The sequence below is a fragment of the Acidiphilium sp. PA genome, from assembly GCF_026191915.1.
Classification (GTDB): Bacteria; Pseudomonadota; Alphaproteobacteria; order Acetobacterales; family Acetobacteraceae; genus Acidiphilium.
On the sequence record NZ_JAIMBY010000007.1, the window covers coordinates 1 to 114,045 of the forward strand.

General features: G+C 65.9%; 100 protein-coding genes, 1 tRNA gene and 2 riboswitches (1 of these 103 only partly in view). Of the genes, 50 read left to right on the forward strand and 51 right to left on the reverse strand.

What is annotated here, in order from left to right; translation table 11 throughout:
- Positions 1 to 177 precede the first annotated feature (177 nt).
- From AruPA_RS10600 to AruPA_RS10610, 3 genes are all read right to left on the reverse strand, one after another.
- Positions 178 to 825, reverse strand: coding sequence for a hypothetical protein (locus AruPA_RS10600; protein ID WP_265636662.1), 648 nt, complete (start codon positions 823 to 825; stop codon positions 178 to 180).
- A 76-nt stretch (positions 826 to 901) separates the two neighbouring features.
- Entirely contained in the window at positions 902 to 2,794 is a 1,893-nt protein-coding gene (locus AruPA_RS10605) for a ribonucleoside-diphosphate reductase subunit alpha (RefSeq protein WP_265636663.1), read from the reverse strand.
- Positions 2,795 to 3,336: 542 nt separating this feature from the next.
- On the reverse strand, positions 3,337 to 4,539 hold the full coding sequence (locus AruPA_RS10610) for a pyridoxal phosphate-dependent aminotransferase (protein WP_265636664.1): 1,203 nt from the start codon (positions 4,537 to 4,539) through the stop codon (positions 3,337 to 3,339).
- A 125-nt stretch (positions 4,540 to 4,664) separates the two neighbouring features.
- On the opposite strand from AruPA_RS10610, the gene AruPA_RS10615 reads away from it, so the two are divergent.
- Positions 4,665 to 4,736 (forward strand) — tRNA-Gln (locus AruPA_RS10615).
- Between the two features lie 19 nt (positions 4,737 to 4,755).
- On the opposite strand, the gene AruPA_RS10620 is transcribed toward AruPA_RS10615, so the two are convergent.
- Together AruPA_RS10620 and cobD are read right to left on the reverse strand one after the other, a co-directional pair.
- Positions 4,756 to 5,526, reverse strand: coding sequence for an enoyl-CoA hydratase (locus AruPA_RS10620; RefSeq protein ID WP_265636665.1), 771 nt, complete (start codon positions 5,524 to 5,526; stop codon positions 4,756 to 4,758).
- 27 nt (positions 5,527 to 5,553) lie between these two features.
- Positions 5,554 to 6,636: a threonine-phosphate decarboxylase CobD gene (gene cobD, locus AruPA_RS10625; protein ID WP_265636666.1), complete on the reverse strand. Its 1,083-nt coding sequence runs from the start codon at positions 6,634 to 6,636 to the stop codon at positions 5,554 to 5,556.
- 3 nt (positions 6,637 to 6,639) lie between these two features.
- Here cobD and cbiB point away from each other — a divergent pair, with 3 nt between their 5' ends.
- Positions 6,640 to 7,617, forward strand: coding sequence for an adenosylcobinamide-phosphate synthase CbiB (gene cbiB / locus AruPA_RS10630; protein ID WP_322784398.1), 978 nt, complete (start codon positions 6,640 to 6,642; stop codon positions 7,615 to 7,617).
- Here cbiB and AruPA_RS10635 read toward each other — a convergent pair.
- Genes AruPA_RS10635 through cobU form a run of 3 tightly spaced genes read right to left on the reverse strand, consistent with a single transcriptional unit; the run spans position 7,601 to position 10,171 of the window.
- Positions 7,601 to 9,061 (reverse strand): cobyric acid synthase, encoded by a 1,461-nt coding sequence (locus tag AruPA_RS10635; protein WP_265636667.1) that lies wholly within the window; start codon positions 9,059 to 9,061, stop codon positions 7,601 to 7,603. The genes cbiB and AruPA_RS10635 overlap by 17 nt on opposite strands.
- Positions 9,061 to 9,663: a cob(I)yrinic acid a,c-diamide adenosyltransferase gene (cobO, locus tag AruPA_RS10640; RefSeq protein ID WP_265636668.1), complete on the reverse strand. Its 603-nt coding sequence runs from the start codon at positions 9,661 to 9,663 to the stop codon at positions 9,061 to 9,063. The genes AruPA_RS10635 and cobO overlap by 1 nt, the downstream gene beginning before the upstream one ends.
- Before the next feature lie 7 nt (positions 9,664 to 9,670).
- Positions 9,671 to 10,171, reverse strand: coding sequence for a bifunctional adenosylcobinamide kinase/adenosylcobinamide-phosphate guanylyltransferase (cobU, locus tag AruPA_RS10645; RefSeq protein WP_265636789.1), 501 nt, complete (start codon positions 10,169 to 10,171; stop codon positions 9,671 to 9,673).
- A gap of 293 nt (positions 10,172 to 10,464) precedes the next feature.
- Between cobU and AruPA_RS10650 the strand changes: the two genes are divergently transcribed.
- Positions 10,465 to 11,559: a DUF563 domain-containing protein gene (locus tag AruPA_RS10650; protein WP_265636669.1), complete on the forward strand. Its 1,095-nt coding sequence runs from the start codon at positions 10,465 to 10,467 to the stop codon at positions 11,557 to 11,559.
- 229 nt (positions 11,560 to 11,788) lie between these two features.
- Here the strand turns inward: AruPA_RS10650 and AruPA_RS10655 are convergent, their stop codons facing one another.
- The gene (locus tag AruPA_RS10655) at positions 11,789 to 12,655 is read right to left on the reverse strand and encodes a GNAT family N-acetyltransferase (protein ID WP_265636670.1); all 867 of its coding nucleotides are present in this window, start codon (positions 12,653 to 12,655) and stop codon (positions 11,789 to 11,791) included.
- A gap of 173 nt (positions 12,656 to 12,828) precedes the next feature.
- Between AruPA_RS10655 and AruPA_RS10660 the strand changes: the two genes are divergently transcribed.
- From AruPA_RS10660 to cobJ, 8 genes are all read left to right on the forward strand, one after another.
- On the forward strand, positions 12,829 to 16,008 hold the full coding sequence (locus AruPA_RS10660; RefSeq protein WP_265636671.1) for a type ISP restriction/modification enzyme: 3,180 nt from the start codon (positions 12,829 to 12,831) through the stop codon (positions 16,006 to 16,008).
- A gap of 291 nt (positions 16,009 to 16,299) precedes the next feature.
- Positions 16,300 to 16,499: riboswitch (cobalamin riboswitch) on the forward strand.
- 148 nt (positions 16,500 to 16,647) lie between these two features.
- Complete coding sequence (locus AruPA_RS10665; protein WP_265636672.1) at positions 16,648 to 17,034, forward strand: DUF1636 domain-containing protein; 387 nt, start codon at positions 16,648 to 16,650, stop codon at positions 17,032 to 17,034.
- Complete coding sequence (cobW, locus tag AruPA_RS10670; protein WP_265636673.1) at positions 17,031 to 18,074, forward strand: cobalamin biosynthesis protein CobW; 1,044 nt, start codon at positions 17,031 to 17,033, stop codon at positions 18,072 to 18,074. Before AruPA_RS10665 ends, cobW begins: the two co-directional genes overlap by 4 nt.
- A gap of 2 nt (positions 18,075 to 18,076) precedes the next feature.
- Entirely contained in the window at positions 18,077 to 21,442 is a 3,366-nt protein-coding gene (cobN, locus tag AruPA_RS10675) for a cobaltochelatase subunit CobN (protein WP_265636675.1), read from the forward strand.
- The gene (locus tag AruPA_RS10680; RefSeq protein WP_265636676.1) at positions 21,439 to 22,557 is read left to right on the forward strand and encodes a precorrin-3B synthase; all 1,119 of its coding nucleotides are present in this window, start codon (positions 21,439 to 21,441) and stop codon (positions 22,555 to 22,557) included. The genes cobN and AruPA_RS10680 overlap by 4 nt, the downstream gene beginning before the upstream one ends.
- Entirely contained in the window at positions 22,554 to 23,183 is a 630-nt protein-coding gene (locus AruPA_RS10685; protein WP_265636677.1) for a precorrin-8X methylmutase, read from the forward strand. The genes AruPA_RS10680 and AruPA_RS10685 overlap by 4 nt, the downstream gene beginning before the upstream one ends.
- On the forward strand, positions 23,180 to 23,905 hold the full coding sequence (locus AruPA_RS10690) for a precorrin-2 C(20)-methyltransferase (RefSeq protein ID WP_265636678.1): 726 nt from the start codon (positions 23,180 to 23,182) through the stop codon (positions 23,903 to 23,905). The genes AruPA_RS10685 and AruPA_RS10690 overlap by 4 nt, the downstream gene beginning before the upstream one ends.
- Positions 23,902 to 24,660 (forward strand): precorrin-3B C(17)-methyltransferase, encoded by a 759-nt coding sequence (gene cobJ, locus AruPA_RS10695; protein WP_265636679.1) that lies wholly within the window; start codon positions 23,902 to 23,904, stop codon positions 24,658 to 24,660. The genes AruPA_RS10690 and cobJ overlap by 4 nt, the downstream gene beginning before the upstream one ends.
- 170 nt (positions 24,661 to 24,830) lie before the next feature.
- On the opposite strand, the gene AruPA_RS10700 is transcribed toward cobJ, so the two are convergent.
- Positions 24,831 to 25,604 (reverse strand): cobalt-precorrin-6A reductase, encoded by a 774-nt coding sequence (locus AruPA_RS10700; RefSeq protein ID WP_265636680.1) that lies wholly within the window; start codon positions 25,602 to 25,604, stop codon positions 24,831 to 24,833.
- Here AruPA_RS10700 and cbiE point away from each other — a divergent pair.
- From cbiE to cobM, 3 genes are read left to right on the forward strand one after another with little or no spacing between them, the layout of a single operon-like run.
- A complete protein-coding gene (gene cbiE, locus AruPA_RS10705; RefSeq protein WP_265636681.1) occupies positions 25,589 to 26,794 on the forward strand; it encodes a precorrin-6y C5,15-methyltransferase (decarboxylating) subunit CbiE in 1,206 nt (401 codons plus the stop codon). The genes AruPA_RS10700 and cbiE overlap by 16 nt on opposite strands.
- Complete coding sequence (locus AruPA_RS10710; RefSeq protein ID WP_265636682.1) at positions 26,773 to 27,165, forward strand: cobalamin biosynthesis protein; 393 nt, start codon at positions 26,773 to 26,775, stop codon at positions 27,163 to 27,165. Before cbiE ends, AruPA_RS10710 begins: the two co-directional genes overlap by 22 nt.
- A complete protein-coding gene (gene cobM, locus AruPA_RS10715; protein WP_265636683.1) occupies positions 27,162 to 27,932 on the forward strand; it encodes a precorrin-4 C(11)-methyltransferase in 771 nt (256 codons plus the stop codon). Before AruPA_RS10710 ends, cobM begins: the two co-directional genes overlap by 4 nt.
- Here cobM and AruPA_RS10720 read toward each other — a convergent pair.
- Entirely contained in the window at positions 27,890 to 29,011 is a 1,122-nt protein-coding gene (locus AruPA_RS10720; protein WP_265636684.1) for a cobalt-precorrin-5B (C(1))-methyltransferase, read from the reverse strand. The genes cobM and AruPA_RS10720 overlap by 43 nt on opposite strands.
- Positions 29,012 to 29,163: 152 nt before the next feature.
- Here AruPA_RS10720 and cobA point away from each other — a divergent pair, with 152 nt between their 5' ends.
- Genes cobA through AruPA_RS10740 form a run of 4 tightly spaced genes read left to right on the forward strand, consistent with a single transcriptional unit; the run spans position 29,164 to position 33,072 of the window.
- The gene (cobA, locus tag AruPA_RS10725; RefSeq protein ID WP_265636685.1) at positions 29,164 to 29,964 is read left to right on the forward strand and encodes a uroporphyrinogen-III C-methyltransferase; all 801 of its coding nucleotides are present in this window, start codon (positions 29,164 to 29,166) and stop codon (positions 29,962 to 29,964) included.
- Positions 29,964 to 31,304 carry a cobyrinate a,c-diamide synthase gene (locus tag AruPA_RS10730; protein ID WP_265636686.1) on the forward strand — a complete coding sequence of 447 codons (1,341 nt, stop codon included), beginning with the start codon at positions 29,964 to 29,966 and terminating at the stop codon, positions 31,302 to 31,304. Before cobA ends, AruPA_RS10730 begins: the two co-directional genes overlap by 1 nt.
- Complete coding sequence (gene cobT / locus AruPA_RS10735; RefSeq protein ID WP_265636687.1) at positions 31,301 to 32,308, forward strand: nicotinate-nucleotide--dimethylbenzimidazole phosphoribosyltransferase; 1,008 nt, start codon at positions 31,301 to 31,303, stop codon at positions 32,306 to 32,308. Before AruPA_RS10730 ends, cobT begins: the two co-directional genes overlap by 4 nt.
- Positions 32,305 to 33,072, forward strand: coding sequence for an adenosylcobinamide-GDP ribazoletransferase (locus tag AruPA_RS10740; RefSeq protein WP_265636688.1), 768 nt, complete (start codon positions 32,305 to 32,307; stop codon positions 33,070 to 33,072). Before cobT ends, AruPA_RS10740 begins: the two co-directional genes overlap by 4 nt.
- Here AruPA_RS10740 and AruPA_RS10745 read toward each other — a convergent pair.
- Positions 33,035 to 33,604, reverse strand: coding sequence for a histidine phosphatase family protein (locus tag AruPA_RS10745; RefSeq protein ID WP_265636689.1), 570 nt, complete (start codon positions 33,602 to 33,604; stop codon positions 33,035 to 33,037). The genes AruPA_RS10740 and AruPA_RS10745 overlap by 38 nt on opposite strands.
- Between AruPA_RS10745 and bluB the strand changes: the two genes are divergently transcribed.
- Positions 33,603 to 34,274: a 5,6-dimethylbenzimidazole synthase gene (bluB, locus tag AruPA_RS10750; RefSeq protein ID WP_265636690.1), complete on the forward strand. Its 672-nt coding sequence runs from the start codon at positions 33,603 to 33,605 to the stop codon at positions 34,272 to 34,274. The genes AruPA_RS10745 and bluB overlap by 2 nt on opposite strands.
- Before the next feature lie 34 nt (positions 34,275 to 34,308).
- Entirely contained in the window at positions 34,309 to 34,965 is a 657-nt protein-coding gene (locus AruPA_RS10755; RefSeq protein ID WP_265636691.1) for a heme-binding protein, read from the forward strand.
- Here the strand turns inward: AruPA_RS10755 and AruPA_RS10760 are convergent.
- Positions 34,962 to 36,212, reverse strand: a complete 1,251-nt coding sequence (locus AruPA_RS10760; RefSeq protein WP_265636692.1) for a CaiB/BaiF CoA-transferase family protein — start codon at positions 36,210 to 36,212, stop codon at positions 34,962 to 34,964. The two genes, AruPA_RS10755 and AruPA_RS10760, sit on opposite strands and share 4 nt — an antisense overlap.
- 90 nt (positions 36,213 to 36,302) lie before the next feature.
- Between AruPA_RS10760 and AruPA_RS10765 the strand changes: the two genes are divergently transcribed.
- Complete coding sequence (locus AruPA_RS10765) at positions 36,303 to 37,205, forward strand: CoA ester lyase (protein WP_265636693.1); 903 nt, start codon at positions 36,303 to 36,305, stop codon at positions 37,203 to 37,205.
- 177 nt (positions 37,206 to 37,382) lie between these two features.
- On the opposite strand, the gene atzF is transcribed toward AruPA_RS10765, so the two are convergent.
- The 7 genes from atzF to AruPA_RS10800 all read right to left on the reverse strand — a co-directional run bounded on the left by atzF (position 37,383) and on the right by AruPA_RS10800 (position 46,974).
- A complete protein-coding gene (gene atzF, locus AruPA_RS10770) occupies positions 37,383 to 39,155 on the reverse strand; it encodes an allophanate hydrolase (RefSeq protein ID WP_265636694.1) in 1,773 nt (590 codons plus the stop codon).
- 171 nt (positions 39,156 to 39,326) lie between these two features.
- Positions 39,327 to 42,800, reverse strand: a complete 3,474-nt coding sequence (locus tag AruPA_RS10775) for a 5-oxoprolinase/urea amidolyase family protein (RefSeq protein ID WP_265636695.1) — start codon at positions 42,798 to 42,800, stop codon at positions 39,327 to 39,329.
- 2 nt (positions 42,801 to 42,802) lie between these two features.
- Positions 42,803 to 43,459: an urea amidolyase associated protein UAAP2 gene (locus AruPA_RS10780; protein WP_265636696.1), complete on the reverse strand. Its 657-nt coding sequence runs from the start codon at positions 43,457 to 43,459 to the stop codon at positions 42,803 to 42,805.
- Entirely contained in the window at positions 43,443 to 44,240 is a 798-nt protein-coding gene (locus tag AruPA_RS10785; protein WP_265636697.1) for an urea amidolyase associated protein UAAP1, read from the reverse strand. The genes AruPA_RS10780 and AruPA_RS10785 overlap by 17 nt, the downstream gene beginning before the upstream one ends.
- Positions 44,241 to 44,250: 10 nt before the next feature.
- A complete protein-coding gene (locus AruPA_RS10790; RefSeq protein ID WP_265636698.1) occupies positions 44,251 to 45,081 on the reverse strand; it encodes an ABC transporter ATP-binding protein in 831 nt (276 codons plus the stop codon).
- Positions 45,078 to 45,896 (reverse strand): ABC transporter permease, encoded by an 819-nt coding sequence (locus AruPA_RS10795; RefSeq protein WP_265636699.1) that lies wholly within the window; start codon positions 45,894 to 45,896, stop codon positions 45,078 to 45,080. The genes AruPA_RS10790 and AruPA_RS10795 overlap by 4 nt, the downstream gene beginning before the upstream one ends.
- A 10-nt stretch (positions 45,897 to 45,906) precedes the next feature.
- Positions 45,907 to 46,974 carry a putative urea ABC transporter substrate-binding protein gene (locus AruPA_RS10800; RefSeq protein WP_265636700.1) on the reverse strand — a complete coding sequence of 356 codons (1,068 nt, stop codon included), beginning with the start codon at positions 46,972 to 46,974 and terminating at the stop codon, positions 45,907 to 45,909.
- A 74-nt stretch (positions 46,975 to 47,048) separates the two neighbouring features.
- Positions 47,049 to 47,155, reverse strand: a riboswitch (guanidine-I (ykkC/yxkD leader).
- Positions 47,156 to 47,192: 37 nt separating this feature from the next.
- On the opposite strand from AruPA_RS10800, the gene AruPA_RS10805 reads away from it, so the two are divergent.
- The 6 genes from AruPA_RS10805 to hpxZ all read left to right on the forward strand — a co-directional run bounded on the left by AruPA_RS10805 (position 47,193) and on the right by hpxZ (position 52,081).
- A complete protein-coding gene (locus AruPA_RS10805; protein WP_265636701.1) occupies positions 47,193 to 47,468 on the forward strand; it encodes a hypothetical protein in 276 nt (91 codons plus the stop codon).
- Positions 47,469 to 47,690: 222 nt separating this feature from the next.
- Positions 47,691 to 48,365: a cysteine hydrolase family protein gene (locus tag AruPA_RS10810; RefSeq protein WP_265636702.1), complete on the forward strand. Its 675-nt coding sequence runs from the start codon at positions 47,691 to 47,693 to the stop codon at positions 48,363 to 48,365.
- Positions 48,366 to 48,367: 2 nt separating this feature from the next.
- Positions 48,368 to 49,945, forward strand: a complete 1,578-nt coding sequence (locus AruPA_RS10815) for a hypothetical protein (protein ID WP_265636703.1) — start codon at positions 48,368 to 48,370, stop codon at positions 49,943 to 49,945.
- 203 nt (positions 49,946 to 50,148) lie between these two features.
- Positions 50,149 to 50,331, forward strand: coding sequence for a DUF4089 domain-containing protein (locus AruPA_RS10820; protein WP_265636704.1), 183 nt, complete (start codon positions 50,149 to 50,151; stop codon positions 50,329 to 50,331).
- The gene (locus tag AruPA_RS10825; protein WP_265636705.1) at positions 50,331 to 51,686 is read left to right on the forward strand and encodes an AtzE family amidohydrolase; all 1,356 of its coding nucleotides are present in this window, start codon (positions 50,331 to 50,333) and stop codon (positions 51,684 to 51,686) included. The genes AruPA_RS10820 and AruPA_RS10825 overlap by 1 nt, the downstream gene beginning before the upstream one ends.
- Positions 51,686 to 52,081 (forward strand): oxalurate catabolism protein HpxZ, encoded by a 396-nt coding sequence (gene hpxZ / locus AruPA_RS10830; protein WP_322784399.1) that lies wholly within the window; start codon positions 51,686 to 51,688, stop codon positions 52,079 to 52,081. The genes AruPA_RS10825 and hpxZ overlap by 1 nt, the downstream gene beginning before the upstream one ends.
- Before the next feature lie 34 nt (positions 52,082 to 52,115).
- Here hpxZ and ilvD read toward each other — a convergent pair whose 3' ends face one another.
- From ilvD to AruPA_RS10865, 7 genes are all read right to left on the reverse strand, one after another.
- Complete coding sequence (gene ilvD / locus AruPA_RS10835; RefSeq protein ID WP_265636706.1) at positions 52,116 to 53,969, reverse strand: dihydroxy-acid dehydratase; 1,854 nt, start codon at positions 53,967 to 53,969, stop codon at positions 52,116 to 52,118.
- Positions 53,970 to 54,024: 55 nt separating this feature from the next.
- A complete protein-coding gene (locus tag AruPA_RS10840; protein ID WP_265636707.1) occupies positions 54,025 to 54,234 on the reverse strand; it encodes a ribbon-helix-helix domain-containing protein in 210 nt (69 codons plus the stop codon).
- A complete protein-coding gene (locus tag AruPA_RS10845) occupies positions 54,224 to 56,824 on the reverse strand; it encodes an MMPL family transporter (protein WP_265636708.1) in 2,601 nt (866 codons plus the stop codon). Before AruPA_RS10845 ends, AruPA_RS10840 begins: the two co-directional genes overlap by 11 nt.
- Positions 56,825 to 56,917: 93 nt before the next feature.
- Positions 56,918 to 57,904: a TAXI family TRAP transporter solute-binding subunit gene (locus tag AruPA_RS10850; protein WP_265636709.1), complete on the reverse strand. Its 987-nt coding sequence runs from the start codon at positions 57,902 to 57,904 to the stop codon at positions 56,918 to 56,920.
- A gap of 45 nt (positions 57,905 to 57,949) precedes the next feature.
- Positions 57,950 to 58,900, reverse strand: coding sequence for a prolyl aminopeptidase (pip, locus tag AruPA_RS10855; RefSeq protein WP_265636710.1), 951 nt, complete (start codon positions 58,898 to 58,900; stop codon positions 57,950 to 57,952).
- On the reverse strand, positions 58,887 to 60,038 hold the full coding sequence (locus AruPA_RS10860; RefSeq protein ID WP_265636711.1) for a DegT/DnrJ/EryC1/StrS aminotransferase family protein: 1,152 nt from the start codon (positions 60,036 to 60,038) through the stop codon (positions 58,887 to 58,889). The genes pip and AruPA_RS10860 overlap by 14 nt, the downstream gene beginning before the upstream one ends.
- A 72-nt stretch (positions 60,039 to 60,110) precedes the next feature.
- Positions 60,111 to 61,997, reverse strand: a complete 1,887-nt coding sequence (locus AruPA_RS10865; protein WP_265636712.1) for a nucleoside-diphosphate sugar epimerase/dehydratase — start codon at positions 61,995 to 61,997, stop codon at positions 60,111 to 60,113.
- 253 nt (positions 61,998 to 62,250) lie between these two features.
- On the opposite strand from AruPA_RS10865, the gene putA reads away from it, so the two are divergent.
- From putA to AruPA_RS10910, 9 genes are all read left to right on the forward strand, one after another.
- Positions 62,251 to 65,934 (forward strand): trifunctional transcriptional regulator/proline dehydrogenase/L-glutamate gamma-semialdehyde dehydrogenase, encoded by a 3,684-nt coding sequence (gene putA, locus AruPA_RS10870; RefSeq protein ID WP_265636713.1) that lies wholly within the window; start codon positions 62,251 to 62,253, stop codon positions 65,932 to 65,934.
- A 56-nt stretch (positions 65,935 to 65,990) separates the two neighbouring features.
- The gene (locus AruPA_RS10875; protein ID WP_265636714.1) at positions 65,991 to 66,938 is read left to right on the forward strand and encodes a LysR family transcriptional regulator; all 948 of its coding nucleotides are present in this window, start codon (positions 65,991 to 65,993) and stop codon (positions 66,936 to 66,938) included.
- A gap of 148 nt (positions 66,939 to 67,086) precedes the next feature.
- Positions 67,087 to 68,241 (forward strand): cell division protein ZapE, encoded by a 1,155-nt coding sequence (zapE, locus tag AruPA_RS10880; protein ID WP_265636715.1) that lies wholly within the window; start codon positions 67,087 to 67,089, stop codon positions 68,239 to 68,241.
- 127 nt (positions 68,242 to 68,368) lie between these two features.
- Positions 68,369 to 69,565, forward strand: a complete 1,197-nt coding sequence (gene sucC, locus AruPA_RS10885; RefSeq protein ID WP_265636716.1) for an ADP-forming succinate--CoA ligase subunit beta — start codon at positions 68,369 to 68,371, stop codon at positions 69,563 to 69,565.
- Complete coding sequence (sucD, locus tag AruPA_RS10890) at positions 69,565 to 70,440, forward strand: succinate--CoA ligase subunit alpha (protein ID WP_265636717.1); 876 nt, start codon at positions 69,565 to 69,567, stop codon at positions 70,438 to 70,440. The genes sucC and sucD overlap by 1 nt, the downstream gene beginning before the upstream one ends.
- Positions 70,441 to 70,643: 203 nt before the next feature.
- Entirely contained in the window at positions 70,644 to 73,490 is a 2,847-nt protein-coding gene (locus tag AruPA_RS10895; RefSeq protein WP_265636718.1) for a 2-oxoglutarate dehydrogenase E1 component, read from the forward strand.
- A gap of 24 nt (positions 73,491 to 73,514) precedes the next feature.
- Positions 73,515 to 74,732 carry a 2-oxoglutarate dehydrogenase complex dihydrolipoyllysine-residue succinyltransferase gene (odhB, locus tag AruPA_RS10900; protein ID WP_265636719.1) on the forward strand — a complete coding sequence of 406 codons (1,218 nt, stop codon included), beginning with the start codon at positions 73,515 to 73,517 and terminating at the stop codon, positions 74,730 to 74,732.
- Between the two features lie 122 nt (positions 74,733 to 74,854).
- Positions 74,855 to 76,246: a dihydrolipoyl dehydrogenase gene (lpdA, locus tag AruPA_RS10905; RefSeq protein WP_265636720.1), complete on the forward strand. Its 1,392-nt coding sequence runs from the start codon at positions 74,855 to 74,857 to the stop codon at positions 76,244 to 76,246.
- Between the two features lie 219 nt (positions 76,247 to 76,465).
- Entirely contained in the window at positions 76,466 to 78,106 is a 1,641-nt protein-coding gene (locus AruPA_RS10910) for an ATP-binding protein (protein WP_265636721.1), read from the forward strand.
- A gap of 19 nt (positions 78,107 to 78,125) precedes the next feature.
- Here the strand turns inward: AruPA_RS10910 and AruPA_RS10915 are convergent, their stop codons facing one another.
- From AruPA_RS10915 to AruPA_RS10930, 4 genes are read right to left on the reverse strand one after another with little or no spacing between them, the layout of a single operon-like run.
- Complete coding sequence (locus AruPA_RS10915; RefSeq protein ID WP_265636722.1) at positions 78,126 to 79,142, reverse strand: glycosyltransferase family 4 protein; 1,017 nt, start codon at positions 79,140 to 79,142, stop codon at positions 78,126 to 78,128.
- Positions 79,143 to 79,198: 56 nt separating this feature from the next.
- Entirely contained in the window at positions 79,199 to 79,621 is a 423-nt protein-coding gene (locus AruPA_RS10920) for a hypothetical protein (RefSeq protein WP_265636723.1), read from the reverse strand.
- Positions 79,618 to 79,956, reverse strand: coding sequence for a rod-binding protein (locus AruPA_RS10925; RefSeq protein ID WP_265636724.1), 339 nt, complete (start codon positions 79,954 to 79,956; stop codon positions 79,618 to 79,620). The genes AruPA_RS10920 and AruPA_RS10925 overlap by 4 nt, the downstream gene beginning before the upstream one ends.
- Positions 79,953 to 81,035 carry a flagellar basal body P-ring protein FlgI gene (locus tag AruPA_RS10930; RefSeq protein WP_265636791.1) on the reverse strand — a complete coding sequence of 361 codons (1,083 nt, stop codon included), beginning with the start codon at positions 81,033 to 81,035 and terminating at the stop codon, positions 79,953 to 79,955. Before AruPA_RS10930 ends, AruPA_RS10925 begins: the two co-directional genes overlap by 4 nt.
- A 174-nt stretch (positions 81,036 to 81,209) precedes the next feature.
- Here AruPA_RS10930 and AruPA_RS10935 point away from each other — a divergent pair, with 174 nt between their 5' ends.
- Entirely contained in the window at positions 81,210 to 81,602 is a 393-nt protein-coding gene (locus AruPA_RS10935; protein WP_265636725.1) for a flagellar assembly protein FliX, read from the forward strand.
- A 122-nt stretch (positions 81,603 to 81,724) separates the two neighbouring features.
- Positions 81,725 to 82,138, forward strand: a complete 414-nt coding sequence (dksA, locus tag AruPA_RS10940; protein ID WP_265636792.1) for an RNA polymerase-binding protein DksA — start codon at positions 81,725 to 81,727, stop codon at positions 82,136 to 82,138.
- A gap of 65 nt (positions 82,139 to 82,203) precedes the next feature.
- Here the strand turns inward: dksA and AruPA_RS10945 are convergent, their stop codons facing one another.
- The 3 genes from AruPA_RS10945 to AruPA_RS10955 are packed head-to-tail and all read right to left on the reverse strand — an operon-like array spanning position 82,204 to position 85,192.
- Positions 82,204 to 83,664, reverse strand: coding sequence for an AMP nucleosidase (locus tag AruPA_RS10945; protein WP_265636726.1), 1,461 nt, complete (start codon positions 83,662 to 83,664; stop codon positions 82,204 to 82,206).
- Entirely contained in the window at positions 83,661 to 84,995 is a 1,335-nt protein-coding gene (locus tag AruPA_RS10950; protein ID WP_265636727.1) for an MFS transporter, read from the reverse strand. Before AruPA_RS10950 ends, AruPA_RS10945 begins: the two co-directional genes overlap by 4 nt.
- Positions 84,992 to 85,192: a hypothetical protein gene (locus AruPA_RS10955; RefSeq protein WP_265636728.1), complete on the reverse strand. Its 201-nt coding sequence runs from the start codon at positions 85,190 to 85,192 to the stop codon at positions 84,992 to 84,994. Before AruPA_RS10955 ends, AruPA_RS10950 begins: the two co-directional genes overlap by 4 nt.
- 12 nt (positions 85,193 to 85,204) lie before the next feature.
- Between AruPA_RS10955 and AruPA_RS10960 the strand changes: the two genes are divergently transcribed.
- The 5 genes from AruPA_RS10960 to AruPA_RS10980 all read left to right on the forward strand — a co-directional run bounded on the left by AruPA_RS10960 (position 85,205) and on the right by AruPA_RS10980 (position 88,985).
- Positions 85,205 to 85,375, forward strand: a complete 171-nt coding sequence (locus tag AruPA_RS10960; RefSeq protein ID WP_265636729.1) for a hypothetical protein — start codon at positions 85,205 to 85,207, stop codon at positions 85,373 to 85,375.
- Between the two features lie 27 nt (positions 85,376 to 85,402).
- Positions 85,403 to 85,534, forward strand: a complete 132-nt coding sequence (locus AruPA_RS10965; RefSeq protein WP_265636730.1) for a hypothetical protein — start codon at positions 85,403 to 85,405, stop codon at positions 85,532 to 85,534.
- A 143-nt stretch (positions 85,535 to 85,677) separates the two neighbouring features.
- A complete protein-coding gene (locus AruPA_RS10970) occupies positions 85,678 to 85,851 on the forward strand; it encodes a DUF3311 domain-containing protein (protein WP_029310964.1) in 174 nt (57 codons plus the stop codon).
- A gap of 10 nt (positions 85,852 to 85,861) precedes the next feature.
- A complete protein-coding gene (mctP, locus tag AruPA_RS10975) occupies positions 85,862 to 87,394 on the forward strand; it encodes a monocarboxylate uptake permease MctP (RefSeq protein WP_265636732.1) in 1,533 nt (510 codons plus the stop codon).
- Between the two features lie 361 nt (positions 87,395 to 87,755).
- Entirely contained in the window at positions 87,756 to 88,985 is a 1,230-nt protein-coding gene (locus tag AruPA_RS10980) for an MFS transporter (protein ID WP_265636733.1), read from the forward strand.
- Here AruPA_RS10980 and AruPA_RS10985 read toward each other — a convergent pair.
- The 3 genes from AruPA_RS10985 to AruPA_RS10995 form a co-directional block, all read right to left on the reverse strand.
- Positions 88,974 to 90,149: a hypothetical protein gene (locus AruPA_RS10985; RefSeq protein ID WP_265636734.1), complete on the reverse strand. Its 1,176-nt coding sequence runs from the start codon at positions 90,147 to 90,149 to the stop codon at positions 88,974 to 88,976. The two genes, AruPA_RS10980 and AruPA_RS10985, sit on opposite strands and share 12 nt — an antisense overlap.
- 111 nt (positions 90,150 to 90,260) lie before the next feature.
- A complete protein-coding gene (locus AruPA_RS10990; protein WP_265636735.1) occupies positions 90,261 to 91,067 on the reverse strand; it encodes a class III extradiol ring-cleavage dioxygenase in 807 nt (268 codons plus the stop codon).
- Entirely contained in the window at positions 91,064 to 91,489 is a 426-nt protein-coding gene (locus tag AruPA_RS10995) for a DoxX family protein (protein WP_265636736.1), read from the reverse strand. The genes AruPA_RS10990 and AruPA_RS10995 overlap by 4 nt, the downstream gene beginning before the upstream one ends.
- Before the next feature lie 72 nt (positions 91,490 to 91,561).
- Here AruPA_RS10995 and AruPA_RS11000 point away from each other — a divergent pair, with 72 nt between their 5' ends.
- Complete coding sequence (locus tag AruPA_RS11000; RefSeq protein ID WP_265636737.1) at positions 91,562 to 92,566, forward strand: LysR family transcriptional regulator; 1,005 nt, start codon at positions 91,562 to 91,564, stop codon at positions 92,564 to 92,566.
- Here the strand turns inward: AruPA_RS11000 and fumC are convergent.
- Positions 92,485 to 93,933, reverse strand: a complete 1,449-nt coding sequence (fumC, locus tag AruPA_RS11005) for a class II fumarate hydratase (protein WP_265636738.1) — start codon at positions 93,931 to 93,933, stop codon at positions 92,485 to 92,487. The genes AruPA_RS11000 and fumC overlap by 82 nt on opposite strands.
- A 44-nt stretch (positions 93,934 to 93,977) precedes the next feature.
- Positions 93,978 to 94,544 (reverse strand): hypothetical protein, encoded by a 567-nt coding sequence (locus AruPA_RS11010; RefSeq protein WP_265636739.1) that lies wholly within the window; start codon positions 94,542 to 94,544, stop codon positions 93,978 to 93,980.
- A gap of 152 nt (positions 94,545 to 94,696) precedes the next feature.
- Here AruPA_RS11010 and AruPA_RS11015 point away from each other — a divergent pair, with 152 nt between their 5' ends.
- Entirely contained in the window at positions 94,697 to 94,978 is a 282-nt protein-coding gene (locus tag AruPA_RS11015; RefSeq protein WP_265636740.1) for a DUF427 domain-containing protein, read from the forward strand.
- A 6-nt stretch (positions 94,979 to 94,984) separates the two neighbouring features.
- On the opposite strand, the gene AruPA_RS11020 is transcribed toward AruPA_RS11015, so the two are convergent.
- From AruPA_RS11020 to AruPA_RS11035, 4 genes are all read right to left on the reverse strand, one after another.
- Entirely contained in the window at positions 94,985 to 96,811 is a 1,827-nt protein-coding gene (locus AruPA_RS11020; protein ID WP_265636741.1) for a methyl-accepting chemotaxis protein, read from the reverse strand.
- 90 nt (positions 96,812 to 96,901) lie between these two features.
- Positions 96,902 to 97,708: a sulfotransferase gene (locus tag AruPA_RS11025; RefSeq protein ID WP_265636743.1), complete on the reverse strand. Its 807-nt coding sequence runs from the start codon at positions 97,706 to 97,708 to the stop codon at positions 96,902 to 96,904.
- A 106-nt stretch (positions 97,709 to 97,814) separates the two neighbouring features.
- Complete coding sequence (locus AruPA_RS11030; RefSeq protein ID WP_265636744.1) at positions 97,815 to 99,134, reverse strand: AAA-associated domain-containing protein; 1,320 nt, start codon at positions 99,132 to 99,134, stop codon at positions 97,815 to 97,817.
- An 8-nt stretch (positions 99,135 to 99,142) separates the two neighbouring features.
- Positions 99,143 to 100,876, reverse strand: a complete 1,734-nt coding sequence (locus tag AruPA_RS11035) for an ABC transporter permease subunit (protein ID WP_265636745.1) — start codon at positions 100,874 to 100,876, stop codon at positions 99,143 to 99,145.
- 210 nt (positions 100,877 to 101,086) lie between these two features.
- Here AruPA_RS11035 and dnaN point away from each other — a divergent pair, with 210 nt between their 5' ends.
- The 4 genes from dnaN to AruPA_RS11055 all read left to right on the forward strand — a co-directional run bounded on the left by dnaN (position 101,087) and on the right by AruPA_RS11055 (position 106,308).
- Positions 101,087 to 102,211 carry a DNA polymerase III subunit beta gene (gene dnaN, locus AruPA_RS11040; protein WP_265636746.1) on the forward strand — a complete coding sequence of 375 codons (1,125 nt, stop codon included), beginning with the start codon at positions 101,087 to 101,089 and terminating at the stop codon, positions 102,209 to 102,211.
- Between the two features lie 166 nt (positions 102,212 to 102,377).
- Complete coding sequence (gene recF, locus AruPA_RS11045) at positions 102,378 to 103,556, forward strand: DNA replication/repair protein RecF (RefSeq protein ID WP_265636747.1); 1,179 nt, start codon at positions 102,378 to 102,380, stop codon at positions 103,554 to 103,556.
- Between the two features lie 114 nt (positions 103,557 to 103,670).
- Positions 103,671 to 104,639, forward strand: coding sequence for a cyclase family protein (locus AruPA_RS11050; RefSeq protein ID WP_265636748.1), 969 nt, complete (start codon positions 103,671 to 103,673; stop codon positions 104,637 to 104,639).
- A 16-nt stretch (positions 104,640 to 104,655) separates the two neighbouring features.
- Positions 104,656 to 106,308, forward strand: coding sequence for an AMP-binding protein (locus tag AruPA_RS11055; protein WP_265636749.1), 1,653 nt, complete (start codon positions 104,656 to 104,658; stop codon positions 106,306 to 106,308).
- 185 nt (positions 106,309 to 106,493) lie between these two features.
- On the opposite strand, the gene AruPA_RS11060 is transcribed toward AruPA_RS11055, so the two are convergent.
- Both AruPA_RS11060 and AruPA_RS11065 read right to left on the reverse strand, forming a co-directional pair.
- Complete coding sequence (locus AruPA_RS11060) at positions 106,494 to 107,033, reverse strand: REP-associated tyrosine transposase (RefSeq protein WP_265636751.1); 540 nt, start codon at positions 107,031 to 107,033, stop codon at positions 106,494 to 106,496.
- 511 nt (positions 107,034 to 107,544) lie between these two features.
- Positions 107,545 to 108,468 carry a PEP-CTERM sorting domain-containing protein gene (locus AruPA_RS11065; RefSeq protein WP_265636752.1) on the reverse strand — a complete coding sequence of 308 codons (924 nt, stop codon included), beginning with the start codon at positions 108,466 to 108,468 and terminating at the stop codon, positions 107,545 to 107,547.
- A gap of 280 nt (positions 108,469 to 108,748) precedes the next feature.
- Here AruPA_RS11065 and AruPA_RS11070 point away from each other — a divergent pair, with 280 nt between their 5' ends.
- On the forward strand, positions 108,749 to 109,231 hold the full coding sequence (locus AruPA_RS11070) for a hypothetical protein (RefSeq protein ID WP_265636753.1): 483 nt from the start codon (positions 108,749 to 108,751) through the stop codon (positions 109,229 to 109,231).
- A gap of 25 nt (positions 109,232 to 109,256) precedes the next feature.
- On the opposite strand, the gene mltG is transcribed toward AruPA_RS11070, so the two are convergent.
- The 6 genes from mltG to AruPA_RS11100 all read right to left on the reverse strand — a co-directional run.
- On the reverse strand, positions 109,257 to 110,228 hold the full coding sequence (gene mltG / locus AruPA_RS11075; RefSeq protein WP_265636754.1) for an endolytic transglycosylase MltG: 972 nt from the start codon (positions 110,226 to 110,228) through the stop codon (positions 109,257 to 109,259).
- A gap of 14 nt (positions 110,229 to 110,242) precedes the next feature.
- Positions 110,243 to 111,511 carry a beta-ketoacyl-ACP synthase II gene (gene fabF / locus AruPA_RS11080; protein WP_265636755.1) on the reverse strand — a complete coding sequence of 423 codons (1,269 nt, stop codon included), beginning with the start codon at positions 111,509 to 111,511 and terminating at the stop codon, positions 110,243 to 110,245.
- A 30-nt stretch (positions 111,512 to 111,541) separates the two neighbouring features.
- Positions 111,542 to 111,781, reverse strand: coding sequence for an acyl carrier protein (locus AruPA_RS11085; protein WP_029310940.1), 240 nt, complete (start codon positions 111,779 to 111,781; stop codon positions 111,542 to 111,544).
- A 151-nt stretch (positions 111,782 to 111,932) separates the two neighbouring features.
- A complete protein-coding gene (gene fabG / locus AruPA_RS11090; protein ID WP_265636756.1) occupies positions 111,933 to 112,682 on the reverse strand; it encodes a 3-oxoacyl-[acyl-carrier-protein] reductase in 750 nt (249 codons plus the stop codon).
- On the reverse strand, positions 112,672 to 113,631 hold the full coding sequence (gene fabD, locus AruPA_RS11095; protein WP_265636757.1) for an ACP S-malonyltransferase: 960 nt from the start codon (positions 113,629 to 113,631) through the stop codon (positions 112,672 to 112,674). The genes fabG and fabD overlap by 11 nt, the downstream gene beginning before the upstream one ends.
- Positions 113,632 to 113,853: 222 nt before the next feature.
- Positions 113,854 to 114,045: the end of a polysaccharide biosynthesis/export family protein gene (locus AruPA_RS11100; RefSeq protein WP_265636758.1), read on the reverse strand. 360 nt of this gene lie beyond the right edge of the window; only the last 192 of its 552 coding nucleotides appear in the window; the start codon falls outside the window, past its right edge — the gene reads right to left on this strand; its stop codon occupies positions 113,854 to 113,856.

Below are 114,045 nucleotides of genomic sequence, written 5' to 3' on the forward strand. Positions count from 1 at the left end.
GTCAAGCATGGGCGCAGCCCACCGCGTAGCGGCGCGAAGCGTGCTTGACGAGACCGAGCACGGCGGCAGACTTGGGGGAGGAGAGGACAAATCAAAGGCGGGGGCAGGCGATGAATTAATGGTTGCTACGGCTTGCTTATCCGACTACTTCCGACTCGTTGCTACCTATTGTCGGCGTTATTCCATAAACCCTGACCGAATTTCATTACCATTCCTTATATATACCTGAAACTTCAGTTCTCTTACGAGTCCGGGAGTATATTCATTCATTTTTGAGCATGTCTTATTTATTTTGTCCAATGAAGTTGTTGCTCGCTCGTCATTTCTTTTTAATTCTTCATCGTTATAAACCAGACTCAATAATATATTCCAAAAAACAAAATCTAATGCGGTCGATTGAATCCAATCAACGGTTTCTCCAAAACCGGCTACCCAACGAATATTGTGATTCGATTCAAGTATCATTTTCGCATTGCGTTCATTCCCGAAAAGACATGAACCAAAATAAATGCCTCTGTACGACGAGGCAAGACTTCGAGTTATTTTTTTAAAATCTGAAATTTTTATTTCTTCCGCTGATCCCTGCAAACTTTCCCCGTTGCCATGTGAGGCAATGTAAAGATATCGACCGCCTCTTCCAGAGTTCACATTGTTATTTAAGATACTTGAAAGAGCATTATACGTAGAGAACATCTCGTAGTAATAATCATGCTGGTTACCAAAGATCAAATCAACTAACACATCAAATACAGGTTTTACCGTAATATTTTTCTTTGGCCACCATTTTCCCTCTAGAACAACTAAATCTGATCTAACTCGCGTCATACGTTGTCGCCAATATTTTCAATTAAGGGGTCTGGGGCCTAAGGCCCCAGTGGGGTCGAGGGGCGAAGCCCTCGCCTTACTGACAGGCCAAACACTCCTCATAATTCGTGGTACTCGCCGCTGCCGCGAGGGGGATGTGGGCGGTGTTGTTGGCGGCTTCGAGGTGGGTGCGGTGTTCTACTTTTTCGCTGATGCTGTCGGCGCGTTGGATGGAGAGGGAGCGGCAGTAGTACAGCGACTTAACGCCGCGTTTCCAGGCCTGGTAGTGGATTTGGTGGAGGTCGCGCTTATTCACATCGGCGGGGAGGAAGACGTTGATGGACTGGCTTTGGCAGATGTAGGGGGTGCGGTCGGCGGCGTGTTCGATGATCCAGCGCTGGTCGAGTTCGAAGGCGGTTTTGAAGACGGATTTTTCGTCGTCGGTCAGGAAGTCCAGGTGTTGGACCGAGCCTTTGGTGACGGTGATGTTGGACCAGGTGGCGTCGTCGTCGCGGCCTTTGGATGCCAGGAGTTGCTGGAGGTGGCGGTTGCGGACGGAGAAGCTGCCGGAGAGGGTTTTTTGCAGGAAGACGTTGGCGGCGATGGGTTCGATGCCGGGGCTGGAGTTGCCGGCGATGATCGAGATTGAGGCGGTGGGGGCGATTGCCATTTTGTTCGAGAAGCGTTCCATGACGCCGTACTCGGCGGCGTCCGGGCAGGGGCCGCGCTCTTTTGCCAGTGTCTGTGACGCGCGGTCGGCGCCGGCGCGGATGTGTTTGAAGATTTTGATGTTCCAGGCCTTCGCCATGGCGGATTCGAAGGGGATGTTCAGGGCCTGGAGGAAGGAGTGGAAGCCCATGACGCCGAGGCCGACCGAGCGTTCGCGCATGGCGGCGTATTTGGCGCGGGCCATGGAATCGGGCGCGTGGTCGATGAAATCCTGCAGCACGTTGTCGAGGAAGCGCATGACGTCCTCGATGAACTGGGGGTTATCGTGCCATTCGAGCCAGGTTTCGAGGTTGATCGAGGACAGGCAGCAGACGGCGGTGCGTTGCTGGCCGTGCTGGTCGAGCCCGGTGGGGAGGGTGATTTCGGCGCAGAGGTTGGAGGTTTTGACCTCGAGGCCGGCGAGTTTGTGGTGCTCGGGGCGGGCGTTGTTCACATGATCGGAGAAGATGATGTAGGGCTCGCCGGTTTCGATGCGGGCGGTGAGGATGCGGACCCAGAGGGCGCGGGCGGAGACGTGGCGGACGTGGGCGCCGTCCTTGGGTGAGGTGAGGGACCATTGGTCGTCGGCTTCAACGGCGCGCATGAACGCATCCGAGATCAGGATGCCGTGGTGCAGGTTGAGGGCCTTGCGGTTGGGATCGCCGCCGGTGGGGCGGCGGATTTCGATGAATTCCTCGACCTCCGGGTGGCTGATGGGCAGATAGACCGCCGCTGAGCCACGGCGCAGCGAGCCCTGGCTGATGGCCAGCGTGAGGCTGTCCATCACGCGGATGAAGGGGACGACGCCGGAGGTTTTGCCGTTCTGGCCGACTTTTTCACCGATCGAGCGGAGATTGCCCCAATAGGAGCCGATGCCGCCGCCCTTGGAGGCGAGCCAGACGTTTTCGTTCCAGAGATCGACGATGCCTTCGAGGGAGTCGGAGGCTTCGTTGAGGAAGCAGGAGATGGGCAGGCCGCGCGCGGTGCCGCCGTTGGAGAGCACCGGGGTGGCGGGCATGAACCAGAGCTTGCTGATGTAGTCGTACAGGCGCTGGGCATGGGCCTGATCGTCGCCGTAGAAGGAGGCGACGCGGGCGAACAGGTCCTGGTAGGATTCGCCGGGCATCAGGTAGCGATCGTCGAGGGTGGCGCGGCCGAAATCGGTCAGGAGCGCGTCGCGGGAGCGGTCGACCTTGATCTGGTGGCGGCCCTGAAGCTGGATGTCGGTTTCCAGCAGGGTGGGCTCAAGCAGAGCCTGGTCGGCACGGGTCATGACGTTCATTGCAGCGGAGACTCCAATCGGTGCGGCGGAGGGTATAACAACATATTGGGAGGGCATCGCGCAATCGCTACTAGATGAAGTTTTATCAGAAAATTGGCTTGCGCCGAGTCGATGGGGGTTGTTCGTTGTTTGTTCTTGTATGGGGCGTGGGGGAGGAAGGCAAGGGGGGCGTTGGTGGGGAGGGCTGGGTAGGGGAAGGTAAAGGAAGACTTCTTTTTTGGTAAAAAAGAAGCAAAAAACTTTTTGACACTGCGGGCGGTGGGAGGGCTCTGGCGATTGCCGGCCGGTCGGGGGCGGGTTCTTTTTTTCAAAAAAGAACGTCTTGCCTGGTTTGTTTTATTGATGACCGGCAGGCGATAAGCTTCGCAAGGGCTCTGCCCATCCTGCGGTGCTGGATTGCGAGGTTCTGACCGCGACAGGGCCGGGAAGCAGAGTCAAAAAATTTTTTGGTTCTTTTTTATAAAAAAGAACGCCTTGCTTAACTTGTTTTATTGGTGACTGGAAAGTGATGGGCTTCGCAAGGGCTCTGCCCATCGGCTTGCTTACTTCATCTCCGAACAGAACTTCTGAATGCGCGTGCAGGCTTCGCGCAGGGCTTCGGTGCTGGTCGCGTAGCTGACGCGGAAGTAGCCGGGGTAGACGAAGGCGCTGCCGTGGACGGTTGCCACGCCCTGTTCATCGAGAAGGGCGGTGACGAAGGTTTCGTCGTCGGTGATTTTGGTGCCGCCTGCGGTGGTTTTGCCGAGGCAGCCGTGGATCGAGGGGAAGACGTAGAAGGCGCCTTCGGGGGTGCCGCAGGTGAGGCCTGGCGCGTCGTTCAGCATGGCGACGACGAGGTCGCGGCGGTCGCGGTAGGTGTTGCGCATGATTTCGATGTCGTCTTCCGGGCCGTTGAGGGCGGCGACGGCGGCGGCCTGGCTGATCGAGGAGGTGTTGGAGGTGGACTGGCTCTGGAGTTTGTCCATCGCCTTGATCAGGGCGAGCGGGGCGCCGGCGAAGCCGATGCGCCAGCCGGTCATGGCGTAGGCTTTCGAGCAGCCGTTCATGGTGACGGTGCGGTCGCGCAGGGCGGGTTCGACCTCGACGATGGTGGCACCCTTGAAGCCGTCGTAGGTGAGTTTTTCGTAGATGTCGTCGGTGAAGATCCAGACGTGGGGGTGGCGGAGCAGCACGTCGCAGATCGGGCGGAGGTCTTCGGCGGAGTAGGCGGCGCCGGTGGGGTTGGAGGGGGAGTTGAGGATCAGCCATTTGGTGTGCGGGGTGATCGCGGCTTCGAGGTCTTCGGCGCGGAGTTTGAAGCCGTGGTTCTGGCTGCAGGGGACGAAGACGGGTTTGCCTTCGGCGAGCTGGACGATATCGGGGTAGGAGACCCAGCAGGGGGTGGGGATGATGGCTTCGTCGCCGGCCTGGATGGTGGCGAGCATGGCGTTGAAGATCACCTGCTTGCCGCCGGTCGAGACGATGATTTCCTCGGGTTTGTAGTCGATGCCGGAATCGCGTTTGAATTTGGCGGCGACGGCGCGGCGGAGTTCCATGGTGCCGGCGACGTCGGTGTATTTGGTGTCGCCGTGTTCGATCGCGGCGATGGCGGCCTGTTTGATATGGGCGGGTGTATCGAAATCGGGTTCGCCGGCGGAGAGGCTGATGATGTCGCGGCCCGCGGCCTTGAGCTGGCGCGCCTTGGTCGAGATGGCGATGGTCTGGCTCGGGCTGATGCGGTTGAGGCGTGCGGCAATCAAATCCATGTTCGTGCTCCCAAAGACCGGTCGGATTTAGCGGGAAACCGCGGGGTTGAATATGGCGTGGATGCAACATCTGCCGTGCGGGTCTTGCCGAGCCGCGCGCAAACCCATATCAGAGCGACACGGATTGGGGTGTAGCCAAGCGGTAAGGCAGTGGATTTTGATTCCACCATGCGGAGGTTCGAATCCTCCCTCCCCAGCCGGTTCATTCATGATTGGTCAGATGAAGTCGGGTTTCCGCTTTTCGATGAAGGCGGTCATGCCTTCGCGCTGGTGGGGTGTGCCGAACAGGGCGAGGAAGGTGGCGCGCTCGTAGGCGATGCCTTCGGCGAGGGTGGTTTCGAACGCGCGGTTGATGCTGCGCTTGGCGATTGTGACTGCGACCGGCGAGAGTGACGCGATGGTGGCCGCGATCTTGTGCGCTTCGGCGAGCAGGTCGGCGGCGGGGATGATGCGGCTGACCAGGCCGGCGCGCTCGGCTTCGGTTGCGTCCATCATGCGGCCGGTCAGGATCATGTCCATTGCCTTGGATTTGCCGATCGCGCGGGTGAGGCGCTGGGTGCCGCCGGCGCCGGGGATGACGCCGAGGTTGATTTCGGGCTGGCCGAACTGGGCGGTGTCGGCCGCGATGATCATGTCGCACATCATGGCGAGTTCGCAGCCGCCGCCGAGCGCGTAGCCGGCGACCGCGGCGATGACGGGTTTGCGGATGGTGGTGACGACTTCCCAGTTCCTGCCGATGAAATCATCGAGCGCGGTATCGGGGTAGGTCTTGTGCTGCATTTCCTTGATGTCGGCGCCGGCGGCGAAGGCGCGGGGCGAGCCGGTGAGGATGATGGCGCCGATCGCGGGATCGGCGTCGGCGGCGCGCAGGGCGCCGGCGAGTTCGGTCATCAACTGGTCGCAGAGGGCGTTGAGGGCGCGCGGGCGGTTGAGGGTGATCTGGGCCACGCGTCCGTGGGTTTCGGTGATGATCATTTCATAGGTCATGGCGGTCTCCGTTCGGCTGGTGTTTTTTCATTGATCGGGGTGGTTGGCCAGGGGGGCGCGATCGTTCGACAGGGCGGCGGCGAGGCGTGCCCAGGCGGCGCGGCCGGCGGGAAGGCCGAATCGCAACCAGGCGGGCTGGTCGTCGAACCGGCGCGTCATGATGCCGGCTCGGGCGAGGCGATCGTGCCACGCGGACGCGGACGCGGTGGCGGCGAGGCGGAAGAGCGGTGTGCCGCCGATGAGGGTCATGCCGGCATCGGTCAGCAGCCGGTCGAGCGTGGCGGCGGCGCGGGTCAGGCGGTGCCGGGTTGCGGTCAGCCAGGCGGGATCGGCGAGGGCGATCGTGCCGATCGCGATCGCCGGACCTGAGACCGCCCAGGGGCCGAGTGCTGTGCGGATGGCGGCGGCGCGCGGGGCATCGGCCAGGGCGAAGCCGAGCCGGATGCCGGCCAGGCCGTAGGTTTTGCCGAACGAGCGCAGGATGACGATGGCGGGATGCGGCAGGGATTCTGCCATGCTGGTGGCGGGGCCGGCGAGGTCGGCGAAGGCTTCGTCGATCACCAGCAGGCCGCCGCGCGCGGCGAGATGATCGGCCAGGGCGCGGAGCCGGGCGGGCGGGATGATCCGGCCATCCGGATTGTTCGGGTTGCAGAGCACCAGTGACGAGGGTGCGGGCAGGGCATCGAGGTCGTGGATCAGATCGACCCTGCCGCCGCCGCGCGCCCAGGCGGCCTGGTGTTCGGCGTAGGTCGGGCCGAGGATGGCGATGTGCGGCCGGGGCAGCAGGCGGGCGAGCAGTTCGATCAGGATTTGCGTGCCCGGTGCTGCGGCGACCATCGCGGGGTCGGACACGCGATAGGCGGCGGCGGCGATGGATTCGAGGCGCGTGGCGGCTTCGGGGTCGGGCAGGCGGGTGAAGCAGTCGGGCGGCAGGGTTGGGACCGGGTAGGGGATCGGGTTGATGCCGGTGGACAGGTCGATCCAGGGTTGCGGCGCGGCGGGGTAGGCCTGGCGCATCGCCTCGCGCCGGCCGCCGTGCAGGAGGGGGCGTTCTGTTGCCGTGTGCCGGCTCATGATATCGACGGCGCCGATGAAACTGCTGGTCTGCATGCCATGGATCTGATGCTCACGGTTCCGATCGCTGCCCTGGCGCTCACGATCGAGGCCATCATCGGTTATCCCGATACGATATTTCGGTTGATCCGCCATCCCGTGATGTGGGCGGGGGCGCTGATCGCGCGGCTCGATGCGGGGCTGAACCGGGGTGGGGCGCGGCGGCGGCGCTGGCTGGGGGTGGCGGCGCTGGTCGTGCTGGGGCTGGCGGCGTGGCTGCCGTGCTGGCTGATCGAGGCATCGGTGTTCGCGCTGGTGCCGCGCGCGGTGGGGATGGTGGTGATCGGGGTGCTGGCCAGCGCGTTGCTGGCATCGGTCAGTCTGATCACCCATGTGTGGGCGGTGGCGGTGGGGTTGCGGTCCGGGCTGGCGGAGGGGCGGGTGGCGGTGTCGCATATCGTCGGGCGCGATCCGGCGAGCCTCGATGCGGCGGGGGTGGCGCGGGCGGCGATCGAGAGTCTGGCGGAGAATTTTTCCGATGGGGTGGTGGCGCCGGCTTTGTGGTGCGCGGTGTTCGGACTGCCGGGGATCGCGCTTTATAAGGCGGTGAACACGGCGGACAGCATGATCGGGCATCTGACACCGCGGCATGGCGCGTTCGGTTGGGCCGCGGCGCGGTTCGACGATGTGATCAACCTGCCGGCGTCGCGGCTGGCGGCGCTGTGGCTCGTGGTGGCGGCGGCGGTTGTGCCGGGGGCGAGCGCGCGCGGGGCGATGGCTGCGGTGCGGCGGGATGCGGGCCAGCATCGCTCGCCGAACGCGGGCTGGCCGGAGGCGGCGATGGCTGGCGCGCTCGGGCTGCGGCTGGCGGGGCCGCGGGTTTATGGCGCCATCCGCGTCGATGATGCCTGGATGGGCGCGGGGCGGGCGGCGGCGGGGGTTGCGGATATCGAGCGCGCGTTGCGGCTGGTGCGGGTTGCGGCGTGGGTGCAGATCGGCGTCGTGTGGCTGCTGGCGGTGGTCATCGGGCCAGCGTGAGCAGGGCGTCGATGTCGATATGGGTTTCGAGATGGGCGGCCAGGGCATCGAGCGTGGCGTCGATCTCGTCTTCGAAATTTCGCACCGCGGGGGTGGCGCCGTAGCGGCGGAGCAGGCCTGCGCGGGCGGGATCGGCGGTGAACAGGCCATGGATATAGGTGCCGGCGATCCGGCCATCCGGTGATTGCGCGCCATCCGCCCGGCCATCGGCGAGGTGGAGCAGCGGGCGGGCGGTGGCAGGGCCGGTGGTCTGGCCGATGTGCATTTCAAAGCCGGTGACGGCGGCGGATTCGGGGATGAGGCGGCCGGTGGCGGCGGTGAGGCGTTTGTCGCCGGCGAGGATGGTTTCGATATCGAGCAGGCCGAGGCCGGGGGCGCTGCCGGGCGGACCCTCGATGCCGTGGGGGTCGGCGATGGTGCGGCCGAGCATCTGATAGCCGCCGCACAGGCCGAGCAGGGCGCCGCCGTGGCGGTGGTGGGCGCGGATGTCGATGTCCCAGCCCTCGGCGCGCAGGGTTGCGAGATCGGCGATGGTGGCTTTGGAGCCGGGCAGGATGATCAGATCGGCCGCGCGCGGCAGCGGCGTGCCGCGCGGAATGAAGCGCAGATCGACATCGGGTTCGCCGTGCAGCGGATCGAGATCGTCGAAATTGGCGATGCAGGGCAGCATCGGCACGGCGATGACCAGGGTGGCGCCGGTGCGGTGGGGTGCGTTGGCGGCGAGGTCTGCCGCGTCTTCGGCGGGGAGGTTTCTGATGCTGTCGAAATGCGGGACCAGGCCGAGCGGGCGCCAGGGCGTGTGGCGCGCGATCGCGGCCATGCCGTCGGCGAACAGGGTGGGGTCGCCGCGCATTTTATTGACGATGAAGCCGGCGATCAGCGCGGCGTCCGCCGGATCGAGCACGGTTTGTGTGCCGACCAGGCTCGCGATGACGCCGCCGCGATCGATATCGCCGATCAGGATGACCGGGCTGCCGGTGGCGCGGGCGAAGCCCATGTTGGCGATGTCGTTGGCGCGGAGGTTGATTTCCGACGCGCTGCCGGCGCCTTCGATCAGGATGAGGTCGGCGCCCGATTGCAGTTGCGCGAAGCTTTCGAGCACATGGGGCATCAATTGCGGTTTCAGCGCCTGGTAGTCGCGCGCCTTGGCGGTGCCGAAGATGCGGCCGTGCACGATGATCTGGCTGCCGGTTTCGCTTTGGGGTTTCAGCAGGATCGGGTTCATGTGGACGCTGGGGGCAACGCGGCAGGCGCGGGCCTGGAGCGCCTGGGCGCGGCCGATTTCACCGCCCTCCGGCGTGACGGCCGCGTTGTTCGACATGTTCTGCGGTTTGAACGGCAGGACGCGCAGGCCGCGATTGGTCAGGGCGCGGGCGAGGCCGGCGACGATGGTGGATTTGCCGACGCTGGAGCCGGTGCCTTGGAACATCAGGGCGCGCGCCATCAGAATTCGATGCCTTGCTGGGCTTTTACCCCGGCGGCGAAATGATGTTTGGTGGCGGTCATTTCGGTGACCAGATCGGCGGCTTCGATCAGGGCCGGCTTGGCGTTGCGGCCGGTGATGACGACGTGCATCGGCCGCGGGCGGGCGGCGATGGCCGCCAGGATGGGGTCGAGCGCAAGATAATCGTAGCGGAGTGCGATGTTGAGCTCATCGAGAATGACCAGCGCGATTTCGGGGTCGGCCAGAAGGGTTGCGGCGGTGGCCCAGGCGCGCTGGCAGGCGGCGATGTCGCGCGCTTTGTCCTGGGTTTCCCAGGTGAAGCCCTCGCCCATGGTGTGAAAGGTTACCAGATCGTCGAACCGGGCGAGGGCGGTGCGTTCGCCGGTGGCCCAGGCGCCCTTGATGAACTGGACGATGGCGACGCGCCGGCCGTAGCCGATCATGCGGAGCGCGAGGCCGAAGGCGGCGGTGGATTTGCCCTTGCCGGGGCCGGTGTTGACGATCAGCAGGCCTTTTTCGATGGTTTTGGCTGCGACCTCGGCATCCTGGAGGGCTTTGCGTTTCGCCATTTTGGCGCGGTGGCGGGTTTCGTCTTCGCTCATGTGCGGTTCATTTCACGGTCAGGGGCAGGCCGGCGACCATGAATATGACGTGGTCAGCGCCGGCTGCGATGCGTTGGTGCAGCAGGCCGGCGGCATCGCGGAAACGGCGGGCGAGGGCGTTTTCGGGCACGATGCCAAGGCCGACTTCGCTGGCGACCAGGATGGTGGGGGCGGCGCGGGCGGCGATTGCGGTGGTGAGGCGGGCGGATTCGGCGGTGAGATCGGCCTCGGCGAGGAGGAGGTTGGTGAGCCAGAGGGTGAGGCAATCGATCAGGACCGGGGCCGTGCCGGCGGCTTGGAGCGGGGTGATCAGGTCGAACGGGGCTTCGGTGGTGTGCCAGTTATGGTCGCGGCGGGTCTGGTGAAGGGCGATCCGCTCGCGCATTTCGGCATCGAACGCCTGGGCGGTGGCGAGGTAGTGCCAGGGGGGCTGGTGCGACGCGAGCAGGGTTTCGGCGTGGCGGCTTTTGCCGGAGCGGGCGCCGCCGAGGATGAGGGTGGTGGGAATGGGCGGGGTTCCTTGCGCGGTTTGGGATGGCGTAGCGCAAGGGGGAGACGGCTGGAAGCCGTGGACGTTATTCTATGACAACGGGTTGGGACAACGGGTTGGTGGTGTGCATGCGCGGACTTGGTGCGGCCGGACTGCCGTGGGGGTGGCGTTGTCTGGCAGATTGGTGCGCGATGGCGCGCGATGTTCATCGATCGTTAATCATTTCGCGGTATCGACATCAGGTGTGCGCGGCGCGCGACGGAGAGACGGCCTGGACCGTCGCGAAGGCGACGATTTGATGAGGTTGATGGATGATGGGCGAGGCGGGGTGGTGGGACGAACAGATCGTGATGCCGAGCAGTGCGTTTGCGCCGGCGGGGTCGATCCATCTGGGTGAGACGATGAATTGCAGCGCGACGCGCGCGCGGTTCGCGGCGAGGACCGCGACGCGGGCCGTCAAGCACACGCGGGTGCGCGGCGCGGTGTTCGATTCGATCAGCGGCTGTCTGTTCAATCAGGGCCGTCTGCTGCCGCAGACGGCCGGATTGCTCTACGCGAATGAGGAGTCGGTGGCACGGGCGCGGTCGCGGTCACCCTCGTTCGAAATCAGGGGGCGGCGGGTTTTTTCGATCTTTTTTCGTTGGGCAGAGGCCAATTACGGGCACTGGATCGACCAGGTTCTGCCGGCGCTGTTTCATTTCATGGCCGATCCTGAATTCGCATCGTCGGTGCTGCTGCTGCCGAAAACGTCGTTGGCGGCGCAACGGTCGAGTTTGCACCATGTGCTGCGGGATTTGCCCGATCATAAGTTCGTCGAGGACAATGAGGCGATCTTTTGCGACGATATCACGATTTCGTCGCTGTTGACGGAACATTCCGGGGGCGTCGAGATGGCATGCCAGCCGATGTATAACGCGATCGTCGATCCGTTGTGGCGGCAAAACTCGTTTCTGACCGATCGCCCCCGCCCCATGATTTACATCTCGCGCGAGGACGTCACCGCGCGCAGCATGCGCAACGAGTTGGCGCTGATCGAGATGCTCGCGGGATTCGGGGTGATCCCGGTGATTTGCAGCAAGATGTCGTTTGAGGAACAGGTCGAGATGTTCGGCTCGGCATCGGTGATCATCGGTGCTCATGGCGCCGGGTTGGTGAATATCGCGTTCTGCCGACCCGGGACGGTTCTGTACGAGTTGTTCCCGAGCCATTTCATGCCGAATGTGTTCAATGGCATCGCCCAGGCCCGCGGGATGCATTACTGGGCCGATCAATTCGAGCCTGATCCGGTTCCCGATCTGGGTCGAACGGGTCTGGAGGCCGATATCCTGAACCGACGGGCGCGGAGCTGGGCGGTCGATATTCCGCTGATCAAGGACCGGATCGAGATGATTCTTGCACATCGATGAGGCGGGAGACTGGTTCGCCCTGTTCGTGGGTTGGGATGGATATGAAGCGGGGACGGGTGATTGAGGGGGCGATTGAGGGGGCGATTGGGGGTGAGGGTGGCGGGCGGTCCGGATTTTGCGATGAGGCGGGCGGGGCGACCGGGATGGGGCTGACCGCTGGATGAGGGCAGGATGGCGCGGTGATGTTTCGGGTGATTTGTTTTGAGGTTTGCCGGGCGACTGTGGCGGGTCAGGGTTGCCGGATGCGGTAGTGATAGGGGTAGGCGGGCTGGAAGCCGAGCGATTGGTAGAGGGTTCTGGCGGGGTGGTTGGCTGCGGTGACCTGGAGGTAGGCGGTGTGGGCGCTGACCTGGTGGCCCCAGTGGAGCAGGGCGGTGGTGAGGCGGCGGCCGTGGCCGTGGCCGCGATCGGGCGGGTTTATCACGATGTCGAACAGGCCGATGGCGCCGCGTTCGTGGACGGCGAGGCCGAAGCCGATGGCGCGGTGGTTGGTACGGCCCTGGGCGTGGTTGTTGGTGCGACCGGCGGGGTGGCCGGGGATGCGGAGGGTGGCGAAGGCGGCGGGGAGGGCGATGGCGGCGACCATGCGGTCGTGGATCGGGCGGTGGTGCGGGGGGATGTTGCTGGCCTCGGCTGATCCGGTGCGCCATTCGGCTGAGGGGGATGGCGCGATTTCGATTTCGATCGCCGGGTCGATGGCGGGTTTGGGTTGCATCGCGGGCAGTGCGGCGTGGAGCACCAGCGAGGGGTCGGATCTGGTGTAGCCGGCATCTGCCAAAGCCTGGTCGATGGCGGGGCCGGCGAGGGGTGAGAGGCGGAAGATGGCGGGCAAATTCTGGCGGGCGTAGAGGCGTTCGGCGGCGGCGCGCAGGGTTTCGAACGGGGTTGCCGGGTCGAGCGCGTTGACCGAATTGGCGCGTTTGGTGTGGCCGCCGGACAGGCGCATGACCCAGCCGCCGTGCAGGATGGTTTGCAGGGCGGGCCAGGCGTTCATGGCACGTTCTTCGAGGGCGCGGAGTTCTGGGGCGCGGAGTTCTGGGGCGCGGAGTTCGGGGGCGCAAAGGTCGGGGGCGTGGATGGGGGCGGGGTCGGTCATCGGGTGGAGTATGACGGTTGGTGGTTGGAGGTGGAAGGTGTTGGGGTGCTGGTGGGATTTGGATCAATCGGCGAAGCACGCGTGAGCGCCGGTTGGGCGGTGCGAGAGCCGGGACACGGTTGCCGTTGCGGGGGAAAGCGGTCAGCATGATTTGCTAACGGGGGGCGGACGGCATGAATCAGGTGGACCAGCGTTTTCAGACTTATTTCGATGCGCTTCGCCGTGTGCCGCTGGATGACAAGACCGAGCATACCGACCGGGGTGCGCTGGAGGCGTTGCTGGCGGCGTTTGGACGGACAGGGGTTGTGGTGCAGCATGAGCCACGGCGGCAGGACGACAAGGGGTCGCCTGATTTCAAGATAACCAGTGGCGGCGCGGTGCTTGGCTATGTCGAAGTCAAGACGATCGGGGAAAATCTGGATGCTGTGCTGAAATCGGCGCAAATCAAGAAATACCGGCTGCTTTCGGACAATATTCTGCTCACTGATTATCTGCATTTCATCTGGATTGGGCCGCAGGGGATCGAGCGGGAATCGCTGGCGTTTGCCGATGATCTTGATAATCGCAAGTACCGGCTCAATCCCGATCGGGCGGCGGTGGTCGGGCGGTTGATCGGCGGATTTTTTTCGCAGCCGCCGGCGGGGATTGCGCGGGCGCAGGCGCTGGCGGCGGCGCTGGCGACACGATCGCATTTGTTGCGCGACGGGTTGGCGGAGGCGTTGGCGCATCAGGCGGCGCATCAGCAGCAGGGGCGGTTGTATGGGCTGTTCAACGCGTTCCGGGTGCAGGTTTTTCATGATCTGGAACTTGGCGAATTTGCCGATGCGTTCGCGCAGATGCTGGCCTATGGGTTGTTCCTGGCGCGGTTGAACACCGATGAGACGATTACGCTGGATAATGCGCGCCAGTTCGTGCCGGGGGCGTTTCCGCTGATTCGTGAGTTGATCGATTTCATCGGCGAGTTGCGGTCGGCGGATTACGGGGCGATTCGTTGGCTGGTCGAGGAGATATTATCGATTATGAACGGGCTCGATCTGGCGGCGATCCGGCTGGATTTGAGTTTTTCGAACCGGCGGGCGATCCGGCGGGCGGTGCGGGCGGATTCGGAGGCGGAGCATCGTTTGTTCGAGCGGGACCCGTTCGTGTATTTCTATGAGGATTTTTTGGCGCGGTATGATGCGAAGCTGCGCAAGTCGCGCGGGGTGTATTACACCCCGCCGCCGGTGGTGAATTTCATTATCCGGGCGATCGATGATCTGCTGCGGTCGGAATTCGGGATTGCGGATGGGCTCGCGGATCATCGGCGGGTGACGCTGCTGGATTTCGCGACCGGGACGGGGACGTTTCTGCTCGAGGCGCTGGAACGGATGTTCGAGACGATCGGCGATGGTCAGGCCAAGCGGGAAATGCTGGTGCGTGAGCATGTGCTGAAAAACGTGTTCGGGTTCGAGTATCTGATCGCGCCGTATACGATCGCGCATTTGAAATTGTCGCAGTATTTGAAGGACAAAGGGATCGCGCTGGGCGGTGCTGAGCGGTTGCGGATTTATCTGACGAATACGTTGGAGCCGATCGCGCCGCAGGCCAATTTTTTGCTTCCGGCATTGAGTGACGAGGCGGCGGCGGCGCAAACGGTGAAGGATCAGCCGATCCTGGTGATTACGGGAAATCCGCCGTATTCGGGGCATTCGCGCAACAAAGGTGAATGGATTGCGCGCGCAATCGATGCCTACAAGATGGTTGATGGCGAGAAGCTGGGCGAGAAGAATCCGAAGTGGTTGAACGATGATTATGTGAAGTTCATCCGGTTCGCGCAGATGAAGATCGATGCGGTTCCGGAAGGGATTGTCGGCATCATCACCAATCATTCCTTTCTCGACAACCCGACGTTCCGGGGGATGCGCCAGTCGCTGATGAAGAGTTTCGACCGGATTTATGTGCTCGATCTGCATGGCAATGCGAAGAAGAAGGAACAGGCGCCGGACGGATCGAAAGACGAGAATGTCTTCGATATCGAGCAGGGGGTGGCGATTTCTCTGTTCGTGAAATCGCGCCATGCGACGGATCGGAAGGTGTTTCGGGCTGATTTGTTCGGGATGCGGCTGGCGAAATATGAGGCTCTGGCGCGGACGGCGTTTGCTGGTGTCGAGTGGCGGGAGGTGGTGCCGGCAAAGCCGTTTTATTTGTTCGAGACGGCCGACGCCGTTCTGGCGTTGGAATATCGTGCGTTTCCAGCGGTCGGGGATATTTTTCCGGTCAACAGCGTTGGTATCGTGACGGCGCGCGACAATCTGGCGATCCAGTTTTCACGCGAGGATATCATGCGTGTGGTGCGGGATTTCTCGGAGCGTAGTCCGGAGGATGCGAGGGAGCATTATGGGCTCGGAAAGGACGTGCGGGATTGGCGGGTCGCTTGGGCCCAAGCAGATGTGGTCAACTCCGGAATAACGACGGCGTTAGCTAGGCAAGTTCTCTATAGACCCTTTGATGCTCGATGGACTTATTTTACTGGCCATTCGCGTGGATTTCATTGTTATCCTCGATCGAACGTTATGCGTCACATGCTGCAGGATAACATTGGACTTATCACATCGAGGCTGACCAAGGGCGAAACTTTTAAGCATGTTCAAGTCTGCGATAGTATTACTGAAGTTATCTGTATGTCTCCCACTACTTCAAATAATGGCTTTTTGTTTCCGCTCTTTCTTTATTCAATCTCTGAGCAAAGCGCCGGCAGCAAAAAAACTGTGCGCACAGGTACCATGGATTGGCTTTCGAATACAGAACGCTCTGAAAATATCGCTCCCGCATTTCGTTCTGAACTAATCGCACGCTTTGGTAAAGTAAAAATCACGCCAGAGCAGATTTTTGGATATGTCTATGCTGTGCTGCATGCGCCTGCTTATCGGAGCCGCTATGCTGAGTTTTTGCGGGGAGATTTTCCGCGAATCCCGTTGGCACCGGAGCGGGCGCAGTTCGAGTTGCTTGCCGGGCTGGGGTGGGATCTGGCGCAGGTTCATTTGTTGAAGGTGCGGCCGGCGGGGCGGTTGGCGCAGTATCGGGGGCAGGGCGACAATTTGGTCGAGACGCCGCGTTATGTGGCGGCGGAGGCGGCGGTTTACATCAATGCGGGGCAGTTTTTTGCGCCGGTCGCGGCGGACGTGTGGGGGTTTCAGATTGGTGGGTATCAGGTGCTGGAGAAGTATTTGAAGTCGCGCAAGGGGCGGGTGTTGAGTCTGGATGAGGTGACGCAGGTGGAGCGGATTGTGGGGGCGTTGGGGGCGACGATCGAGGCGATGGCGGCGATCGATGAGGTTTATGTGCGGGCGTTCGGGTTGGGTGGTGTGGGGTGATGGGCTGGGTTGTCGCGTTTGGTTCGCAATGACGGGGTGTGGGTGGTGGGTATCGAGGGATACCCACCCTACGATTCGGGGTGGAGCGGGGCTGGATTGCCGCGCTTCGTTCGCGAGATGACGGGGCGGGGGTTTTGGGTGTGGGTGGTGGGTATTGAGGGATACCCACCCTACGGGTCTGGGTGGTTTGATTTATAAAAGTTTTTTGCTTCTTTTTTTCAAAAAAGAAGGCCTTGCCTTGCCTTGCCTTGCCTTGCGCGCGATCGTTTTGACAGGCGTCGGGCGGGGCTTGTATGACTAGACTGTGATGGTCCTTCCGCGAGGGAGGTGAATAGGGAACGTGGTGTGAGGCCACGGCTGCCCCCGCAACTGTAAGCGGCGCGGTTTCCGTCCATTTGCCACTGGGTGTTTTCCGGGAAGGCGATGGGAACCATGGGGAGTGATCCCCGGCGTTGTGAGCCAGGAGACCTGCCATCTGCGGCCGGGCGTGATGTCTGGCTGGGCTGAACGTGTCTCGGGCGGGGTGTCCTGATGACAGCGACGCGTGAAAACGTCGTCTTTCGGTTTGCCGTTCTGGCGGGCCGGGACGGTCAGTGATCGTTGCCTGATGCATGGCGGAGGGTTCCGTCCGGGGGTTCGATGACTGACGCGGTTGCGCATTTGCATGTCTGTATCACGTGCCGGGCTGGTTTGCCGTTGGAGCCCGGCGGGGTGCCGATGGGGGCGGATTTGTATGCCGCACTTGCCGCGTGCGCCGAGGGGGCGCCGGTTGTGCTGCGCGGGGTCGAGTGCCTGGCGATGTGTGCGCACGGGTGTTCGGCGGCGATTTCGATGCCGGGGAAATGGAGTTATCTGTTGGGCGGGTTGCGGCCGGCGATGGCGGGCGATCTGATGGATTATGCGCGGTCGTATGTGGCGTCGGGCAGCGGGACGATCATGCCGTCGCGCCGGGCGGCTTCGCTTCGGGATATGATCGTGGGCCGGGTGCCGGCGTTCGATGCGGGGATGGGGGAGGCTGCGGAATGAGCAAGGTGCCGGCGACGATCATCACGGGGTTTCTGGGGGCGGGGAAGACGACGCTGCTGCGGCATCTGCTGGCGCATGCGGGCGGGCGGCGGATTGCGGTGATTGTGAACGAGTTCGGGGCGTTGGGGGTGGATGGCGAGACGCTGCGGCGGTGCGGCATCGAGGCGTGCGGCGATGAGGATATTGTCGAACTGGCGAACGGGTGTCTGTGCTGCACGGTGGCGGAGGATTTTATTCCCACCATGACGGCGCTGCTCGATCGGGCGTTGCCGCCGGAGCACATTATCATCGAGACGTCCGGGCTTGCGATTCCGAAGCCGCTGCTGAAGGCGTTCACCTGGCCGGGGATCGGCACGCGGGTGACGGTGGATGGGGTGATCGCGGTGGTAGATGGGCCGGCGGTGGCGGCGGGGCGGTTTGCCGATGATCCGGCGGCGGTGGCGCGGCAACGGGCGGCGGACCCTTCGCTCGATCATGATAATCCGCTGGCCGAGGTTTATGAGGATCAGTTGCAGGCGGCGGATCTGATCGTGCTGAACAAGGCGGATCTGCTGTCGGGCGACGCGCTGGCGGCGGTGCGGGCGGGGATTGCGGCGGCGTTGCCGCGGGCGGTGAAGCTGGTGGCGGCGCGGCAGGGCCAGCTTGATCCGGCGGTGGTGTTCGGGCTGGGGGCGGCGGCGGAGGCGGATCTGGCGGCGCGGCCGTCGCATCACGATGCCGAGGACGGCGCGCATGAGCATGATGATTTCGAGAGTTTTTCGGTGGGGATCGGGGTGCAGGGCGATGTCGATGGGTTGATCGCGCGGCTGCGCGCGGTGGCGGCGGCGCATGACGTGCTGCGGATCAAGGGGTTTGCGGCGATCGCGGGCAAGCCGATGCGGCTGGCGGTGCAGGGGGTGGGCGCGCGGTTCACCTGGCATTTCGATCGGGCGTGGGCGGCGGGCGAGGTGCGGCGCGGGGATATCGTGGTGATCGGGCTGAGCGGGCTGGATCGGCCGGCGATCGAGGCGGCGATCGGCTCTGAGACGGTTGCGGCGTAGCGATGCATCTGCTCGTCCGCGAGACGGCGACGCTGGATGATCAGGAGGCCGCGGTCGATCTGGGGCAGAGTGCGGCGGATGTTGTCATGCTGTCGTTTTCCGACAGTGATCTGGGCGGGATGGCGCAGGCCTGGCAGGCGATGGGCGAGGGCCGGCCCCACGAGCGGCCGAGCTTGCGGCTGGCGAATCTGGTGCGGCTGCGCCACCCGCTTTCGGTGGATTTGTACGTCGAGCAGGTGATCGCGCGGGCGCGGTGCGTGGTGATCCGCATTCTCGGCGGGGTGGATTACTGGGCGTATGGCTGCGCGGAGGTGGCGCAGGTGTGCCGGGCGGGCGGGATCGCGCTGATCATGATCGAGGGAGACGGGCGGGTGGATGCGCGGCTCGCTGCGATGTCGACCGTGAGCGGGGCGATGCGGGCGCGGATGGCGGGGTTTCTGCGCGAGGGCGGGACAGCGAACATGGCGGCGGCGCTGGGGTTGGCGGCGCATCTGGCGGGTTTGGGTGCGGATGCCGGGGCGATGCCGGTGGCGTTGCCGGCGGCGGGGGTGTTCGGGGCGCCGGCGGCGGCAGACGGGCGGCCGGTGGCGGTTGTGGTGGTGTATCGGTCGCACGTGCTGGCGGGGGATACCGCGCCGGGCGAGGCGTTGGCGGCGGCGCTGGCGGCGCGCGGGATGGCCGTGGAGATTTGGTTCGTCGCGAGCTTGAAGGATACGGCGGCGGCGGATTTCATCGCGGCGCGGCTGGCGGTGGTGCGGCCGGCGATCGTTTTGAATGCGACGGGGTTTGCGGCGCGGGCGGGTGCGGGGTTCGTGCTGGACCTGGCTGACGTGCCGGTGCTGCAGGTGATTTTGTCGGCTTCGTTCGATGCGGTCGGGGCGGGGTTTCGCGGTGTTTCGCAGACGGATCTGGCGATGCAGGTGGCGTTGCCGGAGCTGGATGGGCGGCTGCTGACCACGGCGATTTCGTTCAAGGCGGCGGTGGAGGAGGTTGCGGGGCTGGAGTTTGCCCGGGTGGTCAACCGGCCCGATCCGGCGGGGGTGGCGCTGGCGGCGGATCGGGCGGCGGGGTGGGTGCGGCTGGCGCGGGCGGGCGTGGCCGAGCGGCGGGTGGCGGTGGTGATTTCGGATTATCCCGGGGTGGATGGGGCGGGATCGGGTGAGGTCGGGCACGCGGTGGGGCTCGATTGTTTCGCGAGCCTGGCCGCGATGATCGAGGATATGGCGGGTGCCGGGTATGCGTGCGGCGCGCCGGTGGATGCGGCGGCGCTGGTGCAGGGATTGTGCCACGACGCGCCGGGTGCGGTGCTCGCGGTGGCGGATTATCGCCGGTATTTCGCGGACCTGCCTGCGGCGTTGCGCGATGAGATGCTGGCGGCCTGGGGCGAGCCGGAGGCGGATGCCGCGGTGGTGGCGGGGGTGTTCCGGCTGCGGCATGTGCGGTGCGGGCAGATTGTGCTGGCGGTGCAGCCGGATCGGGGGAGTTTGACCGATCGCAAAGCGGGGTATCACGATGCGGCGCTGCCGCCGTGCCATGCCTATGTGGCGTTCTATATCTGGTTGCGGCGTGAACTTGGGGTGCATGCGCTGGTGCATCTGGGCACGCATGGCACGGTGGAATGGCTGCCGGGCAAGGCGGCGGCGCTGGGGGACGCGTGCTGGCCGGTGGCGCTGCTGCGCGGGTTGCCGGTGATTTATCCGTTCATCGTGAACAATCCGGGCGAGGCGGCGGCGGCGAAGCGGCGGCTGGGGGCGGTGACGATCGGGCATCTGACGCCGCCGCTGGTGGCGGCGGGTTCGGACAGTGCTGCGCTGGAGCGGCTGATCGATGAATATGCCGCAGCCGATGGGCTGGATCGCAGGCGCGCGGCGCTGTTGCGGCGCCAGATTATCGAGCAGGCGGCGGATGGCGGGTGGCTCGCGGAATGCGGCGTGCCGCCGGGGGCGGATGAGGATGTGGCGCTGGCGCGGCTCGATGCGTATTTGTGTGATCTCAAGGATTTGCAGATCCGCGATGGGCTGCATGTGTACGGCCGGGCGCCGCGCGGCCGGGCCGCGATGCTGGCTGCGCTGACGGCGGCGTGCCCCGCGGTGGATGGTCTGGCGGCGCGGCTCGATGGGTCGGGCGGCGGCGAGCGGGCGGCGTTGCTGGCGGCGCTCGATGGGCGGTTCGTGGCGCCGGGGCCCGCCGGGGCGCCGAGCCGGGGGCGGGCGGACGTGCTGCCGACCGGGCGCAATCTGACCACGCTCGATCCGCGCATGATCCCGACCGGTTCGGCGATGGCGCTGGCGGCGAAAGCGGCGGACGTACTGCTGGCGCGGCATCGGCAGGATCAGGGCGATGATCTGCGGGCGGTGGTGATCGATTTATGGGGCAGCGCGAGCCTGCGGACCGGTGGCGAGGACCTGGCGCTGGCGATGATATTGCTCGGTGTTGCGCCGGTTTGGGACGCGGGGACCGGGCGGGTCAGCGGGTTCGAGATCGTGCCGCTGGCGGTGCTGGATCGGCCGCGGGTGGATGTGACGCTGCGGATTTCCGGCCTGTTTCGCGATGCGTTCGAGATGCAGATTTCACTGTTCGATGCGGCGGTGCGGGCGGTGGCGGTGCGGGATGAGGCGGTGGCGTGGAACCCGCTGGCGGCGGCGCGGGACTTGACCGGCGCGGCGTTCCGGGCGGCGACGGCGCGGATTTATGGCGCGGCACCAGGGGATTATGGCAGCGGGGTTGCGGATCGGCTGGCGCGCGGCGGCTGGCGGGATCGCGACGAACTGGGGCGGGCGTATCTCGCTGCATCGTCGAGCGCGTACGGCCAGGGGCTGGATGGCGCGGCCGATGCTGCAGGGTTCGCCGCATTGGTGCGCAGGGCCGGGGCGTTCGTGCATCAGCAGGATCATGCCGAGACCGATATTCTGGATGGTCCGGAATATGCGGCGCATGAGGGCGGGTTTGCCGCGGCGGCGGCGATGCTGGGGGGTGAGGCGGCGCTGTATCATGTGGATGGGTCGCGCCCGGATGCGCCGCGCAGCCGGCTGGTGGCCGAGGAGGTGGCGCGCATCGTGCGCGGGCGGCTGGCCAATCCGCGCTGGATTGCCGGGATGATGCGGCATGGCTATCGCGGCGGGGCCGAGATGGCGCGCGGGGTGGCGGCGCTGCACGGGTTTGCCGCGACGATGCCGGCGCGGTTCGATGCGCAGTTCGATCTGGTGTTCGATGCGATGCTGGGTGATGCGGCGGTGGATGGGTTTCTGCGGCGGGAGAATCCGGCGGCGCGGGCGGCGATCATCGCGCGTCTGGCGGACGCGCGGGGGCGGGATTTGTGGCATCCGCATCGCAATGACGTCGCGCGCGTGCTGGAGACGGGGGCGTGAGCCTGCGCGGCTGGTGCCCGAGCCTGGCCGAGCCGATGCCGGCGGCGGATGGGCTGCTGGTGCGGCTGCGGCCGCGTCTCGCACGGTTGCGCGCGGCCGAGGCGCGGTTGGTCGCCGATGCGGCGGCGCGGCACGGCAATGGCGCGATCGAGCTCACCAGCCGGGGCAATCTGCAGCTGCGCGGGTTCAGCGCGGCATCGGCCGTGGCGGCGGCGGCGATGATCGGGCATCTGGACCAGCCGGCGCGGCGGCCGCAGCTTCTGACGGCGCCGTTGCTCGGGGTCGATCCGGCGGCGCATCCGGCGGGTGAGGTATTGGCGGCGGGGTTGGGCGCGGTGATCGCGGCGCTGCCGGCGGTGAGCGGCCGGGCGGAGAAGTTTTTCATCACGCTCGATGCCGGCGGGGCGGCGGGGCTGGGCGCGACGGGGGCGGATATCGCGATTACGGCGGCTGTCCCTGCGATGCGGGACGCGGGCTGGGTGCTGCGGCGGGATGGTGATCCGCACGCGGTGGTTTGTGCGACCGATGCGGTGGTCGGCGTGGTCGAGGGGTGGTTGCGCGACTGGCTGCGGGCGGGCGTGGCGCGGATGCGCGCGATAGGCCCGGGGGCGGCGGCTGCGGTGCGGGTCGGTGCGGCGGTGCCTGTGCACAGGATACCGGGTGTTGCGATGGTTTCGGTGCCGTTCGGGGCGATGGACGCGGCGCGGTTGCGGGCGATCGCGGATAGGGCTGATCCGGGGGATGGCGTGCTGCGGTTGACGCCGTGGCGGGTGATCATGCTGGCGGGGGTGCATGCCGATGCCTATGCCGATGCGCCGGCGGGGGCTGCGGTGCGGGCGTGTATCGGGCGGCGCGGTTGTGCGGCGGCGAGCACGGATACCCGGGCGGATGCGGCGGTGCTGGCGGCGCATTTCGGGGCTGATGGCGATGTGCATGTTTCGGGCTGCGCCAAGGGGTGCGCGCATCCGATGGCGGCGGCGCTGACGCTGGTCGGGCGGGACGGGCGGTATGATGTGGTGGTGGATGGGCGGGCGGGCGATGCGCCGGTGCGGGAGGGCCTCGCCCTGGCCGATGTGGTCGCGCAGTTCGGGCTGCACGCCGGTGCGTTGGCATGAGTGATTACGATTACATTCGCGATGGCGCGGCGATTTACGCGCGCTCGTTCGCGACCATCCGCGACGAGGCGGATCTCGGCGGGTTGACGCCGGGCGAGGCGTTGGTGGCGGTGCGGGTGATCCACGCGTGCGGCATGGTCGATGTCGTGCGGGATCTGCGATTTTCGCCGGGGTTCGCCGATGCGGCGGCGGCTGCGTTGCGGGCGGGGGCGCCGGTGTTGTGCGATTCCGAAATGGTCGCGCATGGCATCACCAGGGCGCGGCTGCCGGCGGGGAATTCGGTGATCTGCACCCTGCGCGATGCCGCGGTGCCGGCGCTGGCGGCCACGATCGGCAATACGCGCTCGGCGGCGGCGCTCGATTTATGGGGTGAGCGGCTGGGCGGGGCGGTGGTGGCGATCGGCAATGCGCCGACCGCGCTGTTTCATCTGCTGGAATTGATCGACCGTGGCGCGCCGCGTCCGGCCGCGATCATCGGCATGCCGGTGGGTTTCGTGGGTGCCGCGGAATCGAAGGCGGCACTGGCGGCGCAGGATGCGGTGCCGTTCGTGATCGTGACCGGGCGGCGCGGCGGCAGCGCGATGGCGGCGGCGGCGGTGAATGCGCTGGCGAGCCCGGTTGAATGACCGGCACGCTCTATACGATCGGGATGGGGCCGGGTGATCCGGAGCTGGTGACGCTGAAGGCGGCGCGGATTCTGGCTGCGGTGCCGGTGGTGGCGTTTTTCGCCAAGCGCGGGCGGATTGGCCATGCGCGCGGCATCGCGGCTCCGCTGATCGGGGCGGGGGCGGCGGAGTTGCGGTTCGAATATCCGTATACCACGGAAGTTGCGCATGATGATCCGCAATATCGGGCTGCAATGGATTGTTTTTACGGCAAATCGGCCGAGTCAGTCGCGGCGGCGCTGGATGGTGGCGACGATGTTGCGCTGCTGTGCGAGGGCGACCCGTTTTTCTATGGCTCGGCGATGTATTTGTTCGACCGGCTGGCGCGCGCCTATCGCAGCGAGACTGTGCCGGGGGTGGCGGGGATGAGCGGGTGCTGGAGCCGCGCCGGGCTGCCGATGGTGCATGGCGATGACGTGCTGAGCATTCTGCCGGGCACGCTGGACGAGGCCGATTTGGTCGCAAGGCTGGCGGGCGCGGAGGCGGCGGTGATCATGAAAGTGGGGCGGAATCTGGAGAAGATCCGCCGTGCGCTGGAGCGGGCGGGGGTGATCGACCGGGCCGTGTATGTCGAGCGGGGCACGATGAGCGGGGAGCGGATCGTGCCGCTGCGGGCGCTGGTGACACCGACCGCGCCGTATTTTTCGATGATCCTGGTGCCAGGGCGGCAGGGCATTCGATGAGCGGAGCGGGGCGGTTGATCGTGGTCGGGCTGGGGCCTGGCGATCCGGCGATGCAGACGCCGCAGGCGGCGGCGGCGCTTGCGGAAGCGACCGATCTGATCGGCTATGGGCCGTATCTGGCGCGGGTGCCGGCGCGGCCGGGCGTGGTGCAGCACCCGACTGATAACCGGGTGGAGCTGGACCGGGCGCGCCATGCGTTGACGCTTGCGGCGGCGGGGCGGGTGGTGGTGGTGGTGTCATCCGGTGATGCCGGGGTGTTCGCGATGGCGAGCGCGGTGTTCGAGGCGATCGATCATGGCGAGGCGGCCTGGCGGGCGCTGGACGTGCGCGTGGTGCCGGGGATTTCGGCGCTGCTGGCGGTGGCGGCACGGGTCGGCGCGCCGCTGGGGCATGATTTTTGCGCGATCTCGCTGTCGGATAATCTGAAACCCTGGGAGTTGGTGGAGCAGCGATTGGTCGCGGCGGCGGGCGCGGGGTTCGTGCTCGCGCTGTATAACCCGGCGTCGCGGGCGCGGCCATGGCAGATCGGGCGGTGCTTCGAGGTGCTGCGCGGCGTGCTGCCGGGATCGGTGCCGGTGATTTTTGCGACCGCCGTGAGCCGGGCGGATGAGGCGGTGACGGTGGTGCGGCTCGATGCGGCGGACCCGGCGCTGGCGGATATGCGGACGCTGGTGCTGGTGGGCAGTGCGGCGACACGGATGGTGGCGCGTGAGGCGGGGGCGCCGTGGGTTTATACGCCGCGGGGGGTGGGGTGAGGCAGGGACGGGTAGGGGAAGACTTCTTTTTTGAAAAAAAGAAGCAAAAAACTTTTGTTTATCCGGGGCACGGGCGGTTTCAGCGGCACGGGCCCCATGGATCAAAGTTTTTTTGCTTCTTTTTTTTCAAAAAAAGAAGTCTTCTCACTTCTTTTTACTGTGATGCTCGCCTAGCGCGCCGTGCTGACTTGGCGTTTCAGCCAGTCCAGCGCGCCATCGGCGTCGGGCACGGTCGGGCAGGGTGGCAGGCTTGGCCGGGCGATCATGATGATCGGGATGCCGAGCGTGCGGGCGGCGGTGAGTTTGGCTGCGGTTGCGGCGGCGCCTGCGTTTTTGGTGACGATGATCTCGATCCGGTGGGTTTGGAGCAGGGCGGTTTCGGCCGCGACGGTGAACGGGCCGCGGGCGGTGATGAGGGTGGCGTTTGGCGGGCACAGGGCCGCGGCTGGCGGATCGACGCTGCGGATGATGTAGTCGTGCCAGGGGGCGGCGCGGAACGGCGCGAGGTCCTGCTGGCCGATGGTGAGGAAGACGCGGCGGCGCGTGGGGCCGAGCGCCTCGGCCGCCTGGGTCATAGTGGTGACATGCGTCCATTGGTCGCCCGGTTCGGCGCGCCAGGCGGGGCGGTTGATCCGCAGGATTGGTGTGGCGGTGAGGGCGGCGGCCTGGCAGGCGTGGGCGCTGATTTGGGCGGCGAAGGGGTGGGTCGCATCGATGATCGCTGCGGTTTCGGTGGTGCGGAGGTAGGCGACCAGACCGGCGATGCCGCCGAAGCCGCCGATGCGGTGGGGAATGGGCGGCAGGATTGGCGCGGCGGTGCGGCCGGCCAGCGACAATGTGGCGGCGATGGTGGGCTCGTGCGCCAGCGCGCGGGCGATATTTGTGGCTTCGGTGGTGCCGCCGAGAATGAGGGTGCGCAGGGGCAGCGATGAGCTTGGATCCATGGCTGAGCATTCTGGGGATCGGGGAGGATGGTGTCGATGGGCTGTCGGGGGCGGCGCGCGGCTTGATCGGGCGGGCGGCGCTGGTGGTGGGTGGTGCGCGGCATCTGCGGCTGGCGGCGGGGTTGATCACGGGCGAGTCTCTGATGTGGCCGCGGCCGATGGATCAGGCGTTTCCGGCGATTTTTTCGCGGCGCGGCCAAGCGGTGGTGGTGCTGGCGTCGGGTGATCCGTTTTTTCATGGGGTGGGGTCGGTGTTGGCTTCGCATGTCGCGCGGGGGGAGTTTGTGTGCCTGCCGGTGGCGTCCTGCGTGTCGCTGGCGGCGGCGCGGCTGGGCTGGGCGTTGCAGGGTACGCCGGTGATTTCGTGTTGCGGCCTGCCGGTGGCGCGGGTGATTCCGCATCTGCATGACGGGGCGCGGCTGCTGGTGCTGTCCGCCGATGCGACGACGCCGGGCGACGTCGCATCGGTGCTGCTGGCGCGGGGTTTTGGGGCGTCGCGCGTGCATGTGCTGGAGGCGCTGGGCGGTCCTTGTGAGCGGCATCGGGTGGTGGCGGCGGATCGGATGCCGGATGATGTGGGGCCGCTGAATTTGCTGGCGATCGAGGTGGCGGGTGCTGCGGGGATGCCGCGCGTGGCCGGGCTGGCGGATGGGTGGTTCGCGCATGATGGGCAGATCACCAAATCCGAGATCAGGGCGGCGACCTTGGCGGCGCTGGCGCCGGTGCCGGGGGAGTTGCTGTGGGATATCGGCTGCGGGTCGGGCTCGGTCGCGATCGAGTGGTTGCTCGCGCATCCGGCCAATCGGGCGATCGGGCTGGAGCGGGATGCGGTGCGGGCAGCGCGGGCGCGGGAGAATGCGCTGAGGCTGGGCGTGCCGCGGTTCGAGGTGCGGCAGGGGGCGGCGCCGGATGATATCGATGATTTGTGGCCGGCGCCGGATGCGGTGTTCATCGGTGGTGGGGCGCGGCGGGATGGATTGATCGGGCGGTGCTGGGCGGCGCTGCGGGCGGGCGGGCGGCTGGTGGTGAATGCGGTGACGATCGAGACCGAGGCCGTGCTGTTCGCGGCGTATCGGAACTATGGCGGGGGATTGACGCGGTTATCGATCGATCGGCTTGATCCGGTGGGCGGGTTGCACGGGTTTCGCCCGGCGATGACGGTGACGCAGTGGCGCGGGGTGAAGCCGTGATCGTGGCGGGGATCGGCTGCCGGGCGGGGTGCGATGCGGCGGGTATCGTGGCGCTGGTGGAACGGGCGGCGGGGTTGGGCGGGTGCCGGGTGGATGTGCTGGCGGCGCCGCGGTTCAAATCCGCTGAGGCGGGCGTGGCGGCGGCGGCGCGGTTGTTGGATGTGGCGATGGTCTGGGTCGAGCCCGATGCGCTGGTTTCGGTCCAGGCGCGGTGCGTGACGCGATCGGCGCGGGTGGCGGCGGCGGTGGGTGTGGCATCGGTCGCGGAAGGGTGCGCGTTGGCGGTGGCGGGAGCACAGGGCCGGCTGGTGCTGGCGCGGATTGCGGGCGATGGGGCGACGTGCGCGCTGGCGCGGGGTGAGGCGTCGTGACGGTGCATTTCATCGGCGCGGGGCCGGGGGCGGCGGATTTACTGACGTTGCGCGGGCGGGATATTCTGGCGCGGTGCCGCGTGTGTTTGTTCGCGGGCTCGTTGATTCCGCGCGCGATGCTGGCGCATTGCCCGGCGGGGGCGCGGATTGTCGATACCGCGCCCATGAGCCTTGATCAGATCGAGGCGGAGTTTGTGGCCGCGGCGGCGGCGGGGCTGGATGTGGCGCGGCTGCATTCGGGGGATCTGTCGCTGTATTCGGCGGTGGCGGAGCAGATCAGGCGGCTGGAGCGGCTGGGCATCGACTACACGATGACGCCGGGGGTGCCGGCGTTTGCGGCGGCGGCGGCGGCGCTGGGGCAGGAGCTGACCTTGCCGGAGATTGCGCAGAGCCTGGTGATCACGCGGATTTCCGGGCGGGCTTCGGCGATGCCGGCGGGTGAGACGCTCGAAGGGTTTGCGCGGACCGGGGCGATGCTCGCGGTGCATCTGGCGATCCATGCGATCGGGGCGGTGGTGGCGCGGCTCGTGCCGTTTTACGGGGTGGATTGCCCGGTCGCGGTGGTGGCGCGGGCGAGTTGGCCGGATCAGCGGATCGTGCGGGCGAATTTGGGCACGATCGAGGCGGTGCTGGCGGCTGACAAGGTCGAGCGGACGGCGGTGATATTGGTGGGGCCGGGTCTGGCGGGGGGTGCGGCGCGGGAGAGTGCCTTGTATGATGCGGCTTATGACCGGCGGTTTCGCTCATCGGCGGGGGATAACTCGTGAACCGGCGCGAATCCGGCGCGACCGGCGATGGCGCCGGTGCGGTCGAACAGGATGATTTCGAGATCGATCGCGGCCGGGGCGAGCACGGTGGCGGCGGTGCGCCAGGCGGCTTGGGCGACGGTATCGCCGAGATCGAGGCCGGTGGCGGCGGCGTGATCGAAGATTTCGGCGGTGGTGTTGGCGGCGAGGATGGTGGCGGTGAAGGCGGCGGGCGCGCCGCTGGTGTGGGCGAGCGACGCGAGGGCGGTGCGGTCGACCGCGTTGCGGCTGGAATGGAGATCGAGCCTGCCCTGGGCAAGTTTGGTCATTTTGGCGACGCCGCCGGCGATGGTGAGGCGGGGGATCGGGTTGCGGCGGAGGTATTTCAGCAGGCCGCCGGCGAAATCGCCCATTTCGATCAGGGCGGTGTCTTCGAGATTGTGCAGGGCCTGGACGGCGCGTTCGGAGGTGCGGCCGGTGGCGCCGGCGATGTGGGTGATGCCGGAGGCGCGCGCGACATCGATGCCGCGGTGGATACTGTCGATCCAGGCGGCGCAGGAGAACGGGATGACGATGCCGGTGGTGCCGAGAATCGAGAGGCCGCCGACGATGCCGAGGCGGGCGTTGAGCGTGTGTTCGGCGAGGCTGGCACCGCCGGGGATGGCGATTTCGACGATGAAATCGGGGTCGGGCCCGGCGATTTCGGTGAGCGCCTGGCGGATCATGGCGCGCGGGGTGGGGTTGATGGCGGGTTCGCCGGGCGGGATGGGCAGGCCGGGGCGGGTGACGGTGCCGACGCCTTCGCCGGCGCGGAAGATGATGCCGGCACCGGGCGTGGCGGCGCTGATGGTGGCGCGGACCAGGGCGCCGTGGGTGACATCCGGATCGTCACCGGCGTCTTTGACGATGGCGGCGGTCGCGGTGGTTGCGGTGCGGGTGGCCTCCGCGAGGGTGAAGCTGGTGGTGGCACCGCTGGGCAGGGTGATGGTGACGGGATCGGGGAAGGCGCCGGTCAGCAGCGCCGCGCAGGCGGATTTGGCCGCGGCGGTCGCACAGGCGCCCGTGGTCCAGCCACGGCGGAGCGGCGTCCGGTTGGTCACAGAGGTGGATATAACCGTGGACGCCCAACAAGTCACACAGCAATGACGCACGGACGGTTTCCGCAGCAATCCCTCAAGGTCGAAACGTTTTTTTGCTTCTTTTTTTCCAAAAAAAGCAGTGCTTGCTTCTTATTGGATGATGGATTTCGCCGATGACCAGCCTGGATGAGATAATGACCGATCTGCCACGCCTGAACCCGGGTGAGGTCTGGCTGGCCGGTGCCGGGCCCGGTGATCCGGCGCATCTGACGTTGCTGACGCTATCGGGGCTCGGGCAGGCGGATGCGGTGGTGCATGATGCGTTGATCGATCCGCGTGTGCTGGACTTGGCGCGGGCGGGGGCCGAGTTGATTCCGGCGGGCAAGCGGGGCGGCAAGCCATCGGCGGTGCAGGCGGATATCACGGCGCAGTTGATCGCGCTGGCGCGGGCGGGGCGGCGGGTGTTGCGGCTGAAGGGCGGCGATCCGTTCATGTTCGGGCGCGGTGGCGAAGAGGCTTTGACGCTGGCGGCGCAGGGGGTGCGGTTTCGGATTGTGCCGGGCCTCACGTCGGGGTTGGCGAGCATGGCGGCGTCGTTGATCCCCCTGACGTTGCGCGGGGTCAATCAGGCGGTGGTGCTGGCGACCGGGCATGGTGCGGACCGGGCGGACGGGATGGATTGGGCGGCGCTGGCGCGGCTCGGTCAGCCGATCGTGCTGTATATGGCGATGACCAATCTGACCTCGATCACGGCGGCGCTGATGGCGGGCGGGTTGAGCGGGGCGACGCCGGCGGCGGCGATCGCCTCCGCGACGCTGGCGGCGCAGCGGATTCTGGTGACGGATCTGGCGCGGCTTGCCGAGCGCGTGACGAGCGAGGGGATTGCGGCACCGGCGATCGTCGTGATCGGGCGGGTGGTGGCGTCACGCGCGCGGTTGCTGGAATTGTTGCCGGCGTTGGAGGCGATGGCGTGATGACGGTTGCCTCAAAAACGCGGGCGTTGGTGATTGCGGCGCCGCGTTCGGGCAGCGGCAAGACGATGGTGACGCTGGCGCTGGCCGCCGCGCTGCGGCGGCGCGGGCTGATGGTGCGCTGCGCGAAATCGGGGCCGGATTATATCGATCCCGCGTTTCATCAGGCGGCTTCGGGGCATCCCGGGGTTAATCTGGACAGTTGGGCGATGGCGCCGGACCTGCTGGCGGCGATTCTGGTGGCGCAGGGGCGCGATGCCGATGTGCTGCTGATCGAGGCCTCGATGGGCTTGTTCGACGGGGTGGGCGAGACGGCGCTGCGGCGGGGGGCCGCGGCGGATATCGCGGCGCGATTCGACCTGCCGGTGGTGCTGGTGCTCGATGTTTCGGGCCAGTCGCAATCGGCGGCGGCGGTGGCGGCGGGGTTTGCCGGGTTCGATCCGGCGGTGCGGGTCGCGGGCGTGGTGCTGAACCGGGTGGGCAGCGCGCGGCACCGCGAGGGGATCGTGGCGGCGATGGCGCGGGCCGGGGTTGCGGTGTTCGGCAGTTTTCCGCGCGATCCGGCATTGGGTCTGGCCGAGCGGCATCTGGGCCTGGTGCAGGCGCGCGAGCAGGATGGGCTCGCGGGCTATTGCGCGGGGCTGGGCGAACGGGCCGAGCGGGACTGCGATGTCGATGGGTTGCTGGCGGCTGCCGGGGTGATTGATTGTGATGGCGCGGGCAGCGGGGCGGCGGTGCCGCCGCCGGGGCAGCGGATTGCACTGGCCGATGATGCGGCGTTCGGTTTCATGTATCCGCATGTCGTGGCGGGGTGGCGCGCGGCGGGGGCGGAGATCGTGGCGTTTTCGCCGCTGGCGGATGAGGCGCCGCCGGATGGGTGCGATGCGTGCTGGCTGCCGGGCGGATATCCGGAACTGCACGCGCCCGCGCTGGCGGCGGCCGGGCGGTTTCAGGCCGGGTTGCGCGATTTCGCGGCACGCTGGCCGGTGCATGGCGAGTGCGGCGGGTTCATGGTGCTGGGGGTGGCGCTGGAAGATGCGGATGGCGTTCGCCATGCGATGACCGGGTTGCTCGGCCATGAGACGAGTTTCGCGCGGCGCCGGCTGCATCTGGGCTATCGCGAGGCAGTGCTGTGCGCCGATGGGCCGCTTGGTGCGGCCGGGGCGGTGGTGCGGGGCCATGAGTTTCATTATGCCAGCGTGACCGTGCCGGGCGGCGATGCGCCGTTCGCCATGATGCACGATGCGCTGGGTGCCGCGCGCGGGCCGGAGGGCGGGCGGCGGGGGCGCGTGTCCGGCACGTTTTTTCATCTGATCGCTTCCGTTGACCGAGGATCGCCATGACCGATTTTGCCGCCGTTCGCGCCCGTTGCGCCGATCTGCCGCCGGCGGATGAGGCCGCCGCCGCCGCCGTGCGGGCGCGCCAGGACACACTGACCAAGCCACCGGGCAGCCTGGGGCGGCTCGAGGAGGTTGTGGCGTGGCTCGCCTCCTGGCAGGGACGGGCGATGCCGCGGCTCGACCGCGTGGCGGTGCTGGTGTTCGCGGGCAATCATGGCGTGGTGGCGCAGGGGGTTTCGCCCTATCCGCCGGCGGTGACGGCGCAGATGGTCGGGAATTTCGCGGCGGGCGGGGCGGCGATCAATCAGCTGGCGGGGCTGGCGGGCGCGGCGCTGCGGGTGATTCCGCTGGCGCTGGAGACGCCGACCGGCGATTTCACCGCCGATGTGGCGATGACGCCGGATGCGTTCGAGGCGGCGGTGATGACGGGGTATGACGCGGTCGATCCCGGCACCGATCTGCTGTGCCTGGGTGAGATGGGTATTGGCAATACCACGGCGGCGGCGGCGCTGGCGGCGGCACTGTTCGGCGGCGATGGGGCGGACTGGGCGGGGCGGGGCACCGGCATCGATGATGCCGGGCTTGGCCGCAAGCGCGATGCGATCGATCGCGGGTTGGCGCGGCATCGGGCCGTACTGCATGATCCGCTGGCGGCGGCCGCGTGCCTGGGCGGGCGGGAGTTGGCGGCAATTCTGGGCGCGGTGATCGCGGCACGGGTGCACCATGTGCCGGTGCTGCTGGATGGGTTCGTGTGTACCGCCGCAGCGGCGCCGCTGGCGCGGCTGGTGGCGGGCGGGCTGGATCATACGCTGATCGCGCATGCCTCGGCGGAGGCCGGGCATCGGCGCCTGGTCGCGGCGCTGGGGATGACGCCGCTGCTCGATCTGGGCATGCGGCTGGGTGAGGCTTCGGGCGCGGCGCTGGCGGTGCCGGTGGTGCGGGCGGCGCTGGCGTGCCACGCCGGCATGGCGAGTTTTGCCGAGGCGGGTGTGACGGACCGCGCATGAGCAGCGCCGGTCGCCAGATGGCCGCCGCGTTCGGCCTGCTGACCCGCCTGCCGCTGGGCGCGGCGCTGCCGGCACCGGCGATGGTCGATTATGGCGCCAGCGTCTGGGCCTATCCGGTGGTCGGGCTGGCGGTGGGCGGCATCGCCGGGGTGGTTTACGCGCTGGCGCTCTGGCTCGGCATGGCGCCCTGGCTTGCAGCGGGTTGGGCGCTGGTGGCCAGTGTGCTCGCGACCGGCGGGCTGCACGAGGATGGGCTGGCCGATAGCGCGGATGGGCTGGGCGGCGGCGGCACGATCGCGCGGCGGCTCGCGATCATGCGCGACAGCCGGATCGGCAGTTATGGCGCGATCGGGCTGGTGCTGGCGGTCGCGCTGCGGCTGGCGGCGATGGCGAGCATCGCGGGACCCTGGCGCGTGATGGCGGCGCTGATGGTGGCCGGCGCGTTCGGGCGCGCGGCGATGGTGGTGGTGCAGCGGCGCACCGCGTTCGCCCGGCCCGATGGGTTGGCCGCTAGCGTGGGGGTGATTCCGGCGGGACCGGCGCTTCTGGCGGAAGCGATCGCGGTGGTGGCGGCGCTGGTGCTGGTGCCGTTCTGGGCCGCCGTGCTGGCGGCGTTGCTGAGCGGTGCTGCGGCGCGGCTGTGGGCGCGGTATATCACCGGGCGGCTCGGCGGGCATACCGGGGATACGCTCGGCGCGATCGAGCTCGGCACCGAAATTCTGGTCCTCAGCCTGCTGGCATCGGTCTGGCCGGGTCTGCGATGAGGGTGATCGACCCCAGCGGCGGTGCGGGCGCCAGCAGATCGGGCGCGGTGCCGTTTGCCAGCGCGATCAGCAGCCGCAAAGGGCCGCCGTGCGAGATGATGATGGCGGGGCGCGCCCGGATCAGGCAGTCATGATAGGCTTCGCTGACCCTGGCGATCAGCGCGGCGCCGCTCTCGCCGCCCGGCGGCGCGAAAGTTTCGGGCGATGCGGCCCAGGCATCGAGCGCGGCGCGCGGCACGCCGTTCCAGGCGGCACCTTCCCACACGCCGAAATCGAGTTCCTGCAGGCGGGGATCGGTCTCGACCGGGAGGCCGCGCGCCGCTCCCAGCGCCTCGGCCAGGATGCGGCAGCGCCGGGCCGGGCTGGTCAGCACCAGGCTCGCCGTATGGCCGGCGAGTTGCGCGACGATCGGGGTGATGGCGGCGTGTCCCGCCGGGGACAGGGCGATATCGAGCCGGCCGTAGCAGATGCCGGCCGCGATGGCGGGTCGCGGGTGGCGGATGAGCGCAAGCGGGCAGGGGGGTGAAGCCATGGCCGATATGATAGACGAGTTTGGCACGCCTGAGGGCACCGCCGCGTTCGGGGCGACGTTTGCCGCGGCGCTCGAGGCGCTATTCACCCTGCGGCGCGATGTGCGGCATTTCCGGCGCGATGCGTTGCCGCCCGGAACCATCGAACGGCTGCTTGCCATCGCCTGCCGGGCGCCCTCGGTCGGGTTCAGCCAGCCGTGGCGGTTCGTGCTGGTCGATGATCCGGCACGGCGGCGCCTGGTGCGGGAGAATTTCGTGGCGTGCAACGACGCTGCCCGGCTGGGCTATGACGATGAGCGGGCGGCGCTGTATGCGCGGCTGAAACTCGCCGGGCTGGACGAAGCGCCCTGTCATATCGGCGTGTTCGCCGAACCCGATCCCGCCACCGGCCACGGGCTGGGGCGGCGGACGATGAAGGAGACGATCGCCTATTCGGTGGTGATGGCGATCCACACGCTCTGGCTTGCGGCGCGGGCGGAGGGTATCGGGCTCGGCTGGGTGTCCATTCTCGATCCCGCCGCGCTCGCCGCGGCGCTCGATGTGCCGGCGGGGTGGCAGTTTATCGGTTATCTCTGCATCGGTTATCCGCAGGCGGCGCACCGGACGCCGGAACTGGAGCGTGAGGGTTGGGAGCGGCGCGTCGATACCGAAGCGATGATTTTCCGGCGTTGATCGCCATATGTGAATGATCATGGAGAAGAGCGGTATGAAACCACGCCTGATTGCGCCCGCGTTGATGAGTGTGGCGCTCAGCGCCTGTTCCGTCGTTGGCATTCGCGCGGGTACGCCTGAGCCGAAATATCAGGTGATCGGCACGGTGGGCGCGGTGCAGATCCGCCGCTACGCGCCCCGGATTGCCGCGGAAACCACCGTTCACGGCAGCGTTTATCATGCGCGCAACCAGGGATTTCGCCGCCTCGCCGGCTATATATTCGGCGGCAACCGCACGCGCGCGACCATTGCCATGACGGCGCCGGTCGCACAGACCGCCGATGCGGCATCCGAAAAAATCGCGATGACCGCGCCGGTCGATCAGTCGCAGAGCGGGCCTGATGCCTGGACCATTCGCTTCTACATGCCCGCAGGCTATACGATGGAAACCCTGCCGGTGCCGAACGATCCCAAGGTGCATCTGGTGACGGTGCCGGCCGAAGATTACGCCGCGCTGCGCTTCTCCGGCGTGCCCAACCAGACATCGGTCGCCCGCGAACAGGCGCGGCTGCTCGCGGCGCTGAAATCGAGCGCGTGGACGCCGGCCGGCGAGCCTGCTGCCTGGTTCTATGACCCGCCCTGGACGCTGCCATTCCTGCGGCGAAATGAGGCGGTCGTGAAAGTGACTCGGGCGGTTGGGTCGTCCGGTTAGGGTTGGTCGGGGGCGGTTGCCTTGAGCACGCCGCGCGCCTGAAGGGTTTCGATCGTGCCCGGCTCGACATCGATCAGGCGCAGGATTGCGGCGGTGTCCGCGCCGAGCGCGGGGGCCGGCCTTGCCATGGCGCCCGGCGTTGCCGAGAGACGGGCGGGGATATTGTGCATCGGCAACCGGCCCATGTCGGCGTCGGGCAGGCTGATCAAAGCTTCGCGCTCGCGGATGAATGGGCTGTCCATCAGATCCGCCGGATCGCACACCGGACCGACCGTGACGCCCGCCTGTTCGAATACGGCAAGGGCTTCGGCCTGGGTGTGGGCGGCCATGAAGGCGGCGACGATCGGGTCGAGGATGTCATTGTTGGCGACGCGGGCGGAGTTGGTCGCGAAGCGGGGGTCGGTGATCAGGTCGGGCCGACCGATCGCGCGGAACAGGCGTTCGGCCATCACCTGCATCGAGGCGGATAGAGCGACGTATTTACCATCGGCGCAGCAATAGACGTTGCGCGGGGCGGTGGTGCCGGAGCGGCTGCCGTGACGGGCGGGGACTTTGCCGGTGAGCGCGTAATTGGCTGCCTGCGGCCCGAGCACGCTCAACATGCTCTCGAACAGCGACAGGTCGATCACCTGCCCGGCGCCGCCTGCGACCTCGACATGGCGCAGCGCGATCATGATGGCGGTGGCGCCGTACAGGCCGGTGATCATGTCCGCGAGGGCGAGCGGCGGCAGCACCGGCGGACGATCGGGGAAGCCGTTCATGGTCGCGAAGCCCGACATCGCCTCGACCAGACTGCCGAAGCCGGGCTTGCCGGCGAACGGGCCGGTCTGGCCCCAGCCGGAGATCCGCACCACGATCAGGCGCGGATTGGCGGCGAACAGCACATCCGGCCCCAGACCCATGCGATCGAGCTTGCCGGGGATGAAATTCTCGACCAGCACATCCGCGATCGCGGCCAGGCGCAGCAGCAGCGCCAGCCCCGCCGCATCGCGATAGTCGAGCGCCAGACTGCGCTTGTTGCGCGCATAGACCTTCCAATGGGTCGCGATATCCTCGACGCGCCAGTTGCGCAGATCGTCGCCGCCCCTGGGGTTTTCCACCTTGATGACATCGGCACCGAAATCGGCCAGCACATGCGTCACCACATTGCCTGCGACCAGCCGGGACAGGTCGAGCACGCGGATGTCCTTCAGCGGCGCCGGTGCATCGGGCTCATAGCGTTTTTCATGCAACCCAGCGCCCGTCATCACAATGCTCCCTCATGCTCTGAATTCATTATAGACAGGTCGTAGCCCCTGCCCAATGATGCGGCGGCGCGGCGGCACCGAGGAACGATCATGAGCTTTCCCGCCTCAACACAACTGCCGATCTGGCGCTCCCTGCTGTTCGTGCCCGTCACGGTCGAGCGCTTCGTGGCAGGGGCCGCCACGCGCGGCGCCGATGCGATCATTCTCGATCTCGAGGATGCCATCCCTGCGGCTGAAAAGCCCCGCGCACGGAGCCTGATCGCGACCGCGGCATCCCGCGTCGCTGCGGGCGGCGCCGATGTGATCGTGCGGGTCAATCGCCCCTGGCGCGCACTGATCTGCGATCTCGAAGCCGCCGTCATGCCCGCGATCACCGCGCTCATGCTGCCGAAAATCGAAAGTGCGGATCATTTACGCCTGATCGCCGAGACGGTCGAGGAAATCGAGGTCGAGCGCGGCATGACGCCGGGCCACACCCGGTTGATCGCCATGCTGGAAACACCCGGTAGTATCTTCCGCGCCGAGAGCATTGCAGGCGCACACCCCCGACTGGTTGGCATAACCGTGGGGTCCGAAGACCTTGCCGTAGCGGTTGGAATGATGCCCGAAGCCGAAGGGCTGCTGTTTCCGAAGCAACAGGCGATCTTTGCCGCGCGCGCCGCCGGTATCCTGCCGCTCGGCTTTCTCGGCACGGTCGCCGATTTCAATGACCTCGACCAGTTCCGCGTCACGATCGAACGATCCCGCCGCCTTGGGTTTACCGGGGCTTCGGTCATCCATCCCGGTCAGGTCGCGATCCTGAATGAGGGATTTCGCCCGCAACCCGACGAACTTGCCCACGCGACCCGTCTGGTCGACGCCTATGCCAGAGCCATCGCCGCCGGCTCCGGCGCGATCACATTCGAGGGCAGGATGATCGATGTGCCCGTGGTCCGTCGTGCGCAGGCGTTGCTGGACCGCCACGCAGCCATCGAACAGCGGACCCGTGCCTGACGGGTTGCCGTGCGGTGCTTCGATGAGCGCATCGATGCCAGGGCTGGTGCCGTATCCGCTACGGCGGGTGGAGGCTTTGTACGGCAATCGGCGGGCGTAGGTGCACAGTGGGGGCCGATGCCGGCTTCTGCGGGAGCGGTTTGGCGGGCGGCCCGGCGGCGCTCGGTTCTGACCGCCTCAGTTTTCGATCGTGTTGCGGTAGGCGCGCCAGCCGCCGTGGGCGGTGATGTCGGTGGCGGTGGCGGCGGCGTGGGTTTCGCAGCTGAAGCCCGGGTGGCTGGAGCCGTCGGCGAGGGTGACTTTGCCGATGGTCATCGGGGGTGGGAGGTTGGCGATGAAGGTGGCGAAGGCCGTGGGGGTGAGCGACCAGCGTTCGACGGCGATGCCGGGGCCGGGGAAGCCGGGCTCGCGCAGCAGGCCGGGTTTGGGGGGTGAGGTGGCGAGGGCGACGAGGCGGTAGTCCGGCGCGGTGGTGGTGGTTTCCTCGAGGGTGGCGCCGAGGGCGGTGAGTTCGTGGTTGAGCGCCATGCCGGAGAGGTGGGCGCCGGCGATGATGAGGGAGATGCGGTTGGTGGTTGGCGGCATCGTGTGGTGCTGGGGGGTGGCGCGGGATTTGCCGCTGCCGGCGCCGATGCTGTGGTGGAGCTGATCGGCGAGGTGGAGCAGGGCGTGATCGGTGAAGGCGGGGCCGATCAGGGTCATGCCGAAGCCGATGCCATCGGGGCGGAACCCGGCGGGCAGGGCGACGGCGGCGAGATCGAACAGATTGACGAAATTGGTGTAGCGCCCGAGCGTTGCGTTGTGGACGACGGGTTGGGCTTGCATGGCGGCGACGGTGAAGCAGGTAGGGGCGGTGGGCAGCAGCAGGGCGTCGATGTGCTCGAACGCCTGCATGGCCCGGGCGCGCAGGGTCTGCAGGCGGGTTTGGGCGGCGAAGGCATCGGCGGCGTCGAACCGGTCGGCGCCGGCGATGATGGCGCGCACGGTGGGGTCCATGTGCTGGTCGTGGGCGCGGAAGAACGGGCGGATGGCGCTGAGGCGTTCGGCGACGAAGGCGTCTTCGTAGAGCAGGGCGGCGGCGGCGCGGAACGGGGCGTAGTCGATTTCGGTCAGGGTCCAGCCGAGGGCGGCGGCGGCGCGCAGGGCGGCTTCGTGCAGGGATTGGTAGGCGGCATCGTCGGCGAAATAGCGTGCGGGGTCGGCCAGGATGCCGAGGCGCGGGTGTGACGGCAGGGTGATGTCGCGCGGGGCGCGACTGTAGGGATCGGCCGGGTCGTGGCCTTGGGCGATGGCGAGGATGATTGCGGCATCGCAAGCGGAATTCGCCATGATCGAGATGCAGTCGAGGCTTTGGCAGGCGGGGACGGCGCCGGTGGCGGGGATGCGGCCGCGGGTGGGTTTCAGGCCGATCAGGTTGTTGAACGCCGCGGGGATGCGGCCCGAGCCGGCGGTATCGGTGCCGAGGGCGAAGACGCTGAGGCCGGCGGCGACCGCGACGGCCGAGCCGGAGGATGAGCCGCCCGAGATGTAATCGGCATCGAAGACGCAGCGCGGCGCGCCATAGGGCGAGCGGGTGCCGTTCAGGCCGGTGGCGAACTGGTCGAGATTGGCTTTGCCGAGCACGATGGCCCCGGCGGCGCGCAGGCGGGCGACGACGGTGGCATCCTGCGCGGGGTGATAGGCGTAGTCCGGGCAGGCGGCGGTGGTTGGCAGGCCGGCGACGTCGATATTGTCCTTGACCGCGAACAGCATGCCGGCGAGGGGCAAGGCAGGGTCGATGGTGGCGGCTTCGGCGAGGATGTCGGCGCGGGGGCGGCGGCTGATGAACACCGCTGGGTCGGGATAGGTCTCAAGACGATCGAGCAGGGCGGCGGCGAGATCATGCGGGGTCAGCGTGCCTTCGGTGATCAGGCGGCGCAGGGTGGGGATTTCGAGCGGGGTCGGGATCATGCGGTGGGCTCCGGGTGGGCTAAGGACGGCGCGCAAGAAGAAAGCCCTGCTTTTTTGTAAAAAAGCAGCAAAAAATTTCTTTTGATTCTGGTCCGAGGTGTCGAAAGCACCCATGCCCCAGAATGACAAAAGTTTTTTGCTTCTTTTTTTTAAAAAAGAAGGACTTCCTTTTCACGGCCCCGCCTTCGCTGAAATGACGGCAAGCCGCTGCCCCGCGCGAACAACCTGGCCGGGCGATGCTTCGACGGTGGTGAGGATGCCGGCGGTGGGGGCGGTGATTTTGATTTCCATTTTCATTGATTCCACGATCATGAGGGGTTGGCCTGCATCGATCGGGTCGCCGGGTTGGTGGAGGATCTGCCAGACGCTGCCGGGGACGGGTGAATCGATGCCGTGGGCACCTGGTGGCAGCGGGGTTTGGCTGGGGGGTGCGGGTGGGTCGGGCAGAAAGGCGGTGTCGAGGCCCTGGGCGGCCCATGCGGTGCGTTCGGCTTCGAAGGCGGCGCGCTGGGTGTGTTGGAACCGGGTGATGTCGGCCTCATGGTCGGCGAGGTAGGTTTGGTGTTCGGCGAGGCTGAAGGTGCCATCCTCGATTTTGATGGGGTAGCGGCCGTGGGGGAAGGCAGCGCGGGCTTCGGCGAGTTCGTCGGCGGTGACCTCGTGGAACTTCAGGCGGTCGAACGGGCGGAGCAGCCAGGGTGTGTCGCCGAACGGGGGTTTGCCGTTGGGGAAACTGTTCCACATCTGGATGGTGCGGCCGAACAATTGGTAGCCGCCGGGGCCTTCCATGCCATAGACGCAGAGATAGGCGCCGCCGATGCCGACGGCGTTTTCCGGGGTCCAGGTGCGGGCAGGGTTGTATTTGGTGGTGATCAGCCGGTGGCGCGGGTCGAGCGGGGTGGCGACCGGCGCGCCGAGATAGACATCGCCGAGGCCGAGCACGAGGTATTCGGCCTCGAACACGATGCGGCGGACTTCGTTTTCGTCGGTAAGGCCGTTGATGCGGCGGATGAATTCGACATTGTCCGGGCACCAGGGGGCGTCTTCGCGCACGGTGTCCTGGTATTTGCGCATGGCGAGCATCACCGCGGCGTCTTTCCAGGAGAGCGGCAGATGGACCAGGCGCGAGGGCACGACCATGCTGGCGGGATCGGGCAGGGTGGGTTCGAGCGACGCGATCAGGGTGACCAGATCGGCGGGGTCGACGATATCGGGGTCGAAATGGATTTGCAGCGAACGGATGCCGGGGGTGAGGTCGATCAGGCCGTGGATGGCCTGGGACTGGAGTGATTGTTGGAGGGCGTGGGCGCGCAGGCGGAGCGCGAAATCGAGCGCCATCGGGCCGAACTCGACCAGCAGGTTTTCATCGCCGGCGCGGCGGATGGTCATGGTTTCGGAGTGCAGGATGATGGCGGGTTGGGCATCGGCGCGGGCAAACCGCACGGTATCGCCGGGGCGGAGTTGGCCGAGTTTCCAGAGATCGGCGCGGGTGACCACGCCGGGGCAGACGAAGCCGCCGAGGGAGGGACCGTCCGGCCCGAGCAGGATGGGCATGTCGCCGGTGAAATCGACCGCGCCGATCGCGTAGGGCGTGTCGTGGATGTTGGAGGGGTGCAGGCCGGCTTCGCCGCCATCCGCGCGGGCCCAGGCGGGTTTCGGGCCGATCAGGCGGATGCCGGTGCGGGCGGAGTTGTGGTGAACCTCGTAGGCTGCGGTGAAGATGGTCTCGATATCGGCGGGGGTGAAGAAATCGGGGGCGCCGTGCGGGCCGCTGCGCAGGGTGAGGGTCCAGTGATCGGTCAGCGGGGCGGGTTCGGGTCGGGTCGGGGTGGTGAGGGCGGCGGTGGCGATGCCGATGACATCGCCCGTGCGGAGCGCGCCGGTGGCGTGGCCGCCGAAGCCGCCGAGGGTGAAGGTGGCGGTCGAGCCGAGGCTGGCGGCGGCTTCGAACCCGCCGGCGACGGCGAGGTAGCAGCGCTGGCCGGGGCCGGTGATGACGCCGAGGGTGAGCGTCTGGCCGGCGGTGATTTTTGTGGGCTGGTGGTGGATGACGGGTTCGCCGTCGATGGCGGCGGCCATGGCAGTGCCGGTGAGCGCGATTGTGGCATCGGTGCGGAACAGCAGGGTGGGGCCGGCCATGGTGCATTCGAGCACGCTGGCGTCGGGCGGGTTGCCGAGCAGGGCGTTGGCGGCGGTGGCGCTGCGCCGGTCCATCGGGCCGCTGGGGGGAATGCCGACGTGCCAGTAGCCGAGGCGGCCTGGGGCGGATTGCAGGGAGGATTGCGCGCCGGGATCGATCACCAGAACGCTGCGCGAGAGCGGTTTGAGCGAGGTGAGGCTCGCGGTGGTCATGGTGCCGGCCACGAAATCGGGCAGGGCGAGGGCCGCGCGCAGATAGTCGCGGTTGGTGGTGAGGCCGGTGACGGTGCTGGCGGCGAGGGCGGCATCGAGCGTTGCGATGGCGGTGGCGCGATCGGGGCCGGATGCGATCAGTTTGGCGAGTGTGGGGTCGTAGAACGGGGTGATTTCGGTGCCCGGTTCGATCCAGTGATCGATGCGGAGCGTGTTGGGCAGGGTGAGGGCGGTGATGCGGCCGGTGGCGGGGCGGAACTGGTTGGCGGGGTCTTCGGCATAGAGGCGGGCTTCGATGGCCGCACCGCGTGGCGTGAGGGTTGCGGGCCAGGTGAAGGTGCCGGCGGCGAGTTCGATCATCCAGGCGACGAGGTCGATGCCGTAGATGGCTTCGGTGACGCCGTGTTCGACCTGCAGGCGGGTGTTGACCTCGAGGAAGTGGAAACGGTCGTGATCGGCATCGTAGATGAATTCGACGGTGCCGGCGGAGCGGTAGCCGACGCTGGCGGCGAGCGCGCAGGCGGCGTGCTCCATGGCTGCGATGGTGGCGGCGGGGATGTTGGGCGGGGGAGACTCCTCGATCAATTTCTGGTTGCGGCGTTGCAATGAACAATCGCGGCAGCCGAGCGCTTTGACGGTGCCGGTGCCGTCGCCGAAGATCTGGACCTCGACGTGGCGGGCGCGTTCGACATAGGATTCGAGGAACAGCGCGGCATCGCCGAAATTGGCGCGCGCCAGATGGGCGATGCTGGTGTAGCTGGCGGCGAGTTCGGCTTCGGTGCGGCAGATCGCCATGCCGATGCCGCCGCCGCCGGCGCTGCTTTTCAGCATGACCGGGTAGCCGATGCGCGCGGCGTGGTGCGTTGCGTCCGCAAGGTCGGTGAGGATGCCGGAACCTTCGAGCAGCGGCACGCCAGCGGCGGCGGCGAGGGCGCGGGCGGTGTGTTTCAGGCCGAAGCTGCGCAGGTGATCGGCGCCGGGGCCGATGAAGGCGATGCCGGCGGCGGCGAGGGCTTCGGCGAAGGCGGCGCGTTCGGCGAGGAAGCCGTAGCCGGGGTGCACGGCCTCGGCGCCGCTGCGGCGGCAGGCGGCGATGATGGCATCGATGTCGAGGTAGCTTTGCGCGGCGGGAGAAGGGCCGATCGGCTCGGCGTGATCGGCGGCGAGCACGGGGGGGCTGAAGCGGTCGGCGGCGGCGTAGACCGCGACGGTTTCGATGCCCATGCGGCGTAGCGTGCGGGTGATGCGGGCGAGAATTTCGCCGCGATTGGCGACCAGGACACGCCGGAACATGGTCAGGCGGCCCAGACGATGCAGCGGATCGGGGTGGGGTTGAAGCCGTTGCAGGGGTTGTTGACCTGCGGGCAGTTCGACAGCACCACCAGCAGGCGCATCTCCGCGCGCAGCTCGACATAGCCGCCCGGGGTGCTGACCCCGTCATCGACGGTGAGTTCGCCGTCCGGGCGGATCGGCACGTTCATGAAGAAATTGACGTTGGAGACGAGGTCGCGCTTGTCCATGCCGTAGCGGGCGATTTCGGCGAGGAAGTTTTCGCGGCAGGCGTGCATGAACCGGGTCTCGAAGCCGAAGCGGACGGTGTTGCTCTCGCAGGAGCAGGCGCCGGCGCAGGTATCGTGAAAGCCGCAGGTGTCATCGACGATGGTGGCCATCGGGCGGGCTTCGTTCGAGAGCAGGATGGCGCCGGTGGTGAGGTCGTAGCGGCCGCCGGCGCGGGCCTGGGCGAGCAGCGTGTCCTGGGCGGAGTAGCGTTCGCCGTGATCATCGGCGTTGTAGAACAGGGCATCGACCGCCTGCTGGCTTTCGAGGTCGATGATGCGCAGCGTCTGGCCCGGTTCGAGGATGGTGGAGAAGGCGGCGCGGGCGGGGACGTGCTGGTCGAGGATGGCATTGGTCGGGGTGATCATGGTCATGGTCTCAGCGGAACCAGGCATCGGTGTTGGCAAAGCCGCGTTGGGCTTCCTCGGAGAAGTGGCGGCAGTGATCATCGGCGGCGGGCGGGGGGGCCGTGTAGTGGGTGAGGGCGAGCGGGCCGGTGTTTGTGCTGGCCGCGAGCGGGTGGGGCGTGTTGGACAGGGCGAGCAGGAGGTTCTGCTCGGCGCGCAGGGTGATGAAACTGCCCGGCGGCGCGGCCGGGGCGAGGGTCATGCGGCCACGCGGATCGACGCGCAGGCCGGCGAACAGGGTGAGGCTGGGGCCGACATCGCGCCGGTTGAGGCCGAATTTGGCGGCGGCGTTGCGCAGATTGTCGCGCCCGTTGCGCGCCGTGCCGCCCGGTTGGGCATGGGGGCCGGTGGTGGGCGTCGACGGGCCGAGGATGGGGTCGTGGCCGGCGCCGCTGTCGGCGATGATCGAGGCGAGGATGCGGCCCATGTCCGAGAACAGGACGCGGCCGGTGGTGAGGCGCGTGGTCCATTGCAGTTTGACCGTATCGCCCGGGTTGTAACGCTCGGCGGGGTCATCGGCGTTCCAGATCAACAGGCTGGCACCGGTGGTGGCGGCGCGGGTTTCGATGTGCAGCGCCTCGCCGCGGCGGAGTTTGATGTTGATGTAGCAATCGGGCGGCAGGGATGCGGTGCCGATGATGCTGGCGGGTGCGATGGCCGGCGCGGCGGCGGCGGGCGGGGCGGCCTGGGCGCGGGCGCGGGCGCGTTCCTGCAACTGGTTGTAGCGGGCGCGGTATTGGTCGGGGGTCAGGCTGTCGAGATCGAGCATGGCTTGGCTTTCAGGTAGCAGGTGGGCAGGCGGCAGGTGGGCAGGCGGTCAGCGGGGCGGCGGTCAGCGAGGCGGGGGTGAGCGGGAGCGCTGCGGGTTGGCGCTGCGTGCGGCGGCGGACCGGGATGTCGTGGGTGATGCGGGCGCCGCGTTTGGCATCGTCGGGGATCGGGCGTTCGAACACGATGACGCGGGTGCCGAGGCTGAAGGCTTCGCTGATGTCGTGCGTCACCATCACCACCGTCATGCCGGTTTCCTGCCAGAGGCGGCGGGTGAGGGCGTGGATGTCGGCGCGGGTACCGGGGTCGAGCGCGCTGAACGGTTCATCGAGCAGCAGGACGCGGGGCTGGCGGATCAGCGCCTGGGCGAGGGCGAGGCGCTGCTGCATGCCGCCGGACAGCTGCGCGGGGTAGAGCGCCGCGGCCGGGCCGAGGCCGACGTGCTCGAGCATGGCGCTCGCGGTGGCCTCGGCGCGGCGGCGCGCGGCGCCGAACAGCCGGCCGAAGCGAGGTGCGGCGGCGAGTTCGAGTGGCAGGACCGCATTGCCGAGCACGGTGAGGTGGGGAAACACCGAATAACGCTGGAACACCACGCCGCGATCGGCGGTGGGTTCATCGGGTAGTTTGCGACCATCGAGCGCGATGGTGCCGCTGGTGGGGACCTCCTCGCTCATCAGCATGCGCAGGAAGGTGGTTTTGCCGCAGCCGGTCGGGCCGACCACGGCGAGGAAACTGCCGGCGGCCAGCTCGATCGAGACGCGTTCGAGAATCTGGCGGCCGGCGTAGGTTTTGCAGACGTCGCGCACGCTGAGGACGCTGGCTGCGGGCGGGCTGTGCGTCATTGGCGGCCCGCCTCGGCGAACCAGGGGAAGGCGGCGGTTTGCAGGGCGCGCAGAGCGAGATCGAAGATGTAGGCGAGCAGCGTGATCCACAGGACGTAGGGGATGATGATGTCCATGGCAAAGTAGCGGCGCACCAGGAAGATGCGGTAGCCGAGACCATCCTGCGCGGCGATGGCTTCGGCGGAAATCACGTAGAGCCAGGCGGGGCCGAGCGAGAGGCGCACGCCATCGATCAGGCGGGGCAGCATCTGCGGGATGACGATGCGCAGCGCGATCTGCCAGGACGAGGCGCCGAGGGTCTGGGCCTTGATGAGCTGCGGGCGGGGCAGTTCCTCGACGCGGAGCACCAGATCGCGCAGCATGTAGGGGGCGGTGCCGAGCGCGATGAGGGCGATTTTCGCGGTCTCGCCGATGCCGGCGAGGATGAACAGGATCGGCAGGATCGCGAGCGGCGGCACCATGGACAGGGCGGTGATGAAGGGCAGCAGCAGGCGCTTGGCATAGGGGATCATGCCGACCACGATGCCGAGGGTGAAGCTGATGACCACCGCGAGGCCGAGGCCGGAGAGCAGGCGGCGGAGGCTCGCGATGGTATCGGCCAGCATGAGGTACTGGCCGGTCGCGAGGTCGCGGGTGAACAGCATTTCGCGCACCCCGCCGATCATTTGCCCGAGCGTGGGCAGCACCTTGTCGCCGGCGTTCGCATCGTGCCGCGCGATGGCGGCGATGGTGTAGGCGAGCGCGAGCAGGACGAAGGGTGCCGCTTTCAGCACGAGGTCGAGCCGTGCGGGCGGGGTGCGGTTGATCAGGCGCATCGGCGCGACGTTACAGGGTTTTGGTTGCGGCCATCTGCATGAATTCCGACGTGTAGCGGAACTTCACGTTTTTGGGGTTGCCGAGGATCTTGCCGTTGGGGAAGCTGATGCCGACGACATCGGGCGAGGGTGCGCCCTGGCCCATCAGACCGTTGGCGAACAGGAATTTGCGGACGTATTGCATGGTCTCGATCAGCTTGGCCGAGCGGGTGAAGCTTGCGGCGGTCGCGGGCTTGGCGAACAGGTGGGTGGTTTTCACCTGCGCATCGAATCCCGCGAGATCGGTGCCGGAGAGCTTGGCCATGGCGGTGCGCGCGGCTTTGCCGGCGGCGGTGTCGGACAGCATGATGCCGAGGGTTTCGTACCAGGCGCCGGCGAGGGCTTTGGCGAATTCGGGGTGGGCTTTCAGCACATCGGTACGGACGATGCAGAGGTCGAGAATTTCACCGGGGATCTGGGCCGAGGTGAACACTTCATGGGCGGTCTTGTTCTGCATGATCTGCTGGACGATCGGGTTCCAGGTGACCACGGCGGTGACGGCCGGGGTGAGGTAGGCGGCGGCCATATCGGCGTCGGAGGTGTTGACCAGGCGGACGTCACGCTCGGTCATGCCGTGTTTTTGCAGGCCGCGCGCGAGCAGATATTGCGAGACCGAATATTGGACGATGTTGACCTTCTGGCCCTTGATATCGGCGAATTTGGTCTTGCCCTTGAGGATGACGGCATCGTTGCCGTTGGAATAGTCGCCGGTGATGATCGAGGTGGAATCGATGCCGCCGACCGCGGGGACGGCGAGCGTGTCCATGTTGGTGATGGTCAGCGCATCGAACCCGCCGGCGGTGTACTGGTTGATCGAGGTCGAGTAATCGGCGACTTCGACGACGTCGATTTCGATGCCGTATTTATCGGCCCATTTCTTGACGATGCCGGTATCGGCGGCCCAGGGCCAGGGCATCCAGCCGACATAGACGGTCCAGGCGAGTTTGAATTTCTTTTTGGCGGCGGCGCGGGCCGCCGGCAGGGCAGTGGTGGCAGCGACGGCCGCGGTCGAAGCGATGAATTGTTTACGTGTCAGCATGATGGTTTCCCTTCTCGATTGACGGCCTGCGCGAAGGGCACACGGAGAGACCGATGCGCGCCCACGCACCAATGCTCTCCCGGGCTTTTATCCCGCCGTGTACCGCGCGGATGTCTCCCGCACGGCTGCGGCTCTCGGACCAGCATCGGGACGACCGACCGGAACCCTAGCCACGGGTTCAGGCAATGCGAGAACCGTGCCAGCGGCGAGCCGGGGCCATGGAACGGGGATGGGCGGGTGTTTACGACGTCATTGCCTTACACTTGATCATTGCTGCAAAAAAAATGGCTATATTGATTAAAAATTCCAATCTGTGTGCGCGATCGCACCGAAATCGCGCGGCGTTTGCGGTGTTGAATCGCTCAAGGCGGGAATGGCATCGGGGTTTCGTCACCGTTGTGCTGGAAATTCGGGCCGTGCGGTTTTTTGCAACGACGTGTGCTGATTTTTATGCTATTCTTTGCACGATTTTCGCTCTACTCATGGTGCATTGATCAATATTTGATCATTAAGGCGTAGATTAGCGCTCCGTTCGTAGGATATCTGATACGAAAGATTGAAGCGGAACTGACTTTTTGATTATGATCCGATATGCCTATGCTGACCTGGCCGGTGGCGGGGCCATCTGAAAGGAACGACTGCATGCGAACCAACATCGGTCCGACCGATCGGGATGATCCTGCCGCCGGCCAACGCAGCCTGGCATGGTATGAAGCGTGACGCAGCTCTGTGTTGCGGCGGAGCCTTATGAGTTCAGCGCCGATCCGGCGCGTACCGCACTCGTCATTATCGACATGCAACGGGATTTTCTGGAACCCGGCGGGTTTGGTGCGGCGCTGGGCAACGATGTCGCCCTGTTGCGCAGCGCGATTGCGCCGATCGCAGCGACGCTGCACGCCGCACGGGCCTGCGGGATGCTGGTGATCCACACGCGCGAGGGGCATCGCCCTGATCTGTCCGATTTGCCGCCGGCCAAGAAAACGCGCGGCCGGCTTGCCTGCGGCATCGGCGATGCCGGGCCGATGGGGCGGATCCTCGTGCGCGGCGAGGCCGGGCATGGGTTGATCGCCGAACTGGCGCCGATCGATGGCGAACCGGTGATCGACAAGCCCGGCAAGGGGGCGTTCTATGCCACTGATCTTGAGACGATTCTGCGCCAGCGTGGCATCGGGTGGTTGATTCTATGCGGCGTGACCACGGAAGTTTGCGTTCATACCACCTTGCGGGAAGCGAACGATCGGGGCTTCGAATGTCTGGTGCTGAGCGATGGCACGGCTTCGTATTTTCCGCAGTTTCATGCATGGGCGCTCGCCATGGTCAAGGCGCAGGGCGGGATCTTCGGCTGGGTGACAGACAGCGCGGCGCTGATTGCCGCCATGCAGGGAGAGTGACGATGCGGACACGCACGGATCAGATCGCTTTGTGGGTCGGCGGCGACTGGAACGGATTTTTCGGCCTGTTCACCAATGTGCTGCTCAACGTGATCGTGCTGACCGGGTTGTGTCTGGGTGTGGTGCATCTGCCCGATGATGTCGTGTTTGGACGCATCCTGCCGGCGCTCGGGATCGCGCTGCCGCTGGGTAATTTGTTTTACGCTTATCTGGCCTGGAAGCTTTCGAAATCGAGCGGGCGCTCCGATGTGACCGCGATGCCCTATGGGCCGAGTGTGCCGCATATGTTCATCGTGGTGTTCGTGATCATGCTGCCGACCTGGCTGAAGACGCATGACCCGATCGCGGCGTGGGAGGCGGGGTTGGCGTGGGCGTTCATTATCGGCGTGATCGTGACGATCGGGGCGTTCGTCGGGCCGACCATTCGCAAATACACGCCGCGCGCGGCGATGCTGGGGGCGCTGGCGGGGATTTCGATCGCCTTCATCGCGATGCGGCCGGCGTTTCAGTTTTTCGAAGTGCCGTGGCTCGGGTTCTTATCGTTCGGCATCATTCTGCTCAGCTGGACCGCGAAGGTGCGGATGCCGTTCGGCCTGCCGGGCGGGTTGGCGGCGGTGCTGGTGGGTACGGTGCTGGCCTGGGCGGGGGAATTCACCGGCCTGTCGCATGTGATGCATCCTGCGGCGGTGAGCGCGGCGCTGGGCGAGTTCGGGCTGCATCTGCCGGTGGCCTCCGGCCATTTCATCAAGGGGCTCGATGCGATCGGACCGCTGCTGGTGACCGCAATTCCGCTTGGCATCTATAATTTCACCGAGGGGATGAGCAACGTCGAGAGCGCAGCGGCCGCGGGCGATGAGTATGATTTGCGCAAGATCCTGCTGGCCGATGGGATCGGCGCGATGCTCGGGGCGGTGCTTGGCAGCCCGTTTCCGCCGGCGGTGTACATTGGGCATCCGGGCTGGAAGGCGGTGGGCGGGCGGATCGGTTACTCACTCGCGACCGGGGTGGTGGTTTCGGGGGTGTGTTTTCTCGGTCTGACCGCGCTGCTGCTGGCAGTGGTGCCGCTGGTCGCGATCCTGCCGATCCTGCTTTACATCGGCCTGGTGATCGGGGCGCAGGCCTTCGAGGCGACGCCGCCGCGCCATGCGCCGGCGGTGATCCTGGCCTTGCTGCCGAATGTCGCGAACTGGGCGCAAAGCCAGATCGATGGCGCGTTGCACGCGGCCGGTACCACGGCCGCCGCGGTCGGGTTCACCAAGCTCGACGGGGCGGGCGTGATTTATCGCGGGCTCGAATTGTTCGGCGGCGGTGGTACCCTGGCGGGGCTGGTGCTGGGCGCGATTGCGGCGTTCATCATCGACCGGAAATTCGAGGCAGCTGCGATCTATGCCGGGATCGGCGCGGTGCTGGCGTTCTTTGGGTTCATCAACGGCACGCAGCTGGCGTTCGGCAATTCGGCCCCGGTGGCTTTGGGCTATGCGATTCTGGGGGGTATGTTGCTCCTGCTGTGGCGACGGGCGCCGGTACGGGTTGCAGCACCGGGTGAGGCGGCGACCGAGGGGATGGTGGAGTCGGTTTAGGTTAGGGAAAGGGAGGCTTCTTTTTTGAAAAAAAGAAGCAAAAAACTTTCTGACTCTGGTGCACGGGCGGTTTCACCGGCACTGGCCCAAATTAACAAAGTTTTTTTTTGCTTCTTTTTTGTTCACAAAAAAGAAGGCCTTCCGTCTTTGATTTTTTAGTGTAATTTGTTGCGATAACATTCCGAGTAGATGCGAGATACGCCATGACTCAAGACATCCCCGCCTATGTCGACGCTGCCGCGTCACTCCTGGGCTTGCCGATCGCGCCCGGGCATCGTGATGCGGTGATCGAGGCGATGGCGATGATCTTGGCGCAGGCGGACCTGGTGCTGGCGTTCGATCTGGCGCACACGATCGAGGCGGCACCGCGCTTCAGGCCGTGCTGATGCAGAGTGTGGCGGTGCCGCATCGGGCCAGCGCGACGGCGATTGCGGCCGCGGTGCGGGGCGGGCGGATCAGCGCGCGCGCGGTGCTCGAAGATCATCTGGCACGGATTGGAGCACTCGATGGGGCGTTCAACTGCTTCACGACGCTGACGGTGGAACGGGCGCGTAGCGAGGCCGATGCGGTCGATGCGAAACTGGCGGCGGGGGACGATGCCGGGCCACTCGCGGGCGTGCCGGTGGCGGTGAAGAATCTTTACGACATCGCGGGGTTGCCGACCTGGGCGGGTTCGAAACTGTATCGTGACGCGGCGCCGGCCGGGGCCGATGCGCCGGTGCTGGCGCGGTTGATCGCGGCCGGGGCGGTGCTGCTGGGCGCGCTGAACATGGACGAATTCGCCTATGGGTTCACCACCGAAAATGCGCATGACGGGCCGACCCGCAACCCGCACGATGTGGCCCGCAGCGCGGGTGGTTCGTCCGGCGGGTCGGCCGCAGCGGTGGCGGCGGGGTTCGCGCCGATCACCCTGGGGTCGGACACCAACGGCTCGATCCGCCTGCCGGCCGCGTTGTGCGGGGTGTTCGGGCTGAAGCCGACCTATGGCGCGCTCGACCGGTCCGGCACGTTTCCGTTCGTCGATAGTCTCGATCATCTCGGCCCGTTCGCGCGTTGCCCCGAGGATATCGCACTTGCGTTCGATGTGATGCGTGGGGTGGCGCCGGCGCCGATTGCCGATGCCGGCGAAAAGCGGGTGGCGACGCTGGGCGGGTGGTTCGCCCGGCAGGCGACGCCGGCCGTACTGGACGTGGTGCGGCATGTGGCGATGGCGCTCGGTGCGCGGGATGAGGCAATTCTGCCGGAGGCTGAGCGGGCGCGCGCGGCGGCGTTTTGCATCACGGCGTCGGAGGGCGGTTCGCTGCATTTCGATATGCTGAAAACCCATGCAGCGGCGTATGACCCGGCAACGAGGCCACGGCTGATGGCGGGCGCGCTGCTGCCGGCGCATATCGTGCAGGCGGCGCAGCGATTCCGCGCCTGGTTCGCGGCACAGGCCGCGTTGTTGTTCGAGCGGTACGACGCGCTGCTGGCCCCGGTTTCGCCGTGCGTGGCACCGCTGATCGGGCAGGCACGCATGATGCTCGGGGGCCAGGAATTACCGGTGCGGCCGAACCTTGGCCTGTATACCCAGCCGATCAGTTTCATCGGTCTGCCGGTTGTGGTCGTGCCGGTGTATGCCGCGGGCGCGCTGCCGCTGGGGGTGCAGATCATCACGGCGCCGGGGCGCGAGGCCACCGGGCTTGCGCTGGCGCACCGCCTGGCGCGGGACGGCGTGACCAACGCGGCCGTGGTGCCGTGATGGCGGGCATGACGATCGATGATCCGGCGACGCTTGCGAGTGTCGCCGAGATGTTCGCGCGCTATGAGCAGGCGCTGGGGTCCAATGACATCGCGGCGCTGGATGCGTTTTTCTGGGATTCGCCGCAGACGGTCCGCTACGGCGTCGGCGAGGCGCTGTATGGTATCATGGCGATCCGCGCGTTCCGCCAGGCGCGCGCCGGCGGATCGCCACCGCGCACGCTCGCGCATCAGGCGATCACCACGTTCGGCGAGGATTTCGCCATCACCAACACCGAGTTTCACCGCACCGGCGAGGCGCGGCGCGGCCGGCAATCGCAGGTGTGGGTGCGGTTTGCCGATGTTGGCTGGCGGATCGTAGCCGCGCATGTCTCGCTGGCGGCGGAGACCAGCTGAGCGCGGCGCCGGCCGATGACGATCCGGGAGCCGATCAGCGGCGCCGTTGCACCTGTTTGACGTCGCGGACGGCGCCATTGGCGGCGCTGGTGGTCAGGGCGGCATAGGCTTGCAGCGCGGCTGAGACAGTACGCTGGCGGCCGATCGGCTGCCAGGCATCGGCGCCGCGGGCTTCCATGGCGTCGCGCCGGGCGGCCAGGGTGGCATCGTCGATCAGCAGGTCGATCTTGCGGGCGGGGATGTCGATCGCGATCAGGTCGCCTTCCTCGATCAGGCCGATCGCGCCGCCTTCCGCGGCTTCGGGTGACATGTGCCCGATCGACAGGCCGGAGGTGCCGCCGGAGAAGCGGCCATCGGTGATCAGGGCGCAGACTTTACCGAGGCCCTTCGATTTCAGATAGCTGGTGGGGTAGAGCATTTCCTGCATGCCCGGCCCGCCTTTCGGGCCTTCGTAGCGGATGACCACGACATCGCCGGCGACGATTTTATCGCCCAAAATCGCGGCCACGGCATCGTCCTGGCTCGCGAAAATTCTGGCCGGGCCTTTGAAAATCAAATTGGCGGCATCGACGCCGGCGGTCTTCACGATCGCGCCGTCGACCGCGATGTTGCCGTAGAGCACGGCGAGGCCACCGTCCTTGCTGAAGGCGTGTTCGGCATCGCGGATGACGCCTTTGACGCGGTCGGTATCGAGCCCGTCGTAGCGGCGGGACTGGCTGAACGCCTGGGTGGTGCGCACGCCACCGGGGGCGGCGCTGAACAGGGTGCGGGCCTGGTCGCGGCCGTTCATGATATCCCAGAGTTCGACGGCGGCGCCGATGGTTTTTTCATGCACGGTCGAGCAGTCGCGGTGCAGCAGGCCGGCGCGGTCGAGCGCGCCGAGCAGGCCCATGATGCCGCCGGCGCGGTGGACATCCTCCATGTGGACGTCGGGGACCGAGGGCGAGACCTTGCAGAGATTGGGCACGCGGCGGGACAGACGATCGATGTCGGCCATGGTGAAATCGAGCTCGGCCTCGCGCGCCGCGGCGAGCAGGTGAAGCACGGTGTTGGTGGAACCGCCCATGGCGATGTCGAGCGACATGGCGTTTTCGAACGCATCGAAATTCGCGATCGCGCGGGGCAGGAGGGTATGATCGTCCTGCTCGTAATGACGGCGGGCGAGATCGACGATCTGCCAGCCGGCCTCGACGAACAGGCGCTTGCGATCGGCATGGGTGGCGAGCAGCGAGCCGTTGCCCGGCAGGGCGAGGCCGAGCGCCTCGACCAGGCAGTTCATCGAATTGGCGGTGAACATGCCCGAGCATGAGCCGCAGGTGGGGCAGGCGGAACGCTCCATCACCGCGGCCTGTTCGTCGGTCTGGGTCGGATCGGCGGCGGCGACCATGGCGGTGATCAGGTCGACCGCCTTGGTCTCGCCCTTGGCGACGTATTTGCCGGCTTCCATCGGGCCGCCGGAGACGAAAATGGTGGGGATGTTCAGGCGGAGTGCCGCCATCAGCATGCCGGGCGTGATCTTGTCGCAGTTGGAGATGCAGACCAGCGCATCGGCGCAATGGGCGTTGACCATGTATTCGACCGAATCCGCGATCAGCTCGCGCGAGGGCAGGGAATACAGCATGCCGCCGTGGCCCATCGCGATGCCGTCGTCGACGGCGATGGTGTTGAACTCCTTGGCGACACCGCCTGCGGCCTCGACCTCGCGCGCGACCAGCTGGCCGAGATCCTTCAGATGGACATGGCCGGGCACGAACTGGGTGAAGGAATTGGAAATGGCGATGATCGGCTTGCCGAAATCGCCATCGCCCATGCCGGTGGCGCGCCACAGCGCACGGGCACCCGCCATGTTGCGGCCATGGGTCGAGGTGCGAGACCGATAATGCGGCATGGGCTTGGTTTCCGTTTCGTTTATTGCGCGACAACTATAGTTTGGGTCGACCCATCTAGCTACCCTGCATCGTCAGGGCAAACACGCGCAGGGCGGATGCCAGGCCGTCGCCCGGGATGCGGGCATCGTCGATCGAGGCGATCAGGCCTGGCAGGGTGGTCGAGCGCGCTGCCGCGATTGCTTCGAGTGCGGCCCAGAAGGCTGGTTCCAGCGCAATGCTGGTGCGATGGCCGGACAGCGAGAGACTGCGTTTTTCAAGGCTCATCGGTGGCGGGGGTTGCCGTGCGGCGGGTCAGGACGGCGAGCAGCGCAGGCAGGAAGACGAAGGTGGCGATCAGCACGGCGGCCAGGCTGAGCAGCAGCAGTTCGCCGAGGCTCGCGGTGCCGCGATCGTGCGAGGCGGCCAGCGAGCCGAAGGCGGTGCCGGTGGTCAGCGCCGAGAACAGCACGGCGCGCGCGGTGGCCGAGCCGAGCAGATTGCGCATGCCGGCGCGCCAGTTCATCACGAAATAGACGTTGAACGAGACGCCGACGCCGAGCAGCAGGGGGAGTGCGATGATGTTCGCATAGTCGAGCTGCATGCCGGCGAGCCGGGCGAACAGCGCGGTGAGCAGCGCGGACAGGGCGAGGGTGGCCACCACCAGGGCCGAATCGCGCACCGAGCGCAGGAAGATCATCAGGATGATCGCGATCGCGATCGCCCCCAGCAGCGCGGCTTCACGGAAGGCGCCGAGGATGGTTTTCGCGGTGGCGACGGTGGTTGCCGCAGGGCCTGCGAGCACCGGCACGATGGTCTGGGCGGCGGCGACGAATTTCCACAATCCGGCCGATGTCTGGGCCGCGGCGGTCGGGATGATCTGCAGGCGCACCCGGCCATCCGGCAGGAACCAGTCCTGTTTCAGATCGGGTGGCAGGTTGGCCAGCGTGATGCGCTGGGCGGAGAGCGCATCGTTCAGCCGGGCCAGCTCGCCGGGCAGGTATTTCACAAGGGCCGCGTTGGCGGCGAGGAGCCGGGCGTCCGATGCGGTTTTCAACCGCTCCAGCGCCTGGCCGATGCCGAGCAAGGGAGCGTTTTTCGGCAGTCTGGTGGCGATGGCCGCGATTTCACCGGCGGCCTTGGCCGCGGCTTCACGCAGGCGGGCGGCGGTGACCGGCGGTGGCGTGCCGCCCGACAGCGAAGGGGCGAGGATCTGCTGGGTCTGGGCGATCATCGCGAGTTTTGCGGTCTGTTTCGTGGGCACGAAGGTCGCGCCCGAGATCACCTGTGCGACTTCGGGGAGTTTGCCGAACCGGGCGGCGAGCGCCTTTGCCGCCGGCAGATTGGGCGCAAGAGCGTCGATGTAGAACGGGTTGGTGACCGATTTGCCGAGCAGGGATCGCAGCGTGCGCATCGCTTCGGTGTTCGGATTCTGGGTGTCGAGCGGGTTGGCGTCGAAATGGATGGTGGCGAGCGAGACGATGCCGGCGATGGCGAGGATGCCGAAACCGGCGAGGACCGGTTTGCGGTGCCGGTTCACCGCACGATCCGCGCGGTCGCCCAGCGGAAAGCCGATCCGCGCGGGCTCGCCGCGCGGCCGGGTGAGCGCGAGCAGGGCGGGCAGGAAGGTTATGGTGCAGACGAAAGCGATGAGCATGCCGATGCCGGCGATCTCGCCGAGCTCGGCGACACCGATGAAACTGGTCGGGGCGAAGGCGAGAAAGCCGCAGGCGGTCGCAACCGAGGCCAGGGCGATCTGGGTGCCGGCCTCGTTGGCGGCTTCGATCATGGCGAGGGCGGGATCGGTGATGCGGGTGCGCACGTCACGCAGGCGGACGCAGAACTGGATCGCGAAATCGACCGCGAGGCCGACGAACAGGATGGCGAAGGCGACCGAGATCAGGTTGAGCGTGCCGATGGCGAGGGCGGCGAAACTGACCGTGAGGAGCAGGCCCGCGATCAGGGTCGCGAGGATCGGCACGATCATCCGCCAGGACCGCACCGCGAGGATCAGCCAGAGGGTGATCAGCGCCACGCTGATGACGAGACCGAGCACGAGACCTTGGGTGAGGCTTGCGAATTGTTCATCCGAGAGGGGTATCTGGCCGGTGTAGTTGACGGTCGCCTCGCCCGAGCGGACGCTGGGGAGCGAGGCGGCGATGCGGCGGAGGGCTGCGGTCGCCGCCCCGCCCGGCTGCAACGTGCCGTGGTCGAGCACCGGGTGGATCAGCACGAAGCGGACATCGCCCTGTTCGGCGGCGACACCGGGGGTGAGCAGCGCCTGCCAGGAAATCGGTTTGGGATGCCCCGCGGCGGCCTGTTCGATCGCGCTCTGGAAACTTTTCAACTGGGCGGCGTAGGGGGTCAGATTGGCCTGGCCGGCACCGACGCCGACCGCCATCAGATCGAGCGCCTTGAACAGGCCGGCGGCCGAGGGATCTGCCGAGAGCTGGCCCAGAAAGGGCTGCGCCGTGACGATCGAGTTGAGCAGGGTGGCCAACTGGTCCGGCGGTAGCAACAGCAAGCCGTCTTCGCGGTAGAACCGGCCGGTGCCGGGGCGGCTGACGTCCTTGAAATGGGTTTTGTCGGCGGCGATGCGGTCGGCCAGCGCCTTGGCCGTGGCGTCGGCACCTTCGGGCGTCGCATCCCGGACCACCGCCACGATCAGATCGTTGAACTGGGGGAATGCCTTGTCGAACACGATCTGTTCCTGCCGCCAGGGGAGTGAGCGGGCGAACAGATGGTCGGTATTGGTGTCGATGCCGAGATGCGAGCGCGCGTAGCCCAGCCCGAGCAGCAGCAGTACGGCGTAGAGGGCGAGCACGGCGACCGCATGCCGGCGGCTGCTTCCCACAAGTGAAACGATCAGTTTCTGCATCAAATGATCCCGATATATGCCCGATCTACATAGGGCAAAACAACCGCTCGACCAGCATCGCGCGCCGCACCGCCGGCGTGGGGGCGTGGGTTCTCAGCTGCGAACCAGGCGGGCCGGTGCGGCAAACCCGTGACGGCGCAAGGCCATGGCGGCGCCGGGGTGGATCAGGACCGGGCTGCTGGCGTCGATCCAGCCATTCTTGATCGTCATGGCATCGGGGGGCAGGCCGGTCGCGCGCATGGCGCCCTGGTCGCTCAGGGCCGCCTCGGTCAGCTGGGCGACCAGCTGGTCGGGCAGGTCGGCGCGGCCGATCGCGATCGCGTCCGAGCCGATGGTGGAAACCGCCGCGGTCTGATGCGGCAGGCTGGCGTGGGGAATGATGGTGCGCCCCATCCCCGGCAGGCGTGCCATGGCGGTCTGCTGCGCCTTGGTCACGCCAAGCAGGATGAAACCGCCTTTGCCGGCTGCATCGCGGAGGGCCGGCAGCGGCGTCGGGCCGAAAAACGCACAGGCGTCGAGTTTGCGACGGAGCAGCAGCTCGATCTGTTCGGTGTAGAGACCGGTGATGGCGAGGTTTGGCGTGATGTGGGCGGCGGCGAGCAGGGCGGGGGTCAGCACCGCGCTTGCGCCGCCGGCCGGGCCGACCCCGATCGGGCGGCCGGTTAGATCGGCCAGGCGTTTGACCGGTCCCTCGAGCAGGGCGATCACCTGCCAGCTGGCGGGAAAGATCGGAAACAGCGCGCGAAAACCGCGCAGGGTGACGCGCCCGGTCCAGGAGGCATTGCCCAGCCATGCCTGATCGGCCACCGCCAGCGTCGTCAGACCGAGTTGTGCGGCACCCTGTTCGACCAGCAGGATGTTGGCGGCGCTGCCGCCCGAGGCGCGGTAGGACAGGGTCACGGGGGCGGTGGCGCTGGCCGATTGGCCCCAGGCGGGGCCGTACAAGGCGAAACCGCCGCCGGGTTCACCGGTCGCCATGGTCAGCGCCATGCGCGGCATGCCTGCCGCGGCGCGCCGGATGACACCGGCCGATGCCAGGGTGATGCCCGCGCCGAGGAATGATCGTCTGCGCCATGTCATTGCCAATGCCTCCCGATCTTCGTCATCGATGGCCCACGATTCTGGCTAGATCAGGGCACGCGCCCGCTCCAGACCAGCCAGCAGCGCGGTGCGGATGCCGGGTTCCAGGGCGGAATGCCCGGCATCCGGCACGACGGTGAGCCGTGCGCCGGGCCAGGCGGCGGCGAGTTGGAAGGCGGTTTGCGGCGGGCAGATCATGTCGTAGCGGCCCTGCACGATTTCGGCGGGGACGCGGGCGAGGCGGCCCATGTGCGCGAGCAGGCCGCCTTCCGGCAGGAACAGGCGATGGGCGAAATAATGCGCCTCGATCCGTGCAAGGCCGATGGCGGTGCGGTCGTGCGCGAAGGCGGCGACGGTTTCGAAACTGGGCAGCAGCGTCGAGCATGAGCCTTCGTAGACCGACCATGCGCGGGCGGCCGGCACGTGGACGTCGGGGTTCGGATCGCAGAGGCGCTTGAGATAGCTGCCCAGCAGATCGCCCCGTTCGCCCGGGGGCAGAAAATTCAGCAGGGCCGCATGGGCATCGGGGAAGAATTGGGCGAGGCCGTGCAGGAACCAATCGACCTCGATCGGCCGGCCCAGAAAAATACCGCGCAGCACCATGCCCGCGACGCGTTCGGGGTGCGTCTGGCCGTAGGCGAGCGCCAGGGTCGAGCCCCAGGAACCGCCGAACAGGATGAAGCGGTCGATACCGTGGAACTGGCGGAGCGCCTCGATATCGGCGACCAGATCGGGGGTGGTGTTGGCCTGCAGCCCGCCCAGCGGCGTCGAGCGGCCGGCACCGCGTTGATCGAAGATCACGACCCGCCAGATCGTGGGGTCGAAGAACCGCCGGTGCACGGCACCCGCGCCGGCGCCGGGGCCGCCGTGCAGGAACAGCACGGGCTTGCCGCGCGGATTGCCGACCTGCTCCCAATAGATGACATGGCCGCTGCCGACCGGCAGATAGCCGGTCTGATACGGGCCGATCTCGGGGAACAGGTCACCGCGCGGCATGCGCGCCCAATCCTTCGAACGCGGCGATCACGCGGGCCACCTGGGCATCGCTCAGGTCGGGGTGCAGCGGCAGGGCCATGATCCGGTTGGCGATCGCTTCGGACACCGGCAGGGCGACGCCATCATGCGCGCCGGCATAGGCGGGCTGGTGATGCAGCGGCTTGGGATAATAGATCGCGCTCGGCACGCCGTGCGCGCGCAGCACCTCCTGCGCCGCGGTGCGGGCTGTGCCATTCGCGAACAGCACGGCGTAGATCGCCCAGGCGCTCGTGCTGTCCGCGACGCGGGCGGGTATGGTGACGTGGCGGGCGAGTCCCGCATCGTAGGCGCAGGCGATCGCCTCGCGCCGTGCGAGTTCCGCCTCGAAGGCCGGGAGCTTGGCCAGCAGCACGGCGGCCTGGATCGTGTCGAGCCGGCCGTTCATGCCGATCCGCTGCACGTCGTAGCGCGTGGTGCCCTCGCCATGGGTGCGCAGGCTGCGATAGAGCGCGGCGCGGTCGGCATCATCGGTGAACAGGGCGCCGCCGTCGCCATATGCGCCAAGCGGTTTGGAGGGGAAGAAACTTACCGCGGTCGCCTGCGCGGCGCGGCCAAGCCGTGCTCCGCCCAGCGCGGCGCCGAACGCCTGCGCGCAATCATCGAGCGTGAACAGATCGTGGCGGGACGCGATGTCGCGCAGGCGCGGCCAGGGGGCCGGCTGGCCGAACAGATCGACGCCGATGACGGCGCGGGGGCGCAGGCCGCGCCGGGCGGCATCGCCGATGCGCTGTTCCAGATGGTCGGGGTCGATCTGGAAGGTTGCCGCGTCGATATCGACAAAAACGGGCGTGGCCCCGAGCAGCAGGGGCACTTCGGCGGTGGCGGTGTAGGTGAACGCGGGCAGGAAGACCGCATCGCCGCGCCCGATGCCTTCCGCCATCATCGCGATCTGCAGCGCATCGGTGCCGGAGCTGACGCTGACGCAATGCGCCGCGCCGCAGAAGGCGGCGAGCTGGGTTTCGAGCGCGGCGACCTCGGGTCCGAGGATGAACTGGCCATGCGCCATCACCGCATCGATCCGCGCGCGCAACGCCGGCCCGAGGCGGGCCTGTTGGGCCTTGAGATCGAGAAACGGGATCGGCGGCTCTACGATATCCATACGAATGCCTTATGGAAGGGCGGCAGCCAAGGCAAGCACAGCGTGCGGGAATTGGGCCGCGGGCGCCGTTTTTCAGCCGTGCGCCTGGGCGGCATCCGGGCTGAACTCCGGGATCAGACGGCGCAACAGGGCGATCCCCGCCGCGGCATCGCCCCGGTCGACGATGGCGCCGACCTCGTCGAGCGCGCGGCCGATGATGGCGGCGTCGGCGACGCGGGGGGCGGCCATCAGCAGGCCGGGGAAGCCGGTTTCGATCGGTTTTTCGGCGCCGTGGAACAATTCCTCGAACAGTTTCTCGCCGGGCCGCAGACCGGTGAACTGCACCGCGACATCGAGATCGACGCGCAACCCGGCAAGGCGGATCATCTGCCGGGCGAGATCGACGATTTTGACCGGCTCGCCCATATCGAGGACGAAAATACCGCCGCCGTCGACCGGCAGGGCCGCGCCTGACGCACCGACGACGGACGCCTGCAACACGAGCGCGACCGCTTCGCGCACCGTCATGAAATAGCGCCGCATGTCCGGGTGCGTGACGGTCAGCGGGCCCCCGCGCGCCAGCTGGCGGCGAAACAGCGGCACCACCGAGCCGGTCGAGCCGAGCACGTTGCCGAAGCGTACCGTGACGATCTTCATCGATTTGCGCTGGCGGGCCGCGACATCGAGCCCCTGGGCATACATTTCGGCGAGCCGCTTCGAGGCGCCCATCACCGATGAGGGGTTCACCGCTTTGTCGGTCGAGATCAGGACCATCAGTGCGGCACCGGCTGTGCGGGCGGCATCCGCCACGTTGCGGGTGCCGAGCGCATTGGTCGCGAGGCCCTCCAGCGGGTTGGCCTCGACGATCGGCACGTGTTTCAGCGCGGCGGCGTGGAACACGAGGTCGGGCCGGACCCTGGTGCAGACCTGCTCGATGCGCGGCCGGTCGCGGACATCCGCGATGATCGCTTCCCGCGCGAGCGCAGGAACAGATTCGGAGATTTCGAGATCGATCTGCCAGAGGGCGAATTCGCTGGAATCGAGCAGCACCAGCAGCGCCGGGCCGAACCCCGCGACCTGGCGCACCAGTTCCGCCCCGATCGAGCCGCCGGCGCCGGTGATCAGCACGCGCTGCCCCTGGATCAGCCGGGCCATGCCCTCGCGATCGAGCGCCACTTGCGGGCGGTTCAATAAATCCTCGATCGCGATCGGGCGCAGCGAGGCCTCGCCGGCCAGCGTGGGGGCCAGCGCCGTCGGGCTCGGTGCGCGGGCGACGCGCAGGCCCCGCGCCTCGGCCGCCGCCATGATGGCGCGCAGATCGGCACCGATGATCTCGCTGCTCGCGACGATCAGCAGCGATGGCGCCTGATCAGCCGTGGTGAGACGGTCTAGCACGCCATCGAGTGCCGCCACGGTGCCGAGGATCGGCACATTGTGGATCCGCCGGCCGGTTTCGCGGCCCGAGACCGAGAGCAGCCCGACCACCAGCAGGCGCCGCTTCGCCTCGCGCGCCAAGGCGGCCAGAAACAGTTCGGCGCCCTCGCCATCGCCGAGCAGCAGGGCGCGTTCGGCATCGTCGTCGGGGAGTTCGCGGGGGGCGCGGGCGATGCGGTAGAGCAGGCGCGGCGCGGTCAGGCCGAGCGCGAAGGTGAGGACGAGCAACACCGGAAAACTGGCCGATGGCAACGGCGCGCCGACCCCGACCAGCAGCAGGATGATGAGGATCGCGGCGAGGGCGGCGATGGCACCGATCGCGGTGAGGTCGGGCAGGGAGGTAAACCGCCAATGCTGGCGCGCCAGGCCGAACGGCACGCCGATCAGCCAGATCGCCGCCGCGCCGGCCAGGGGCAGCGCCGCCGGATTGGGCATCGGGTGCGCAGGGTTTGCCAGCCAGCCGGCGGCGATGACCGCGAGGGCGGCCAGCAGACCGTCGAGAGCGAAATTCACCGCGATGCGGAACTGGCTGCGACCGAAGATCATGATGGGGGTGCTTAGCTTAAACCGGTTGGTTCGTCATTGGGCGGGTTGTGAGGAGGGGAAGGCTTCTTTTTTGGAAAAAAGAAGCAAAAAACTTTCTGACCCTGGGGCACGGGCGTTTGAAGCGGCACGGGCCTAAATTAACAAAGTTTTTTTGCTTCTTTTTTGTTCACAAAAAAGAAGGCTCTTGCCTCCTCTTTTCCATAAGGTTAACCCTGATATCCAGAGCGGTTAACCCCAACTGCGGAGCGGTACGATGGTGGCCTCGACCATGGGTGTGAAACTGGACGAGGATATTCGCGCCCGGCTGCGTCGCATCGCCGAGGCGCAGGGTCGGACGCCGCATCATCTGATGAAGCAGGTGATCATGGCGGGTCTGGAGCGGCTGGAACGTGGTGAGGCGCTCGATGCCGGGCCGGCAAGCGTGAGGTTTCTGGATTTCGCGCAGGACGTGCGGCCGCAGACCGTGCTGCGCGCCGCCATTACCGCGGCTTATCGCCGGCCGGAACCCGAAGCGGTGGCCGCGCTGATCGATGCCGCGACGCTGAGCCCCGCACGGGCAGCACAGGCGCAGCACACGGCACGTAGCCTGGTGACCACGCTGCGCGCGCGGCGCAGTGCCGGCCTGGTCGAGACGCTGTTGCAGGAATACGCGCTGTCGAGCCAGGAAGGCGTCGCGTTGATGTGCCTGGCGGAGGCGCTGCTGCGGATTCCCGATGCGGCGACGCGTGATCGGCTGATCCGCGACAAGATCGGCGGCGGCAACTGGCACACACATATCGGCGAAAGCCCGTCGCTGTTCGTCAATGCCGCGACCTGGGGCTTGTTGTTGACCGGCAAGCTCACCGCGACCGCCAGCGAAACCGGCCTGGGTTCGGCGCTGAGCCGGCTGCTGGCGCGCGGTGGCGAGCCGATCGTGCGGCACGGGGTGAACATCGCGATGCGGCTGATGGGCGAGCAATTCGTGATGGGCCAGACCATCGCCGAAGCGCTCGCCAATGCGCGCAAGCGCGAGGCGCGCGGGTTCTTATATTCGTACGACATGCTGGGCGAAGCCGCGCTGACGGCGGCGGATGCCGCGCGCTACTACCGGGATTACGAACAGGCGATCCACGCGATCGGCGTGGCCGCCGGCGGCCGGGGGCTGTATCGCGGGCCGGGCATTTCGATCAAGCTTTCGGCGCTGCATCCGCGGTATGTCAGGGCGCAGCGCGCGCGGGTGATGACCGAACTCGGGCCAAGGCTCGCGGCGCTGGCGCTGCTGGCGCGGCGCTATGACATCGGCCTGAACATCGACGCCGAAGAGGCCGACCGGCTCGATCTTTCGCTCGACCTGCTCGAGATGCTGTGTTTCGAGCGCGGGCTTGCCGGCTGGAACGGCATCGGGTTCGTGGTGCAGGCGTATCAGAAGCGCGCCCCTTTCGTGATCGATCATCTGATCGATCTCGCACGCCGGAGCGGCCACCGGCTGATGGTGCGGCTGGTCAAGGGGGCTTATTGGGATTCCGAGATCAAGCGGGCGCAGGTGGAGGGGCTGGAGGATTTTCCGGTCTATACCCGCAAGGTCCATACCGATCTTTCCTACCTTGCCTGCGCGCGCAGGATGCTGGGCGCGGCCAGCGACATCTTTCCGCAGTTCGCGACGCATAATGCGCTGACGCTCGCCAGCATTCACGCGATGGCGGGCGGTGATTTCACGATCGGCCAGTACGAGTTCCAGTGCCTGCACGGCATGGGCGAGGCGCTGTATGACGAGGTCGTCGGGGCCGGGAAACTCGGCGTGCCGTGCCGGATCTATGCGCCGGTCGGCACCCATGAGACGCTGCTCGCCTATCTGGTACGCCGCCTGCTGGAAAACGGCGCCAACACATCGTTTGTCAACAAACTCGCCGATCAGCGGGTGCGGATCGAGGACCTGCTTGCCGACCCGGTGGCGCAGGCGCGGCAGATCGTGCCGCTTGGTTCGCCACACGATAAAATCGCCGCCCCCGGGGCGTTGTTCGGCACCGTGCGGCGCAACGCCGCGGGGCTTGATCTGTCCAACGAGCAGCGGCTGGGTTCGTTGTCTTCGGCGTTGCTCGCGAGTCTCGATACGGTGTGGCGCGCGGCGCCCGATGCGGCGGCGGCGGACGATGCCGGGCGGGCCATCCGCAATCCGGCCGATTTCACCGATCAACCGGGAAGCGTGGTCGATTCGAGTGCGGCCGCGATCGAGGCCGCTCTGGTGCAAGCCAGCCTCGCGGCGCCGATCTGGCAGGCGACCCCACCCGATCAGCGCGCGCAATGCTTGCTGCGTGCCGCAGATTTGCTGGAACAGGGGCTCGCGCATCTGATCGGGCTGATCGTGCGCGAGGCCGGCAAGACGATTCCGGCGGCGATCGGCGAGGTGCGCGAGGCGGTCGATTTCCTGCGCTATTACGCGGCGGAGATCGGCGACGGGTTCGATAACGCGACCCATCGGCCGCTCGGCATCGTCGCGGCGATCAGCCCGTGGAATTTTCCCCTGGCGATTTTCATCGGTCAGGTGGCGGCGGCGCTTGCCGCCGGCAATGTCGTGCTCGCCAAACCGGCCGAGGAAACCCCGCTGATCGCGGCCGAGGCGGTGCGGTTGCTGCGTACCGCCGGCGTGCCGGCGGGCGCGGTTGCGTTGTTGCCCGGCGATGGCGCGGTGGGCGAAGCGCTGGTCGCGGATGCGCGGGTGCGCGGCGTGATGTTCACCGGTTCGACGGCGGTGGCGCGCGCGATCCAGACGACGCTCGCGCAACGGCTCGACCCTGCGGGACACCCGATTCCGCTGATCGCGGAGACCGGCGGCCAGAACGCCATGCTGGTGGATTCCTCGGCGCTGCTCGAACAGGCGGTGGGCGATATCATTGCCTCCGCCTTCGACTCTGCCGGGCAGCGGTGCTCCGCCTTGCGGATTCTCCTGGTGCAGGACGATATCGCCGATGCTCTGCTCACGATGCTGAAAGGGGCGATGGCCGAACTCACCATCGGCAACCCGGACCGTCTGGCGAGCGACATCGGCCCGGTGATCGGCGAGGCGGCGCGGGCGACGATTCTGGCGCATATCGCGGCCATGGCGCGGCGCGGTTTTGCGTGTTTTTCGGCGCAATTGCCGGGTGAGGCCACGGGTGGCTGGTTCGTCGCGCCGACGCTGATCGAAATTCCCGAACCCGCCGTGCTGGAGGCCGAAGTGTTCGGACCTGTGCTGCATGTCGTGCGGTTTGCCGCCGCCGCGCGCGATGAGATGATCGATGCGGTGAATGCGCTCGGCTATGGCCTGACTTTCGGCATCCACAGCCGGATCGACGAGACGATCGCGCAGGTGACCGGGCGGATCGCCGCCGGGAACCTGTATGTCAACCGCAATATCATCGGTGCCGTCGTCGGTGTGCAGCCGTTCGGCGGACATGGCCTGTCGGGCACCGGACCCAAGGCGGGCGGCCCGCTCTATCTGCGGCGATTGCTGGCGCGCCGCCCCCGCTTCGAGGCCGGATCGACCCGCTCGCGCGAATTGCCCGGCCCGGTCGGGGAGCAGAATCTGTATCGGCTGCAACCGCGCGGCACGGTTCTGTGCCGCGCGGCGACGGCGGCGGGGGCGGCACGCCAGATCGCGGCCTGCTTTGCCACCGGGACGGTTCCGCTGGTGCTGTGCGATGAGGCGCTCGACGCGCGGGATCGCGCGAAAGTGCGGCTCGCGGACCCCGCCCACCCGCTCGAGGCCGGGATTGCGGCCGTATTGTTCGAGGGTGATGCCGCGACTCTGAGCGTTTTGCAGCGTGAGGTCGCGGCGCGGCCGGGGCCGATCGTGCCGATTTTCGTGCGCGATGAGGCGGCGGGTGATGCGTATCCGCTCGAATTCCTGTTCGCCGAACAATCGATCAGCACCAACACCGCCGCCGCCGGTGGCAATGCGAGCCTGATGACGATCGGGTAGGGTCAGCCGCTGCGTTCGTCGTTGTCGGGCTGGGCCGAGTCTGCGCATGATGGCGCATGACTTTGGAGCAGTTGCGGATTTTCCTGGTGGTGGCGCAGCGCGAGCATGTGACTCGCGGGGCGGAGGCGTTGGGGATGACGCAATCGGCGGTATCGGGCGCGATTGCCGTGTTGGAGCGGGAGTTCGGCACCAGGCTGTTTCATCGGGTCGGGCGGGGGATCGTGTTGACCGAGGGTGGGCGGTTGCTGGCGACCGAGGCGGCGGGGGTCCTGGCACGCGCGGAATCGGCGGTTCTGGCGATGCGCGAATTCACCGGGCTGGCGCGTGGACGGCTCGAGGTGATGGCGAGCCAGACGATTGCGGGGCATTTGCTGCCGGTGCGGCTGGTTGCGTTCCATCGGGCCTATCCGGGGGTGGCGCTGGCGGTATCGGTCGGTAATTCGGCGCAGGTGATCGAGGCCATTCTGCAGGGGCGGATCGAACTCGGTTTCATCGAGGGGCCGCGGGATGATGTCGCGGAACCCAACCTCGCGGCCGAACTGATCGCGACCGATCCGCTGATGATGATCGTCAGCCCCGCGCATCCCTGGGCCTCGCGGGAGGGGTTGAGTGCCGACGATCTGGCCGCCGGGCAGTGGGTGGTGCGGGAGGATGGTTCGGGCACCAGAGCGGTGTTTTTCAGGGCGCTGGAATCGCTCGGCGTGGCCCGCGAGCGGGTCGATATCGTGATCGAACTGCCGTCGAACGAGGCGATCATGGCGGCGACGGTGGCGGGGGCGGGGCCCACCATCGTATCCGCGCTGGTCTGCCAGAGCGAGATTGCAGCGGGCAGGGTGGTGCGTGTGCCGGTGAACCTGCCGCCGCGGGCGTTTTTCGCGGTGCAGCATGTCGACCGGTATCGGTCGCGGGCGGTGGCGGCGTTTCTGGGGGTTTTACGGGGGTGGGAGGCGGGGCGGGAAGAGTCTTCTTTTTTTGAAAAAAACGAAGCAAAAAAACTTTCTTGAGCTGGGTTGTGCTGGTGAAAACGGCTGCGCGCTATCGCAACAAAAGTTTTTTGTTTCTTTTTTCGAAAAAGAAATGCTTGCCTGGCTACCCTCGAATTACCCATGGATATGTTGCGCTGCGGCATGAAAAAGCGTAGCGACACGGCTCATGCTCGATCAAGTCACAGAGCGGCGCGCAGACGATGTGATGTCGGCCTACCGCGCCCGTATCGATGCCGGCGCGATCCTGCCGGACCCGGTGCAACGCCGGGCGGCTGAGCGGCTGCATGAGTTGTGGGGACGGTTGCGCGGGTATGATCCGCACCCGAAGGCACCGCCGAACGGTTGGCTGGGCCGGCTGCTGAACAAGAAACGGGTCGATGAGGTGCCGGAGGATTATCCTTCGGGCCTGTATCTGGTCGGCGATGTCGGGCGCGGCAAATCGATGCTGATGGACATGTTTTTCGATGCCGCCGCCGTGCCGCGCAAGCGGCGGGTGCATTTTCATGAATTCATGCAGGAAACCCACGCAAGGCTGCATCGGCTGCGGACCGAGGCGCCCGAATCGGATGCGATGACGACGCTGGCCGACCTGATCGCGGCCGAGTCGGTGCTGCTGTGCTTCGATGAGTTCCAGGTCCACGACATCGGCGATGCAATGATCCTCGCCCGGCTGTTCGAGGCGTTGTTCGCCCGGGCGGTGGTGGTCGTTGCGACGTCGAACACGCTGCCGGATGATCTATACAAGAACAAGCCAGGGTATGAGACGTTCAAGCCGTTCATCGCGCTGCTGAAGCGGCATCTCGACGTGCTGGTGCTCGATGGCGGCAAGGATTACCGCCGCGCGCGCGTGCGGGGCGTGCGGAACTGGTACGTGCCGGCGGATCGCCGGGCGGAGCGGATGCTCGATGAATTGTTCGCGCGCCTGACCGATGGCGCGGCGCCGAAGCCGGAGGCGCTGACCGTGTTCGGCCGTAAACTGCCGGTGCCGCTGGCGGCCAACGGTGTCGCGCGGTTTGATTTTTCGGCTTTGTGCGCGCAGGCGCTGGGGTCGGGCGACTATCTGGCGCTGGCGACGCATTACGACACCGTGCTGATCGATGCGATCCCCGCGCTGTCGCCCGATAATTTCGACGAGGCGCGCCGGTTCATCACGTTGATCGATGCGTTATACGAGCATCGGGTCAAGCTGTATGCCTCGGCGGCGGCGGAACCGGCGCAGCTCTACACCGCGGGCGAGGGGGTCTCGATTTTCGAGCGCACGGTTTCGCGGCTCGAGGAAATGCGCAGCGAGGCGTATTTCGCGCTCGCGCATCTGCAGTGAGCATGCCCGGTTGCACGGCGCGGCGGCTTGGTCTAGGCCGCTGTCCGACGGGTCCGAGGCATGAGCAGAGATAGCGACTGGCGAATGTTTTTTGATGACAGGCGAATGACCACCGTACAGGAATCCCATGAACATACATGAATATCAGGCCAAGGAACTTCTGAAATCCTATGGCGTCGCGGTGCTGGACGGGCATGTTGCCTGGAGTGGCGAAGAGGCGGCCCGGGCGGCGGCGAAACTGCCGGGACCGGTTTATGTCGTGAAATCGCAGATCCACGCCGGCGGGCGTGGCGCGGGACATTTCAAGGACGATCCCGAGGGCAAGGGCGGCGTGCGGCTGGCGAAATCGGCCGATGAGGTGAACGCGGCGGCCGAGGCGATGCTGGGGCACACGCTGATCACCAAGCAGACCGGCCCGGCCGGGCGGGTGGTGCGGCGGGTGTATGTCGAGGCCGGGTGCGACATCAAGCGCGAGCTGTATTTGTCGCTGCTGGTCGATCGTTCGGTCTCGGAAGTGGTCATCATGGCCTCGACCGAGGGCGGCATGGAGATCGAGGAGGTCGCCGAGCATCATCCGGAAAAGATCATGCGCGTCGCGGTCGATCCGGCGAGCGGAATTTCCGGCTTCCATGCGCGCAAGCTGGCGTTCGGCCTCGGGCTGGATGCGACGCAGCAGAAATCCTTCGCGAAATTCGTGGCCGCCATGTACAAGGCGTTCATCGCGCTCGATTGCGCGATCGTGGAGATCAACCCGCTGGTGGTGACCGGTGCAGGCGAGATTATCGCGCTCGATGCCAAGATAACATTCGACGATAACGCGCTGTATCGGCATCCCGACCTCGAAAAATTGCGCGACGAGGCCGAGGAGGACCCCAAGGAACTCGAAGCGGCCAAGCACAGTCTGAATTATGTGGCGCTCGAAGGCTCGATCGGGTGCATGGTGAATGGCGCCGGGCTTGCGATGGCAACAATGGACATCATCAAGCTGTATGGCGCGGAGCCGGCGAATTTTCTCGATGTCGGCGGCGGTGCGACCAAGGAGCGGGTGACCGCGGCGTTCAAGATCATTCTTTCGGATCCGAACGTGGAGGGTATTCTGGTCAATATTTTCGGCGGCATCATGCGCTGTGACGTGATCGCCGAGGGTGTGGTGGCGGCGGCGCGCGAGGTTTCGCTCTCGGTGCCGCTGGTGGTGCGGCTTGAAGGCACCAATGTGCAACTCGGCAAGGACATACTGTCGAAATCCGGCCTGCCGATCATCGCGGCCGACAACCTGGCTGATGCCGCGCAGAAGATTGTGGCCGCCGTGAAGGAGGCCGCATAATGGCTATTCTGGTCAATGCCGAAACCCGCGTGATCACCCAGGGTTTCACCGGTGCGCAGGGTACGTTTCATTCCGAGCAGGCGATCGCTTACGGCACCAAGGTGATGGGCGGCGTGACGCCGGGCAAGGGCGGCACGCGGCACCTGGATTTGCCGGTGTTCGACACCGTGGCCGAGGCGAAATCCGCGACGCAGGCCGATGCCAGCGCGATTTACGTGCCGCCGCCGTTTGCGGCCGATGCGATTCTGGAGGCGATCGATGCCGAAATCGGCCTGATCGTGTGCATCACCGAGGGGATTCCGGTGCTTGACATGGTACGGGTGCATCGGGCGCTGTCCGGCTCGAAATCGATCCTGGTCGGGCCGAACTGCCCGGGGGTGATCACGCCGGATGCCTGCAAGATCGGCATCATGCCCGGTCATATTCACCGGCGCGGCAAGATCGGCATCGTCTCGCGTTCGGGGACGCTGACCTATGAGGCGGTGGCGCAGACCACGGCGGCGGGGCTTGGGCAGTCGAGCTGCGTCGGCATCGGGGGCGATCCGGTCAAAGGGCTCGATTTCATTGAGGTTTTGGAAATGTTTCTGGCCGATGATGAGACGGAAGCGGTGATCATGATCGGCGAAATCGGTGGCCAGAGCGAGATCGATGCGGCGGAGTTTCTGGCGCGTCACCGCGTGAAGAAGCCGGTGGTCGGGTTCATTGCCGGTGTCACGGCACCGCCGGGGCGGCGCATGGGCCATGCCGGCGCGGTGATTTCGGGCGGGCGGGATACCGCGGGGGCCAAGATCGAGGCGATGAAGCTGGCGGGTATTCATGTGGCGGACAGCCCGGCCTCGCTGGGTTCGACGATGGTGAAGGCGTTGCGGGCCTGATATGCCGCGGGCTGGATGATCGATGAACGGTCCGGCGAAGCCGCCGATACATGCGCCGCAAGCATCCCTGCACCGTAAAGCAGCGGTGCAAGCGGCGCGGCAAGTGGCCTATGTCTAACGCGTCATATGTACCCCACATATGACGCAAGCCGCTTTCGGGCGGGTTTGATGGTGCGGACCGTGTTCGGTTGAAGGAAGCAGATATGGCGGGTGTCGATATTTTAGCCACGGCGATGAACGGCAGTAATGCCGCCTTCATCGCCAATCTCTATGCGCGGTGGGTGAGCGCGCCGGACAGTGTCGATCCGGATTTTGCGGCGTTGTTCGCATCGCTCGGCGACGAGGCGAAATCGGTGCTCAGCGACGCGGTTGGTGCTTCCTGGGCGCCGCGGCCCACCGATTTCACGACGGCACCGGCAATGGCGGAGACGCCATCCGTACCGGTATCGCGCCAGGCGACGATCGATTCGATCCGCGCGCTGATGTTCATCCGCGCCTATCGCGTGCGCGGGCATCTTGAAGCGGATCTTGATCCGCTGGGGTTGAAGCGCCCCGGACATCATCCGGAACTCGACCCGGTGAGCTACGGGTTTACCGAGGCCGACATGGATCGGCCGATCTTCATCGACATGGTGCTCGGCCGCGAGACCGCGACGATGCGCGAGATCATCGGCATTCTGCGCGAGAGCTATTGCGGCAAGATTGCCGTGGAATTCATGCATATTCAGGACCCGGAGCAGAAATCCTGGATCCAGCGCCGCATCGAGGGTGCGCCCTGGCGCAATGCGCTCTCGCCCGAGGGCAAGCGCAAGGTGTTGCAGCATTTGACCGAGGCGGAAGGCTTCGAAACCTTCTGCCAGCGCCGCTATGTCGGGACCAAGCGATTCGGCCTCGAAGGGGCGGAAAGCACCATTCCGGCGCTGCACCGGATCATCGAGACCGCGGCGCGCGACGGGGTTTCGGAAATCGCGATCGGCATGCCGCACCGGGGCCGGTTGAACACGCTGGTCAATATCGTTAAGAAACCCTTCACTGCGCTGTTCTCCGAATTCGGCGGCGAGAGTTTCAAGCCGGATGCCGTGCAGGGGTCGGGCGACGTCAAATATCATCTCGGCACGTCGACCGACGTGTCGATCGATGGTCGGCAGGTGCATCTGTCGTTGCAGCCGAATCCGTCGCATCTCGAAGCGGTCGACCCGGTCGTGGTCGGCAAGGTGCGGGCGCGTCAGGATATGGCGGGGGATACCAGCGGGCGGCGCTCGGTGATGGGCGTGCTGATGCATGGCGATGCGGCGTTCGCCGGCCAGGGGCTGGTGTATGAGACGCTCGCGATGAGCCAGCTGATCGGCTACCGCACGGGTGGCACGGTTCACATTGTCGTCAATAATCAGATCGGCTTCACCACGGTGCCGGCCCATGCGTATTCGGGGCTCTATTGTACCGATGTGGCGAAATCGGTGCAGTCGCCGATTTTCCATGTGAACGGCGATGATCCGGAAGCGGTGGTTTTTGTCGCACAACTGGCGACCGAGTTCCGCCAGCAATTCGCGGTGGACGTGGTGATCGACCTGGTCTGCTATCGCCGCCACGGCCATAACGAGACCGACGAGCCGGCGTTCACCCAGCCGCTGATGTATCAGGCGATCCGGTCGCGCAAGACGACGCGCACGCTGTATGCCGAACGTCTGGCCGCCGAGGGTGCGGTGAGCACCGCCGAGTCCGACAAGATGCATCAGGATTTCGTGGCGACGCTCGAGGAAGCCTACAAGGCGGCCGCGGGCTATAAGCCGAACAAGGCGGATTGGCTGGAAGGCCATTGGGCCGGGCTGAATTCGGCGCGCGACGAGGATGGCGAGACCGAGGAACCGACCGCGATTTCGCTCGAAGACCTGCGTACGATCGGGCATGCGCTCGCGACCCCGCCGGCGAATTTCGACCTCAACCCCAAAATCATCCGCCAGCTTGAGGCCAAGCGCGACGCGATTGAGACCGGCGAGGGCATCGACTGGGCGACGGGCGAGGCGTTGGGCTTCGGCTCGCTGCTGCTCGAAGGGCATCGGGTGCGGCTGTCGGGCGAGGATTGTCAGCGCGGCACGTTCAGCCAGCGCCACGCCGTGCTGGTCGATCAATCGAACCAGCACGAATATGTGCCGCTGAACAACATCCGCGCCGATCAGGCGAAGATCGAGATCTTCAACTCGCTGTTGTCCGAAGCCGGCGTGCTTGGATTCGAATATGGTTATTCGGTCGCCGATCCGCGCACGCTGGTGCTGTGGGAAGGCCAGTTCGGCGATTTTGCCAATGGCGCGCAGGTGATCATCGATCAGTTCATCGCGGCGGGTGAAAGCAAATGGCTGCGCATGTCCGGTCTGACGATGTTGCTGCCGCACGGGTATGAAGGGCAGGGGCCGGAGCACTCATCGGCGCGGCCGGAGCGGTTTTTGCAGTTATGCGCCGAAAATAACATGGCGGTGTGCAATATCACGACACCTGCGAATTATTTCCATGCGCTGCGCCGCCAGCTCAAGCGGAATTTCCGCAAGCCCTTGATCATCATGACGCCGAAATCGCTTTTGCGGCATAAGCTGGCCGTCTCGACGCTCGATGAGATGAGCAACGGCTCGGCGTTCCGGACCGTGATCGCGGAGATCGATGCGATCGGGCCGGCCGAGCAGGTCAGGCGCGTGGTGATCTGTTCGGGCAAGGTCTATTACGATCTGCTGGCCGAACGGCGTGATCGCGGCATTGCGGACGTGGCGATCGTGCGGCTGGAGCAACTCTATCCGTTCCCGAAAAAGGCGCTGAAAGCGGCGATCGAGATGTATGGCAATGCCGAGGTCGTCTGGTGCCAGGAGGAGCCCGAGAACATGGGCGGCTGGCATTTCGTCGATCGGCGGATCGAGCACGTGCTCGAATGCCTGGGCGATGGCATGAAGGCGAAGCGGCCGGTCTATGTCGGGCGCACACCGGCGGCGAGTCCGGCGACGGGTCTTGCCAAAACGCATGCTGCCGAACAGGCGGCTCTGGTCAAGCAGGCACTTGGCGTCTGATACGCCGACAGGAGAGGCAGAAATATGTCCACCGAAATCAAGGTCCCGACTCTGGGCGAAAGCGTGACGACCGCGACGGTCGCGCGCTGGATCAAGAAATCCGGCGAGCATGTCGAGCGGGACGAGGCGATCGTCGAGCTTGAAACCGACAAGGTGACGGTGGAGGTCAATGCCCCGGCGGCCGGCACGATCGAGGCGATTGCGGCGGATGAAGGGGCGGAAGTCGAGGTTGGCGCGCTGCTCGGCACCATCGGCGCCGGCGATGGTGCGGCCGCGGCACCCGCCAAGGCCGAGCCGAGGCCCGCGGCCAACCCGCCGGCCGGCGTGACCGCGCCGCCGCCGCCGTCTGGCCCGGTTGCCCGCAGTGGCCACGCGCCGATGCCGGCGGCCCAGAAAATGATGACCGAGACCAAGGTTGCGCCGTCGCAGATCGATGGTTCGGGCAAGGATGGCAGGATCACCAAGGGCGACGTGATCGCGTTTCTCGACAAGCCGGCCGAAAAGCCGGTCGCGGCTGCGAGGACGCCCCGCACCGAGGATGTGCGCGAGGAGCGGGTGAAAATGACCCGGCTGCGCCGCACCATCGCAGCCCGGTTGAAGGAGGCACAGAACAACGCCGCCATGCTGACCACCTTCAACGAGGTGGACATGGGCGCGGTGATGGCGCTGCGGTCGGAATACAAGGATGCGTTCGAGAAGAAGCACAAGGGCGTGCGGCTCGGTTTCATGAGCTTCTTCGTCAAGGCCTGCGTTGCCGCGCTGCGCGAGTTTCCGGCGGTCAACGCCGAGATCGACGGCGATGAAATTGTCTACAAGAATTTCGTGAACATGGGCATTGCCGTCAGCAGCCCGAATGGGCTGGTGGTGCCGGTGCTGCGCGATGCGGACCAGATGAGTTTTCCGCAGATCGAGGCGGCGATTGCCGGGTTCGGCAAGCGGGCGCGCGACGGGGCGTTGAAGCTCGATGAGCTTTCGGGTGGTACGTTCTCGATCACCAACGGCGGTGTATTCGGCTCATTGATGTCGACGCCGATCTTGAACCCGCCGCAATCGGCGATCCTGGGGATGCACAAGATCCAGGATCGGCCGATGGCGATCGACGGCAAGGTGGAAATCCGGCCGATGATGTATCTCGCGGTATCGTACGATCATCGGATCATCGATGGGCGTGAGGCGGTGTCGTTCCTGGTGCGGGTGAAGGAGAGCATCGAGGATCCCCGCCGGCTGATGCTGGAGATCTAGCCCAACGAAACCTTGCAAACGTCGTGCCCAGGCGAATTACGCGTCAGGGCACGACCTGATATGAATAAAAGTTTTTTGGTTCTTTTTTTCAAAAAAGGACCCTTCCTTAAGGATTTTACCTGATGCCAGACCAGTTCGACCTCATCGTCATCGGCGCCGGCCCCGGCGGTTATGTGTGCGCCATCCGGGCCGCCCAGCTTGGGATGAAGGTCGCCTGCGTCGAAAAGCGGGCGACGCTGGGGGGCACGTGCCTGAATGTCGGCTGCATACCCTCGAAGGCGTTGCTGCAATCCTCGGAAAATTACCATGCGCTTCTGCATGGGTTCGCGCAGCACGGGGTGATGGCAAAAGAGGTTTCCTTCGATCTGCCGAAAATGATGAGCCACAAGGACGAGGTGGTCGTCGCCAATACCAAGGGCGTCGAGTTTTTGTTCAAGAAGAACAAGATCACCTGGCTGAAGGGATCTGCGGCGTTCAAGTCGGCCGATACGATCACTGTGGAAGGCATTGATTATACAGCGAAGCATATCGTGATCGCGACCGGTAGCGAAAGTGTGCCGCTGCCCGGGGTGGAGATCGATGAAACCACCATCGTCACGTCGACCGGTGCGATCGCGCTGGCATCGGTACCCAGGCATCTGGTGGTGATTGGGGGCGGCTATATCGGGCTGGAACTCGGTAGCGTCTGGCGCCGGCTGGGCGCGGAGGTAACCGTGGTCGAATATCTCGATCGTCTGGTGCCGACGATGGATGGCGAGATCGCGGGCAGCTTTCAGAAAATTCTGACCAAGCTCGGCCTGAAGTTCAAGCTCGGCACCAAGGTGACCGGGGCCAGCAAGACCGCCGCCGGGGTTACGTTGACACTGGAACCGGCCAAGGGCGGCGCGGCGGAAACGCTGGAAGCCGATGTCGTGCTGGTCGCAATCGGCCGACGGCCCCACACGGCGGGGCTTGGGCTCGATGTTGCCGGCGTGGCGACCGACGAACGCGGCCGGGTCAAGACCGATGGGCATTTCGCCACCAATATCAAAGGTATTTACGCGATCGGCGATGTGATCGCCGGGGCGATGCTGGCCCACAAAGCCGAGGAAGAAGGCGTCGCGCTGGCGGAATTGCTGGCAGGGCAGGCCGGGCATGTCAATTACGGCGCGATCCCGGGGGTGGTATACACCTGGCCGGAGATCGCCTCGGTCGGCAAGACCGAGGAAGAACTCAAGGCCGAGGGCGTGGCCTACAAGACCGGCAAGTTTCCGTTCATGGCGAACGGGCGGGCGCGCGCGATGGGCGACACTGATGGTTTCGTTAAAATCCTGTCCGACCGGACGACCGACCAGGTGCTGGGCGCGCATATCATCGGGCCGGATGCGGGCACGATGATCGCGGAACTCGTGCTGGCGATGGAGTTCGGCGCTTCGGCGGAGGATATTGCACGCACGAGCCACGCTCATCCGACATTGAACGAGGCCGTCAAGGAGGCGGCACTGGCGGTTGACGGGCGCGCTCTGCATATCTGACGGCCAGCGACGCGCTGCACCGCGCATCGTGCGATAAAGTGCCGGCGATCGGTCCGCGACCTCTTGCATCGCCCGCTTGAAATCACCAAAAATTAATCCAGCGGGAATGATTTTTGGTATGAGCGTGGGTGGGTCATTTGGAGGTCCATCGGCCTCCGGCAATTTTTGATCGCATCGGACCGTCGGGTGCGGATAATCGCGGAACTGGACCGCCACAACATGGATTACAGCCAGCTCACGCCGGGTATGGATACGCAAAGCCTGATCGCGGCGTTCGATTGGGGTGCGACCGTGCTAGGCGCCCGGGATGATTGGCCGGTCGAGCGGATCTGCGCGGTCGATCTGGCCCTGCGATCGCCCGCACCGATCGCGCTTTTTCTCGGCCCGGATGGGGTTTTGCTATACAACGATGCATGCGCGGCGTTGTTCGGCGTGTGGCACCCGCGGGCGTTGGGTATGGCCGTCACCGAGGTATTTCCCGAACACGCTGTGTTCTGCCGGTCGATGCTGGAACGTGTGCGGCGAGGGGAAGCGGTCCTGCTATCCGATCGGGCGCTTAGCACGGGTAACGTGGCGATGACCGGGCAGTGCGGGTTCGATTTCAGTTACACGCCGATCATCGCAGAGCGAAACCGCGTTGACGGCGTCTTCACGGTGATCACGGAAACACCCGCGCGGGCGCGGGCGCGCGAGCGTGAGGGCACCGGTTCAAACTTGCGCCAGAGCGAAAAAATGGCTGTGATCGGTCAGTTGACCGGCGGCATTGCCCATGATTTCAATAATTTACTGGCCGGGATCATCGGCAATCTCGATATGCTCACAACGCGGCTGGCGCAGCGTGATCTGGCATCGGCGGAGTCTTATCTTGCGGGGGCGCGTAGTGCCGCCAGTCGGGCAGCGGGGCTGACGCAGCGGCTGCTGGCCTTTTCGGGCAAGCAATCCCTGGTGCCGACGGTGATCGATATTCCGGAGTTCCTGCTCGACATCGAGGAATTGCTCAGCCACACGGTTGGTCCCACGATCGAATTGCGGACACGGTGCGACCCGGCGGTCGGCGCCGCGGTTTGCGACTACCATCAACTCGAAACGGCGCTGCTCAATCTCGCGATCAATGCGCGCGATGCGATGCCCGATGGCGGGTATCTGACGATCGAGGCCTGCCGCCGGACGCTCGGCACGCCAGATGACGGTGATGCCGCCGCGCCAGGAAGATATGTGGTGGTATCGGTGATGGACACCGGTTGCGGTATGACCGAGGACGTGGCGGCGCGGGCGTTCGATCCGTTCTTCACCACCAGGAAGCGCGGCCACGGCGCCGGGCTGGGCCTGTCGATGATTTACGGTTTCCTCAAACAATCAGGCGGTCATGTCGAATTACAAAGCCGGCCGGGCATGGGGACCATCGTTCGCCTGTTCCTTCCGTGCGAAACCGCCGCCGGCGCGATCGGCAGCGCGGATTCCGCCGCGCAGATGCCGCAGCCCGAGACAAAGGATGTCATTCTGGTCGTTGACGACGAACCCGATCTGCGCGCGCTCCTGGCCGAAATGCTCGAGGGGTTGGGGTTTTCCGTCCTCCAGGCAGCCGATGCGGCAGCGGCGCTCGACGTGCTGTCCGCGTCCGGCCGGATCGATCTGCTGATTTCCGATATCGGGCTGCGCGGCGCGATGAACGGGCGCTGCCTGGTGGAGGCAGCCCATGCGATACGGCCGGCTTTACCGGTGCTGTTCATCACCGGGCTGGGTGACGTCAGCGATGCGGCGCGCATCGTGGCCGGGCCACGGGTCGATCTGCTGAGAAAACCGTTTTCGTTCAGCGTATTCGAAGATCGCGTGGAACGCCTGCTGGCGCGTGTGACATGACGCGCCATCGGTTGGATGGTCAGTGCGCGATGATATCGCGCAGTGCCGCAGCCTGATCCGGCCACTCCGGTAGCGTACGGGCGTGAGCCCAGGCGATGCCGCCCATTTCGGCGCGCAAGGCGGGGCTGAAAATCAGCCTGCGGAGCGCTTTTGCGAGTTGGGCGACATCATCGACCGGGGCTACGATTCCGGCACCCGTTGCAACCAGGCTGCCGGCGGCGCCGCCATCGGTGATGGCGACGGGCAGGCCACGGGCCATGGCTTCGGCGATCACCATGCCGAAGCCTTCGAAGCGGGTTGCCAGGGCGAACAGATCGGCGCGCGCCCAGGCGGTGTCGAGGGCAGCACCCTCGAGGGCACCATGCCGTTCGACCCGGGCAGACAAGCCGGTCTGCTCGATCAGCGTATCGAGGCTGTGGGCATAGGTTTCATCGCGCGGTTCGCCGGCCAGGATTAGACGCCAGTCGAGGTCGGTCAGTGTCGCGAGGGCCTTCAGCAGGACATCGTGGCCTTTGCGATAGGTGAGGGTCGCAAGGGAGAGAATGGTGCAGGGGGCGCCGAACGGCGCATCGGCACCGATCGAGCGCCGGGTCTGACGATCGGTGCCGGGGACCAGAACGCGCAAACGGTTGGCTGGTACGCCGAATTCCTGGCTGAGGCGATCCGCGATCGGTGCACTGGCTGCGACGACTTTGCGAAAACCGGGCAGCACGGATCGTTCGAGTGCCTTGAGCGCGCGGCGGCGGGGTTCGGGCGTGCCGGGTTCCAGCGCCGTCGGATGATGGATCAGGGCGACGGCGCCGCGTGCCTGCAGCGCGGGGATGACGGCTTCGGCGTATTCGAACGCGGCGCCTTCGACGATGATCGCGGCTGATGGATCGAACCGTTCGGCGAAATCGGGTGCCGGCGGCGCGGTCAAGGCGATCACTTCGGCGGTGCCGCCCATGTCGTTCCAGGCGGCGAGCAGGCGGCGATGGTAGAACGATGCGCCGGAGACGGATTCGAACGGCGCGATCGTGATCAGAATGAGACGCATGGTAGAGCGCATGCCATAGCGCGTCTGTAGTGACCAGAGATTGGCCGGTTGGGCGGTTATGCGCGCAGGGTGAGCGCGACCGGTGCTGTGTGCCGGTGGGACGTCTCGGCCCCGTTCTGTCCGGGATAATGTTGGTCGGCCGGCTCAGGGTCGATTGCTTGCAGAATCGTGGCGATGACGCGTTGCTGCGTATCGATCGAGCGGCGCAGGAGCAGGCGATTCTGCTCGATCGCACTGTCGAGGCGCCGGTGAAGCGCCTCCGGCATCAGGCTCGGCGATGGCGGTTGATGCAACGTGAGGCTTTCGAGTGAAACGATCGCGAGGCGTTTGGCATCGGCCAGGGCGCCGCTGGCGCCGAAATCCGACTGGCGCAATGCACCGTTTTCCGCCTCGAGCACTTTGGCGAGGGTGGTGACCGCCTCCAGCAGGGGTGACGGTTGCGGCGACGGGAGCGTTTTAACCTTGGATTTGGCGATCATTTCTCGACTCCGGTTGACATGCGGAATGCCGGTGCGGGGCCTTGCTTTGCCTGTTCGCCGGCCAAAGTGGTTTCGATCATCGGGGTAAGGCCGAGGCCGCCGCGCGCTTCCATCGATTTGGCGATCGCGTCGATCAGGAACGGCTGAAACTGCCGAGCAACGGTGCCGCCGCCGAACGGGGCGTCGGCCTTGCCCATCGTTTGGAAGATCGGTTTCAGAAACTGCGCAATCGCCATGGCTTCGAATTTCTGCGCGGTCGCATCGGTCTTGCTCGCCGCCGCGATTGTGCGGGTCGCCGGTGGCAGGATCGGCACCGATCCGATCGTGCCGCTCATTGCACGACCAGCTGGGCTTGCAGCGCGCCGGCTGCCTTGATCGCCTGCAGAATGCTGATCATGTCGTGCGGTGCGACCCCGAGGGAGTTCAGACCGCTGACCAATTGGCGCAGACTGACGCTACCTTTGACGATTGCCATTTTCTTGCCTTTGCCTTTCTTGACCGCGATTGTGGTTTGCGCGGTCGAAACCGTTTGACCGTTGGAAAGCGGGCCGGGTTGGCTCACCACCGGTGTGTTGGTGACCTGCACGGTCAGATTGCCCTGCGCGATGGCGACTGTACTGATCCGCACATCCGCCCCCATCACGATGGTGCCGGTCGCTTCATCGACCACGACCGTCGCGGGGGAGGAAGGCTCCACTTTCAAATCCTCGATCGCCGCGAGGTCGCCGACGACATTGCGGCCTTTCAGGTCGAGCGTGATGGTTCGCGGATCGTCCATCGTGGCGATGCCGGGCCCCAGATCGGCGTTGATCGCGTCGGCGATTCGCTCGGCGGTGGTGAAATCGGGATTGCGCAATTCGAGTTTCGGATCGGTCTCGGTGGCGAGAGTGAAATTCACCGACCGCTCGACGATGGCCCCGTTGGTGATGCGGCCGACCGTCGGTACGCCCTGGGTGAACGAGGAATTCGCGCCGCTCGCCTTGATCGCACCGGTGACCAGCGAACCCTGCGCCACGGCATAAACCTGGCCGTCCGCACCGAGCAGCGGGGTTACCAGCAGGGTGCCGCCGGTGAGGTCCTTCGCATCGCCCAGGGCTGAAACAGTGACGTCGATCTGCTCGCCGCTGTGCGAAAACGCCGGCAGGCTTGCCGTGACCATGACCGCGGCGATATCCTTGGTCTGCAGGCTGGCAGCCTGGTCTTCGGTGTTGACGCCCAGGCGTTCGAGCATGCCGATCAGCGACTGGCGCGTGAAGATGGCATTGTTGAGCGAATCGCCGGTGCCGTTGAGCCCGACGACCAGCCCATAGCCGATCAACTGGTTGTCGCGGATGCCCTGGATATCCGTGATGTCCTTGATGCGAACCTCCGCCCGCGCCGTGCCGATGCAGGCGAGGAGCGATATGACCAACATGCCGGCGAAGGCCACCAGGCCGAAGCGCCGCTTCGTCGGCCGGAAGGGGGCGGGCTGCGATGATACGATTGTGCTCACAAATCTGGTTATCGCAGTAAAAAGTTAATACTTTGCAGCTAAAGATGCGTTGGTCGGCAAAATTGCAAAACGCGTAGAGCGCTTCGAGGAGTTGGCATGACACGTATTTCAGCACTGTCCGGGGTCGGAGCCGCCCGGCCCGGCGGTACCACCGCCAGAACCGGAGCCCCGGGTTTCATGCTTCGGCAGCCCGCTGCGGCATCGGTGGGCACGGTGTCGGCTGTGATCCCCGCCGGATTGATCGCGCTGCAGGAGGATACCTGCCCCCAGCACCGCGACCGCACGGCCCGCCGCGGGGGTGAATCCGTGCTCGGCGCGCTGGATGCCATCCAGATAGCTACGCTGAACGGAGATGGCGGCGCCGCGCTCGCCGCGCTGAGCGATGCGGTCGCGACCATGACCGAGCCTGCCGATCCGGTACTGCGGCAGATCATCGGGGCAATCCGGTTGCGCGCCAAGGTAGAACTCGCGCGGCGTGACCAAATATGACGGCTTGGTGAATTGCCGCAGGATAGGTCTTGGCGTCGGGCAGGGCCGAAGCTATAAGCCGGCGGCGTGCGGCCGATGGCGACCCCCGGCTGGCCGACTCGTTGGAGAGACTCATAAACATGCTGATCACTCTCGCGCCGGATTATGTACCGAGTGACGATGAAGAATTTATGAATCCGATGCAGATCGAATATTTCCGCCAACGTCTGTTACGCTGGCGGCACGATCTGCTGATGGAGGCGAATGGCACCCTCGCCAGTCTTTCGGAGGGCGGTATTCTGGAGCCCGACATCACCGATCGTGCGAGTGTCGAGACCGACCGCGCACTCGAATTGCGCACCCGCGACCGCGCGCGCAAACTGATCGGCAAGATCGACCAGGCGATGGCGCGGATCGAAGGCGGTACCTACGGCTATTGCGAGGAAACCGGCGAGCCGATCGGCCTGAAACGGCTGATGGCACGCCCGATCGCGACATTGTCGATCGAGGCGCAGGAACGTCACGAGCGTCAGGAACGTATCCAGCGCGACGATTGATTGTTGCCGCGCGCGTCGGCGTGGCCGGCGCGGTCGATGCGCGTCAGCCGCGCTAAGGCTCGGGCTCAGCGGAATCCAGGTTCGACGAAGCCGCGCAGCTTGCGCGAGTGCAACCGTTCAACACCCTGGCGCCGCAGGATATTCATGGTTTCGATCCCGATCATGATGTGCTGATCGATGCTGGTGCGATAGAATTCATTGGCCATGCCGCGCAGTTTCAACTGCCCGTGCAGCGGCCGGTCCGATACGCAGAGCAGCGTGCCGTAAGGCACCCGGAACCGAAAACCGTTGGCCGCGACGGTGGCGGATTCCATATCCACGGCGATGGCCCGGCTGCGATTGAACGCGGCGAAATAGGTATCGAGCTGAATTTCCCAATTGCGGTTGTCCGTGGTCGCGACCGTTCCGGTGCGCAGGCGGGTTTTCAGCTCATGGTCGCGCAGGCCGGTGACCAGCGAGGTCGCTTCGGCCAATGCCACCTGCACCTCCGCGATCGCGGGGACCGGCACCCACAGCGGCAGATCGTCGTCGAGCACATGATCGGCGCGAACATAGCCGTGCGCCAGCACGTAATCGCCCAGCACTTGGCCACGCCGCAAGCCGGCGCAATGGCCCACCATCAGCCAGCAATGCGGCCGCAGCACCGCGATATGGTCGGTGATGGTCTTGGCGTTGCTCGGCCCGACACCGATGTTGACCAGGGTGATGCCATCGCCGTCCGGGCGCTTGATGTGATAGGCCGGCATCTGCGGCAGATTGCGACTGAACGCGTCGGCATCAATCGTGCCGCCCGCGGCGGTTTCGACATCACCGGGCCCGACGAAGGCACTGGCCCCGCCGGCCGCGAGCTGGGTGCGTGCATAGGCCACGAAGGCATCGGCATACCGCTGATAGTTGGTGAACAGCACGAAGGATTGGAAATGACCCGGCGCCGTACCGGTGTAGTGGTGCAGGCGCGCGATCGAATAATCCACCCGCTCGGCGGTGAACAGCGACAGCGGGTTCGGCGCGTCAGCCAGCGGCCGGTTGGTGCTGTTGGCAATCGCGTCGTTGATCGCCCATAGATCGGGCTTGGTCGAACGATCGAGCAGCGCCTCGTAGTCGAAATCGGCGCCGGCACCCGAGGCATCCGGCGCGGCGAACGCGAGCGGGATCGGCGTCGCGCTCGCGCCGACATGCACGGCACAACCGTGGTGATGCATCAGCCGGCTGATCTGTTCGTGGTAGTAGGCGCCGAAAATATCCGGCCGTGTGAGCGTCGTGCCGTAGGTGCCGGGTTCGAGAAACACGCCGTGCGACAGCCGCGCATCGACGTTGAGTTGCTCCTGTGCCACCGAAAACGCGACGTACGGGTAGGGTGCCTCGACCGGGTCCGGGGCGTGCGGATCGGCCAGCAAGGCGCGGAATCCGGCACCGATCCGGGCGAGGCTCTGGTCGTAGATGCGGCGGATTTCCTGCACGGCGGCGGCCGCATCGTCATAAGCGGTGAGCGGGCCGATCGCGTTCAGGCTCAGCCGGCCGGTCATGAGGGATCGACGATCGTTTCGCCCGAGGCAACGCCGAGCGCCGCGCCGCCGCCGGTTTCGATACCGAAGGCCGACCACAACACCGCCCCTGCGAGGCCGACCAGCCAGACCGCGAGGTTGAAGCCGAGATAGCCGCCGATCGTCAGGGATTGCGTCACGAAAATGGTCACGACATAGCATCCGATCGAAATGAACCGCACCAGCGCCGTCATCGAGCCGCGCACCGCGGTCGGCCAGATTTCGGCCTTGAACGTATCTTCAGTGATATAGGCGATATTGATGAAGAAGTTCAAAACGAACACCAGGGCGAGAAAGCGCAAGGCATCGCTGTGCCACCAGCCGCGCGTCAGCACGATCACCAGGCTGATCGCGGCGCAGGCGGCATAGCCGAGCAGCAAGGTCCGGCGCCGGCTGATCCGGTCGCCGGAGAGAAAGATCATCCCCGAAACCACCGCCGCCAGCCCTGCGGCGAGCAGGATCTGATCGGTCAGGTTTTTGAAGAAATACGGCCCGACCACATAGGTGATCATGCCATAACCGGCCGCGTTGCCGAACGACATCATCGTGCTGCACGCGAGCTTCAGGCCCATGCGCGGCAGGCCCAGCACCTGCCGCCATGAGGATGTGGCCGGGGACGCTGCGCGCAACTCCGCCTCGATCGCGCCGATCCGTGCGGCCGCCTGATCGGCGTAGAAATGCCCGGCTTCGCGCACCGCCCGCGCCGGATCGATGCCATAAAGCCAGCGCAGTGATTCCGGCGTCCGGCCCCGGACATAGAACAGAACGGCGACGATCGCGAACCCCACACCGCCGACCACCGCGCGCTGCACCGGCACCGAGCCGTAGGATGATGAAAACGCCGCAACGGCCAGCACCAACCCGCCGATCGAGACGAAGCTGACCGCCGCCATCGTTGCCTTGCCCCGGTGGCGCGGCGGCATCAACTCATGCGAGGCGATCAGGATGGTGTTCATCTCGCCGCCCGAGGCCAGGAGCATGATCGCCAGAAACAGCAGGATCAGCCCGTAGCCCTGGCTGAATGCAAGCCCGAGCGCACCCACGCCGTACAGCGCCATGGTCACGTAGAACATCAGTTTGCGGCCCAGCCGGTCCGACAACGGGCCCGATATCGCGATGCCGATGATCAGCCAGATCGGCGCCCAGGCCAGCAGCAGCGAGAGGAGCGATTTTGGAATGCTCACCCAGCCGGTCGCGACCGATGCCACACCGAACGCATAAGCCTCCGCCAGCATGCCGATGGCGAAAGACAGGAAATTCCAGCTATCGGTCGGGCACCAGGTGATGCGGCGGTCCGCTGCCTGCGCGGTCATGGGCCGCCCACCACGCGGCGATTAGCCTCGGCAAAGACCCGCGCGCCGTCCGCAATGGTGTGGCGCGCCGGACCGTCCCGCACGAAATCCGGCCCGACCGCAATGCCGCCGGTGCCGATGTAAAAATTCTCGCTCGCCCGCGTGCCCATGAACGTCATTTCCATATATGTGTGCGGATCGTTGCCCTCGTTGATCATGCAAGCGGCGTTTTGATCATCGCGCCCGCCAGCCAGGTCCGCACGACGACCGGCTCCGCCCATGAGCGTTCGGGCCTGACGATCCAGGCCGATCGCGCCCGCGATGAAGCAGGCGCCCAGGTCGCCCGGCCGAACCGGGTGCAGATCGTGGCACGATCGTCGATCGATCCCCGCTTGAAATGATGCCGTCTGGTCAATCTACCCGACAGCGTGATGGATCCGTCAGATCCGGTCAAGACAATGCCGTCGCAAACCGCCGGCGTGCATCAGGCGCGACAGACGCCACCCAGCAGCCCGTTTCGCCACAGGCCGGCCCGGGTCACCGGCGCTGCGGTGACGTGAGATTCTTGCCACGGCTTGAGCGATCGGCCTAAACCAGCGGTAACGGCTCCGGCATCGGGGCCGGGAAACCGGGAGGTCCAACCAACGCCATGTCATCACCCGATTGGTCATCACGCGAACCCGAACCAGAGCACGGCAGACGTGTGTCCGCCTGGCGGTTTCTGCTGCTCATCCCGTTCATCGGCACGCTATGGGTGCCGTTCTACAACCACGCCCTTCCGGCGGTATTCGGGTTCCCGTTCTTCTACTGGTATCAACTGGTCGCCGTGCCGCTCTCGGCAGTGATTATCTTCATCGTTTATAAAGCCGAGAGCTGAGGCCAAGACCATGGATATTGCGATCGGCATTTTTACGGTTCTGCTCGTGCTCGTGCTGGGCCTGGGGTTTGCCGCCGGGCGTTGGCGCGGCGGGGATCTGACCAGGCTCGATGAATGGGGTCTGGGCGGGCGGCAATTCGGGGTCATCGTTTCGTGGTTTCTGATCGGCGGCGATATCTATACCGCCTACACCTTCATCGCGGTGCCCGCGCTGATGTTCGGTGCCGGGGCGCTCGCGTTTTTCGCCGTGCCGTACACGATTGTCGCCTACCCGATCCTATATGTGATCTTTCCGAAATTATGGCGCGTCTCCGCCAGGCACGGTTTTGTCACCGGGCCGGAATTCGTGCGCGGGCGTTACGGCAATCGGCTTCTCGCCCTCGCGGTGGGGGTAACCGGCATCGTCGCGACCATGCCCTACATCGCGCTGCAACTGGTGGGCATGCAGACCGTGATCGGCGGATTGGGGATCACCGGGGCGGGATTCGGCGCGCATCTGCCGCTGATCATCGCCTTTCTGGTGCTGGCGGCGTTTACCTTCACCTCCGGCCTGCGCGCGCCCGCCATGATCGCGGTGGTCAAGGATCTGTTGATCTACCTCACCATCATTGTCGCGATCATCGTTATCCCGACCGAACTCGGCGGGTTCGGCGCGATTTTTGCGAAAATCGCCCCAGCCAAGCTGCTGCTGCCCAAGCCGCCGGCCGGCAGCGGCGGGCTCTATTCCGGCTACGCCACCCTCGCACTCGGCTCGGCCATGGCGCTGTTCTTATACCCGCACGCCACCACCGGCGTGCTCTCGGCACGATCGAGCGAAGTGGTGCGGCGCAACGCGGTGATCCTGCCGGCCTACTCGTTGATGCTTGGGCTGGTCACGCTGCTCGGCGCCATGGCGGTGGCGGCGGGCGTTTCCACCATGCCGCAATTCGCGGCCGGGTTTAAGGAATTCGGCACCAATTTCGCGGTCCCCGCCTTGCTGATCCACACCCTGCCGCCCTGGTTCGTCGGCATCGCGTTCGCCGCCATCGCGATCGGCGCGCTGGTGCCCGCCGCCATCATGGCGATCGCCTCCGCGAACATCTTCACGCGCGACATCTGGCGCCAGTTCATCAACCCGCGCGTCACCGCCGGACAGGAATCAATGGTCGCGCGGCTGTTTTCCATCGTGATGATCATCGGCGCGCTCGCCTTCATTTTCGCGCTGCCGCTGAAATACGCCATCCAGCTGCAGTTGCTCGGCGGGATCTGGATGATCCAGATTTTTCCCGCCATCGTGTTCAGCCTGTTCACGCGCTTTTACAACGGCTGGGCCCTGCTGGTCGGCTGGGCCTGCGGCATCGGCCTTGCCACGCACTACGCACTGCTCAATCACCTGGCAGGATCGATCTACCCGTTCCACATCGCAGGCTATACCTTCCCCTGCTACATCGCGATCGCGACCTTCATCGTCAACGTCGTCGTCTCGACCGCGCTATCCCCCATCTTCCACGCCTTCGCCTCCGACCGTATCCACGACGTTACGACCGAGGCCGATTACGGATGAGGTTGAGGGATTGGGGTGGGCGAGCGAAGCAAGACCAGGGGGCTTTGCCCCCTGGACCCCCACTAAGGGCGGAGCCCTTAGAACCCGCTAGTTTTAGGCAAGGGGAGGGCGCTGCCTCGGTGGTTCCGTCGATCTGGCCTGTGTCGCCCTCCCCTTGCCTAAAACTAATGGATTTTAAAGCCCGGCGCGCGTCGCGCGCCTCATCGTATGATAGCGGGCATCTTGCCCGCGGGGCCTTTAACGGGGTCCAGGGGCGGAGGAGCCCAAGGTTCCAGCGATGCTCTTTATCGCTGGAATGGCTCCGGAGGGAGAGCCCCTGGCCTTACTTTGCTCGCTCACCCAATCCCCCCAACTCCCATCCATGATCAGCCGCGTGGCGGGGCGGCGGGATGCGGCGTTTGGGTTTATCATGGCCACGATTTTGTTGGACATGTTGGCGATGGCGATTGTGTTGCCGGTGTTGCCGAAGCTGGTTTTGGGGTTGGTTGCCGGCAATGTGGTGTTGACGGCGCACGTGTTCGGGTTTTTTGGCGCGGCGTGGGCGGCGATGCAATTTGTGACGGCGCCGGTGCTGGGCGCGTTGTCGGACCGGTTCGGCCGGCGGCCGGTGATTTTATTTTCATGTCTGGGGCAGGCGATCGATTTCGCGGTGATGGCCTTGGCCCCGGATGTGGCGTGGTTGTTTGTCGGGCGGATTTTATCGGGCGCGTCGTCGGCGAATATTGCGGCGGCGAATGCGTATATTGCGGATGTGACGCCGGCGCAGCGGCGGGCGGCGGCGTTCGGGATCTCGGGTGTCGCGGCGGCGCTGGGGTTTGTGCTGGGGCCGGCGCTGGGCGGCATTCTGGGCGGAATTTCGTTGCGGCTGCCGTTCTGGTTTGCGGCGGGTCTGGCGCTGGCGAATTTTTTGTACGGGTTGGTGGCATTGCCGGAATCCCTGTCGCGCCGGGCGCGTACGCGGCTGAGTTGGCGGGGATTGAATCCGTTATCGGCGCTGGGGTTTTTCAGGCGGCCGCGGATCGCCGCACCGGCGAGCGTGTACGCGTTGGGAACGCTGGCGTTGCAGGCGGTCCCCTCGGTGCTCGTGCTCTATGTGCAGGACCGGTATGGGTGGTTGCCGCTGGAGATCGGGCTGACTTTGGCGGCGGCGGGGGTTGGGTTTGCGTTGGTCGGCGGCTTGCTGGTCGGGCCGGTGGTGCAGCGGTTCGGCGAGGTGCGCGCGCTGGCGATCGGGTTGGCGGGCGGCGCGATCGGCTTTCTGATTTTCGGTTTTGCCCGGCACAGCATGGTGTTCTGGCTGGGCGTGCCGGTCTTTTCGTTATGGGGTCTGGCGATGCCGGCCGTGCAGGGTGTGATGGCGCATCGCGTGAGCGATGCCGAGCAAGGCCGGTTGCAGGGGTTGCTCGCGAGTTTGACCGGGCTGACCGCGTTGATCGGGCCGCTGCTGTTCACCACGGTGTATGCGCGGTGTCTCGGGCCGAACGGCGTCGCGACGGTGTGGACGGCGGGAATCCCGCTGGTAGTTGCGAGCGGGTTGCTGGTGGCGTCGGTGGGTCCGGCGTTGCGGCTGCGGCGCCGGTCAGCCGGGTGACGTCGGGGTTGCCGAAGAGCCGGGTTCGTTAAAGATTTTGTTGATGACGTGATCGGCGAGCCGCCGGTGCGAGCGGCGGGCCTGCTGCAGACGATCGAGCATGCGGGCCGCGAGCGGGATGGTCGTATTCTCAAGGCCGATTGCGGCAAGCCACGCGGGCAAGTCCGTGGTGTCGAGCATGGTGATCGCACGCTGGGTTTCGAACGAGAACAGGGATTCGAGGGAGATTTCGGAGGCCGTGCGCCCCATTCGCGCGGCATCGAGCCCCGTGGTTGGTAATTGCCATTCCGCGCACAGCGCCCGGTTACCGGGGCCGAATCGTTCGGCGAAAACCTCTTGCAGAGCGGCGCTGCTGGTGGACCGATCCGCGCAGGCGGCGATTTGCATGATGCGGATGCGCTCGATCGGCGAGGGCCGCTGGCCAGTGCGGTTGCGATGGAACGTATAGAGCGCGGTCGAGGTTGGTTGGCGCTGGTTGGCGGTTTCGCGACCGGGACCTGGTTTCAGCGCGTCGGTGAGGCCGAACAGGCCGGCGAAATCATCAACGATGCCGCCCGGCCCCAGGTCGTGGTAATTGCGCAGGATGATCGTGGCCTCGGTGCGCGCCCGCAGGCGGGCAAGGGCGCGTTGATAGTCGAAGCAATGCACGGCCTCTTCGGACCGGCGGTTGCCGGTTTGCAGGATTTCATCGGCGTGACGTTCATAGTCTGTACCGATGCCGTGCTTGATCAGTTCGAAGAACAGGGATTCGGCGTAGGCGATCTGGTTGCGAAGATAGATGACCAGAACGAGGTCCCGGCCGGACCGCGCGGCCACGTTGCGCAAGAGCGTCAGCCCGTCGGCGCTGCCCAGCAGGGTTTCGAACTCTTCGCTGGACAGGATCGCGTCACCAGGAAATTCCGCGATTTCGGCGAGCATGGCGGACAGGCCGCCGCGTGCGGGATCGTAGCGCCGATGGCGGGCGGTATGCCAAGCCAGGTTGTGGTGCGCGCTGTCGCTGGGGTCGCTGCCGATCCGGCCCGGCTGGTCACGGCTGCCGGCGTAGGGATAGAGAAAACCTGCGGCGCGTAATCGTGTGTCGCTGGCGCGCAGCGCGGCCTGCAAGGCGGTGCTGCCGGTTTTATGGAAGCCGCAATGGATGATCAGCCTTGGATTGGCCTGCATGGAGATCGAAATCCGCTTCGCTTGCTGTGATGACAGGCGGTACCACACAATCTAAAATTGTGTAAATCAATTTCGCACATCGACCACGCGGCATCGGTAATCCCAGGGCGATCAGGGAAAGTCAAAACCATATGCATCCATGCGCAGGATGGCGTGTTCGGTGGAATTGTGCAGGCGCCGCGCGGTGGGCGCGTCGCCGGCGGCGCCGATGGCGGTGAACAGCGGCAGGAGATGTTCCTCGGTCGGGTGTTCATCGGCGGCATGCGGCGCACGAGTGCGATAGTGGATCAGCGCCTCGACGTCATGAGCGGCGATGTGCTGATCCATCCAGGCGCTGAACGCGGTAACGTCGGCGGTTTCCGGCGCATCGACCGCCTGGCCGCGAAAGCGGCGGAGGTCGTGGGTGAAGCTGCCGGAGCCGATGATCAGCACGCCTTCGGCGCGGAGCGGCGCGAGGGCCCGGCCGATGGCGTAGGCATGGGCGGGGCCGCGGTGCGATTGCACGGAAAGTTGCAGGACCGGCACATCGGCAGCCGGATAGGCGAGCATCATCGGCACCCAGGCGCCATGATCGAGACCGCGGGCGTGATCGATGCCGGTGGGAAAGCCGGCCGCCGCGAGCAGGTCCGCGATATGGGCGGCAAGCGTGGCATCGCCGGGTGCCGGGTACTGGATTTCGAACAGGGCGCGCGGAAACCCGCCGAAATCATGGATGGTCTGGTTGCGCGCAACCGCGTTGACCATGGGGCGTTCGGTCTCCCAATGCGCGGAGACCATCAGCACGGCGTTCGGCCGGGGCAGGGTGGTGCCGAGATGGGCAAGGAAGTCGCGCGCCGGCGTGCGGGTAATCGCCAGCATCGGCGAGCCATGGCTGACGAAAATACTGGGCAGGGGGGCCGGGGTCTCGCTATCCATCATACGGCTCGCTGGTTGAAGGGGGTTGGAACGAGAGCATAGGCACCGTCGCCGAGCAGGGCCAGTGTGATCAGGCCAATCGTCCAGAAGGCCGGATATTCCCAGCCGCCGCCGGGGGCGTTGAAGAAGAAGCCGTTGTGGCTATGGACCAGAATGATGGCGCCGATCAGGTCCGGTGCGATCAGCAAGGCGGCGAGGCGGGGCCAGATACCCAGGATGAGGGCGATACCCGCGATGAGTTCCGCCACGATGACAACCAGCCCGAAGACCGGCGGCAGGCCGAGGCTGGCGAAGTATTTTTCGGTCCCGGCGGGGGTGAAAACGAAATATTTCAAGCTGGCATGGGCAAGGAACAGCGCGCCCATGCTGACCCTGAGCAGGAGGGCGCCGTAGGGGGCGGTGCGGTTGTCGATGGCATTATGCATGATGATCTCCTTTGCAGCATGATATAGACTTGCACCGATCAGGGAGACATTCCCGAATATCGTTCATTCGTCATGCGTTTACGCATAGGGGGCCCCGTGCTCGATTGGGATGACCTGCGCAGTTTTCTGGCAATCGCCCGCCATGGCACGCTTTCGGCGGCGGCGCGGGCGCTGGGCGTGCGGCAATCAACGATGGGGCGGCGCCTGGCCGCGTTGGAAGCACGCGCGGGCGCACGGCTGCTGGTGCGCACGCCGCGCGGGTTCGTGCTGACCGCCGCGGGCGAGGCGGTACGCGGCGAGGTCGAGCGGATGGAACAGGCCGCGTTCGCCGTCGAGCGGACCGTGAGCGGGCGCGATATCCGGCTCGAAGGCGTGGTGCGGCTGACCACGGTGGAGGGGTTCGCCGAAGTGGCGCTGATGCCGGTGCTGGCGGCGCTGGCGCGCGACTATCCGGGCATCGTGGTCGAACTGATCGGCGCGGACCGGACGCTCAGTCTCGCGGCGGGTGAGGCGGACCTCGCGATCCGCATGGCGCGGCCACGCGGGCAGTCGATCCTGGCGCGGCGGGTGGGTTCGGTGCGGTTCGGCCTTTATGCCAGTGCCGGCTATCTTGCGGCGCACGGCGTGCCGGATTTCAAGGCGGGCGGCGGTGCCGGGCATCGGCTGATCCTGACGCGCGATGAAACCGGGATGTATCCCGAAATCGACCGGCTGGTGGCGCTGGCGCCACAGGCGGTGCCGGCGCTGCGGGCCGATAACCGGGCGAGCCACATCGCGGCGGCGCGGGCGGGGCTGGGAATTGCGGTGCTGGCGCATCACACGGCACGGGGGACCGGTCTGGTGCGCCTGGCCTCGCCCGATCTGGGCGGGCGCGAGATCTGGCTGGCACAGCATCGCGACACGCGCGAGACGCCGCGCATTCGCGCGGTGGCCGAGGCGATCGCGGCGGCGTTGCGGGCGGCGGCGCCATGGTTCAGCGGCGATGACGCGGCGGCTCAGGCGCCCGACAATCCGGTGCCGACCAGCCTTGCGGGATCAACGATGCGGTCGAACGTCGCGCCATCGATGCCGCCGTAGGCGATGGCGGCCTCGCGCAGCGTGAGATTTTCAGCCTCGGCGTGGTGCGCGACCGCAGCGGCCCGGTCGTAACCGATCTCCGGGCTGAGCGCGGTCACCAGCATCAGCGAGCGGCCGAGCTGATCATCGATCCGGGCGCGGTTGAGCGTCGTACCGGCGACCGAAAAGCGGTTGAGAGTGGCGCAGGCATCCGCGAGATTCCGGCACGCGCGCAGAAGGTTGTTGATGATCAGGGGGCGCATGGCGTTGAGTTCGAAATTGCCCTGGCTGCCGGCGAAGGCGACGGCGTTGTCATCGCCGATCACCTGGATGCACACCATCACCATCGCTTCGCATTGCGTGGGGTTGACCTTCCCCGGCATGATCGAGGAGCCGGGTTCGTTTTCCGGCAGGATCAGCTCGCCGATGCCGCAACGCGGTCCGCTCGCGAGCCAGCGCATGTCGTTGGCGATTTTCAGGCAGGCAACCGCAAGCCCCCGAACCGCGGCCATGGTGGCGACCAGGGCATCGAGTGAAGCTTGTGCCGCGAATTTATTGGGAGCGGTAACGTAGGGTTTGCCGGTCAGGCGGGCGATCTGGCTGGCGATGGCAGCACTGAAGCCAGGCCAGGCGGTGATGCCGGTGCCGACCGCCGTACCACCGGCCGCGAGTTGGTAGAGCTCGGATTTGCTTGCCTCGATGCGCGCAAGCGCGGTGCGAATCTGGTGCGCGTAGCCGGACCATTCCTGCCCGACGGTAAGAGGCACCGCATCCTGCAGATGAGTGCGCCCGGTTTTCGGAATGTCGTGCCAGGCCGCCGCCTTGGCTTCGATCGCGGCGGCAAGCGCGCCCGCGTGCGGGAGCAGTTGATCGTCGAGCGCATCGAGCGTTGCGATGTGCATCGCGGTCGGGAACGTGTCGTTCGACGATTGGGCGAGGTTGAGATCGTCGTTCGGGTGGACCGGCGCTTTGCTGCCGATGGCGCCGCCGAGCAACTGGCTGGCGCGGTTGGCCAGAACCTCGTTGATGTTCATGTTCGACTGCGTGCCGGAGCCGGTCTGGTAGACGAACAGCGGGAAATGATCGTCGAACCCGCCGGCGATCGCTTCGTCCGCCGCGCGCAGGATCGCGGTGGCTTTCCAGGCCGGCAGGTGCCCGGCTTGGGTGTTGACCATCGCGGCGGCTTTTTTGACGATGGCGTAGGCGTGATACACCGCGAGCGGCATGCGGTCCGCGCCGATGGCGAAATGTTTGAGGCTGCGCTGGGTCTGCGCGCCCCAGTAGCGGTCGGCCGGCACCTGGATGTCGCCCATCGAGTCGGTCTCGGTGCGAAAGCCGGTGGCGTCGATGCCGATCGGCAGGTCGTGCAGGGTGGGATGCGCGGTCACTTCCAATAATTGGGAGGTCCGACCGGAAAAGCGAACCCCGCTTGTCAATTAACGGCGTAATATACCGGATTTTTTGTCGTTGCTTCGAGGAACGTCGGGGGCGGGAGGCTGTTGCCAATACTCAAGCTGTATCCCCGGGGACGACCAACCGGCTTTTCAAGTTCGGCCAGCTTGAATTGGCTTGGCCATGTCTTGATCACCCCATCATTGACGCTCAGGCCGCTCGGAATATAAGCGGCCAATTGCCGTACTATGGTTTTGCCCGAGTAGGATTTTCCGCCGGTATGGCTGGTGGCGACCCCGGGGATAACAAAAACATGAAACGTGCCGCCTTCCGTACCACTTACGACGATATCGAAATGAGCCTTGCTGTCTCGTTGATGAATTCCCTTGGTGATCTTGATCGTTGCGGTACTGCTGGCAAGAGCCGCTCTCACAGCCTTGAATTTGGCATCCATACCGACGGGGTCATCACCGCTCATCCCGGCAATCAAACTGATTTGGCCAGCTAGATCAATCATTTCAGCCTCGCTTAAACTGCTTTCGTGATTACTCCATTTCCCTTGGTTTGACATGCCCTTCCACCCGGTTTCACATGTGATGATAGCCATGATCAGCATCGCTCCAAATTGTGGTAGTCGCAACCTTAAGATGTTTCCAATCCGAAAGTAAGCCAAAATCGAACGTAATTTTAGAAATTTTCACCGGCCTTGACGCCGCTATTTCGATTTCGTTTCATGCTGCGGTCGCAAGGAGACACATTATGGTCAAGGCCATCTGGAATGAAACGGTCATAGCGGAATCGGATGATACCGTGGTGGTCGAGGGCAACCACTATTTCCCGCTCGCCGCGGTGCGCGCCGAGGTCCTGCGGCCGAGCGCGACCACGTCGCGCTGCCCGTGGAAGGGCACCGCGAATTACTACTCGGTCGCGGTGGACGGCGCGACCAATACGGATGCGGCCTGGTATTATGCCGAGCCGCTGGCCGCTGCGGCCGCCATCAAGGGCCGCGTCGCGTTCTGGAAGGGCGTAAAAGTCGGCTAGGACCGGCTACGCCCGTCGGAGCGCTGGCTGGCGTCCCTGCATGGTCTGCTTTGCCAGAGCAAACCGGGCGATGAGGCTCGAAAGATGATCGGAATCCGTCGCGAGGCTGCCGGCGGCGGCGGTGGATTGCTGGACCATCGCGGCGTTCTGTTGGGTTGCCTGATCCATCGCGTTGATCGCGGTATTGATCTGGGTGAGTCCGGTCGATTGTTCCTGCGCCGAAGCGGCAATCTCGGCGACGATGCCGTCGATGGTGGAAACCTGCGTCGCGATGCGGTTCAGGCTCTTCCCCGCCTCATCGACCAGTTCGACGCCGGTTTTGACCTGGCTGCCCGACATTTTGATCAACGACGTGATTTCCTTGGCCGCATCGGCGGAGCGCTGTGCCAATGCGCGCACCTCGGAGGCGACGACCGCGAAGCCGCGTCCGGCATCACCGGCGCGCGCGGCCTCGATGCCCGCGTTCAGCGCGAGAAGATTGGTCTGGAACGCGATTTCGTCGATCACGCCTGTGATATTGCCGATCTGGGTCGAAGATTGAACGATGCCCGTCATGGCATCGACCGCGCGGCCCACCACGTCGCCCGAGCGTTCGGAATCTTCCCGCGCCGTCTGCACCAGTTTGCGGGCCTGAACCGCACCCTCGGCGGTGCGGCGTACTGTCGCGGTAATCTGGTCGAGCGCGGCTGCGGTCTGTTCGAGGTTGGCCGCCTGTTGTTCGGTGCGGCGTGCCATGTCGTCCGAGGCGCTGGCGATCTGGCTGGACCCGGCGCGGATCGTATCGGTCGCACCGGACACATCGGCCATCGTGGCATGCAGCTTCGTGACCGCGTCGTTGAAATCGGCGCGCAGTTTTTCGTATTCGGCGGCAAACGGGGTGTTGATCCGATGCAGCAGATCACCGTCGGCGAGGCGACTGAGCCCGCCCGCGACGGCGCTGACCACGGTGGTGAGCTGGGTGTTCATTGCGGCCCGCAAACTCTCCGCTTGCGCGCGTTCAGCCTCGCGCAGCTGGCGGGCTTCGTTCGCCTCGGATTCCAGGCGGCGCTTTTCCAGCCCATCGAGCCGAAACTGGTCGATCGCCATCGCCAGCGTGCCGATTTCATCGGATCGGTCAGTCCCCCTGATGGCAACATCGAGCCTGCCGGCGCCCACCGCGCCGGTCTGCACGGCAAGGTCTGACAGCGGCAGCGCGATGTTGCGCGACAGCCAGAACGCGACGCCGAAGATCAGGAGCAGAATCGGCAGGGCAAAAGCCGCGAAGTCCCAGAGCAGGGCGTCGAAATCATGTTGCACATCGTCAAGGTAGATGCCGGTGCCGATCACCCAGTCCCAAGGTGCGAAATATTCCACCATCGCGACTTTCTGAACCGGCGTTTTCGAGCCGGGCTTGGGAAACCGGTAGAACGTCGGCCGGTGATCGCCCGCCACGGCGCGCCGTTCCATCACGCGGTTGAGGTACACGCCATCCGGGTCGTGCAGGTTCCATGTGTCCTGGCCGACCAGTTTCGGATCGGGCGGGAAGACGATGCGGACCGCTTTGCTGTTGTTGACGAATATATATCCGTCCTTGCCATACCCCATCTGGCCGATGATCCGCGCGGCCTTGGCCTTGGCGGCAGCCTCGCTGATCTGTCCCGCTTCTTCCCGCTGGTAGATCGAGGCAGCGACCGAGCGCGCCATTTGAGCGAGGACGTCGGTTTTGGCGATCCGATCGGCCAGCATGGTGCGATAGAGCAGATGCAGCGCAAACGCACAGAGACAGACAAAGCCAACCAGGCTGATTGCCGCGGTCAGGTAAAGCTTGTGTCGAACATTCAGTTTCAAAACCACTGGGCGTCATCCTTGCTGCAACCGCTATGATCGGCAGACTAAGGCGCAAAGATTAACGCCGGGTTATGCGCTCTCCGGTCGCGCGGTGGGTCACGCCGCCGCGTGGGCCGGCGTCGCGTAGCCCAACTGCGCAGCGAGGTTGCCAAGCGTACGCACCGCGATGGTCTCATCGCGATGGGTTGCAGCGGATCGAGCCGCACCGAGCTCGCTCACCGGGTCGCTGAACGGGGTGGGTCTGCGGCGTTGCGCATGCAGGAAACGCGCGATCGGCCCGCGGTCGGCCAGGTCGAGGAAGGACGCGATGGCGTCAGCCGCGCGATCGGCGTTGCCGATCAGATCCTCATGCGCAATGGTAAAGTGGCGATGGTCCCCCAACGCACCGAGGAAACGGCGGATTTCAACGACATATTGCCGCCATATCGAAAGGCCCGCCTCGTAGCTGCCAATCCACCCCTTGCGGGCGAGCGACCGGGCGACGCTCGCGGGATGACGGTGGATGTGGATGAATTTCGCCGCCGGCAAGACCTCCGCGATCAGCTCGAGACAGGAGCCCGACAGGGGCAGAATGGGGGTTGCCTCGGTACGGCCCGACAGCAGGGCAGGATCGGCGTAAGGCGGGTGCTTGTCGCCCCAGATCCTTGTGTTGATGCCGAGTTGTTCGCGGTAGAACCGCTCGATCGTGGCACCGGCGTGGCGGCGCTGGAACGCCCGCCAATCGGCCTGGAATTCCTCCCCGATCAGATCGTCGCGCGCACTGGCGGGATCGAGCCGGTGCTTGAGGTCCGCGAACACCCGGGATTCGTTGGTGATCCTGATGTCCGGGTGCTGGTTCAGCACATGACACAGAAATGTGGTGCCCGAGCGCGGTGCGCCCACGATCATCAAAGGTTGCGACATTGTTGCTCCATCACGACAGTGTGACAGAGCTGGGCTGATGACCGCGCGGTTTCCAGCCCGGATTTCGTAACTTTCGGTAAGGTCGCGTCCCGGCAGCGCGGCGCGGTTATTCCTCCTCGATATCCTCGAGGCTGAATTGCTGACCCTCCTCATCGTAGGCATAGAGCTCCGCGTAGCGGCCCCAGGAAATGGCGGTGCGCAGCGTCTCCTCGGCGCGCTCGGGCGACATGTGGTCCTCCAGCTCGTCACGGAATCGCACGGCGGAGGCCCGATGATTCCACCGTTCGTCAATCACCTGGCGGATCGCTGCGACCAGTTTGACATGGGTACGCGCCGCCTCGGCAAAGATTTTCTTGCGCTCGTCGGTATCGGCGTGGACAAATCTGCGGCCCTGGTCGGTCAGGCGGATGTCGCCTTCCTCGAGTTCGGCGAAATGCAGCAGCTGCAAGGTCTCGCCGAGCGGCAGCAGTTCATCGGCCTCATATTGCAGCACGGCGGCCAGCGCGGGCAGATCGGCCCGGCCATTATAGGGTTCGGCGGCGAGGGTTTCCATCAGCCCCGACATCAGATTGGTGCCGATCGGGTGGAGCGGCGTCGCGAATCCGGTGGCCGGTTTGGCCGCGGCGGCGCGCAGGTCGGCCGGGGTCTTGCGGCGGGTCATCACTGCGTAGATGTCGTCGACCATCTGGCGGAAGGCAGGGTCGAGCCGGTTGCGCGGATGGGCGAACGGCACGGTCATTTCATGGGCGACACGGCCGGGATCGGACGAGAACACCAGGATGCGGTCGCACATCAGCACCGCCTCCTCGATATTATGGGTGACCATCAGGATCGATTTCACCGGCAGCTTGCGCTCGGACCACAGATCGATCAGGTCGGTGCGCAGCGTTTCGGCGGTCAGCACATCGAGCGCCGAAAACGGCTCGTCCATCAACAGCAGATCCGGGTGCGTGACCAGCGCCCGCGCCAGGCCGACACGCTGACGCATGCCGCCGGAAAGCTCCTTGGGATAGGCGCTTTCATAGCCACCGAGGCCGATCAGGTCGATCGCCTCCTCGGCGCGGGTCTCACGGATCGCGCGCGATACCCCCATCGCCTCGAGACCGATTTCGACGTTTTCCTGCACCGAAAGCCAGGGAAACAGCGCGAAGCTCTGAAACACCATCGCGATGCCCCGCACCGGTCCGCGGACCGGCTTGCCCTGCCAGGTGACATCACCGCTGGTCGGGCGCAACAGGCCGGCGATGATCCGCAGCAGCGTGGATTTGCCCGATCCCGAACGGCCGAGCAGCCCGACGATTTCGCCCTCGAACAGCCGCACATTGACATCGTCGAGCACGATGAGTTCGTTGTTGGCTTCCTTCGGATAGGCCTGCCGGCAATGGCTGACTTCGAGCAGGGTATGGGTGGTGACATGCTGATCCATGGAATCCCCTATCCGAGATTGGTGCGGCGGCTGGCGTAGGCATAGAGCGGGCGCCACACCAGCCGGTTGAAACTCAGCACGAAGGCCGACATCACCGCGACTCCCAGCACGATCTTGCTGGTATCACCGGCGGTGGTGGCCTGCGCGATATAGGCACCCAGGCCCTTGGCCACCAGCGTGGTCTTACCCCAGGACGCCACCTCCGCGACGATCGAGGCGTTCCAGGCCGCACCGGTCGCGGTCAGCGCGCCGGTAACCAGATACGGCATGATGCCGGGAATGATCAGGCGGCGCCACCGCAGCCAGCCGCGCAGACCGAAACTGGCGGCAACCTCCTTGAGGTCACCCGGCAGCGCCGAGGCGCCGGCGACGACGTTGAACAGAATATACCATTGCGTGCCCAGGATCATCAGCGGCGTGAGCCAGATGTTCGGCAGGAGGCGGAAGGCGACGATGCCGGCCACCACGAGCGGAAACAGCAGATTCGCCGGAAACGCCGCCAGGAACTGCGCGACCGGCTGCACCAGCTTGGTCGCCTTCGGGCGCAGACCGACCCACACACCCACCGGCACCCAGATCGCGCAGGAGATGAGCAGGGCGGCGAGCACGCGCGCCAAAGTGAAAAACGCATCGATCACGCAGGTCAGCAGATCGGACCAGGCGAGATGCGCCGCACAGAACGTCGCCACCTGCCAGAACGCATAGCCGGCCGCGGCGATCACCAGGGCGTAGAACACGCCATCGCCCAGTCTGGACGAGGTCCTGCCCGCCTTCAGCGAGGCGAAGGTACGTTCGGCGCGACCGAGGCGGAGCCGGCCGATCACAGCGACGCGATCACCCACCCAGCCGGCGGCCTCGCGCAGAATAAAGGTCCGGCGCACCAGTTTCAGCACCCAGGGCTCGCCCGCCGAGACGGTCTGCACGGTTTCGAAGCGGAATTTGTCGGACCAGGCGACCAGCGGGCGGAACAGCAGCTGATCGTACAGCAGTATCACCACCAGCATGGTGAACACGGCTTCGAAAATCGCCAGCAGATCGCGCCGTTGCAGTGCTACCGCCACATAGGAGCCGATGCCGGGTAGAGTGAACGTCGTGTTGCCGACCGTGATGGCCTCGGCATAGACGACGAAGAACCACCCGCCCGACATCGACAGCATCATGTTCCACACCAGGCCGGGAACGGCGAACGGCACGTCGAGCCGCCAGAACCGCTGCCAGGGCGAAAGACCAAAGCTGCGGCAGGCTTCATCGAGATCGGAGGGTTCCGTGGTGAGCGACTGGTAGAAGCTGAACGTCATGTTCCAGGCCTGGCCGGTGAACACCGCGAAAATCGCGGCACATTCGGCGCCAAGCTGCTGGCCCGGAAACAGATTGACGAAGAACAGCACCGTGACCGACAGGAACCCGAGGATCGGGATCGATTGCAGGATGTCGAGCATCGGGATGATGATGATGGCGGCGCGCCGGCTTTTGGCGGCCAGCGTCGCGACCAGGAAGGTGAAGATCAGCGAGAGGAACAGGGCCGCGAACATCCGCAGCGTGGTGCGCACCGCATAGCCCGGCAGGTAGGCGGGATCGAGGTGAATATGCGTCGCCTGTGCGGCGGCCAGCGGCGCAAGCGTGCCGCGCGCGACGCTGACGACGCCGATCAGCACGCCCATCACGAGCAGAATCGCAGCGATGTCCCACGCGTTGGGCAGGCGGCGTCCATGCACAAGGGCAGGCGGGGCAATGCTGGTCATGAGCAGATCCGCTTGAAAGAATTGACGATGTCGGTCTGATGCCGGGCCCTGCGAACCTGACAGGCCCGCCATAACCCGCAATGCCCCCCTTGTCACCCACTGATTGGTTGCAGTTCGGTGATGCTTCGGACGGTTCTATTTAAGACCGATCTGGGCTATGCAACCAAACCGGCCGACTCGGACGCCCGGCAAGATGACTGGAAGGATCGCATGAAGCTCAAGGCGGATCGCGCCACGCTCCTCAAGGCGCTGGCCCATGTTCAGAACGTGGTGGAGAAGCGCAACACCATCCCCATTCTCGCCAATGTCCTGCTGTCCGTGAAGGAAGGCCGCCTGACCATCGCCGCGACCGATCTGGAGATCGCGCTGATCGAGGACGTGCCGGTCGAGGCGGCGCAGGATGGTTCGGTAACCGCCCCGGCGGCCACACTGTACGAAATCGTGCGGCGTCAGCCCGAGCATGCCCAGGTCGAACTCGACCATCCGGGCGGCGATGCACCGCTCGCTCTCCGCGCCGGGCGCTACGCCACCAAGCTCGTCGTACTGCCGACCGATGAATTCCCCAAGCTCGATGCCGGCAAGCTGAGCCACCGGTTTGCCATCCCGGCGCAGGCGCTCCGCGGCCTGATCGACCGCACGCGGTTTGCGATCTCGACCGAGGAGACCCGGTATTACCTGAACGGCATTTACGTCCACGCCGCCGAATCCGATGGCGCCCCCGTGCTGCGCGCCGTGGCGACCGACGGGCACCGCCTCGCCCGCGTCGAGGAGCCGCTGCCCGAAGGTGCGGCGGGCATGCCCGGCGTGATCATTCCGCGCAAGACCGTCAATGAAATCAGGAAGCTGCTGGAAGATGTCACCGGCGAGGTCGCGATCGCCCTGTCCGAGACGCGCATTCAGTTCACCCTCGATACCATGCGAATGACCAGCAAGCTGATCGACGGCACCTACCCCGATTACAGCAAGGTCATCCCGGTCGGTAACGACAAGATCCTGCGCGTCGACACCAACGATTTCTCCAACGCCGTCGCCCGCGTCTCCGCGATCACCGCCGAGCGCCACAAGCCGGTGAAACTCTCGGTGGCGCGCGATCTGCTGGTGCTCTCCGCCACCAGCCCGGATCAGGGGACCGCCTCGGAAGAGCTCGACGGCGAACAGGTGGAATACAGCGCCACGCCGCTCGAAATCGGGTTTCAGGCCCGCTATCTCAACGATGTGACGGAACAGATCAAAGGCCATGTCGAATTCTGCTTCGCCGATGGCGCGGCACCGACGCTGGTGCGCGCCGCCGGCGATCAGAGCGCGATTTTCGTGCTGATGCCAATGCGGGTCTAGCGGTCGCGCGGCGGTGCGAGGGGAGGAAGCGCTTCTTTTTTGAAAAAAAGAAGCAAAAAACTTTTTTTGATCTGGGGCACGGGCGCTTGAACCGTCACAGGCCCAGTGTCAGAAAGTTTTTTTGCTTCTTTTTTTTCAAAAAAAGAAGTCCTTGCTTCCTTCTCCCATGACAACCCTGACCACCCTCCGCCTGACCGATTTCCGCTCCTACGCCGCGCTCGATATCCGGCCGGCGTCGCGCATCGTGGCCCTCGAAGGGCCGAACGGGTCGGGCAAGACCAATCTGCTCGAGGCGATTTCGCTGCTGGCGCCCGGGCGCGGGCTGCGCGGCGCGAAATTTGCCGAACTGGCGCGGCGCGGCGGGTCGGGCGGCTGGGCGGTCGCCGCCCAACTCACCGATGCCGGGCGCCGCTTCACGCTCGGCACCGGCATCGATGGTCCGGGTGCCGAGCGCCGCAAACTCCTGCTCGATGGCGATCCGGTCACCGCGGCCGCGGCCGCCGCCGCCTTCGCCTGCGTATGGCTGACCCCGCAGATGGACCGGCTGTTCACCGAAGGCGCCAGCGCACGGCGGCGCTTTCTCGACCGGCTGACCCTCGCGCTCGCGCCAGCCCACGCGAGCGAGGTCGCGGCGTTCGAGGCGGCTTCGGCCAATCGCAACCGCCAGATCGAACAGGGCACCGCCGATGCCGCCTGGCTTGCGACCATCGAGGATTCCATGGCCCGCCATGCCGCCGCCCTGACGGCGTCGCGGCTCGATCTCATCGCGCGGGTCAACGCCATGCTGGCGCGCGGCGCGTTCGCACCGTTTCCGGCAGCGACCCTGGCGCTCGATTGCCCGATCGGGGCGCGCCTCGCCATCGAACCGGCGATCGCGGTGGAGGACTGGCTGCGGCGGCTCTATGCGCGCACCCGCGCCGAACCGGTCGCCGCGGTCTCGCCGCAGCGGGCCGATCTGCTGCTCGCGGATGCCGGCAGCGGGCTTGCCGCCGCCCTCGCATCGACCGGCCAGCAACGCGCCATGCTGGTCGCCATCGTGCTGGCGCACGCGGCGCTGATCGCCACGCTGCGCGGCGCGGCGCCGGTGCTGCTGCTCGATGAACCCTTCGTCCACCTCGATGCGGCGCATCGCCTCGCGCTGGGCGAGGCGCTGCGGCAAAGCCCGAGCCAGGTGTTCTGCACCGCGACCGATCGGGCGCACCTGCGCGCGCTGGGCGATGATGCGGCGGTCTGGCTGGTCTCGCCGGGGCGGATCGGCGGCGTCGGGTCAGGCGATCAGCCGGGCCCTGCTTTCGAACCGGCCGCTGGCCGGGTCGCCATCGGCGATGACGGCCCGATGCGCTGAGGCGACCTCAACCGGCATCGACCCGCGCCGCACAGTGTTGCCACGAACCGATCAAGACTGCAGGATAGCACAACCCGGCATCAGACCGGTTCGCAACAGCACGAGGAAACCGCCATGGCCAGCACGCTCCGCGCCGAAATCCCGGTCACCGAACTTCTCCGGAACGATCCGAAAAACTGGGGTCGCTGGGGTGACGATGACGAGGTCGGCGCCCTCAACTTCCTCACCCAGGCCGAAGTGCTGCGCGGCGTGCAGGCCGTCAGACAGGGCAAGACCTTCACCCTCCAGGTCATGATGGGTCATCCCGGCGGCGATCCGGTCTGGCCCGGCCGCGCCCAACCGGTCCGCGTCAACGTGATGGACAAGGGCCACTACCTCTGCGGCAAAGGCCCGGTATTTCCCGGCCACGCCGAATATGCGGACGACATGCTGATCATGTACCTCCAGGGCTCGACCCAATACGACGCGCTCGGCCACGTCTGGTGCGACGACACGCTCTACAACGGCTACGATGCCCGCACCACCGCCGGCAAAATGACCAAGGCGAGCGTCCTGCCGATCGCCGAACGCGGCATCGCCGGGCGCGGCGTCCTGATCGACATCGCCCGCCATCGCAACAAGCCGGTCCTCGACCGCGGCGAGACCTTCACCCATGAAGACGTGCTCGCCGCTGCCGCGCAACAGGGCACGACGATTGAAAAACACGACATATTGCTCATCCGCACCGGCTGGATCGGCTCGTTCTACGACCGCGACAAGGCGGAATTCTATAAGGATTTCATCGAGCCCGGCCTGACCTACAGCCCCGAACTGGTCAAATGGTTCCACGAGATGGAAATCCCCAACCTCGTCACCGACACCATCGCCAACGAGGTCACCGCCGATCCCGTCTCCGGCGTCGTCCTGCCGCTGCACAACGCGCTGATGCGCAATCTCGGCGTCACCTTCACCGAAATCGCCGCCCTCGACGCCCTGGCCGACGATTGCGCGGCCGACGGCCAATGGACCTTCCTCTACACCGCCGCCCCCCTCAAAGTCGCCGGCGGCACCGGCGCCCCGGTCAACCCCGTGGTGATCAAATAGGGCAGGGGCCGCGCCAATGACCGTCTACGACGACAAACCCTGGCTCGGCCTCTACGACCATGGCCAACCCGCCACCATCACCCCCGACTTCACCGACGCCCTGGCAATGTTCCGCGCCGCCGTCGCCCGCGCCCCGGACCGCGCCGCGATCCTGTATTTCGACGCGACCCTCACCTACGCCGAACTCGACGATCTGAGCGACCGCCTGGCCACCCACCTCACCACCAACGGCTTCGCCCCGGGCGACCGCTTCGCCGTCTTCCTCCAGAACGTGCCGCAATTCGTCATCGCCATCCTCGCCGCCTGGAAATCCGGCGGCATCGCCGTCGCGGTCAACCCCATGAACCGCGCCCGCGAAATCGCCGTCCTGTTCGCCGATTGCACGCCCAAAGCCGTGATCTGCCACGACGAAACCTACCATACCGTCTTCGATCCGCTCGACCCGGCCCTCCGCCCCGCCATCCTCATCACGACATCGGCGCTCGCATTCCAGACCCGCAACGATCCCCGTCTCTTCGCCAACGCCACCCGCCACCGCTTGCCCGACACCACCGACTTCGCCGATGCCATCGCGCACCCCGCCGCCCCGCCGCCAACCCCGCACTACCAACCCGCCGACATCGCCTTCCTGGTCTACACCTCCGGCACCACCGGCGTGCCGAAGGGCGCCATGAACACCCACGGCAACGTCACCTTCAACGCCCAGACCTATCGCGACTGGATCGAACTGGCCGAAGGCGCGCCGGTGCTCGGCATCGCCCCGCTGTTTCACATCACCGGCCTGATCGGCCACGTCGCCGCTGGCTTCCTCACCGCCGCCCCCCTGATCCTGTCCTACCGGTTCGAACCCGGCGTCATGCTCGACAGCATCGAGGAGCACCAGGCCGCCTTCACCATCGGCGCCATCACCGCCTTCATCGCCCTGATGAACCACCCGAACGCCACCCCCGAAAAACTGAAATCCCTGACCAAAATCTACTCGGGCGGCGCGCCCATCCCGCCCAGCGTGGTCACCGCGTTTCGCGAGAAATTCGGCCCCTACATCCACAACGGCTACGGCCTGACCGAAACCAACTCCCCCACCCACGTCGTCCCGCTCTCACGGCAAGCCCCGGTCGACCCCGCCTCCGGCGCCCTGGCCATCGGCGTGCCCGTCTACGACACGGTTTCCTGGATCTGCGACGACGAAGGCAATCCGCTCCCCCAGGGCGAAATCGGCGAAATCGTCACCCAGGGCCCGATGATCGTGCCCGGCTACTGGAACAAGCCCGACAAAACCGCCGAAGCCATCCGCAACGGCCGCTTCCACACCGGCGACGTCGGATTCATGGACGAACAAGGCTGGTTCTACCTGGTCGATCGCAAGAAAGACATGATCAACGCCGCCGGCTACAAAGTCTGGCCCCGCGAAGTCGAAGACGTGCTCTACACCCACCCCGCCATCCGCGAAGCCGCCGTAATCGGCATCCCCGACCCCTACCGCGGCGAAACCGTCAAAGCCGTCGTCAGCCTCAAACCCGACGCCACCGCCACCCCCGAAGACATCATCGCCTTCTGCAAATCCCGCATGGCCGCCTACAAATACCCCCGCACCGTAACAATAATCCCCGACCTCCCCAAAACCGTCACCGGCAAAATCCTCCGCCGCGAACTCAGAGACCCCGCGTAGGGCGGGGTGCGGCCTTCCGCACCCCACCGCCCAAAAGCCAGTAAAGCAAGGGCAGGACTTCTTTTTTGCAAAAAAGAAGCAAAAAACTTTTATGAATCGCGGTGATCGCCGCTCGATGGTCCGCGCACGCATCAAACCATCGTAGGGTGGGGTGCTCTTCCGCACCCCACCACTGTCACCCCGCATCACCCGTCCGGTCTCTCACCAAATCCGCCACCCATCTCCGCCCCGCCGCCCCAACCAGCCGGATAATCCCCCCGTGCCACCGCCCGCCGAAACGATGAAAACGGCCAATTCCCGGCATGGCCCACCAGCCCATGCTTGACCGGATTAAAATGACAATAATCCACATGACGCCTGAAATCAGCCTCATCCCGTATCGTGTGTTCCCAAAACCGCCGCTGCCACACACCGCGTTCGCCCTTGGCAATCCGAGAGGCGGATCGGCTTTCACCTTTCGCAAGTCTCACCGAGAAACCGCGCTTGATCAGAGCCCACCTCACGGAAAAATCGGCATCACCATCCGGCAATGTCCATACCGCATGCAGATGCTCGGGCAGCACAACCCATGCGTCGATGTTAAATGGATACAGCGCGCGGGCTCGTAAAACCGACGCGCGTAGGGCGTCAACCTCCTTGACCAGCAGGTCGCTGCGCCGGTCAGCCAAGGCGACGGTGAAAAAATATGTTCCGCCTGCGACGTGATTTCGCCGATACTCCGGCATTCGTTTACCATTTCGCTGTGCCCTCGGCATTTTGGCCCTGCAATGGTGGAGTGCAAGGAAAGGCGACGATATGAAAACGAAGATGCTTAGCCGGCGTAGGGTGGGGTGCTCTTCCGCACCCCACCACTTCACCAAACTTCGTCCTTCCGGTCTTCCACCGAATTCCCCACCCACGCCGCCCCAACCGGCCGAATCCGCCCCGCGTGCCACAGCCCGCCGAAACGATGAGACCGGCCAATCCTTGCCGTGTGCGACCAGCCCGTACCTGACCGGGTCAATGTGAACATAACCGCCAACGCGACGGCGAACACATACGGTCCGCCTTCAACGCGATTTCGCCGATACGCCGGCATTGACCGGCCATTTGGATGAACAGTCGGCATGATGGTGCCGGAGCGCGGGGTGCGGAACATCACCCAACCCTAAGTCGGCTGACAGGCGGTTTCGTGAGGGAGGGTGGATAATGGGTATCGCGCGATACCCATCATCCGTCTGGTGGTTCAACCTCTCATCAATGTTTGCGCCGTGAGCGGACGGCCAGGCCGAGACCGATCAGACCCGTCCCAAGCAACGCCAACGACCCAGGTTCCGGCACCGGCGTCGGCGCCGAGATCTCATAAACCCAAGACCCCCCACCGCCCCCGCCTTGACCGAAACTATTACCATTTGTTCCCCCCATGCCGCCGACTTCAAGGTCGAGCACCGTCCCGGCGGTCAACGTGATGTCGCCACTGACGGTCGCGCCAAGTCCGCCGACGAACTTTTGTCTAATTAAACTGATGCCGCCGCCGCCCTGGCCGCCGGAGGCGGTGAAATCGTAGACGCCGGTGGTGGAAACATCATAGCTCTGTGAACCGCCGGTATAGCTGAACGACTGTATGGAATTACCGAATTCGATAGAAATGGAGCCCGCGCCAGTATTTTTACCGGTAGTTCCCGAGATATTGCTGAACGCGGCGGCAAGAAAGGAACTGCCGCCGCCGCCGGCGCCCGCATTAGCTGGGGAATCGCCGCCGCCACCACCGCCGCCATTATAGCCGCCGCCGCCGCCGCCGCCGAAGCCGCCGCCGCCACCGCCACCGCCGTAGGCACCGGAGCCGCCACCATAAGCACCCGCCAAGCCGAACCCGGGATAGGCCAACCCCCCGCCCGCGAAGCCGTCCCCGCTGGGACCACCGTTACCAAGAGCGCCCGCGCCGCCCGCGCCGCCCGCGCCGAGACCACCGGCCCCACCCGACCCGTTCAAACCGGCGTTTCCACCAGGACTGCCACCGTTCTGAGCCACCGTCCCCGCCTGGCCCTCGCCGCCACCGACTCTATAGAACGCCCCACCACCCCCACCGGCGACCATCAACAGAATCGGATTGGCAAGGGCGTGCGCCGTCGTCGCGCAAAACAGGGTGGTCACGAGCAGGGCAATACGGGTCCGGGTCATGGTGGCTCCTTACGGGAAAAGAACGAACAAAAGTTACTGAGCAAAATCAATGCCAAAAATTTTCTCGTTTCAATTCAATGTCATAATGAACGCATGAAACCGTTAGTGTAAAAAATCCTGACACCCACCGCGCGTAACGCCCGGGCAAGGATCGGGCGACCCGCCGCACCCCACCCCTTTCAACGCCCGTCCTCCGTCCGGCATGGCACCACACTCACCACGAAGACGTTAATGAAAATAACTCTTGCTTAGCTCTACCCGAGCATGCTTATATCCGGCCGTGGATAGAACCCCAGCCTCAGCCGTCTCGACCGTGCCGATCAACGCCAGACTACAAGGCGTGTTCGACCACGTCTCGGCTCAGCGCGGTGCCGATGCCCTGAGCGACGCGATCGTGGACCTTATCCTCACCATCCTGAACATCCTGCGCAGTTTCCTCGAAACCTGCGCCTCACCATCCGCACCGGCACCAAACTGCCCGGCCCTCAACGCCACCATCCGCCCGCAACCCGAAGCCACGCCCCCGCGCCGTGCCACGTCCGCCTCACCGCATCCCGCACGCCGCCATCAGCGCCCGCCCGCCGCGAACCCGCCCGCCCCGAACCCGCCCATCTGCGCAACCGCCCAACCCACACCAACCGAACCCATCCCAAACCCCGTCACCACAGCGGTCGCCATCTCACCCTCGCGCCAGGCCCGCCCGCCAGACCCCCATCCGCGCCGCCAAACCGCACGCCCAGAGCACCGGTTCAAACACGCCTAATTCGTTACGATATCAAAACAAAAACTCAGTTCCCGCCCCGCCCCGCCCGCACCCGCGCGATATTCGCCAATTGCTCACCGAACGTCCGGGCAAACACATGCCCACCCGTGCCGGTCGCCACGAAAAACAAATCCTGCGTCGCCGCCGGGTGCAGCACCGCATCGATCGCCGCAATCCCCGGCGACGCGATCGGCCCCGGCGGCAACCCATGGTGCAGATAGGTGTTATAGGCGCTCGGCGTCGCCAGATCATGATCGGTAACCCGGTGGGGCAGGGCGGTCGCCTGCCCCTTGGTTACCGCGAAAATCACCGTCGGATCAGCCTGCAGCTTCATCCCCTGCGCCAGCCGGTTTTCATAAACCCCCGCAATCTTCGGCAACTCCGCCGCAACCGGCGTTTCCAGTTGCACGATCGAGGCCAGCGTCACCGCCTGTTGCGGCGTCTGCACCGGCAAATCCGGCGCGCGCGCCGCCCAGGCAGCGGCCAGCGCCCTGGTCATCGCATGCTGCATCCGCCGCAGAATGCTCTGCCGCGTCGCGCCATAGACATAATCATAGGTCTGCGGCAGCACGCTGCCTTCGGGTGGTGGCGCCACATGCCCGCGCGCTTCCGGCAGCGCATTGATGATCGCGGCAATCTGGATCGCGGTCAGACCTTCGGGAATCGTCGCCTTGTGCTGCACCACCGCGCCGGATCGCAGCGTATGCAAAATCCGCCGCAGGCTGCCATGCGCGACGAATTCAAACTCGCCCGCCCGCAACGGCCCCTGGCGCCGCGTGATCCAGGCCGCGAGCTCGAAAATAAGCGGATAGCGGATCACCCCGGCGCGCTTCAGTGTCCGCGCCACCGCCACCGTACTGCCCGGCGGCACCACGACATCGCGCGTCACCGCCAGCGCACCCGGAGCATAGTAGCTCTGCCGCACCGCCTGGTTGCCGATATTCGCCGCGACCACCAGCGCCATCAGCACCAGGATCAGCCGCCCGCGGCTCAACATGCGGCGCCGCCCGGTCAGTTGACCTTGCGGAACAGGATCGAGGCATTGGTGCCCCCGAACCCGAAACTGTTCGACAGCACGACATCGATCTTGCGGCGCTGCGCGGTATGCGCCACCCGGTCGATCACGCTCGCACGGCTGGGTTCATCCAGATTGAGGGTCGGCGGGGCGACGCCGTCCCGGATCGCGAGAATCGAAAACACCGCCTCGATCGCCCCGGCCGCGCCCAGCAGATGCCCCGTCGCCGATTTGGTCGAGGACATTGCAACGCCCCGCGCGGCATCGCCGAACAGGTTTTCGACCGCTTCCAACTCCAGATCATCGCCCATCGGCGTCGAAGTGCCGTGCGCGTTGATGTATTGAATATCGCCCGGCACCAGCCCGCCCGATTTCAGCGCCGCCTTCATCGCGCGGAACGCACCATCATGATGATCGGCCGGTGCCGTGATATGATGCGCATCGCCCGACATGCCGTAACCCGCGATCTCGGCATAGATCTTCGCACCACGCGCCTTGGCATGCTCGTATTCCTCCAGGAACACCACGCCCGAGCCCTCGCCCATCACGAAACCGTCGCGGTCCTTGTCCCACGGCCGCGAAGCCGCCTGGGGGCGGTCGTTGAACCCGGTCGAAAGCGCGCGCGAGGCGCAGAACCCCGCAATGCCCAGCGCGCACACCGCCGCCTCGGCACCACCGGCCAGCATGATATCGGCATCACCCAGCGCGATCAGCCGCGCCGCATCGCCGATCGCATGCACCCCCGTGGCACACGCCGTCACCGCCGAATGGTTCGGACCTTTCAGCCCGAACTTGATCGACACATTGCCCGAAACCAGGTTGACCAGCGCGGAGGGAATAAAGAACGGCGACAACCGCCGCGCCTTGCCTTCGTGCACCAGGACCGAAGCCTCATAAATCGTCTGAAGCCCGCCGATGCCCGAGCCGATCATCACACCCGCGGCGTAACGATCCTCCTCGGTCCGGGGCACCCAGCCGCTGTCTTCCATCGCTTCGGTCGCCGCGACCATGCCAAGCTGGATGAACCGATCCATCTTTTTCTGGTCTTTGACGCCGACCCACTCGCCCAGCGTGAACCCGCCATCGGCGCGCGTGCCAGGCGGCATCTCCCCGGCCACCTGGCACGGCAGATCACTGGCATCGAAGGCGGTGATCGCACCGATCCCGGAATCGCCATTGATCAGCCGCTGCCAGACCGGCTCGATCCCCACGCCCAACGGGCATGCGATTCCCATGCCGGTGACAACCACACGCCGCATCTTCATGTCCTGACACTCACGCTGCCGTCTCGCCGGTTACTCGGCTTTCTGCTTCTCGATGTAATCGATCGCGTCCTTGACGGTCGTGATCTTCTCGGCCGCGTCCTCGGGAATCTCGACGCCAAACGCCTCTTCGAACGCCATGACCAGCTCGACAGTATCAAGGCTGTCCGCGCCCAGATCATCGATGAAGGAGGCTTCAGGCGTTACTTTCGCTTCATCGACGCCGAGATGCTCGACAACGATCTTCTTTACCTTATCGGCGACTTCACTCATTCTCTGTGTGCTCCTGTAACGAAATTTTGGGCGGTCCATAGGCACGAACATCCCGGAGAATTCATGGCCAGCGCCATGTTCCGGTTTACTTGCGAAAGTCCGGCGCGCTTAGCATGGTTCATCGTGCCGCGCCAACCATGGCGCGGCGCTGCTAGATCATCGCCATCCCACCGTTCACATGCAAGACCGAACCGGTCACCCAGCCCGCGGCATCCGACGCCAGATACGCCACGGCCGCCGCCACATCCGCCGGCTGGCCCAGCCGGCCGAGCGGAATTTTACCGGCCAGGGCCGCGCGCTGCTCCTCGGTCAGCGCATCGGTCATCGCGGTCTCGATAAAGCCCGGCGCCACCAGATTGATCGTGATGTTGCGCGACGCCACTTCCTGCGCGAGCGCCTTGGTCAGCCCGATCAGCCCCGCCTTCGCCGCGGCGTAGTTCGCCTGACCCGGATTACCGGTCGAACCCACGATGCTGCCGATATTGATGATCCGCCCGGCACGGCGCCGCATCATGAATTTCAGCGCCGCCCGCGACAGGCGGAACGGCGCCGCCAGATCGACATCGAGCACCTGTCCCCACGCCTCGTCGCTCATGCGCAGGGTGAGCCCGTCGCGCGTCAGCCCGGCATTGTTGACCAGAATATCCACCTTGCCCATCGCGGCCTCGGCGCCGGCGATCAACGCCTCCGCCGCCTTCGGATCGGCCAGATCCGCCGCCTGTACATGGCTGCGCTCACCAAGCTCCGCCGCCAGCGCCGTCAGCGCCGCTTCACGCGTGCCCGACAGCATCACCGCCGCCCCCAGCCCGTGCAGCGTGCGCGCAATCGCAGCGCCAATCCCGCCGGACGCGCCGGTCACCAGCGCGGTCCTGCCATCCAGCCTGAACGGATCAGCCGACATGTTTGATCAAAGCCTCCAGCTCCGCCGGTGTGCCGCAATTCAGCGCCTCGGCCTCCGGCGCGATTCGCCGGATCAACCCGGACAGCACCTTGCCCGACCCCAGTTCGATGAACCGCGTCACCCCCAGATCGACCATGGCCGCCACCGATTCGCGCCAGCGGACCGTGGCCGTCACCTGCTCGACCAGCAATGCGGAAATCTCAGCCGGCTGCGTCGCCTTGGCCGCCGTCACGTTCGCGATCAACGGCACCACCGGCGCGCGCGGCGGTGTCGCTTCCAGCGCGAAGCGCATCGCCTCGGCCGCCGGCGCCATCAGCGCGCAATGAAACGGTGCCGAAACCGGCAGCTTCATCGCCCGCTTGACGCCGCGCGCCTTGGCGATCTCGATCGCCCGGTCCACCGCCGCCGCCGCGCCCGAAATCACCACCTGGCCGCCGCCGTTGTCATTCGCGACCGAAACCACGTCGGACCCGGCCGGCCCGCTCTCCGCCTCGGCGCAGATCGCGCGCGCGGCCTCCAGTTCAACGCCCAGCAAAGCGGCCATCGCCCCTTCGCCCGCCGGCACCGCGCGCTGCATCGCGTTGCCCCGCACCCGCAGCAACAGCGCCGCCTCGGCGACCGTGAACGCACCTGCCGCCGCAAGCGCGGAATACTCACCCAGGGAATGTCCGGCCACCACCGCGGCGCGCGCGCGCACCGCGACATGACCCTCCTGCTCCAGACAGCGCAGCACCGCCATCGACATCGCCATCAACGCGGGCTGGGCATTCTCGGTCAGCGTCAACGCCTCGGCCGGACCCTCGAACATCAGCCGCGAGAGCTTCTGCTTCAGAACCTCGTCGACCTCCTCGAACACCTCGCGCGCCGGCGCGAACGCCGCCGCCAGATCGCGCCCCATCCCGACCGTTTGACTGCCCTGACCCGGAAAAATAAAGGCGTTTACCGCCATGAACCCGTCTCCTGCTCTTGGGCGCGGGGTAGATTGGGACGGCGCGCAAGTCAATTCTGGGCCTGCCACGGCCGGTAGATGGGCGGCCTGAGGTGTGCGGAAGAAAGCTCTTCTTTTTTGGAAAAAAGAAGCAAAAAACTTTTATCTGTTTGGTGCGGCGGCGTTTTTCGGGTCGTCGCCGGACATCGGCACGTTCGTTCTGTTCGGGCGCTGCTACCCGGTTTAGAAGTGACGTTCAAACACCTCGATCACGTCACCCGGCGCAATCAACGCCGTCGCCGGGGCCCGATATTCGACCGAGCGCCCGTGGCGCACACGAATGACCCCGACCCGCGACTGCAGCGCCCGGTCAGTAAAGCCGTTGGCGATCGAGACCGCCGTCAGCACCGTCATGCCCGGCTGAAACGGATACTG

Coding starts and splice junctions, on each gene's coding strand:
- AruPA_RS10600 (WP_265636662.1), bottom strand. CDS start 825: ATGACGCGAGTTAGATCAGATTTAGTTGTTCTAGAGGGAAAATGGTGG.
- AruPA_RS10605 (WP_265636663.1), bottom strand. CDS start 2,794: ATGAACGTCATGACCCGTGCCGACCAGGCTCTGCTTGAGCCCACCCTG.
- AruPA_RS10610 (WP_265636664.1), bottom strand. CDS start 4,539: ATGGATTTGATTGCCGCACGCCTCAACCGCATCAGCCCGAGCCAGACC.
- AruPA_RS10620 (WP_265636665.1), bottom strand. CDS start 5,526: ATGACCTATGAAATGATCATCACCGAAACCCACGGACGCGTGGCCCAG.
- cobD (WP_265636666.1), bottom strand. CDS start 6,636: ATGCAGACCAGCAGTTTCATCGGCGCCGTCGATATCATGAGCCGGCAC.
- cbiB (WP_322784398.1), top strand. CDS start 6,640: ATGGATCTGATGCTCACGGTTCCGATCGCTGCCCTGGCGCTCACGATC.
- AruPA_RS10635 (WP_265636667.1), bottom strand. CDS start 9,061: ATGGCGCGCGCCCTGATGTTCCAAGGCACCGGCTCCAGCGTCGGCAAA.
- cobO (WP_265636668.1), bottom strand. CDS start 9,663: ATGAGCGAAGACGAAACCCGCCACCGCGCCAAAATGGCGAAACGCAAA.
- AruPA_RS10650 (WP_265636669.1), top strand. CDS start 10,465: ATGATGGGCGAGGCGGGGTGGTGGGACGAACAGATCGTGATGCCGAGC.
- AruPA_RS10655 (WP_265636670.1), bottom strand. CDS start 12,655: ATGACCGACCCCGCCCCCATCCACGCCCCCGACCTTTGCGCCCCCGAA.
- AruPA_RS10660 (WP_265636671.1), top strand. CDS start 12,829: ATGAATCAGGTGGACCAGCGTTTTCAGACTTATTTCGATGCGCTTCGC.
- AruPA_RS10665 (WP_265636672.1), top strand. CDS start 16,648: ATGACTGACGCGGTTGCGCATTTGCATGTCTGTATCACGTGCCGGGCT.
- cobW (WP_265636673.1), top strand. CDS start 17,031: ATGAGCAAGGTGCCGGCGACGATCATCACGGGGTTTCTGGGGGCGGGG.
- cobN (WP_265636675.1), top strand. CDS start 18,077: ATGCATCTGCTCGTCCGCGAGACGGCGACGCTGGATGATCAGGAGGCC.
- AruPA_RS10685 (WP_265636677.1), top strand. CDS start 22,554: ATGAGTGATTACGATTACATTCGCGATGGCGCGGCGATTTACGCGCGC.
- AruPA_RS10690 (WP_265636678.1), top strand. CDS start 23,180: ATGACCGGCACGCTCTATACGATCGGGATGGGGCCGGGTGATCCGGAG.
- cobJ (WP_265636679.1), top strand. CDS start 23,902: ATGAGCGGAGCGGGGCGGTTGATCGTGGTCGGGCTGGGGCCTGGCGAT.
- cbiE (WP_265636681.1), top strand. CDS start 25,589: ATGAGCTTGGATCCATGGCTGAGCATTCTGGGGATCGGGGAGGATGGT.
- AruPA_RS10700 (WP_265636680.1), bottom strand. CDS start 25,604: ATGGATCCAAGCTCATCGCTGCCCCTGCGCACCCTCATTCTCGGCGGC.
- cobA (WP_265636685.1), top strand. CDS start 29,164: ATGACCAGCCTGGATGAGATAATGACCGATCTGCCACGCCTGAACCCG.
- AruPA_RS10730 (WP_265636686.1), top strand. CDS start 29,964: ATGACGGTTGCCTCAAAAACGCGGGCGTTGGTGATTGCGGCGCCGCGT.
- cobT (WP_265636687.1), top strand. CDS start 31,301: ATGACCGATTTTGCCGCCGTTCGCGCCCGTTGCGCCGATCTGCCGCCG.
- AruPA_RS10740 (WP_265636688.1), top strand. CDS start 32,305: ATGAGCAGCGCCGGTCGCCAGATGGCCGCCGCGTTCGGCCTGCTGACC.
- bluB (WP_265636690.1), top strand. CDS start 33,603: ATGGCCGATATGATAGACGAGTTTGGCACGCCTGAGGGCACCGCCGCG.
- AruPA_RS10745 (WP_265636689.1), bottom strand. CDS start 33,604: ATGGCTTCACCCCCCTGCCCGCTTGCGCTCATCCGCCACCCGCGACCC.
- AruPA_RS10755 (WP_265636691.1), top strand. CDS start 34,309: ATGAAACCACGCCTGATTGCGCCCGCGTTGATGAGTGTGGCGCTCAGC.
- AruPA_RS10760 (WP_265636692.1), bottom strand. CDS start 36,212: ATGACGGGCGCTGGGTTGCATGAAAAACGCTATGAGCCCGATGCACCG.
- AruPA_RS10765 (WP_265636693.1), top strand. CDS start 36,303: ATGAGCTTTCCCGCCTCAACACAACTGCCGATCTGGCGCTCCCTGCTG.
- atzF (WP_265636694.1), bottom strand. CDS start 39,155: ATGATCCCGACCCCGCTCGAAATCCCCACCCTGCGCCGCCTGATCACC.
- AruPA_RS10775 (WP_265636695.1), bottom strand. CDS start 42,800: ATGTTCCGGCGTGTCCTGGTCGCCAATCGCGGCGAAATTCTCGCCCGC.
- AruPA_RS10780 (WP_265636696.1), bottom strand. CDS start 43,459: ATGCCTGGTTCCGCTGAGACCATGACCATGATCACCCCGACCAATGCC.
- AruPA_RS10785 (WP_265636697.1), bottom strand. CDS start 44,240: ATGCTCGATCTCGACAGCCTGACCCCCGACCAATACCGCGCCCGCTAC.
- AruPA_RS10790 (WP_265636698.1), bottom strand. CDS start 45,081: ATGACGCACAGCCCGCCCGCAGCCAGCGTCCTCAGCGTGCGCGACGTC.
- AruPA_RS10795 (WP_265636699.1), bottom strand. CDS start 45,896: ATGCGCCTGATCAACCGCACCCCGCCCGCACGGCTCGACCTCGTGCTG.
- AruPA_RS10800 (WP_265636700.1), bottom strand. CDS start 46,974: ATGCTGACACGTAAACAATTCATCGCTTCGACCGCGGCCGTCGCTGCC.
- AruPA_RS10805 (WP_265636701.1), top strand. CDS start 47,193: ATGGAACGGGGATGGGCGGGTGTTTACGACGTCATTGCCTTACACTTG.
- AruPA_RS10815 (WP_265636703.1), top strand. CDS start 48,368: ATGCGGACACGCACGGATCAGATCGCTTTGTGGGTCGGCGGCGACTGG.
- AruPA_RS10820 (WP_265636704.1), top strand. CDS start 50,149: ATGACTCAAGACATCCCCGCCTATGTCGACGCTGCCGCGTCACTCCTG.
- AruPA_RS10825 (WP_265636705.1), top strand. CDS start 50,331: ATGCAGAGTGTGGCGGTGCCGCATCGGGCCAGCGCGACGGCGATTGCG.
- hpxZ (WP_322784399.1), top strand. CDS start 51,686: ATGGCGGGCATGACGATCGATGATCCGGCGACGCTTGCGAGTGTCGCC.
- ilvD (WP_265636706.1), bottom strand. CDS start 53,969: ATGCCGCATTATCGGTCTCGCACCTCGACCCATGGCCGCAACATGGCG.
- AruPA_RS10840 (WP_265636707.1), bottom strand. CDS start 54,234: ATGAGCCTTGAAAAACGCAGTCTCTCGCTGTCCGGCCATCGCACCAGC.
- AruPA_RS10845 (WP_265636708.1), bottom strand. CDS start 56,824: ATGCAGAAACTGATCGTTTCACTTGTGGGAAGCAGCCGCCGGCATGCG.
- AruPA_RS10850 (WP_265636709.1), bottom strand. CDS start 57,904: ATGACATGGCGCAGACGATCATTCCTCGGCGCGGGCATCACCCTGGCA.
- pip (WP_265636710.1), bottom strand. CDS start 58,900: ATGCCGCGCGGTGACCTGTTCCCCGAGATCGGCCCGTATCAGACCGGC.
- AruPA_RS10860 (WP_265636711.1), bottom strand. CDS start 60,038: ATGGATATCGTAGAGCCGCCGATCCCGTTTCTCGATCTCAAGGCCCAA.
- AruPA_RS10865 (WP_265636712.1), bottom strand. CDS start 61,997: ATGATCTTCGGTCGCAGCCAGTTCCGCATCGCGGTGAATTTCGCTCTC.
- putA (WP_265636713.1), top strand. CDS start 62,251: ATGGTGGCCTCGACCATGGGTGTGAAACTGGACGAGGATATTCGCGCC.
- AruPA_RS10875 (WP_265636714.1), top strand. CDS start 65,991: ATGACTTTGGAGCAGTTGCGGATTTTCCTGGTGGTGGCGCAGCGCGAG.
- zapE (WP_265636715.1), top strand. CDS start 67,087: ATGCTCGATCAAGTCACAGAGCGGCGCGCAGACGATGTGATGTCGGCC.
- sucC (WP_265636716.1), top strand. CDS start 68,369: ATGAACATACATGAATATCAGGCCAAGGAACTTCTGAAATCCTATGGC.
- sucD (WP_265636717.1), top strand. CDS start 69,565: ATGGCTATTCTGGTCAATGCCGAAACCCGCGTGATCACCCAGGGTTTC.
- AruPA_RS10895 (WP_265636718.1), top strand. CDS start 70,644: ATGGCGGGTGTCGATATTTTAGCCACGGCGATGAACGGCAGTAATGCC.
- odhB (WP_265636719.1), top strand. CDS start 73,515: ATGTCCACCGAAATCAAGGTCCCGACTCTGGGCGAAAGCGTGACGACC.
- lpdA (WP_265636720.1), top strand. CDS start 74,855: ATGCCAGACCAGTTCGACCTCATCGTCATCGGCGCCGGCCCCGGCGGT.
- AruPA_RS10910 (WP_265636721.1), top strand. CDS start 76,466: ATGGATTACAGCCAGCTCACGCCGGGTATGGATACGCAAAGCCTGATC.
- AruPA_RS10915 (WP_265636722.1), bottom strand. CDS start 79,142: ATGCGTCTCATTCTGATCACGATCGCGCCGTTCGAATCCGTCTCCGGC.
- AruPA_RS10920 (WP_265636723.1), bottom strand. CDS start 79,621: ATGATCGCCAAATCCAAGGTTAAAACGCTCCCGTCGCCGCAACCGTCA.
- AruPA_RS10925 (WP_265636724.1), bottom strand. CDS start 79,956: ATGAGCGGCACGATCGGATCGGTGCCGATCCTGCCACCGGCGACCCGC.
- AruPA_RS10930 (WP_265636791.1), bottom strand. CDS start 81,035: ATGTTGGTCATATCGCTCCTCGCCTGCATCGGCACGGCGCGGGCGGAG.
- AruPA_RS10935 (WP_265636725.1), top strand. CDS start 81,210: ATGACACGTATTTCAGCACTGTCCGGGGTCGGAGCCGCCCGGCCCGGC.
- AruPA_RS10945 (WP_265636726.1), bottom strand. CDS start 83,664: ATGACCGGCCGGCTGAGCCTGAACGCGATCGGCCCGCTCACCGCTTAT.
- AruPA_RS10950 (WP_265636727.1), bottom strand. CDS start 84,995: ATGACCGCGCAGGCAGCGGACCGCCGCATCACCTGGTGCCCGACCGAT.
- AruPA_RS10955 (WP_265636728.1), bottom strand. CDS start 85,192: ATGATCAACGAGGGCAACGATCCGCACACATATATGGAAATGACGTTC.
- mctP (WP_265636732.1), top strand. CDS start 85,862: ATGGATATTGCGATCGGCATTTTTACGGTTCTGCTCGTGCTCGTGCTG.
- AruPA_RS10980 (WP_265636733.1), top strand. CDS start 87,756: ATGATCAGCCGCGTGGCGGGGCGGCGGGATGCGGCGTTTGGGTTTATC.
- AruPA_RS10985 (WP_265636734.1), bottom strand. CDS start 90,149: ATGCAGGCCAATCCAAGGCTGATCATCCATTGCGGCTTCCATAAAACC.
- AruPA_RS10990 (WP_265636735.1), bottom strand. CDS start 91,067: ATGATGGATAGCGAGACCCCGGCCCCCCTGCCCAGTATTTTCGTCAGC.
- AruPA_RS10995 (WP_265636736.1), bottom strand. CDS start 91,489: ATGCATAATGCCATCGACAACCGCACCGCCCCCTACGGCGCCCTCCTG.
- AruPA_RS11000 (WP_265636737.1), top strand. CDS start 91,562: ATGCGTTTACGCATAGGGGGCCCCGTGCTCGATTGGGATGACCTGCGC.
- AruPA_RS11010 (WP_265636739.1), bottom strand. CDS start 94,544: ATGGCTATCATCACATGTGAAACCGGGTGGAAGGGCATGTCAAACCAA.
- AruPA_RS11015 (WP_265636740.1), top strand. CDS start 94,697: ATGGTCAAGGCCATCTGGAATGAAACGGTCATAGCGGAATCGGATGAT.
- AruPA_RS11025 (WP_265636743.1), bottom strand. CDS start 97,708: ATGTCGCAACCTTTGATGATCGTGGGCGCACCGCGCTCGGGCACCACA.
- AruPA_RS11030 (WP_265636744.1), bottom strand. CDS start 99,134: ATGGATCAGCATGTCACCACCCATACCCTGCTCGAAGTCAGCCATTGC.
- AruPA_RS11035 (WP_265636745.1), bottom strand. CDS start 100,876: ATGACCAGCATTGCCCCGCCTGCCCTTGTGCATGGACGCCGCCTGCCC.
- dnaN (WP_265636746.1), top strand. CDS start 101,087: ATGAAGCTCAAGGCGGATCGCGCCACGCTCCTCAAGGCGCTGGCCCAT.
- recF (WP_265636747.1), top strand. CDS start 102,378: ATGACAACCCTGACCACCCTCCGCCTGACCGATTTCCGCTCCTACGCC.
- AruPA_RS11050 (WP_265636748.1), top strand. CDS start 103,671: ATGGCCAGCACGCTCCGCGCCGAAATCCCGGTCACCGAACTTCTCCGG.
- AruPA_RS11055 (WP_265636749.1), top strand. CDS start 104,656: ATGACCGTCTACGACGACAAACCCTGGCTCGGCCTCTACGACCATGGC.
- AruPA_RS11060 (WP_265636751.1), bottom strand. CDS start 107,033: ATGCCGGAGTATCGGCGAAATCACGTCGCAGGCGGAACATATTTTTTC.
- AruPA_RS11065 (WP_265636752.1), bottom strand. CDS start 108,468: ATGACCCGGACCCGTATTGCCCTGCTCGTGACCACCCTGTTTTGCGCG.
- mltG (WP_265636754.1), bottom strand. CDS start 110,228: ATGTTGAGCCGCGGGCGGCTGATCCTGGTGCTGATGGCGCTGGTGGTC.
- fabF (WP_265636755.1), bottom strand. CDS start 111,511: ATGAAGATGCGGCGTGTGGTTGTCACCGGCATGGGAATCGCATGCCCG.
- AruPA_RS11085 (WP_029310940.1), bottom strand. CDS start 111,781: ATGAGTGAAGTCGCCGATAAGGTAAAGAAGATCGTTGTCGAGCATCTC.
- fabG (WP_265636756.1), bottom strand. CDS start 112,682: ATGTCGGCTGATCCGTTCAGGCTGGATGGCAGGACCGCGCTGGTGACC.
- fabD (WP_265636757.1), bottom strand. CDS start 113,631: ATGGCGGTAAACGCCTTTATTTTTCCGGGTCAGGGCAGTCAAACGGTC.